Here is a 113122-nt window from a genome sequence, read left to right as displayed (position 1 = left end):
CATCTTCTCTGTCACCGGCATGGGCGCGAAACACGTCTGTACCCGCGGCGTCGACGCGGCGGGCATCTTCGACGCCGTCAGAACGGAGGACGTGTCCTATCTCTGTGGCGCGCCGACAGTGTTGAACATCCTCGCGGACCGCTACGCGGACCACGACGGGGACATCGAGACGACGGGGGCAAACGACGTGCGCATCGCGACGGCCGGCAGTGCCCCGCCGGAGGCCGTCATCCGTACCGTTGAGGACGACTTCGGCTGGTATCTGAAACACGTCTACGGCGCGACCGAGACCGGTCCGCTCATCACGACCTCCGACGCCCGACGGTTCTTCGAGGACGGCAGCAACGCCCGCTTCAGCGTCAAGAAGCGTCAGGGCATCGGCTACCTCGGGACGGAAGTCCGGGTCGTCGACGAGGACGGCAACGACGTGCCACACGACGACGAGACGCTGGGTGAGGTCGTCGTCCGCGGCAATCAGGTGATGGACCGCTACTGGAACAAGCCCGAACAGACCGAGGAGGCCTTCTCGGACCGCGTGGAGGGCTACTACCACATGGGCGATCTGGCGACGGTCGACGAGGACGGCATGATCGCCATCCGCGACCGCAAGAAAGACATCATCATCTCCGGCGGCGAGAACATCTCCAGCATCGAACTGGAGGACACCCTCTACGAACACGACGCTGTCAGCGACGTTGCGGTCATCCCCGCGCCGAGCGACGAGTGGGGCGAGACGCCGAAAGCCTTCGTCGTCCCGGACTCCGGTGACCCCGACAACCCGGGCGTGACGGCCGAGGACCTCCGGAACTTCACCCGAGAGCAACTGGCGACCTACAAGGTCGTCCGCCGCGTCGAGTTCGTCGATAAACTGCCCACAACGGCAACGGGGAAAGTCCAGAAGTACGAACTCCGCGAGCAGGAGTGGGACGACGAGGACGATATGGTCGGTCAGGGATAGCCACACACAACAGTCCGTAGCGAAGCGGCAGAGAGTCACAATGAAACGCGTCCTAGCAGTACGCATGACTCACCAACGAGGATTAGCGTCCGGTTCGCGTGTTTGAGGATAACCTATTAAGTCACCCACCACTGATGCGGGAGTAACAAGCATAGTTATGACAACGACCCCTGATCCGATTCACATTCTCCACGTCGACGACGAGCCAGGGTTCGCCGAGATGACGGCGTCGTTTCTCAAACGCGAGGACGACCGGTTCGTCGTACAGACTGCGACGAGTGCCACAGCGGGGCTGGACATCCTGGCAGACAGCGACATCGATTGTGTCGTCTCGGACTACGACATGCCCGACCGGAACGGCATCCGGTTCCTCGAAGCCGTCCGGGAGGAGTCAGACACGCTCCCGTTCATTCTCTACACCGGCAAGGGCTCCGAAGAGATCGCCAGCGACGCTATTTCCGCCGGCGTCACCGATTATCTACAGAAAGAGAGCGGCACCGACCAGTACACGGTGCTGGCAAACCGCATCACCAACGCTGTCGAGTCCCAGCGTGTCAAACGCGAGCGCAACCGCCAGCTCGATGCCATCGAGAGCGCTCAGGAGGGGATCAGCATCCTCGACGAAGACGGGCGGTTCGTGTTCGTCAACGAAGCCTATGCGGACCTCTATGGCTACGACCCGGATGAGATGGTCGGTGAACACTGGGAGCTGCTGTATCAGGAGGAGGACATCCCGCGCATCTACGAAGATATCATCCCGACCGTCGAGGAGAGCGGCTACTGGACCGGAGAGACGACAGGCCTCCGTGCCGACGGAAGTACGTTCACCGAAGACCACGTGCTCGCGTTGACCGATCACGGAGAGCTGGTCTGTACGGTCCGGGACATCTCCGACCGCCAGGAAGACCAACAGGAGCTTTCCCGGATCAAACGCGCAATCGAAGAGGCACCGGTCGGAATCACGCTCACCACCAGAGGGGACGACAACTCGCTCATCTACGTAAACAAGCAGTTCCTTGAAATTACCGGCTACACGGAGTCAGAGGTACTGGGCCGGAACTGCCGGTTCCTCCAGGGCGAGGAGACAGAGCCCGAGCCGGTCGACGCGATGCGGACGGCAATCGAGGCGGAGGAACCCGTGTCGGTCGAACTCCGGAACTACCGGAAAGACGGGACCATGTTCTGGAATCAGGTGTCTATCGCGCCCGTCCGCGACGACGACGGAACTGTCGTCAATTACGTTGGGTTCCAGCAGGACGTTACCGAACGGAAGGAACACGAACAACGTCTGGAGGCTCTCAGCGAATCGATGCGGGAACTGATTCAGGCCGACACGCGCGAGGAAGTCGCCGAGATCGGGGTCGAGACGGCACGCACCGTGTTGGGGCTCAAAGCGAACACGATCCACCTCTATGACGAGAGCGGTCCGTGCCTGCGGCCGGTCGCCGCCTCGGAGGCGACAGCCGATTTGATCGGCGACCCGCCGACGTTCAGCCCCGGGGACAGCATCGCGTGGCGTGTCTTCGAGTCCGGCGATGCGGTTGCCCTCGACGATGTCCGTGCCGATCCGGACGTTTACAATTCGGACACGCGGATCCGGGGCGGGTTGTATCTCCCACTCGGCGAGCACGGCATTCTGCTGGCCGGTTCGGAGACGGCGGGGGGGTTCGATCAGCGGGACACCGTCCTCGGAGAGCTTCTGGCCGGAAACATCACAAGCGCACTCCAACAGGTCGAAGGGACCGAGCAGTTGCGCGACCGCGAACGGGAACTCGAACAGCACAACGACCGGCTCGAAGCGTTTACGAGCGTCGTCTCCCACGACCTGCGGAATCCCCTGAACGTCGCCCAGGGCCGGCTCCAGCTGGCACGCGAGGAACACGAGAGCGAACACCTGGCGGCTATCGAGCGGGCACACGAGCGAATGGATACGCTGATAACGGACCTGCTCACGCTGGCCCGAGACGGCGAGACCGTGACCGACCGCGAGCCGGTCGCGCTCGCACCGCTCGTGGAAAGTTGCTGGACGAACGTCGAGACGGCCGATGCCACGCTCGTCACCGACATCGACCGGACCATCCTGGCTAATGAGAGCCGCCTGAAGCAGTTGTTCGAGAACCTCGTTCGGAACGCGGTCGAGCACGGCGGCGCAGACGTGACCGTCACGGTCGGGGCGTTAGACGACGGGTTCTACGTCGCCGACGACGGCCCCGGTATCCCCGCAGACGACCGGGACGCGGTGTTCGAGGCCGGCTACTCGACGGGCGCGTCGGGGACCGGGTTCGGGCTGAGTATCGTCAAGCAAGTCGTAGAAGCACACGGCTGGGAGATCAGCGTCGGCGACAGCGCTGACGGCGGCGCACGGTTCGAGATCACCGGCGTCTCGTTCACCGATGCGTAGCAGTCGCGGATATTGGATTAGTGGTCCACTGTTCAACGGTAAGCAGACACCGGTGAGAGCGTGATGCGCTACTCGAAACCGTAGCGCACTGAGACCGTCGGCGGGTCGACGCCGTTAGTCTTCGAGCGCGTCGGCGATGCGGTCGAGCGACCGTCGCACGTCGTGGACTTCGTCCCGGAGCTTTCGGATTTCGCGGGTGAGTTCCTCGTTGTCGCTGCCGCCCGATTCCTCGTGCTGTCCTGGCGGGCCGCCGCCCATCCCGCCGGGGCCACCCGGACCGGGACCGCCGGGGCCGCCGCCCATCATGCCGCCCATCATCTGCGCGAAGGGGTTGCCCCCGCCCATACCGCCGGGGCCGCCACCGCCGCCCATCATCTCTTCCATGCGCTCTTCACGGCTCATCTCTTCGCCGTCGCCCTCGCCTTCTTCGCGCTCTTCGGCGCGCTGCTGTCGGATCTCCTCGACCCGCTCGCGGAAGGACTTCTCTTCCCCGCCGTCCTCGCTTGCGTCCGCCGATTCCTCAGCGTCTTCGGGTTCATCGTCTGCCATACGCCCGGCTTTGACTGGGCCGCTGAAAAGGGTTGCCGTCCGGGGACAGGCCACTATAGACCCAATGAGCGGTCGGTCACCGGGGGACGCTGGTCCGGAGAATCGCACCGTCTTCAGGGGAGTCGTTCGCGAAGTTGCAGATGAACAGCGACCCCTGCTGGTCCCCGGTTCCGAAGAGGACATCCGAGGGAAACACCAGCCCGTCGCCTTCGGTTGCCACCGTCTCCGTGGTCCCGTCCGCAGTTACTCGGACGACGCGGTTCTGACTGTTGGCCGCCACGTAGATGTCCCCGTCTCGGCTGGCGATGCCGTCCGCTCCGAAGATAGCCCCGCCCTCGAAGAACATCGACGCTTCGCCCGCAGAGCCGTCCGACTGGACCGGGACGCGGAGTAGCCGGCCGGTTTCTTCGGGAGCCCGCGTCACCGCGACGTAGACGTTGCCCTCGCCGTCGCGGGTGATGCCGTTCGCGCCGAAACTCTCCGTGTCCAGCCGGTCGTCGTCCAACCAGGTCGACCGCTCGCCGTCGGTCGTGACCGCGTAGACTACGCCGTTTTGGGACTCTGTCACCAGCAGTCGCTCCCGGTCAGCGTCGTAGTGGATGTCGTTCGGGAACCCGCTGATCCCGACGAGCTGGGTGGCTTCGCCGTCAGGTGGAACTTCCCAGACGCCCGCCTGGTCGTCCTGCGTGGCGACGGCGACGTATACTGTCCCATCGGGAGCCGCCTCGACGCCGATAGCACCGGGTAGGGTGGCGATCTGCTCCGTCTCGTCGAGGGTAAGCCCCGTCGCTCCGGTCTGGTCCGCGGAGACGCGCCGAACCTCGCCGGCCGTGATACCGAAGTACAGTCCGCCGTCGGGACCGAGCGCCATGTTTTCGGGCACGCGGTCACCGCCGACCGAGACTAGCGTCTCGACGGCCGCCTGGTCCGACGTTGCCGTCTCCGTGTCCGTCGCCGTCGGCTCATCGGTCGCTGTCGCCGTCGGATCGGCACCGCCATCGCCGTCGGCAGTAGGTGTCGGCGTCCGGTCGGTTTCGGTCGATTCCTCGCCACCCGTACAGCCGGCCAGGCCAACGCCAGCGATGACGCTGCAATTCACCAGAAGCCGTCGCCGCGTCGTGTGTCGTCGGGTCATGCAGGTACCTCTCGACGTATGGCTGACACGCCCCTGAAAGCTCGGAACACTGAAACGACGACTGTGGGTACCTGATATGGACGGCAAGCTCAGGCGAGCCGTCGGACCAGCACCGAGAGGCCGATTCCACAGACGAGCAACACGACGAGGTTGAACGCCGCCTTGAACAGCGGACGGTACCGGTCAGTGACAAACGTATCGATCGTCGAGGACGCGGAGAAGTAGAACTGTAGCGTCGCGATGAGCGCCACGAGCGTGAGGATACCGAACATCGCCCACTGGGCGTAGACGGCTATCGACCGACTGGAGCCGTCTGTATCGGCCTCGTCGCCAGTGTCGCCGGTCTCCGCATCGATGTCCTGTGCCACTGTGTCGGTAGTGGAGGTGTCACTCATTGGTCTGTCTCCGTGCGATGAGAAGGGCGCTTGCGAGAACTGCAAGCAGCCCGATCAGTGCCGTGAATCCGGGGCCATCGGCCGAAGTCTGCGGTGGTTCGTCCATCTCTTGCTCCTCTGGCCGGTCCTGTTCGAAGTCACTGGACTGGAAGCCGACTTCCTGCCTGGTTTCGTTCTCTTGCAGGCGCTCCGTCGGATGGAGGTTCGCCGGCGAACTCTCAGTGCCGATGATGACGCCGTCCGAAACTAGCATGCCGTCGAGCCAGTAGTTGTAGCCGTCAGGCACCGTAAGCTGGGTTCTGACGATCTCTGTCCTGCCGGGGCGAATCTGGCCGACTCGCACGGTCGATTCGTCGGCGATGACGTTCGAATCCGCCTGGCGCGCCCGGAGACGGAGCGACAGGTCCTCAGACGGGTCGTTGCCGGCGTTCGTGACGTACACCGAGACGTTCAGCGTCGTTTGGTTGTCCGAGACGCTGTCGATTCGGTAGGTTATGGAGTCCAGCGGGACGCCCGCGTTCTCGAACCGCTGGAAGGTCACGGAACTGCGGGCGTACGCAGGCGTGAGGGCGTCGACGTTCTGGACCGACTGTCGCCCGGTTTGGACGCGCTCGCCGTCCTCGTAGACGATGGTATCGATCCGATACCCGCCCGCCCGTTCGACCGTGATGTTCGACCGCACCGATACCTCTCGTTCCCCTTCAACCGACCCGACCGTCCGCCGCGTCGTCGTCGCGACGAGGCCGGTGTCCGCGTCGATGGCCCGCGTCTCCACGGTGACGTTCTCGGCGGGGCCGCCGCGGTGGGAGAGCCGCGCGTCGATTGAGAGCGTCACCGTCTGGCCGTCGACGGACGCCGGCTCGATGGTCGTCTCGCGGAGGTCGAGATAGCTCTCGCGAACGTCCTCTCGGGGTTCGGAGAGCGCGCCGGGGACCGCTGTTGCACCGATGAGCATGGCCAGGACGACCACGACCACGCCACCGGTCAGGAGGGTTTCACGTCGCACACGAGGATGGCCAACAGCCGCCACTAAATGTCTTCTGCACGGCCACACGCGGATTACAGCGACGCCGACTGTCCCGCGTTACCCGAACGCCCCGAGACTCGACTGGAGATCGCGGTCGGTCCCGCCGTCTGTGAGTTCATAGCCCACGAGCTGTCGGAGGTCGACGGCGTAGACGCTGCCGTTGTTCTCAAGCACAGCGACCCGTCCCTTCGTCTCCCGAACGGTGCCCGTTGCCAGGGTTTCGGCCATCGGCCGGTCCGAGAGGTCGAGGCCGTATTCGAAGTCGTAGGTCGCCAGCGGGTCGTAGCGCTCACACAGCGACGCCCACCAGTCAGCGTCGACGGACTGGTCGAATCCGGTTATCTTGGTGGGCACTCTAACGCGGTCCCCCAGTTCGGCGGCGATGTCGGCCTCGACTTGCCGGGCGATGCGGCCGTCGGCGACGGTCCGGAGGTGGGCCGCCCTGTCGGCCCCCTGCTCGCGGAGCCGCGTCTCCAGTCGCCAGGAGCGGGTGACGCCGACCTTGACGGTCTTCGGAGCGAACGCCGCCAGATACACCGCGTGCTCCTCGTCGCAGGTGTCGAGTGGCTTGTTGCAGTCCCCGGTACAGCGCGCACACGGCCAGATATCGGTGTGTTCCGGGCAGTACGGCGCGGAGTCGTTGTCGCAGTGAAAATGGCGGTCGCCGTCGATCGCGCCGGCGCAGTGGCGCTCGCCGAGCGTGTAGGAGAGTTCGGTTCCCGGGTCGAGTCGCTCGGTGGAAACGCCCCCGTCCTCGGCTAACAGGAGCCCGGCGTGTTCGTCGACCCGTGCGCGGTAGCCCACGACCTGCACGTCCGGCGGTTCGGCGCGGAGCGGCAAATGGCTGCCGGGACGACGTTTTTGTGTTCGTCTGTCATATATCCGCACATGGCAGACCTACAGCTTCGGAGTCCGGCCTTCGACGACGGCGAGCGCATCCCCGAGGAACACGGCTACTCGGCGGCGAACACGAACCCGCCCCTGGAAATCGAGAACGTCCCGTCGGAGGCGTCGTCGCTCCTGCTCATCGTCGACGACCCCGACGCCGAGGAACCCGCCGGGAAGGTGTGGGACCACTGGGTCGTCTGGGACATGCCGCCAGATATCGGGCAGATTCCGGAGGGCTGGGACCCCAACGAGGCCACAGAGGGACAGAACGACTTTGGCGAGGTCGGCTGGGGCGGCCCCAGCCCGCCGGACCGGGAGCACACCTACCGGTTCCTGCTGTACGCGCTAGATACGACGCTCGACCTCTCGCCGGCCGCGGACAAAGACGACGCCTACGACGCGGCCAGCGGCCACGTCGTCGGCAAAGCGGAACTGACCGGGACGTACCCGGCCTGATCGCCGTTCAGAGTTCTTCGAGCAGTTCCCGTGTCGACTGCCGCACCGCGTCGTCGCTGGACTGTTCCGGTTCCCAGCCCAGTGCCGAGAGCTTGTCGACGGAGAGGCGCATCCGCGGCACATCGCCAGTCCAGCCGCGGTCGCCCCCGGTGTACTCGTAGTCGGGGTCGATACCCATCTCGTCGGCGACGATGCTGGCGATGCGGTCGACCGACGTGGTCGTCCGCGTGCCCAGATTGAACACGTTGTGGTCCTTGTCGGCGTGTTCGACGGCGAACAGCATCGCGTCGATGCACTCGGAGATATGCATGTAGGACTTCTCCTGGCGGCCGTCGCCGAGAATCGTCAGCGTCGACGGGTCCTCGGTGAGCTTCTCGATGAAATCGGGGATGACCGCGCCACGCAGACGTGGACCGACGATGTTGGCAAAGCGGAACACCCACGACTGGATGTCGTGGCTGTGGGCGTACGTCGAGACGAGCGACTCCTCGGCGAGTTTCGTCGCACCGTAGACGCTGATCGGTTCGAGCGGCGCGTAGTCCTCCGGCGTCGGCCGTGGGGCTTCGCCGTATACAGTGGACGACGACGTAAACACGAGGTTCTCGACGCCGGCTTCCTGCATCCGTTCGAGGACGTTGTACGTGATGTCGCTGTTGTCCTCGAACTGTCGGCGAGGGGTGTCCGTGTCGACCAGTTTCGACGCCGCTAGGTGGACGACGAGGTCGACATCGCTCGTGATAGCTTCGGCGACGACGGCGGGATCAGTGAGGTCGCCGTCGAGGTACGTGGCGTCGTCGTGGACCCACTCGGATTGCCCGTTTGATTCGTTGTCGACGACAATAACGTCGTTGTTCGGAACGAGGCGTTCGACCAGATGCGACCCGATAAAGCCCGCCCCACCGGTGACGACTATTCGCTTCTCTGATACGTCCATGGTTGCGATGCTTTCCAGTCGAGAAAAAACGTTGTGGTCGCGGCCGATTACGGCGGCGTCGGTAAGCAAGTAACGGATGACAACGTCGTTTTATAGCTTCCCCTGTGAGTGACGGCTATGACTCGATTCACTCGCCGCGGCGTTCTCTCCGCGACGACGGTGGCCCTCGGCGCGATAGCCGGCTGTTCCGGCGGTAGTTCGGAGGGGGAACCAACCGGAACAACGGAAACGCCGACACCCGTCCCCGGCCAGCCGCTCTCGACGCCGGTCGCAGGCGACCCCGAGGCCGACGTGACGGTCGCGGTGTACGAGGACTACGCCTGCCCACACTGTGCGACCTACTCGGAGTCCGTCTATCCGCAGGTCCGCGAGGACTACCTCACTGACGGGACCATCCGCTATGAGTTCCATGACTTCCCGATTCCGGTCAACGAAACCATCTCGTGGCAGGCCGCCAGTGCCGCACGCGCCGTACAGGACACCGCCGGCGACGAGGCCTACTTCACCTACTCCGAACACCTGTTCGCGAACCAGAATCAACTGGGACCGGACACTTACGCCGACCTCACGGAGGGACTAGATGTCGACGGTGAGACGGTCCGTGCGGCCGCGACGGGGGAGCTGTACCGCCCGACAGTCTCCGGAGACCGCGAGGCCGGTATCGACCGCGGCGTGGAGGGCACGCCGACCGTGTTCGTCAACGACGAGCCCGTCGAGTGGGAGGAAATCGCCTACGAGCCGGTCCAATCAGCCATCGAAGCGGCGCGGAGCGACGGATGAAGGACTCGCCACAGGTGACGGTGCTTCGACTGGGCCACCGGCCCGGCCGGGACGAGCGGATGACGACCCACGTCGGACTGACCGCACGCGCGCTCGGGGCCGACAAGGTCGTGCTGGCAAACGCCGCCCGCAATCAGGCCGACACCGTCATCGACATCACCGAGCGGTTCGGCGGCCCCTTCGACGTGGCCTCGACCGAGGAGCCAAAGCGACTCATCCGCGATTTCGAGGGCAGCGTCGTCCACCTGACGATGTACGGCGAGCCGGTCCAGGACGTGGAGGCCGACGTTCGCGCGGCCCATGCCGAGGAACCGCTGCTGGTCGTCGTCGGCGCTGAGAAGGTCCCCTTCGAAGTGTACGAACACGCCGATTGGAACGTCGGGGTCACCAACCAGCCCCACTCCGAAGTCGCCTCGCTTGCGGTCTTCCTCGACCGCCTGTTCGAGGGCCGGGAACTCGACCGCGAATGGGAGAACCCCGACAGAGTGGTCGTTCCCCAGGAGACCGGCAAGCGCGTCGTCGACCCCGACGAAGAATGATACCCACGCAGTTGTGCCGCGGGCCTTTTAGCCCCGGGCGCTAACTCCCGCGCAGATGTCGCGTCACAACGTGTTGCTCGTCGTCGCCGACAGCCTCCGTGCCCGGAACACCTCCGCCCTGGGCTATCGCCGGGCCACGACGCCCTTTCTCGATGTCTTCGCCGAAGAGGCGACGGTATACGCACAGGCCCGCAGTCCGAGCAACTGGACGGTCCCCAGCCACGTCAGCATGTTCACGGGTCACGAGGCCCACGAACACGGCATCGACCACACCGCCGAACTCGACGCCGGCCACACGATCTTCGAGGAACTGGCTGGTGCGGGCTACAACACGGCGCTGTTCTCCGACAACCCGTTCCTGACCGACCACGAATCAGGGCTTGACGCGGTGTTTCAGACGGCCGTCGGCTCACCCGAGCAGTACGACTCGACCTACGAGACCAACGGCTCGCTCGGCGACTGGCCCAACGGCTTCTGGTACGCCGACCGGACGCTGGAGTGGATCGACGGCCGGGAGAGCGAGTGGGCGGCCTGCGTCAATCTCATGGACACGCACCGTCCATACGAGCCGCTCGCGGAGTACGACGCGTGGAGCGACGAGCGCTCCCGCGAACTGCAGGAGTCGATGGGGTTCAAGTGGCACTGGGAATTCCTCTCCGGGAACCTGTCGCTTGGCTTCGCCGGCATCCTCGAACAGATTTACGACGGCGCGGTCCGGCAGGCCGACGCCATCTTCGAGGCGCTAATTCGCGGGCTGGACGAGCAGGGCGTCCTCGACGACACGCTGGTCGTCTTCGCTGGCGACCACGGCGAGGGCTTCGGCGAACCGGCGGCGATTCCCGAGGAACCGCCGGCCGTCAGCCACCGCATCGGAACCCACGACGCGATGTATCACGTCCCGCTGGTCGTTCGGGCACCGGGCCAGCGCAACGGGCACCGCGTCACTGACCTGGCGACGCTCAGCCGGTTTCCCGACGCAGTCCGGACGATTGCACTCGATGAGGAACACGCGGACGGTCCGGCGTTCGTCCCGCCCAGCGGCCGCGTCGTCGCCTCCCAGGCCCCCATCGGCTCGGCGATGCGCGAGGAAGCTGAGCGAATCTGCGGGGACGCCGCGCCGTTCGCAAAGCACGCCCGCCTCGTCTACCGCGACCGGCCCGGCGACGAGGTCCAAAAGCGGGCGGCTTGGGGCGATGACGCTCACGAGTCGATTGTTCGGGGTCGTGGCGGCACAGCCGAGGACCGCGACATCGACGCCGCCATCATCCGCGATCACTTCGACAGTGAGCGGTACACCAACGTAGACATCGCCACGCCACTGGAGGGCTACACCGAGTTCGAGGACGCGTCCGACACACAGTTTGCCGGGGCGCTCGATGACCGATTAGAGGCGCTGGGATACAAATGACTGCACCCAACACAGAACTGGTCCTCGTGGTCGCCGCCGACGAGAACAACGTCATCGGCCTAGACGGTGGCGTCCCCTGGCACTACCCCGAGGACGTACGGCAGTACAAGGAGCGCATCGCGGGCCATCCAGTCATCCTCGGCCGCCGGACGTTCGAGTCGATGGACCCCCTGCCCGAAAGTTACACCGTCGTTCTGACGAGCGACGACAGCCGGAGCGCCGAAAGTGAGACGGCCGAGTACGTCACCTCACCAAGAGCCGCGGTCGAGGCTGCGGCCCGAGCCGCCACGTCCGAGGGGTTCGACGGCGACGGCGTGGAAGCGAGCGACTCGCCAGTTACCTACGTCATCGGCGGCGAGGCGGTGTACGACCTGTTTCTCCCGTTCGCCGGTCGGGTGTTCCTCAGCCGGATCCACGAGCGCAACGAAGGCGACCGCTACTTCCCGGACTTGGGGGAGGAGTGGACGGAGCTGTCCCGGGAGCCATACGAGGGATTCGACGTTATCGAGTACGAACAGGCGTCGCCGCGGCCGTTCGACGACCTCTGACCGCTATAAACCCCTTCGCGCCCGGATTTGTCACTAATTGGGAAACCATAGCAATTAAAGTAATTCAACTGACTAGTGTATTGTAACAACGCACGATGTTAGACAAAATCAAAGATTCCGTGTCGGACGTGCTCTCTGGTGGGGAGGGGGGATCGGACGACGGACCCCAGACCAGAACGGTGGCCGACAAACGAGCCCGGGCCAAGTCGGCCGATGGTAGCGGGGACGGCAATGGCGCGGTGGCCGACGAACCGGAATCAAACCTCTACGAGTGTCCGTCCTGTGAGGCCGTCTTTGTCGCTATCGACAAGGAGACCTGTGCTTCCTGTCAGACATCAGTCGAACGGATCGAGTGAGCGGACCAGGGACGGTGTGTTCTATGGTTCGCAGTGGAATCTGGCCCCTGATTCACTGTTCGAGAGAGGACGACCCGATGGTTTTAACCACATGACTCCCGGATGTGCGGGTAATGGCTTTTGAGGAACTCTTGGAGGACCCCGTCATACAGAAGTACCTCCACGAGCTGGTCGGACCGAAAGGGATGCCGGTCGCCGCCGCGCCGCCGGACGGCGAAGTGACCGACGAGGAACTGGCCGAGGAGCTCGGGCTCGAACTGAACGACGTGCGCAGAGCGCTGTTTATTCTCTACGAGAACGACCTCGCCACCTACCGCCGGCTCCGGGACGAGGACTCGGGGTGGCTCACGTACCTCTGGACGTTCCAGTACGAGAAGATCCCTGAACAGCTCCAGGAGGAGATGCACCGTCTGCTCGACGGCCTCGAAGAGCGCCGCGAGTACGAGCGGGAAAACGAGTTCTACCTCTGTGAGCACTGCGGCATCCGCTTTGAGTTCGGCGAGGCGATGGAGTTCGGCTTCGAATGCCCCGAATGTGGCAATCAGGTCGAGACGATGGAGAACACCCGGCTCGTCACCGCGATGGAGAACCGCATCGAGGAGCTCAGAGACGAGCTAAACGCCGACGTGGACGTGGAAGCCTGATGGTCGTTCTCGGTACAAAAGTGTACGTCGCCGGCGACGCCCGGGACCGTACGCTCGACGGACTGCGCTCGATGGTCGGCAACGAACTCGGCGACCTCGACGTGGAATACGACATCGGCCTGCGGGACGACGAGTTCCCGTCGGTGACCGTCGACGGTCCCGACGCAACCGTCGCGAAGAACCTGTTGCGCGAGGAGTTCGGCGAGATGGTCGCCGACCACGAGGACGGCGAGACGTACGTCGGCACGCTCGATAGCTGGGACGAGGACGGGTTCGTCCTCGATGTCGGCTTCGGGCAGACGGTCCGGATTCCGGCCGACCAGCTTGGCCTCGGACAGGGGACTCCCAGCCAGATCCGGAAACGGTTCGGACTGGTCCAGCACCTCCCGCTTCGGTTCGTCGCGGGCGATCCTGCACGTCTCGCCGAGGTCGAGCAAGACCGCCTCTACGAGTGGACCCGTGGGAACGGCCGTATCAACGCAAACAGCGTCACGCGCTCGGAAGCGCGCGCGACGGTCAACCGCGCCGGCCACGCCCAGGACATCGTTACTGTCGAACGCATCGGCCTGTTAGAACAGAGCATCATCTGCAACCCGGACACCGACCCGCCGGGGCTGCTCGCCGACATCGGGCAGTACATGCCGTCAGAGTTGCTGGCAATCGTGCCCTGACTTTCAGCAATGAAACGCCGCCATCTCCTGTTGGTCGCCGTTCTCGCACTGGTCGCCCTCTCGGGCTGTACCGGCTTCTTCGGCTCCAATGAGGTCGACCCGGAGCGGCTGAACGAGAACGCGAGCTACGACTGGAACACCTCCGCCGACGGGACAATCGTCATCGAAGAGTCGAAATACACCGCCGTCTACGCCGTCGAAAACGAGTCGTCGTTCGACGTGTACACCGTTGACGGTCTCGGCCGCGAGCGAAGCGTCCCCATCAGTGCGCTCCGGTTTAGATACGACAACGGGACAGTCGTCAGCGCCGCTGAATCCTCGCTTTCCGCCTCGGAGAGCCGCCAGCGAACGACCATCTCCTTCCCCGGCAACGTCTCCGGGAAGGTCGGGTACTCCGTCGCCCGGACCGGCAAACGCTTTGGCTCCCCGACACTCGGCGGGGAGGGGTCGTACACGGTCGTGCTTCCGCCCAACACCGGGGCCGGTATTCCGTTCCTCTCGCGGATCAGTCCAGGCGGCTACGAGTCCGAGACCGTTGACGGCCAGCAGGTGATCCGCTGGGACGAGGTGACCTCGGATCAGATAATCGTTCGCTACTACCTCGACCGCGACCTCTGGCTGTTCGGCGGTCTGTCGGCTATCGCCATCACTATCGGTATCGTAGGGACGCTGTACTACTACCGACAGCTACAGGCAGTGATTCGCCGGCGCAAGGAGGCAGGCATCGACCTCGAAGAGGAGGACGATGACGACGACCCGCGGGACCGCGGCCCGCCGCCGGGCATGCGCTGACCACTACTCTGTACCGCGGGACTAACCGGGTCACTTTTTCGCGTCGGGCGTGCACACACGGCTATGAGCAACGGGTGGTTCGCCGGGCTGGACCCGGACGACGACGCGGCCGCTGTCGAACAGATAGCGGCTGGGCGAGCCGACGCGCCGGAAGACTGGCCAGTGCAGGCCGTCGAGACCGGGTTCGCCGACGACGAGGCGGACTACTACGACCGCCTGCACGAGGTGACGATGGCGGCCACCGGTGCAGCGGTCGCCGAACAGGAGGGCGCTGACGACCAGCAACTCGTCCACGCCGTCCGGGCAATGGCCGACTGCGAACGGACGGCCAACGAACTCGCCGAGCGGGTCGCCGAATGGGGCGGGAGCCGACACGGCGACAGCGGGAGCGGCGTCGAGTACGCCCGCTCGCTGGCCGACCGGGACGACGAGGACGAGGGCGACCGGGCGCTCCGGGCACTCGCCGAGCAGACGGCCGATCTGGCCGACGAAGCGGATTCACTGCGGACGTACATCGAGCGGACCGCGCCCGCCGTCGCGCCGAACCTCTCGATGCTGGCCGGGCCGGTGCTTGCGGCCCGCCTCGTCTCGCTGGCCGGTGGACTCGAAGCACTGGCGAAGAAACCCAGCGGGACGGTCCAGGTGCTGGGCGCGGAAGACGCGCTGTTTGCCCACCTCAAAGGGAATGCGCCGTCGCCGAAACACGGCGTCATCTTCACCCACGAGTACGTGCGTGGGACCCGCCGGGAAGACCGCGGGTCGGCGGCACGAGCACTCGCGGGGAAGCTCTCGATTGCCGCCCGTATCGACCACTACAGCGGCGACCGCCGACCGGAACTCCAGGCGGAACTCGACGAGCGCATCGAGCGGATTCAGGCACGCGCCGAGGAGGGCGACGAATGACGCTCCCGACTGGCGTCGAGCGCCACGACTTCGACGGTGAGACGAGCCTCGCCACGCAGGGACAGCCGGTGTACGGCGAGCGGACAGACGGCGACTGGCGACGGTGGGACCCCCACCGCTCGAAACTCGGCGCGATGCTCGAACACGGGATGGACACTGGCCTCGATGGCGACGAGACCGTCCTATACCTCGGCGCGGCGGCCGGGACGACCGTGAGCCACGTTGCCGATTTCAGCGGCCCGACCTACGCCGTCGAGTTCGCGCCTCGGCCCGTGCGGGAACTGCTGGACGCAGCCGAGAGCCGACGGAATCTCTTCCCACTGCTGAAAGACGCGCGCAAGCCCGAGCGCTACGCGCACGTCGTCGAACCGGTCGATGTCGTCGTGCAGGACGTGGCGACCAGAGGCCAGGCCCGCGTGGCGACACTCAACAAGCGGTTCCTGTCCGACGACGGGCGGCTGCTCGCAGCCATCAAAGCCAGGAGCGAGGACGTGACTGCCGACCCCGACGCCGTGTTCGACAGCGTCCGAGAGGAACTCAGTTCGGCGTACGAACTGCTTGAGACGGCGCGGCTGGACCCATACCACGAGGACCACCTCGGCATCGTGGCCCGGCCCCGAGACGACTGACAGGGACCGCGCTGACCGCGGGCACGCACCCGGCACTGATCGCAGTTGTGCAGGCCGAGCGGGCGGGGACGGAAGGCTTTACCGGGTCGATTCCGATGTGCTGATTAATGGACGCGACGGGTTCTGCCGAGAATTTTACCCACATGGGGACCCTCGGCATCGAAGAGGAGTTCTACGTCGTCGACGAGTTCGGTCGCCCGACATCTGGCACGGACGAACTCGTCTACGAGACGGAGCCGCCGGCGATTCTCGACGGGCGGCTCGACCACGAACTGTTCAAGTGTGTCATCGAGACACAGACGCCGCGCATCGACGACCCGGCGGACGCCGGCGAACACCTCCGGTCGGTCCGGGACGCGCTGGTCGAACACGCCGAAGCGAACGGGTTCGGCATCGCCGCGGCGGGCCTGCACCCGCTGGCGAAGTGGCGCGAACTCGAACACGCCGAGAAGCCCCGGTACAAATCCCAACTTGACCGGATTCAGTATCCACAACACCGCAACACGACCGCGGGCCTCCACGTCCACGTCGGCGTCGACAATGCCGACAAGGCCGTCTGGGTGGCGAACGAACTCCGCTGGCACCTTCCGCTGATGCTCGCGCTGTCGGCGAACTCGCCGTACTGGAACGGCTTCGACACCGGCCTCCAATCCGCCCGCGCGAAGATATTCGAAGCCCTGCCCAACACCGGGATGCCGACGGCTTTCGACGATTACGACGCCTTCGAGGCCTACGAACAGCGGATGCTCGAAACGGGAAGCATCGATGACCGCGGCGAACTCTGGTTCGATGTGCGACCGCATTCGGGTCATGGCACCGTCGAGGTGCGCGCCCCGGACGGGCAGGCCGATCCAGACCGGGTGCTGGCCTTCGTCGAGTACGTTCACGAGCTCGTCATCGATCTCGCCGAGCGCTACGAGGACGGCGAGTCCGGTCGCCGCCTCCGCCGGGAGTTCCTCGATGAGAACAAGTGGCGCGCGATTCGCCACGGCCAGTCCGCGGAGCTGCTGTCCCGTGACCTTTCGACCACGCGTTCGGTCGAGGACTTGGTCGAGATGGAGAGTGACCGCCTGGGTATCGACGGGCTGTGGGACATTTACGACCGTGAGAGCGGAGCCCAGCGACAGCGCCGGCTCCGTACGGAAGACGGCGTCATGGCACTCGCCGACTCGCTGCGGTTGTAGCCGCTCAGCGGCAATGACGGGCGGCGAATCGTGCCAAGGGTTTTTATCCAGCTGTAGCTTTTGTCCTCACAGAGACAACGCATGTCCCCAGACGATAGAGACCACGACGACCCCGAGGACACAGACGTTCGTGAGCGAATCGAACAGGAGGCGGACCGCGCGGTCGAGCAGTTCGACGAGGGTATCGTCGACTTGTTGGCGTGGGTTCTGGATACGGAGACGCGGGCACGGATCTACGTCCACCTGCGGCAACATCCCGAGAGCACGAGCGAGGAAATCGCCGAGGGCACCGGCCTCTATCCCAGTACGGTTCGGGAGGCCTTAGCCGCCCTCACCGACGAGGAAGTGGTGACCCGACAGAAACGCGAGAGTGACGGCGCGGGCAACAACCCCTACGAGTACAGCGCTATCTCACCGAGTGACCTCGTCAACACCATCGTCGGCGATATCCAGTCGGAACTGAACACAGTGTTCAATCTCGACGACCACATCGGCGGGGGCGAGACGACGCTGGAACCCGATGACGAGCCCGTGACGATTTCGGTCGAGGACGCGGACGACGATCCATCCGACACCGACACGGATGCAAACAAGGGCGCTGACGACGTGGGCGCGGGCGAAGACGAAGACGACGACGTGTAGTCAACGTCGGCTCCGGCGAGCCGTTCCGTGATTCGATATTACTAAACCTGCCCGTGCCGTTCCCCGGGATATGAATGTCGCGCTGGGGGGAACGTTCGACCCGATCCACGACGGGCATCGCGCGCTGTTCGAACGCGCATTCGAACTCGGGGACGTGACAGTCGGACTCACCAGCGACGACCTCGCGCCGAAGACGCGCCACGACCAGCGACACGTTCGGCCGTTCAGCGAACGGAAATCCCGACTCGCCGACGAACTCTCCGTACGCGCCGCCGAACACGACCGCGAGTGGGAGGTCCGGGAACTCACGGAACCGACGGGTATCGCCACGGAACCCCAGTTCGACGCGCTCGTCGTCTCGCCCGAGACGGAGACCGGCGGCCGCCGCATCAACGAAATCCGCGAGGAGCGGGGCCACGACCCGCTCGAAATCGAAGTCGTTCCGCACGTCTATGCCGATGATGGCGACATCATCTCCTCGACCCGCATCGTCAAGGGCGAAATCGACGAACACGGAAATCTCACGCCGAACCGCACCGGCCGCGAAAACATCTCGTAACTACCAGCCCGGCGCTTCGAGTCCGGCCGTCTCCAGTAAGTCCTTCCAGCGCTGTTGAATCGTCAACCGAGATACACCCGTCGCCTCCGCGACAGCGGACTGTGACCGCTCCTCGTCGGCGACCAGCGCGCCGACGTACACGCTCGCCGCCAGCGTCGCCTGCTTCGACCGATCCTCGTCCGGAACCGTCGAGAGGAACAGGTCGACCGCGTGGGACCGCGCCTCGGTTCCGAGGTCGAGTCTGTCTGCCGCCGCCTCGATGTCGGCGAGCCACTCGTCGTGCTCGATTCGGTCACTCGCGCGGTACATACCAGTCCGTTGGCCCCCACCGTACCTAAACCTTCGTCGCCTGCAAGCGAAGGCTTCTTGACGCCAACGCGGATACCGACTGGTGCGCGCGGGTTGCCGAGCCAGGCCAAAGGCGTAGCGCTTAGGACGCTATCCCGTAGGGGTCCGCCGGTTCGAATCCGGTCCCGCGCACTTCTCGACTCGAACAACGTGTGAGAGTCGTGAATGCGGAATGAGGATTCGAAGCACGGAACGAGCGAACGGAGTGAGCGACGTTCAGGCGGTTCGAATCCGGTCCCGCGCATATTCTGTCCGAACGATAGTATAGTCAGGCTTGGACCCGACAATCCTGATTCTCACCATGCAGGAATCACGACTGCCGCTTATGGTTGGAGTCCTCGTTTATCGACACGAGAGACCGAAATGTCAGTGTACGACCTGCGCCGTGACTCGTCTGCCCGCCCCGCGAAATCGACTCGCTTGGACTGTGCGGTCGACGACGAGGACAACCCGACCCAGCTCACCGTCTTCAGCGACCGGGACCACGAGCTACCGACCCACTGGATTTCAGTCGACATCGACCACGCAGTCGCGCTCGATGAGATGCGGTGAGCGAGGCGTGGACCTTTAGATCGGTCTGTTTGTCGATTTTTGACGGATAGAGAACTGTCTGGAAGCGTCGCGTCCGAAGTAAGTTTGCGTGGGTGCAGTCCCAAGGGAATGCACCGGCGCTCAGGAGAAATGCGTGGGACCGGATTCGAACCGCCTGAACTCGGTCGCTTCGCTCCCTCGTTCCGTGCTTCGAATCCTCAATACGGTTTTGTCACTCGCGAGCTTGCTTGTGACAAAAATGCGTGGGACCGGATTCGAACCGGCGGACCCCTACGGGACAGCGCCCTCAACGCTGCGCCGTTGGCCTGGCTTGGCTACCCACGCGCGCTCTTGCTGAGTGCATTCAATCGTTCCCGGTGGGTCAATAAAAGCGCTTTCGTTTGGGCGCGCCCCGGGAGGGTGTGTCACTCCCTCGAACCGGACGTTTGAAATATCACGAAACCGCTACGGGGGGCATGGCCAAATACTCGACCGGCAGTGGCGGCGACAGCGCCGGCGGGAGCTGTGAGCTCTGCGGTAGCGACAGCGGCGACCTACAGACCGCTAACGTCGCTGGGGCGTCCCTGCAGGTGTGTGACAGCTGTGCGCGTGACCACGGGGAGAACGAGCGGACGACAGGGGGCGACAGCTCGCGCGACGACCAGAACCGGAAACGGAAGGCTGCACAGAACACGGCGAAAATACAGGACGCACAGAAAGCGGATTCCTCCCACTGGGAGGATGGCGCGGACTACGACGACGACCAGCTCCCGTATCTGGTCAAGAGCTACGGCGAGCGCGTGACGGAGGCGCGCCAGGACGAGGGGCTCCAGACCGGTGAACTCGCCGAGGAACTCGACCTCGACGAAGCGGATATCCTCGCTGTCGAGCAGGGTCGGGCGACGCAGGCGAACGTCGGCGGCTCGGTCATCAAAGCCCTGGAGGAGTACCTCGACATCGAACTCGTCGAATCGCGCTGACCCCGAAGATTTTGCCGCCGCCGGTGTAACGGTCGGTATGGACCTCTCCGCCGAACAGCGCGCTATCCGGGACACCGTCAGGGAGTTCGCTGTCGAGGACATCCGTCCGACAGCCGCTGCTGCGGACCGCGAACAGTCCTTTCCCGAGGATTGCTGGGACGGGCTCGCGGACATCGACATCACCGGGCTGACGACGCCGGCCGAGTACGGCGGCTTCGACGCGGACAAACCGACGTACGCGCTGGTCAACGAGGAACTCGCCTACGGTTCCCTCGCCGTCGCGACGGCGCTGTCGGTCCACTGTCTGGCGACCTCCTGTATCGCGCAGTTCGGCTCCGAGGCGGTGAAAGACGACTGGCTCCCGGAGATGGTCGACGGGCGGCCGGTCGGGGCGTTCGCGCTCTCGGAGCCACAGGCGGGGTCGAACCCGCGGGAGATGTCGACTACCGCCCGTCGGGACGGCGACGAGTACGTCATCGACGGCGAGAAGCAGTGGATTACCAACGGCGAACGGGCCGGCGTCGTCATCGTGTTCGCAAAGAGCGACCCCGAGGATCCGGACTCGATAACGCAGTTTCTCGTGCCGAAAGACACTGCAGGGCTTACGGTGGGCGAGAAAGAGGACAAGCTCGGCCTCCGAGCGAGCGATACGACCCCACTCCAGTTCGACGACGTTCGGGTCCCCGAACGGTATCGGCTGACCGAGGAAGGTGAGGGACTGGCCGCGGCGCTGTCGATTCTCACCACCGGACGGGTCGCCATCGCCGCACAGGCCGTCGGGCTCGCACAATCAGCACTCGACGAGGCGCTGGACTACGCGCAGGAGCGCGAGCAGTTCGACCAGCCCATCAGCGAGTTCCAGTCGATTCGACACAAACTGGCCGATATGGCGACGAACGTACAGGCGGCCCGGCTGCTGACGTGGGACGCCGCACAACAACTGGAGCGCGGGGAGCGGGCGAGCGCGGCGGCGAGCATGGCGAAGTACTTCGCGAGCGAGACGGCGGTCGACGTAGCCAACGAGGCGATCCAGATCCACGGCGGCTACGGCTACACGACGGACTACCCCGTCGAGCGCTTCTACCGCGATGCGAAGGTGACGACCATCTACGAGGGGACCAGCGAGATTCAGCAAAACATCATCGCGCGGGACTTGCTGGAGTGAGTCGGCCGGGGCGAAGCGGTTTTGCGGGCGTCGACCCTATTACCGGGCGTGACACACGACGCCGTCATCTACGACCTGGACGGGACGCTCGTCAGGCTGGCAGTCGACTGGGACACCGTGGCTGAAGACGTTGCGACAGTGCTCCGCGACCGGAACGTCGACCCCAGAAGCCGTGGCCTGTGGGATATGCTGACGCTGTCCTCCGAAACCGGCCACCGTGACGCCGTCGAAGCGGCGATCACCGACTACGAGCGGACCGGCGCGCGTGACTCAGAACGGCTGCCACTCGCCGACGGCCTCCCCCACAGCGTCCCCGTCGGCGTCTGCTCGCTCAACGCTGAGGAAGCCTGCCGGGAGGCCCTGGCGGTCCACGACCTCGACAGTTACGTCGGCCCGGTCGTCGGCCGCGACACAGTCGGGTCCTCGAAACCGGACCCGGAGGGATTGCTGGCGATTGCCGATGAACTCGGTGTCGTCCCCGAAACGACGGTGTTCGTCGGGGATTCAGAGAGCGACGCAACGGCCGCCCGGCGGGCCGGGATGGCCTTCGAGTGGGCGAGCGAGTTCGATCAGGCCCGGTACCGCGCGTAGAGATAGACGCAAATAGCCGTCAGGAGCCAGATGAGCGCGCCGACGCGGACCGCGAACATCGCCCGCGCGGTCCAGGTCGGGAGCGTGACCGCGGTCGATGCGAGCACGACGAGCGGCGAGCCGACGAGTATCGTCGTCACGAACGTGACCTGCATCACCCACCCGAAGTCCACGCCGTCGGGGTCCGTCTTCTCGACTGTTGGCACGAACGGTGTTTCTGCTAGCTGTGGCAAGCCCCTTGCGGTTTCCCACACAAACCAGGGAACCCGAACAGGTAAGGGGCAGGCGCGCCCCCGCTCGGACATGCCAACGGTCCGGGATCTGCAGGCGATGGCCGGCGAAAAGCCGATCACGATGCTGACAGCGTACGACGCCGTCACCGCGAGCATCGTCGACGACACGGGTGTCGATGTCATCCTCGTCGGCGACAGTATGGGAAATGCCGTCCTCGGCCACGAGGACACACTCCCGGTCACGCTCGACGAGATGGCCTCCCGCGTCGGGGCCGTCGCGCGCGGCGCGGACGACGCCCTGGTCGTCGCCGACATGCCGTTTCTCTCCTTCGGCGCGGACGAAAGCGAGAGCGTCAAGAACTGTGGCCGGATGCTGAAAGAGGAGGGCGCGAATGCGGTCAAGCTCGAATCCGGGCCACACACGGTCGACCTGACCGAGCGGCTGACGGACCTCGGCATCCCGACGATGGCCCACCTCGGACTCACGCCCCAGAGCGTCAACCAGACCGGCTACACCAGACAGGCGACTGCCCGCGAGGACGCCGAAGAAATCCTTGACCTCGCCTGCGAACACGAGGACGCCGGCGCGTTCGCGCTGGTGCTCGAACACATCCCGGCCAACCTCGCCGCCAAGGTCACCGACGCCGTCGACATCCCGACTATCGGCATCGGGGCTGGCGGCGACTGCGACGGGCAAGTGCTCGTGTTCACCGACGTGGTCGGCCTCTCCGAATCCAGCCCGCCCTTTGCCGAGCAGTTCGGCGACGTTCGCGGCGAGGTCGAAGACGCTGTCGACGAGTACATTGACGCCGTCGAATCGGGCGAGTTCCCGGCCGAGTCCCACAGCCACACGGAAGACGAACTCGACGACCTGTACTGACGCCCTCGCAAAAACAGCCCGCGCCGACCGTCCCTAACCGGCTGTAGCCGTCTGATTCTCCATCCAGGCGTCGTAGGCGGACCGGTTCTTGACGACGACAGTGGCGTTCATCTTGCTGTGGCCGGCCCCGCACATCTCGGCACAGTACAGCCGGTACTCACCGGGTTCGGTCGCGTGCGTTCGGGCCGTCATCGTCCGACCGGGGAAAATGTCTTGCTTGACGCCCAGTTGCGGGATGTAGATGGCGTGTATCACGTCCGTGGTCCGCAGCCTGAACGTGACGTTCTCATCGGCCGGCAGCACCAGTCGTTCCTCAGTCGTGACGTTCGCCTCGCCGTATGAGAACTCCCACCCCCACTGGTAGGCGAGCACGTCTATCTCCGTGTCATTCGCGAAGGCGTCACCGTCGGTTGACGCCTGGGCTGCCGCGGGCGTGATGTAGGGGTTTGCCATCACCACGAACGCCGAGACGCCGACGAAGACCAGTATCGCTCCCGTGGCGGCGGTCCAGGTCACCTCTAGCGCCGGGTCGTCGACCGTCGGCTGCGGGTTGTCATTGTTCCGGAACCGATAGATGGCGTACACGAGCGTGAGTTCGACGAACAGCGTCAACGGAAGGGCGACGTACAGGAGTTGCGCGTTGAGTTCGTCGATAGCGGCCCTGTTGACTGATTGTGCGGCGGCTGGAGCGGCCAGCAGCGAGAGTCCGATGGCAAGCACACACAGCCTGAGGACATGCCGTCGGCGACCCATTACAACGGTGTTCTAAGCCCGCTGTCAAATAAGTTAGCAGTAGTTTACTATTAAGGCCGGAACGCACATGTGCGGGCTCGCCACGCACTTTTATAATCATTCCACTGTCATTCGAAGGTAATGGTCGCCTGGACCGGGACGACGACTGTGTGCCTGCGTCGACTCGCGGACAGATGCTGAACAGAGCTATCGTCGAGGGGACTGTCTTGGGTATGCTGGCATTGACAGTGCTTTTCGTGTGGGTTCGTGAGCGTCGCAAGGCTCGCCCAGAGAGCGACGGCGGCTACACGACACGGGAGGAGATCAAATTCGAAATCGGCCGCATCCAGTCCGAGGTGTACCGCTGGCTGACGACGACAAACCACCGGGACATCGGCCTGCTCTACATCGCCTTCGGCACGGCCGCCGGACTGTGGGGCGGCGTCGACGCGATGATGCTCCGGACGGAACTGCTGACGCCGCCGGCGGACATCTGGACGCCGGAGACGTACAATGCCCTGTTTACCACCCACGGCCTGACGATGCTGATATTCTTCGTCCTCCCCGTCTTCTTCGGCATCGGGAACTACGTCCTGCCGCTGCTCATCGGGGCCGACGACATGGCGTTCCCGCGGGTCAACGCCATCGGGTTCTGGCTCCTGCCGCCGGCGCTCATCATGGTCAGACTGGGACTCATGATGCAGGTCCTCGGGCAGGTGCTGAATCTGTTCGTCCCGCAGGATGCCATTCGGTTTTTCCTCACGATGCGTGAGGTGAGCATCGGCTGGACGCTGTACGCACCGCTGTCGGTCCAGCAGCCAAATCCACAGATAGATATGCTGTTGCTCGGTCTGCACCTGAGCGGCATCGCCACCACGGTCGGGGCCATCAACTTTATCGCCACAATCGTCTACGAGCGCGGCGAGGGTGTCACCTGGGCGAACCTCGACATCTTCTCGTGGAACATGCTCGTCACCAGCGGCCTCGCGCTGTTCGCGTTCCCGCTGCTGGGGAGCGCGCTGGTCATGCTCCTGCTGGACCGCAACCTCGGGACGGCGTTCTTTGCCACGGAAGGCGGGGGCGCGATCCTCTGGCAACACCTGTTCTGGTTCTGGGGTCATCCGGAGGTGTACATCCTCTTTCTCCCGGCGACGGGGCTGATGAGCACCATTCTGCCGAAGTTCGTCGGCCGGAGACTCTTTGGCTACCAGTTCATCGTCTACTCGACGCTGGGACTGGGGGTTCTCTCCTTTGGCGTCTGGGCGCATCACATGTTCACGACGAGCGCGGACCCGCGGGTCAAACTCTCCTTTATGGCCGTCTCCATCGCCATCGCCGTCCCCAGCGCCATCAAGATATTCAACTGGATCACGACGATGTGGCAGGGAGATATCCGCCTGTCCGCCCCGTTTATCCTCTGTGCCGGCGGCATCGGGACGTTCATCATCGGTGGCGTCACCGGCGTGTTCCTCGCCGTCATCCCCATCGACATCCTCTATCACGGCACCTACTACGTGGTCGGGCATTTCCACCTCATCGTCGTTGGCATCATTCCGTTCCTGATGATCGCCGCGAGCTACTACTGGTATCCGCTCATCACCGGCCGCTGGTACGACACGCGGCTGGCGAAGTTCCAGGCGCTGCTGATCGTCTTTGGCTCGTTCGTGACGTTCATGACACTCCTTGTCATCGGCGGGCTGGGACTCCCGCGGCGGCAGGCCATCTACCCACCGGAGTACCAGTTCGCCCAGCAGATCGCGACCGTGGGCGGGTACGTCATCGGGCTGAGCGCCCTGCTGTGGCTCTACAACATGCTCGTCTCCTACTGGCGTGGCTCGCCGGTGGCGACGACGGACCCGTGGGGGCTGAAAGCGACGAACCAGTTCACCCGCGAGTGGCAGTGGTTCGAACAGCGCATGATAGACAGGTACGACATGGAACCGACCGAACCCGAGACGACGCGGCGCTCCTACGCGCCGGAGGGTGTGCCGACCGGGCTGGCCGGCGGCGTCGGAACTGTCGCCCAGACCGTCTCCCGGAACGCCTGGATGGCCGCAGCGGGCGGATTCGTCGGGACAGTCCTGATGAGCGGCGGGCTCATCACGGCGATACTCATCGGCGTCCTCGACCCGGTTTCCTTCGGCGAGATCGCCGAGTTGGTCGGGCTGCCCGCGAGTCCAGCCATCGGGGCCGCCCTGTTCCTCGTCGGCGGAACCGTCACCTGGCCGCTGATCTTCCTCGCGTTCTCGGACTACCTCCCCGGTCGGCTGCTGTTCGAAACCGGACTGGTGTTTGCGACAATAATTTCGAGCGGATTCGCCATCGCCTTTTACACCGGCCAGAGTGGGCTCGCCTTCGTCGGCTATCTCGCGTTCGTCCTCGTCTCCCACTGGGCGTACGGCATCGGGCTGACCGTGACTTTCCAGTATCTCAAGTCGGACGAGGCACTTCGGACCCGGACCAGCGGGGGCGGATAACAGATGAGCGCCGGCACAGACTCGTTCATTTTCCAGTACCTCGCGCCCTTCATCGGTGTCCTCCTCATCGCGGTTGGCATCGCTGGAGCCGTGCCCGGTGGGTACGCGATCATCGAACCGGACTTAGAGAACTGCGGGAACCCGACCATCGGCGTCGAATCGCCCGATGAGACAGCCGAACGGTTCAGCAGTGATGAGGGGCCGCGGCTCCCGCAGTTGACCTTCGAGGATCTGTCGGCAGCCGAGCAGGACGCGTTCCAAGCGGCGATAGACGACCCAGTCGGCGAGGAGCAGGTCGTCGGCGACGTGCCCAACGCCGACGCCTTCCGACGCGGGGCTATCGTTACCTACGAAGGAGAGGAATACTATGTGACCATCGTCGCCGAAAACACCTGCTTCGCGGCCGCGCCGCTGCAGTTCCCCCTCGGCGTGTTCGCCATCGCGCTCGGGTTCCTCTGTGTCCTGGCCCCGCCGCTGTACCGGCGGCTGATACGGTTAGAGCAGCGGGCGGGACGGACCGAGTGAGCGGTCACGTCGATTCTCAGATGGCCGCCCCGACGTACAACACGACGACGAGAAACACCCAGACCAGGTCGACGAAGTGCCAGTACAGCGACGTGGTCCGGATAGCGGTGTCACGGTCGGGCGCGTAATGGCCCCGGAGCGCCCGACCGAAGGCGATAGCGAGCAGGAGGACGCCGAGTGCGACGTGGAGGCCGTGGAGGCCGGTCAGGCCGTAGAACGCGCTCCCGAACGCACCGGAGCCGATACCGAAGCCGTCCACCACAACGAACTCGTAGTACTCGTACACCTGCCCGGCGAGGAAGACGACGCCGAGTGGGAGCGTCACGCCGAGCAGGCCGAGGAACCGCCGCCGGTTCCCGTCTTCCAGCGCCTCGTGGCCATAGTGGAGCGTCACGCTGCTTGCCAGCAGCAGTGCGGTGTTGATGACGACGAGCGAGCCAAGCAGCGGCGGGAGATGGTCGGGTGGCCACGCGCCTGTCCGGATGAACGCGTAGTAGACGAACCCCGCCGAGAACGTCGCCACGTCGGAAACGAGAAACAGGACCATCGTCGTGGCGTACAGGTCGGAATCGCCGTGTCCGCGGTCCCGTACGTAATCGGCGATGAACGCCTCGTTGGCCCACCCGGCGAGTCCGACCAGCAAGCCGATTGCTCCAGCGCCGGCGAGGGCTATCGGGACCACGGATGGGACCAAGTCGAGTCCGACAAACACCAATCCGACGCCCAGATACAGGGTGGCAGCGCCGATAGCAGCGATCAGCGGCCAGCGGCTCCGGTGTTCGTGGCCGTCGTCGGCAGCGTGTTCAGTAGCCGTCTCCGTCGAGCCAGCCATGTAAACGCCTAGCAGCGGGTGCGGTAAAACGATACCCCCGGTTGATGCGACAGACAGTCGACGAGCGAGTCCACCCGAATCTTTATGCAACCGTCAACCGACAGCCAGAGTGTGGTTTACGAGACGGGCAACCGAACGGTAGACGACGCTGTCGCGCGCGTGCTGGACGGTGAACGCCTCGACCGCCGGGACGGACTGGCGCTGATTGCACAGCCGGTCGATGCCCTCGCGGCCGGGGCCGACTACGTCCGCACGCAACTGGGTGATGACACCGTCGACGCGTGTTCGATCGTAAACGCCAAAGCCGGGAACTGCGCGGAGGACTGTGGGTTTTGCGCCCAGTCGGTCCACTTCGACACCGGCATCGATAACTACGGCTTTCTCGGCCCGGGGAAGATACTGGAGGCCGCACAGCGCGCCGAGCGCGACGGCGCACAGCGGTTCGGTATCGTCGTCGCCGAGAAGGGCGTCTCGAAGGAGCACCGCCCCGAGGAATGGGAGGAAGTGCTCGAAGCCATCCGTCTGGTCCGTGACGAAACAGACGTGGAGGTCGACGCCAGCCTCGGCATCCTCACGGAGGAGGAAGCGTCAGTTCTGGCCGACGAAGGACTCAACCACTACAATCACAACATCGAGACCTCCCCCCGGTACTTCCCGGAGATCGTCCAGTCCCACACGTTCGAGAAGCGGGTGGAGACGCTCCGGGTCGCCAAAGACGCGGGGATGGACCTCTGTGCCGGCGTTATTCTGGGCATGGGCGAGTCCCCGACCGACAGGGTCGACGCGGCGATGGCCCTGCAGGACATCGGTATCTCCTCGCTCCCGGTCAACATCCTGAACCCGGTCGCCGGGACACCGCTGGCCGAACAGGGGTTACCGGACATCACGACCGAGGAGGTTGTCAAGACCATCGCGGTGTACCGCCTGCTCCATCCCGAGTCCCGCGTGCGCCTGACAGGCGGGCGCGAGGTCAACCTCGACACGGACGGGCAGGTCGCCGCGCTGGAGGCCGGCGCGGACGGCATCCTCACGGGCGATTACCTCACCACGGAGGGCCAGTCGGCAGCCGACGACCTCGAAATCATGCAGGAGGCAGGCCTCCGACCGAACACTGAGGCCAACGAGTTCGATCCCGAGGCGGTCAAAGAACGCGCGGCCGACGAGGCGGACCCAGAGACGGCGGCAGGGACAGCACAGACCAACTCAGAACTCAAATCCGACGACTGACAATGGACGACATACGCTTTGCAGTGCTTGGTACCGGTGGTATCGGACGGCGGACACTGGAAGTCTCACAGCACAAGGACGGCCTCACCGCGGTCGCGGCCTGTGACCGCAACGGCGTAGCCATTGACCATGATGGTCTTGACGTGGACGAACTGCTGGAGACGACGGAGGGTAACATCGCAAGCGGGCCGCAAAGCAGCCCGGACCAGTTGAGCGGTGGCGAACCGCGAGACAGCGGTCTCGATGGGGCGTCTGACTCCACGCCAGCGACGCCCACAGACGACTTTGCCTCAGACGGCGGTGCGGCTGCGGTCGAAGGCGGAGGGGGCGGCGTCAAACAACACGGCGAACAGGCCGGCATCGTCGCCAGCGAGCAGGGCGATCCGACGGAGACACCCATCGATGACATCATCGCCGAGAGCGACGCCATCGACGCCGTCCTGCTGGCGCTGCCGAACCTCGAACACGACTTCATCCCGCGCGTGGCCGAGCGCTTCGCCGAGGCCGACTACGAGGGCGTGATGGTCGACGTGCTCAAACGCTCTCGCGTCATCGGCATGCTCGACAACCGGGAGGAGAAACTGAAAGAGTCCGGCATTACGTTCGTCTGCGGGGCGGGCGCGACGCCGGGTTTCCTCACCGGTGCGGCGGCGCTTGCCGCCCAATCGTTCGTCGAGGTCGAGGAGGTCGAAATCTGGTGGGGTGTCGGCCTCAAATCCGGCTACGAGGACAACCGCGGTACCGTCCGGGAGGACATCGCCCATCTCGACGGCTACGACATCGAGACGGCCCGGGAGATGAGTGAAGACGAAATCGAGGCGCTCATCGACGAACATGACGGTGTTCTTGAGTTCCACGACATGGAACACGCCGACGACGTGCTGCTGGAGCGAGCCGGCATCTGCGACGCCGAGGATGTCCACGTCGGCGGCGTCCTCGACGTTCGCTCGGACGAGAAGCCGACCACGACGACGGTCAGCGTCACGGGCACCACCTTCGACGGGGAGACCGGGACGAACACCTTCGAACTGGACGACGCGACGAGCATGGAGGCGAACGTCAACGGGCCGGCGCTTGGCTACCTGAAAGCCGGCGTCCGGAACAACCGAGCCGGCCACTATGGCGTGTTCGGCCCCGCCGACCTCATGCCGGGCTTCTGAGCCAGCCTGATTCTGTTTTCATGACTCATGGTTTCGATTTGAATGACCGACTACAACAGCGCGACGCACAGGACCTCCGCCGACATCTGGAGGTCGCCGAGTCCGTCTCGGCACGAACCCGATTTGCCGACGACCCGAAAGGCGGAGCGCCGGTGTTCAGTGACGAGATGGCCGTCTTCGCTTCGAACAACTACCTCGGGCTGGCCGACGACGGACGTGTCCAGCGGGCGGCGGAGCTGGGCGCACGCACCATCGGCACCGGCGCGGGGGCCTCGCGGCTTGTCACCGGCGACACGCGTGTCCACCGGGCTCTAGAGCGTGACCTCGCAGCCTGCAAGGGGACCGAACGTGCCCTGGTGTTCTCGTCGGGCTACGCAGCGAACATCGGGACCATCGACGCGCTGGGCCCGGATGTCGTCTTTTCGGACGAACTGAACCACGCCTCGATTATCGACGGCTGTCGCGTCGGGGCGAGCGAGACAGTGGTGTACGACCACTGCGACCCCGAAGACCTGCGCGCGAAGATGGCGGCGCGTGCGGACGAAGCGGCCGCCGGCGAGGACGAACAGTGGCTCGTCGTTACAGACTCTGTGTTCTCGATGGATGGCGATGTCGCGCCGCTTGCGGCCATCTGTGACGTTGTCGAGGAGTACGGCGCGTGGCTGATGGTCGACGAAGCACACGCGACGGGGCTGTTCGGCGACACTGGGGGCGGGATCGTCCAGCGTGAGGGACTGAGCGACCGCGTCGACGTGCAGTTGGGAACCCTCTCGAAGGCATTAGCGAGCCAGGGCGGGTACATCGCCGGCGACGAGGTACTCATCGAGTACCTGCTGAACGCCGCGCGGTCGTTCGTCTTCTCGACGGGGCTGTCGCCGCCAAACGCCGCGGCGGCCCGCGAAGCGTTGCGAATTGCCCGCGAGACTGACCGAGCCACCGACCTCTGGGACACCATCGAAACGCTCCGGGACGGCTTAGAGACGATGGGCTACGAGGTGCTTGGCGAGACACAGATTCTCCCCGTCGTTGTCGGCGACCGCGGGGACGCACTGGAACTGGCCGACCGACTGCGCGACCACGGCGTCGTCGCCCCGGCTATCAGGCCGCCGACGGTGCCGGAGGGAACGTCCCGCATTCGGGTCGCACCGATGGCGACTCATACCGCCGACGACATCGCGCAGTGTCTCGATGCTTTTCGGACCGCCGGCGCGGAGGTGGGGGTGTTATGAGCGAGGGACCGGACACCGAAGCGGCACTCGACGGAGCCGGCCACATCAGCGAGGACGGCGTGTTCGTCGTCGGTACCGATACCGGCGTCGGCAAAACAGTCGTAACAGCCGGGCTGACGGGCTGGCTGCGGGAGCGTGGCACCGAGGCGGTCGCTGTCAAGCCCTGCCAGACCGGGTATCCGCCCGATGACGACGCGGCGTTCGTCGAGTCCGTCTGTGGGACGGCTGATGCCGCGGTCTGTCTGCAGCGGCTGTCACCGCCGCTGGCCCCGGAAGTGGCCGCAAGGGAATCTGAGGACGATGCGACGCTCTCCTACGAGATGATTCTGGACGGTGTCATCGAGGCCGTCGAGACGAATGAAACGGCTGTCGTCGAAGGGATCGGGGGCCTGCGCGTCCCACTGGCAGACGGCCGAGAGGTCATCGACCTCGTCGCGGATGTGGGGCTGCCGGCGCTGGTCGTCGCTCGCTCGGGCCTTGGCACGCTCAATCACACGGGGCTGACGGTGCAGGCGCTCCGCCAGAGAGCGGTCCCAGTCGCCGGTGTCGTTCTCAACGAGTACGAAGGAGCGACGACCGCCGAGCGGACGAACCCGGCAGTCATCGAGAGAATGACCGACACCCCGGTCTGGACCGTCCCGCCGTTGGATACCGAGTCGTCTGCCAGCGTTATCGATGGGATTAGCGGGTCGCTCCCGGCATCTGTTTTAGACCCGGCTACTGAGCAGTAACTGTCGATATGTAGCCAAGCGAAGGGGATGGAACGGGGGCAAACCCCCGTTGTGTGACACTACGGAGCCGGTGAGGCTCCACTGGGTACTTCATCACCAATCACTAAAATAGTAAGGCACGTTTCATTTGGAGATTTCGCCGTAATACGGGTCCGTGTTCCGTTAGGAACGGACTACTGCCCAGCCGAAACAGTGGTGCTACAGCTCTATCGACAGGAGCGATTCCACGTCGACGCCGTCATCGAGTAGCGACCGCATACGGTCGACTGTGGCCTCGTTGCGCGTCTGCCCGGTTCGGAGTACCTCCTCGACTCTGTCTATCGTGGTTCGGGTGTCCGACTGCACTGACAGCACTGGGATGTTTTTCTCGGCTGCCTGTCCGATGACTGCGCTGGCAGGCTGGAACCCGCCGGTGAGGAGCAACGCCTTGACGCCGGAGGCTTCGAGGGCGGCGGTCTGGACCTCCGAGCGGTCGCCCCCGGTGACGACGACGGCATCGCGCGTCCGGCGGAAGCGTTCGAGCGCGCTGCTCCCGCTCATCGCGCCGACACTGAACCGCTCGACGTGTACGTCGGTGTTGGCGTCGCCGGTGAGAATATCTGCGCCGAGACTCCGTGCGAGGTCAGCGACGGTGACACCGGCGAGCGAGCGGTCACGCGGCAGGATTCCGTGGACCGGAACCCCCTCGCTTTCGAGGAACGGGACCACGTCGTCGGCGAGTTCGTCCACTGTGGCGTCAGTGACGCCGTTGAACAGGACGCCGTCAAGACGGTCGCCGATGGCCCGGGCCGCGGACAGAATCTCGTCCGTGTCACTGGCGGTATCGTAGCCGGTGACTAACAGCACGCGAGCGTCGAGCAGTTCCGCGATGTCGATGTCCGTGAGGTCGACGATGCTGCCGGTCGTCAGGTCGCTGCTCCCCTCGACGAGGAGCAGGTCGGTCCCGTCCGAACACGTCTCGATGCTTTCCTGCAGTCGCTCGCGGAGGTCGTCGGGGTCCTCACGCCCGCGGATGGCTTCCTGGATGAACGTCGGGGAGTAGACGATGGGCTCCATCTCGTGGAGTTCGGTGTCCAGGTCAAGCATCTCCCGGGCGAGCATCGGGTCCTCGTCCCGCGTTTTGCCGACTGCACTCCGGAGTCGCGTTCCTTTGGGTTTCATGTAGCCGGCGTTGTAGCCCGCGTCCTTGGCCCGTGTTGCGAGCGCGAGCGTGATCGCTGTCTTGCCGATGCCTTCCTCCAGTGACGTGACGAGTAGCGTGTTCGTATCGGTCATAGTTGCTCCTGGTCGAGGGTGAGTCGCAGGTCGACCGCCTGCACCCCGTCGGGCGTCGCGACGAGGGGGTTGATGTCCAGTTCGACGATAGCCGGGAAGTCAGTGACGAGTTGCGAGAGGCGCTGGATGGTTTCGACGAGCGTGTCTTCATCGACGGGGTCGCGTCCCCTGGCACCGCGCAACAGCGGCGCGGAGTCGATATCGTCGAGCATCCCCTCGGCCTCGTTCTCGCTGACGGGGGCGACACTGACAGTGTTGTCTTCGAGCACCTCGACGAAAATACCACCAAGCCCGAACAGCAACAGCGGCCCGAACTGTGGGTCACGATTCATCCCGAGAATCGTCTCGACGCCGTTGTCGAGGTCCACCATCTCCTGGACCTGGACGCCGAGTATCGTCGCGTCCGACTGATAATTGCGCGCTCTAACAACGAGGTCCTCGTAGGTGTCGCGCACGTCTTCGACGGGAACGTCGACCTCGACACCGCCGATGTCGGACTTGTGCAGGATGTCCGGGCTGACGATTTTCATCACCACGTTGTCGCCGATTTCCTCGGCGATGGACTCCGCTTCGACGGGCGAGGAAACCACCTCGCCCTGTGGTGTCGGAATCCCGTACGCGTCGAGCAGTTCCATCGCTTCCACACCGAGCCGGTTCGACCCGCGTCGGGCCGCGGATTCGATCACTTCGCGTGCGCGCTCGCGGTCCACGTCGAACGTCGTCGGTTCCTCGTACTCGGTCGCCTTGATCTCCCTGTAGCGTCTGAGGGCGTCCAGACTGCCGACGGCGCGGGCCGGGTCGAAGTAGTTCGGCACGCCCGCCTCGCTGAGGACGTTTGCACCCGCGTCGACGGACTTCCCGCCCATTAGCGTCGCCGCGACGGGCTTCCCGAACTGTTCCTGCAGTTCGACGACCCGCTCGGAAAGTTCCTCGAAGGAGAGGACCGCCGTCGGACAAGCAACGACGACAGCCATCGAGACGTTGTCGTCCGCGAGTACTGTTTCAAGCGCCGTCTCGAAGCGGTCCGCCGGAGCATCACCGATGATGTCGACCGGGTTGTAGATGTTTGCTTCCTCGGGCATCTCTTCGCGGAGCTGTGCAAACGTCTCGTCGCCGAACTGCGCGAGCTTCAGGTCCGAGTCGCCGACAGCGTCGGTTGTCATCACACCGGGACCACCGGCGTTTGTGACGATTGCGATTTCGTCACCCTCCGGGAGCGGCTGGCCGGCGAGAATCTGGGCGTAGTCGAACAGTTCCTGCACGGATTCGACCCGGAGCGTTCCGGCCTTGTCGAGGCCCGCCTCGTAGGCCCGTTCCGAGCCGGCCATCGCACCGGTGTGGGAGGCCGCCGCGCTCGCACCCGCGTCCGTGCGCCCGGACTTGACGAGGACAATCGGCGTGTCCTGCGTGACTTCCCGGGCCGTCTGCACGAACGATGAGCCGTCGTCGATATCCTCCAGATAGCCAAGAATTACGTCGGTGTCGGGGTCCTCGCCCCACTCGGCGACGAAATCGCTCTCGTCCAGGACGGCCTTGTTCCCGAGCGAGACGATGTCTTTGAAGCCGACATCGCGCTCGGCGGCCCAGTCCAGGACGGCGGTGATGAACGCGCCCGACTGGCTCATAAAGGAGATGTCGCCGTCGCTTGCCATCTCGTTGCCGAAGGTGGCATTGAGCCCGACGGGGGTCGACATCACGCCGAGGCTGTTCGGCCCGACCAGATTCAGGTCGTACTCGCGGGCCACCTCGCGGAGCCGCCGTTCACGCTCGGCCCCATCGCTGCCGGTCTCACCGAAGCCAGCGGTGATGACCACGACGTTCTCGATACCCGCTTGCCCGGCGTTCTCGATAACGTCGACCGCGACCGTCGGCGGCACGACGACGACGGCCACGTCGACCGATTCAGGGTCGTCTATATCGGCGAGATTATCATAACACGGTAATCCAAGCACTGTCTCTTTGTTCGGGTTCACGGCCACGACATCCCCTGTGAACGAATCCAGCAGGTTCGTGGTGACCGCGTGACCGACGGACCCCTCCGAATCGGTCGCCCCGACCACTGCGACACGTTCCGGCGCAAACAACGTCGATAGTCGTCCCATGCCTCTATCCGACGGTTACAGCGGGACGGGAATATAGGTGTGGGGAACTCCCAGCGAGCGGGAATCTAGACGATTCATTACCGCGATTTCGGTGTGCAGACGTTTTTGTTCGTCACCGCCATAGCGTGTGCCAATGGCTGAAACAGACCTCTTGTCGCCGTTCGATGACGAAGTGATACGCGGTGTCGCCGGAACGAACAACGTCGACGAGGAGAAGCTGCGGTCCGCGCTCGCCGACCACCAGCGAACGATGCGCGAGAATCCGGGGGTCGAGAACCTCGTCTACGAGTGGCGGAAGCGCTTCGACGAAGCCGTACTGCATCGCACGTCCGAGACGTTCTTCATGGCCGTCAGAGAAACCGTCTGGCAGGAGTACGGAACACATCTCGGACTCGATGATTACCTGCTTGCCGCGGTCGTCGCGGTCCACCAGGAACAGGTGCTCCGTGAGGCGGCCGTTGACAGCGACGCTATCGACGAGGACGCCGTCGCTATCGTCGTCTCTCGGCCCGCCTAATCGCGACCAGCCTTTTATATCAGGCGTCCAGCGGACGGCCAGCAGTGGAACTAGCGCGATTGCCATCATCCACGGGTGATATTTCCGCTCAGAGAATTGGACCTCTCTCCGAGAAATATTATTTTCGGGTTCCCAAAAACATATTTTCACAAAACAATCTTTAAGTGTCCCCCGTGTGTATAATTGAATGACCATGGAAACCCAAGAGCACGTCCGACGTGAGTTCGGGACCGTCGAAGAGAACGAACTCCGCCTCGACAAGGAGAAGTCCGAGCAGGTCATCAGCGCGCTGAACCAGGACCTCGCCGACACGTACACACTGTACCATCAGCTGCGCAAGCACCACTGGAACGTCGAGGGGGCGGAGTTCCGAGACCTCCATCTGTTCCTTGGCGACGCCGCAGAGAACGCTGAAGCCGCAGCCGACGAAATCGCCGAGCGCGCCCAGGCCCTCGGCGGCACGCCGATTGCCGGCGGCAAGGCACAGGAAGAGCACGCGTCGGTCGAACCGGAAGGCCAGGACGTGTACGACATCCGCACGTCGCTGCAGAACGACCTCGAAATGTACGGCGACGTGATCGAATCGCTCCGTGACCACATCGACCTCGCGGAGAACCTCGGCGACCACGCGACGGCGCAAATCCTCCGAGAAATCATCGTCCAGACCGAGGAAGACGCTCACCACATCGAGCACTACCTCGAAGACGACACGCTGGTCATGGACTAACGTCGGCACAAAATTTCTATCTTCGTTTTTCCCCGGTAGTGCCGCTATCCGATTCACAGCACACAGCGGCGCGTCCACGCAGTCATTTCGACGACGGAGTCTGGAGAACGTCAAAACAGAGAGAAAGGGACCTGACTAGGGCGGGAGGCGATACGGACTACCGTTGGAGGGAAACGGTTACGTCAGTCGAGATCCAGCCGTCTCGGTTTCCGTCTTCGGTAAACACGGTTCTGTCAGCGCCGCTGTCCAGTGCTGATACGTCCGGGCGGTCCTCGGAGGCCTCGACATCGTCCGTCTGGGATGGCATTACCTGAGTTAGGTACCCCTAAAGTCAAAAGGGTTTTGGTTGGCCTAATCACCTGAGGATTCCAGTGCCGACACCAGCGCCAAATGATACCTCGATTTGGATAGAGGTGGTACCGAACGGCGCGGTCTTTAGTACCCGAAGCGACAAGAGAAAGGTATGAGTTCGGATGACGACCTCACCGCCCTGATTACGGACCTCGTTACGACGCTACAGGACCTCGAAACAGAGGTCGAACCCACGACGGACAGCGGCCTGCCGCGGCCGCCGACGCCGGGCGAACTCCTCCGGTTTACCAGCGACGTGACCATTCCCGCGATCATTCTCGTCTTGCGGACCAACATCGAGGCGCTGAAGCTGCTCCGACGCGCCCTCCGGATGGCCGAGGGTCGACCGACTTCGACCGGCTCCGCCTCCGGGGAGATGCGCCAGCGTGCGAGCGATCTGAGCCGGGCCACGCTTTCCCGTCTCGACGGCGCGCTGACGGACCTGCAACACGCCGTCGAAGGGACGCCGGAAGACGAGGAGGCCCGCGAACTCATTCAGGAAGCCCAACAACTACGGACACAGATACAGGAGCGCCTGGCCGACGAGCCAGGCGAAACGGGCGACGACGAGTCCGATCAGGCCACGGACGTACCGGTCGATGTAGACGCTGAGCTACGGTCGATAAAGGACGATATCGACGGTCGTGATGAAGGAGATACTGGGTCTCAAAACGGGGATGGAAACGACACGGAGTGATGAGGGGAGACACTGCCAATAAACATTATCTAATAAACATAATGCTTTATTATTGTGGACTGCTAGTTACAGACACCGATGTCCAGCTCTACTGCTCCGGACGGTCGGCGGGCAACGTTGTTCGTCCGGTCTGACCTGCCCATGCCGTCCCAGAAACGCTGTACCGAAATCGAACGTGAGCTACAGGAGCTGGTGTGTCGTACCGTTCTCGACGCCGTTGAGACGGTCGAATGGAACAAGCGCGTTCCACTTCAGGGGTCCGGCAACGGTACGGAACGAGACCTGTACAACGAGTTCTCGGAGTGGGCCCGCGAAGCCGGGGTCTGTCTCGCACCGTTTTTCGACACCCGGCTCTGTTACAGCACCACGACGGGCGAGCGACGCCAAGAACTCGTCATGCCGGCTGTCTGTCTCGCGATCTACGAGGGCGACGACCTCGTACAGGTCGCGCCCTTCGCCGACGCGGGCCGCGCGGAGTCCGTCGAGGAGTGCATCGCGGAACTCGCCGAGAAGGAAACAGTTTCGGAGAGCTATTCGACAACTGTTTCGACTGTGTAGCTCCCCTGCAGCCGTTCACTGACGCTGTAGGACGATTTCGCCGACGATAGAGGGCCGCATTACCCGACAGGTGAGGAGAGCTAATCAGACAGGCTTCCAGCGGTAGCCGTCCCAGTCCTGGCTCTCGGGCACTTTGATCCCCGCTTCGGGGTCGCGGAGTTCCTCGGTGTAGACGGGTTCGACCGTATCACCGGTTTCGACCTCGTCCGTAGTCACCTGTCCGAGCGCACGGACGAACTCGTCGCTTGCGTCGGCGACATCGGTGATATCGAACTCGACGATAGCCAGCGTGTTTGGTTCGCGGACGCCCGGCGGGGTCGCCGTCGAGTGCGTCCAGGTGACGACTTCGCCGGTCCGGTCCGCCAGATCGAGGGTCCCTTCCTGTGGTTCGCCACACTCTGGACAGCGCGGGTGCGTGGGGTACGAGACGTGACCGTTCGGACAGATGCCTGCAACCAGGGTCATTCTGCGGCCTCCATGATGGTGGTGATGACACAGTTGCCAAAGCCGCCGACGTTACACGCCAGGGCCGTGTCGGCCTCGACCTGGCGCGGGCCGGCTTCGCCGACGAGCTGTTCGTAAATCTCGACGCCTTGGGCCACCCCGCTCGCGCCGAGCGGATGCCCCTTCGATTTGAGTCCACCCGAGGTGTTGATCGGCAGGTCGCCGTCCTTGGCGGTGGCTCCGTCCATCGCCATCTCCCAGGCCGTCCCTTGCTCGGCGACGCCGATGCCCTCTAGCTGGAGGAACTCCAGAATCGTGAACATGTCGTGCAGTTCAGCCACATCGAGGTCATCGGGACCGAGGCCGGCCATCTCGTAGGCCTGCTCGCTCGACTCGACGACGCCGCCCATGATTGTCGGATCGTCGCGCTCGTGGACGACGTGGGTGTCCGTCGCCCCGCCGACTCCGCTGACGAGTGCGTACTCGTCGGTTATCTCTTTAGCCCGTTCCTCTGTCGTGAACATGAGCGCGGCGCTGCCGTCCGTGATCGGACAGAAGTCATACAGCCGCAGCGGGTCGGCGATGATAGGCGACTCCAGCGCTTTCTCCATCGTGATCTCCTTCTGGAACTGTGCCTTCGGATTGTCGACGCCGTTTTTGTGGTTCTTGACCGCGACGCGAGCCAACGACTCCCGCGGGGCGTCGAACCGCTCCAGATAGTGCCGGGCGGTCATCCCGGCAAAAGACGGGAGCGTCACGCCGTGTTTGTACTCGTCGGGATGGGTGATTGAGGCGATGATGTCGGTCGCCTGCCCCGTCGTCTTGTGGGTCATTTTCTCCCCACCGACCAGCAGCGTCATGTCGCTGGCCCCGCTGGCGACGGACTGCCAGGCCTCGTAAATGCCGGCCCCGCCCGAGGAGGAGGTCTGGTCGACCCGCTCGCTGTAGGCCGGCAACACGCCCAGGTCGTGGGCTAGCGCATTCATTACTCCTGTCTGGCCCTCGAACTCGCCGCTTGCCATGTTCGAGACGTACAGGTGCTCTACGTCATCGGGTGCGACGCCGGCATCCACGAGGCACTCCTCGCCCGCCTGTGAGAGTAACTCACGGATCCAGGCGTCGCGTTGCCCGAACTTCGTCATTGACGCGCCGATTACTGCGACTCCCATACCCGTGTCGTCACAGGGGTACCGTGTATTTATTACGGTCTGACCTATCGGATCGGGTGAATGTTCAGGCGGTCGTCGTGACGACCGACAGCCCCTCCGCAGGTCGGTCACCGGCTAGCGAGACGAGAAGCCGCCAGCCGTCCGCAGTTCGCTCTGCTTCGGCCATCTGTGGCGTGATACTCGTTCGTCGAAGCAGTTCGACGGCAATCGGTAACACCGGACAGCGAAGGTCGGACAGCGTCGGGCGATAGTTCTGTAATGTGATATATTTCGGACAGCGGCCCGGACCACCGGCTGTGGCTTCGATAGTCGCTGAGTCGACTACGCCCGCCGCTTCGAGGTCGGACACGGCGTCCCGTACAGGCTCAGGGCCGCTTTGCTTTCTCGGCAATTGCCCGGCGGCTTCTCGGAGCGTGTCCGCCTGCATCGCCGGATCAAGGTGGTCTGCGATGGCCTCGGCCATGCTTTCGAGCATCGCCAGACAGAGCCGCTCGCGGTTCTCGGTCTCCTCGGCCGCTTTGAGATAACTGTCGATGACCGCCTGCTCGACCGAACGGTGGCGGCCCGACAGCACCTCGAACAGCGCTCCGGCGACCGTGTGACAGTACTCCGGGAGCGACGGCGGCGCAGTCCTGACGGCGTCGGTCCCCCACGGGGCCTCACAGACGATGAGACCGTGGACGGTGACGCGGGGGTCGTATCGACGGAGGGCGCTCCGGTAGGCGGTCGCGACGCTGGCCGCTTCGGCGGCCGTCTCGCGGTCCGGGAACTGCATTCCCGACACCGGGAACGGTGGCGTCCCCGTTCTGGCGCTCACGACGCGATACGGACCGACAGCGACGCTGAGGTCCGAGAGTCTGTCGCGGATGTCTGCGAGTGTTCGTCCTACCATTGTGACGAAGTCGGATTCGGTTCGAAACGTGGTACAGTGTCAATGCCGCGTTCGGTCGGGGACCGACAGGCGTCGACAGCGGCGGGCGTTCTTTGCTCGATACCGGTACAGAACGCCCCGACCGAGGCCGTAGGCATCCCTCCTCCCAGACGCATCAGATGCTCGCTTGCGAGTCGGGGTCCTCGGCTCATGGCTTGGCCTTACAGGTCTCCGGCGACGATGTCGGCGACGCGCTGGCGGTCGAACAGTTCCCGGTCCACGTCGTACACCTGCGTCGCGGCCCGTTCCGTGAGGACCAGGTTCGATATCGGACCCTGATACAGCGAGCCACCGCGGTACACGTTTCCGTTTTGCACCGCTTTCAGTTCGCTTCCGGTCGGGTCCGATTCGAGGGCACTCACAATCGTGTCCTCGAACTCCCCTCGTGTCTTGTCCTCCTGCCCGCGCATGAGCAGGTACTCCGGATCGATGTCGAGCAGTGTCTCGAAGTCAACCTCGCTTCGGTCGGAGTGGAAATCCCTGACATCAGTTTTTGCGAACGCGTCGCGCACGCCCAGGTCCCGCCACTGCTTGAAGCTGGTCCCGTCTTCGATGAGGTACGGCGAGAACGTCGACGGTTCGTCGCTGCCGGCCCACATGATGGCCACTTCCGGCCGCTCGGATTCGGAGTCTGGAACGATGTCCTGTAGCGTCGTCTGGAACTCCTGGTGAAGCGACTGGAACGCGTCGAATCGCTCGGTCCGCTGGAACGCCTGGGACAGCTTCTCGAAAGCCTCGTACAGCGTATAGTAGGTGTAGTCGTGCCACTCGTAGCCGGTCGAGAAGATGCTGTTCCCGAAGAATGGCGCGATCTGCGTCTCGATTTCGTCGATATCCGACTGTTCCCAGGTCCCGCGACTCATCAGGAAGTTCGGGTCCATGACGTGGATATCGGCGTCCATTTCGTAGAACTGCTCCTTGCCGACGCCGCTGTCACCCCACAGCTTTCGGATCGAACTCCCGTCGACGCTGACGCCCGGGATCTCGTCGTAGTACTGGGTGTGGTACCGCGATGGCAGCCAGACGCCCTCCGGCGCGTCGAGCCCGAGCGCGATCCCCATGTCGGCCCAACTCCCGTTGTTCGCGACCCAGACCTCGGGCACCGACTCGAACGTAACGTCGCCGACCGGCTCCATCGAAACGGTGTAGCTGGAATCCGTCGACTCCGGGGCCGTGGTCGACTCCGCGACAGTTGTGCCGGGCTCCGTCGCGTCAGCGGTCCCATCGTCACCGTCGGTGCCGGCTTCTGACTGTCCCGAACAACCGGCGAACGTCCCCGTCAATCCGACACCAGCCGCAACGATGTACTCTCGTCGGTTCATATCGTTTTAGGCTTGCCTAATCCATTTAAACCTTCCCATCTTTAGGCACGCCAAACCCCATCGAACCCGCAAACGGCTCTGCTGAAACTGAAAACTCACACAAGATATATTTGTGTGTGCTAATCACGCACATATATGCAGGAGGCTTGGCTCCAGTTACAGTGTCCGGCATGTTCAGTGACCTGGGAAGAACACGTGTCCGACCTCCGGGCCCCGGACACGCCGTTTGACTGTGACGACTGCGGAACCGAACGGTCGCTGTCGGAGTTTATGCGCACCGCCCGTGACCTCGAAGTACTGCAGGAGTTTACTGACGCCTAGTACGGCGCTCGCGCCGCCGCCTTCCATTCTTCACCCTGTTCGACCTTCGTCGGCAGGTGACGTTTGCCCACGCTCGCCAGGCGTCCGGCGAGCGTCCACTCGTCGACGTACTCGACCGAGTTACGTTGCTGTGCTGCCACAGCGGCCCGCTGGTGGTCAGTCACGTACGCGCTAACAGCGGCAGCGATAGCTGCTGCCTCCGCCTGGGACGCGTCGGCAGGTATCGATAGCGACAGGTCGTCGCTCGCTGTGTCGTCTGCGGTGGGCGCTGCCTCCGCGTTCGGCTGTGATGAGTCGAGCGTCGCCATCTTACAGTGGGATGTTGCCGTGATCTTTCGGCGGGGTGTCCTCGCGCTTGCGCCCCAGGAGATCGAGGTCCTGAATGAGTCGCTTGCGCGTGTCCTTCGGTTCGATGACATCGTCAAGGTAGCCACGTTTCGCCGGCCCGTAGGGGTTGGCGAACTCGTCGCGGAACTCGTCCATCAGTTCCTGCCGTTTGGCGTCCGGGTCGTCGGCGTCCGCGATCTCGTTCCGGTAGAGGATGTTGACCGCGCCCCGGGGACCGAGCACCGCCATCTCCGATCCGGGCCAGGCGTAGTTCACATCGCTGCCCAGGAACTTCGAGGACATGACGATGTACGCCCCACCGTAGGCCTTCCGCACGACGACCGAAAGCAGCGGCACCGTCGCCTCGGCGTAGGCGTAGATTAACTTCGCGCCCCGACGGATGATGCCGTTGTGCTCCTGGTCCGTACCGGGCATGAACCCGGGCACGTCGACGAGCGTGAGGATGGGGATGTTGAACGAATCGCAGAAGCGGACGAACCGAGCGGCCTTTTCGGCTGCGTCGATGTCCAGCGTCCCCGCGCTCACGCGTGGCTGGTTGGCGACGACGCCGACCGACTGGCCGTCCAGCCGCGAGAAGCCGATGACGACGTTGCGTGCCCAGTTGCCGTGGACCTCGAAGAAGGATTCTTCGTCGACGATGGAGTCGATGACCTTCGTCATGTCGTAGGGCTTGCGCGGCGCTGACGGGACGATATCGGTCACTTCGGGAATCTCGCGGTCGGGGTCGTCCCACGGTTTGACCCGCGGCGGGTCCTCCATGTTGTTCGCCGGCAGGTACGACAGGAGACGGCGGATGTTCTCCAGGGCCTCCTCCTCCGAGGGGTACGAGAAATGCGCGACGCCGGATTTCGTCGAGTGTGAGCCCGCCCCGCCGAGTTCTTCCTTGGACACCTGTTCACCAGTCACCGTTTCGATCACGTCCGGTCCGGTGATGAACATGTGGCTGGTGTCCTGGACCATGAAGGTGAAGTCAGTCAGTGCCGGGCTGTAGGTAGCACCGCCGGCACACGGCCCCATGATGGCCGAAATCTGTGGGATAAGTCCGCTGGCTTTGGTGTTGCGCTCGAAAATCTTGGCGAAGCCGACCAGCGAGTCGACACCCTCCTGAATGCGTGCGCCGCCGGAGTCGTTGAGCCCGATGACCGGGACGCCGTTCTCGATGGCCTTGTCCATCACCTTGCAGATCTTGTCGGCCACGACCTCGCCGACCGAACCCCCGAGGACCGTGAAGTCGTGGGCGAACAGGAACACTTTCCGTCCATCGACCTCCCCGTAGCCGGTGACTACTGCATCGCCGGCAAAGCGCTTCTCCTCCATGCCGAAGTTCGTCGACCGGTGCTCGACGAACGGGTCGACTTCGTTGAACGTCCCGTCGTCGACGAGGAAGTCGATGCGCTCCCGGGCTGTCATCTTGCCCTTCTCGTGTTGGGATTCGATACGGGCCTCGCCGCCGCCGAGTTCGGCCTCGGCTCGCTTCTGTCTGAGTTCTTCGACCGCGTCGTCGGGCGTTTCGCTCTCGTCGTCTGGTTCTTCCTGTTGACTCATGTTACCACTCCATGCCGCCGTTGACGCCGAGTACCTGTCCGGTCATGTAGCTCGACTCCTCGCTCGCAACGAATCTAACGATCCCGGCGATGTCCTCGACGCGTGCGAACCGATCCAGCGGAATCTCCCGCAGTATCTTCTCCTGAACGCGTTCGGGCACCTCGTCTAACATATCGGTCTTGACGAACCCCGGGGCGACACAGTTTGCGGTCGAACCCGTATGTGCCAGTTCGAGGGCAAGCGTCCGCGTGAACCCGAACAGGCCGGACTTCGTTGTCGCGTAGTTGGCCTGCCCGATGTTGCCCTGCTGGCCGACAACGCTAGAGATATTTATCAGTCGTCCGTGCTCCGCGTCGCGAATGTCGTCGTAGAACGCCTTCGTTCCGTTGAACACACCGCCGAGGTTAACGTCGATAACTGTGTCCCAGTCTTCGCGGGTCATGTTCTCGAACTTCTTGTCAATCGTGATCCCGGCGTTGTTGACGAGTACGTCCGCGGGACCGAACTCGTCGGCGACCGTCTCACGCATCGCCCGCACATCGTCGAGTTTCGCCACGTCGGCCTGGGCCGCGATGGCGTTGCCACCGTTCTCGCGGATGTCCTCGACAACGGCACGGGCTTCCGCGTCCGAGGACCGGTAGTTCACCACGACGTTGGCCCCGTGTGCGCCCAGGTCTTTGGCGATTCCGCGGCCGATACCGCGCGATGACCCGGTGACGACACAGGTTTGATTATCCAGGTTCATTTGTGTTCGAGGGGAGCCCTGTTACTTCGTACGCTCATCACCTAATCTGGCAAAGCACAGCCAAATAATAGTTCCCCCTATACAACATTAAACGACGACTGCCGAATATAATGACAGCACAATATCAGCATTATTATGACTAGAAAACACTTCTACGAGGGCAGCAAAGGCGAAAAACACCAACTCTTTTAGGATGGCCTAAAGAGATAGGGCCAGTACATGACAGCCGACATCTGCGTGATGGTGCCGACGATCAGAAATCACGAATGTATGCGGTCGTACTTCCAGAACGCCCGGGACCACGGGTTCGATCTGGACCGATTGTTCGTCGTACTCATCACCGAGGACTTCTGTGACACCGACGCGATGGAACAGATGCTCGACGAGGAGGGCGTCGATGGGGCCGTCTACGACGGGACCGGCCGCGAAACGTGGTTTGCCGACCACGGCGCGAGCGAGTACTCACACCTAATTCCCGAGGCGAGCCACGCGCAAACGTCCTTTGGCCTCCTTTACATGTGGGCCAACGACTACGAGTACGGCGTGTTCATCGACGACGATACGCTGCCACACCAAGACGCGGACTTCTTTGGCACCCACATGGAGAACCTGGCCTTCGAGGGCGAGATCGAGACCGTCAGCTCCGACGAGCAGTGGGTCAACGTCCTCTACGAGAACGAGGACGAACACGGGCTGTACCCGCGTGGCTACCCCTACGCCGCGATGGACGAAACAGTCGAGACCGAGCAGACTCATGTCGACGACGTGGTCGCCTCCCAGGGCCTCTGGACGAACGTCCCGGATCTCGACGCCGTTCGCATCCTGATGGACGGCGATCTTCAGGGACAGGCCCAGACGCGCACCACTGCTGAGGATTTCGGCGAGGACTTCGTCGCCGCCGAGGGCCAGTATCTCACCGTCTGCTCGATGAACCTCGCGTTCCGTCGGGAGGTCATCCCGGCGTTCTACCAATTGCCGATGGACGAAAACGAATGGGACGTTGGCCGCTTCGACGACATCTGGTCGGGCGTGTTCCTCAAGCGTGCCTGTGACGTGTTGGGCAAACAGATCTACAACGGCGACCCGCTGTGTGAGCACAACAAAGCGCCCCGCTCGACGTTCTCGGACCTGACAAACGAAGTCCACGGCCTCGAACTCAACGAACACGTCTGGGAAATCGTCGACGATGCCGGTGCGGACGCCGATTCCTACGCCGCCGTGTTCGAGGACATCGCGACGGCCATGGCCGACGGCGATTTCAGCGACTGGGAAAACGGTGCCTTCCTTAACTACTGCGGAGAGTTCATGCTCGACTGGCTCGCGTGTCTCGATGAACTGGAGAACGCCGCGACGGAACAGGTCCCCGCAGCCGCGGACGACTAGAAAGGCCTAAGTTGTTTAGGCAACCCTAAATCAAATAATGAGTGATTCTAACGATACGACGGGACGTAACGTGACGCAGTCGCGACGGCGTTTCCTCGCGCTCGGTAGCACTACTGCCGCAACAGCGATTGCCGGCTGTTCCGGCCTTCTCGGTGGTAGCGATGGCGGTGACGGGGGAAGCGATGGTGGAAGCGGTACCGGGACCGGAACCGGCGGGATTTCCCTCTCGGACTTCCGGGGCTCCGGCCCGCTGGTGGCACAGCGTGACGCCCCCGGCGGCACTTCCATCGAGGAGTTGCCGGATCTCAGCGGCGAACTGACGCTGTATCTCGGCGGTGGTGAGGGCGGACTGTATCTCGATCTCATCAACCTGTTCGAACAGCTGTATCCGGATTTCACGGCGAACCACCGCCTCGAAGCCTCCAGCGACCTCGCGAACACGATCATCGAGGAGAACGAGGCCGGTGCGAGTCCCGCCGACGTGTTCATGTCCATCGACGCTGGCTCCCTCGGCGCGGTGGCAAACGCCGGCGCGACTGCGAGCCTGCCCGAGGAATCCCTCTCGACAGTTCCCGAGGCCTACCAGGACAGCGAGGGCCGCTGGGTGGGCATCGCCGGTCGCGCCCGAGCGATACCGTACAACACGAACCAGATCTCCGAATCGGATATTCCGTCGACGGTTCAGGAGTTCCCCGAGACGGCCGCGCTCGAAAACAGCATGGGCTGGGCCCCGAGCTACGGCGCGTTCCAGTCCTTTATCACGGCGATGCGGCTCATCCGCGATGACGACGAGACGCGGTCGTGGCTCCAGTCGATGCAGGACCACGGCATCGAAACCTACGCCGACGAGTTCCGTGTCTCCAACGCCGCCGCCGACGGCGAACTGACTGCCGGCTTCGCCAACCACTACTACACCCTCCGAGTCCAGTCCGCGCGCGAGAACGCCCCCATCGGTCTCGCATTCACCGAGGGCGACGCCGGGGCGCTCGTCAACGTCTCGGGCCTCGAAATCATCAACGGGACCGACAACGCGGAACTGGCCGCGAACTTCGTCCGGCACGTCCTCTCGGCGGAGGCCCAGGAGTTCTTCGCCACGCGGACGTTCGCGTATCCGATGATCCCTGGTGTCGAACCGGTCGGCGACCTGCCGCGCATCGACGAGCTGAACCCGCCGGACATCAACCTGACGGAGCTGGCCGACGTGGCCGGGACCGTCGACCTGCTACGGGACGCCGGCGTCCTCTAACATGGGTACGAAAGACCGCTACGAGCGGCTTCGGGAGCAGGCGACGAGCTCGCAACGAGACTCGTCTCCGCACACGCTGCTCGCAGTGGTCTCACTAGCGATTTCGCTGCTGTTGCTGTCACCACTGGTGTGGCTGTTCCTCCGAGCGGGCGAGATCGAGTTCCCGCGAGCAGTCGAACTCCTGACCAGCGAGACGACCGTCTCGGTGACGCTGAACACGCTGGCGCTGGTGACTGGCGTCACCGCCGCGTCGATTCTCATCGGCGTTCCGCTGGCGATTCTCACCGTCCAGACCGACCTGCCGTTCAAGCGGTTCTGGACGATTACGTCCGCACTGCCGCTGGTCGTCCCGAGCTACATCGGGGCCTTCGCCTTCGTCTCGGCGTTCGGGCCTCGGGGCGAACTCGCGGATCTGCTCGCGCCGCTCGGTATCGAACAGATTCCGGAGATATACGGCCTCCACGGCGCGATACTCGTGCTGACGCTGTTTACGTACCCGTACGTGTTTTTGACTACGCGCGCGTCCCTGCTGTCGTTCGACGGTACCGTCGTCGAGGCCGCCCGGACGCTGAACCATACACGCTGGGAGGCGTTTCGCCGCGTCACGCTACCACAGATTGCACCGGGTATTGCCGCCGGCGCGCTGTTGGTGGCGCTGTACACGCTCTCTGACTTCGGGACGCCGGCGATTATGCAGTACGACGTGTTCACGCGGATGATCTACAACGAGTTCGGCGCTCGACGGCTGGACTACGCCTCCGTGCTCTCGATGCTGTTGCTCGTGATGGCGCTTGGCATCCTCGCTGTCGAATCGCGCATCAGCGCCGGCCGCGACGGGGCCTACGTCAGTAGCGGATCGCGTCGCCCCGGCCTCATCAGGCTCGGCTACTGGAAGGGGCCGGCGCTGCTGTTTTGCGGTGCCATCGCGTCGCTGTGTCTGGTGCTTCCGGTCGGCATTCTGCTTCAGTGGCTCCTCCGCTCCGGGACGGGGTACAGCGGCGGCGGCTTCACGTTCGAGGCGTCCTACGCCTGGAACTCGGTCGGGCTGGCCGCCGCCGCGGCCGCCATCTGCGTCGTGGCGGCGCTCCCGATTGCGTACCTCGCCGCACGCGGGACCACAAGGGCCTCGTCACTGCCCGAGCGGGCCACATACATCGGGTACGCCGTCCCCGGTGTCGTCCTCGGGCTCGCGCTGGTGTACCTGGGACTCCGGTACGTCCCCTTCCTGTATCAGAGCGTCATCCTGCTGGTGTTCGCCTACGTGGTTCGGTTCCTCCCGCAGGCCGTCGGGACGACCGAGTCATCGATTCTCCAGGTGGACCCGCAGTACATCGAGGCGGCGCGCTCGTTGGGTTATCGCCCGCTCTCGGCGTTCCGCAAAGTTGTCTTGCCGCTCGTCGCGCCGGGCATCGCCGCCGGAGCCGCGCTGGTGTTCCTGACGACGATGAAGGAATTGCCGGCAACGCTGATGTTACGCCCGACGGGCTTCGAAACATTCGTCACGTACATCTGGCTCGTTCAGGGTGCCGGCTACTATGGACAGGCTGCGGTCCCGGCCCTCGTGCTCGTGGCCCTTTCCGGGCTCTCCATGCTGGTCATTCTTCGACGGGAGGACACAAGCTAATGTCTCGACAAACACGCACACAGCAAACAGCGGACTTCGACGACGTGGACGCAGCGGTAGCGAACCCGGACCGGACGGTCCTGAAACTGGACGACGTATCCAAGGACTACGGTCACGAAGTCGCCGTCGAAAACCTCTCGCTCGATGTGAAAGACGGTGAACTGCTGACCCTACTCGGGCCATCGGGCTGTGGGAAGACCACGACCCTCCGGATGATCGCCGGGCTTGAACGCCCTTCTGACGGACAGATATCCATCGCTGACGAGGTCATCGCCGACGGGTCCTCGTTCCGGAAGCCCGAGGAGCGAAACGTCGGCATCGTGTTCCAAGACTACGCCCTGTTCCCGCATCTCACTGTCGCCGAGAACATCGCCTTCGGCCTAACGGAGATGGATGAGGACACCGTCGCGGAGCGGGTCGATGAACTGCTCGAACTGGTCGATCTTGAGTCCCATCACGACAAGATGCCGAGCCAGCTGTCGGGCGGCCAACAGCAACGCGTCGCGCTCGCGCGCTCGCTGGCCCCGGAGCCGGACGTGCTCCTGCTCGACGAGCCGTTCTCGAATCTGGACGTGCGCCTGCGCGTCGAGATGCGCGAGGAGGTGCGCAAGATCCTCAAGCGGGCCGGCGTCACCGCCATCTCCGTGACCCACGACCAGGAGGAGGCGCTGTCGATAAGCGACCGCGTCGCCATCATGAACGACGGGACCATCGCACAGGTCGGGGACCCTGCCGAGGTGTTCGAGAACCCCGAAAGTCGGTTCGTGGCCAGTTTCCTCGGACAGGCGAGTTTCCTCTCGGCACGCGTGACCGACGACTCCATCGAGACTGGGCTGGGTTCGTTCGACAGAGACTTGCTGAACGGCCCGGTTGAGGCGTATGAGGGGGCGATGGTCGACGTGTTAGTCCGTCCGGACGACCTGCAGGCGATGCCGACAAACGAGTCCAAAGCCGACGGCTACGTCGTCCACCGCCAGTACAACGGCCCGTCGTTCGTCTACCGGGTCGAACTCCACAGCGGCGACGTTGTCCATTGCATGCACAACCACGTCGAGACGTTCGAGCCGGGCCAGCCAGTCGAAGTTGACCTGGTCGCCGACCACGACCTGGCCTGGTATCCGACGGAATGAACCGACTGCGCCGGCCGGGAGTACAGGCGGGACTGGTAGCACTGCTGGGCGGGCTCGCCGTCTTCGCACTCGCCCACGTCGTCTTTCCCCATCATACCACCAACCACGACGAGGGCGTCTACCTCCAGCAGGCCGCAATGCTGCTTGAGGGGCACCTGTTCATGTACCCGCCGGTCGAGGAGTCGTTCCGGCCGTGGTTTTTCGTGGCCGACGGCGAACGGCTGTATCCGAAGTACGCGCCGGTGCCGGCGGCGATGTTCGCCGTCGGGAAACTGCTTGGGGGGTACCGGATCGCGCTTGGGCTGATTTCGACCGGCGTGCTGGCGCTGACGTACCACACAGTCCGCGAGGCCTTCGACGCTCGAACGGGCGTCGTGGCGACTCTCCTCATGTTCGGGTCGCCGCTGTTTCTCATCGAGGCCTCGGTGTTTCTCTCGTATATGCCGGCGACACTCTGGAACCTCGGCTTCGCCGCGGCGTATCTCCACGCCGACCGGACCGGGAGTCGAAAGACAGCGGCCGGTGCCGGGCTCTCGATCGGTATCGCCTTCTTCGCGCGGCCGTACACGGCGGTCCTGTTTGCGACGCCGTTCATCGTCCACGCGCTGTGGAGGCTCCGGACGCGTGACCCGGCGCGGTTCAAACGCCTGTCAGTGACTGCCGTTGGCGGACTCACCGGCGTCGCCGCGACGCTCGCGTACAACCGCGTCGTCACCGGCTCCGCGCTGCTGTTTCCGTACGAAGTGTTCGCCCCGCAGGACGGGCCGGGCTTTGGCCACCGGGAGATTCTGGGCTACTCGCGTGAGTTCACGCCGGCGATGTCGCTTGACGCGAACACCGAACTCCTCTGGAAACTTCTCACCCAGTGGGTCGTCGCCGGCCCGCTGGGGACAGTCGCCGCGGCTGTCGGACTCGGGGCGGTCGCGCGCCGCGGCATCGACGGTCGGCAGGCGGCCCTTGCCGGTGTCCTCCTGACGGTGCCCCTCGGCAACGGCTACTTCTGGGGCACCGTGAACATGCTCGGGGACCTCTCAGACCCGACCGACGGCCTGGTCTCCTTCCTGGGGCCGTTCTACCACCTCGACATGCTCGTCCCGCTGACTGCCTTCGGGGCCGTCGGCGTCATTGCCGTCTCACGGCGGCTACACCAGCTTATCACCGAGCGGGTCAGCGCTGACCGAGTCCGCCCGGCCCTGCTTGCGGTAGCACTGTGTGGCGCAGCGCTGGGCGGCAGCGCGGCCGTCACGACGGCTGCCGAGCCGGTCTCGGACAATTACCAGGTCACCCAGCAGTTAGAACGAGCCTACGAACCCTTCGAGGAACGGGACCTCGACAACACTCTCGTCTTGCTCCCGACACCCTATGGCGACTGGCTCAACCACCCGTTCCAGTCGGTGCGCAACGACCCCGACTTCGACGGCGACACCGTCTACGCGATGCAACACCGACAGTTCGAAGTAATCGACGCCTACCCCGACCGGAACTACTACCGCTACGTGTTCCGCGGCGAGTGGGTCCCGTATCTGGGGCTGCCCGTCGAGCCGCGACTCCAGCCGGTGTCGGTCGCCGAAGGCGAGACGGTCCGGACCGACGTGTCGGCGTCGGTCCCGGAACAGGCCGCGCTGGTCTCGATACGGCTCACAAGCGAGGGCGAGAACGACTACGCGACCGTCACCGGGACCGACACGCTAGATTTGCAGCTCTCGACCGACCGGGACCGGACGCGGCTCACCGGCGACGGTGTCGAGGACCAAGTCAGCGTGCCAACACCGGAGGACGATCAGATCACCCTGATCATGTTTGTCGACTACGGGACCGGCGCGGGGTTCGAATACCGGGCGGAACTACCGGTCGACCGGACGGACGAGGGCGTTCGAACGCTGACGCCGCGGCTCGAAGTCTGCCGGGACCAGCGCCGCTGTGGCGGCGAAGCGGCGTACGTCCCGGGTACGCACCGCGATGGAATCGGGATGAACGCGACAACCACAGTCCAAGATACTTGATATTCACCGATGACCGACTACGAACTCACCAGACGCGACGCGTTGAAGGCACTCGGGGCAGCGGGCGTCACCGTCGCCGGCGGCGCAGCCGCGCTCACCTGGGACCGACCAGAAAGCGACTCTGACACTGCCGAACCGACCGAAAACGATGACGCCACCGAACCGACCTTCGGCGAACACGAGCGCGAGACCTACCGCGCTGTCGCCAGTATCGTTTACCCGAGCGAAGTGACCGGTATTCAGGAGTTCGTCGACGGCTACCTCGCCGGGCGCACCGAGGCAGACCCCGAGCGGGCCACCGACATGGCGGCCGCTGTCGCGGATCTGGATGCCTACACCCGGGAGTGGGAGGACACCGACTTCGTGGCTGTCGATGCTGCGACACAGGAAGAAACACTGCGGGGAATGGGCGTCCACACCTCCGATCCGGACCCACACGGCGACCCCCGGCACCGCGTGCGCTACTACCTTGTTAATGACCTCCTGTTTGCGCTGTACAGTTCGCCGACCGGCGGCGAACTCGTCGGTATCGAGAATCCGCAGGGCTACCCCGGCGGGACGAGTAGCTATCAGCAGCCGCCGAGTGACCGGTAGGGCGATTGGCGTTCGAGCGCGGACAGTCTACCGGAACCGTTCTTCGAGCGCGACGCGAACGATGGATTTGGCGATGGCGGCCCCGCCCGAGAACGGGTCGAGCTTCGTCTCGCCTTTCCGCTCGTCGTACTCGATGGGGCGCTCTCGAACGTCGTAACCGCGCATCAGCGGCCGCATGAGCAGTTCCGCTGAGAGGCCGGTGTTCTCGGTCCACTTGATCTTCTGGAGGACCTCACGGCGGTATGCGCGCATCCCCGTGGTCGTGTCGTGGACCCGCTTGCCCATGAGCGCGCTCGCAAGCAAGGCGAACAGCTCGTTGCCCAGTTTGTTCATCGCCGGCATCTGCTCGGCCCCGTAGTACAGACGGTCGCCGCTGACGACATCGCCCCCGTCGTTTATCTCATCGAGGAAGTCAGGCAGGCGCTCCATCGGATACGTGTCGTCACAGTCCGTCGTCACAACGACCGGACGGTCCGGGGTCAGTACCGCTTCGCGGACTGCGACGCCGTATCCCTGTGGCTCCTGTTCGATGACTGTCGCCCCGTGTTCACGGGCGATCTCCGGCGTCCGGTCGCTGGACCCGTCAACGCAAACGACTTCGGCCCGCCCGTCGGTCACCGTTTCGATGTCCTCAAGGACGGTTCCGATCGCTTCTTTCTCGTTGTACGTCCCCATGACGACCGCGAGGTCGTCGAACGTGTAGTCGGTCGGTTCGGCGGTCTGTGAGCCCTGAATAGCCATTGCTCATGGGTCAGTACCCACGGTTCTTGAATGTTTAGGTTTGCCAAAATCAGAGGGCGTCGAGATACGTTTCTATCGGGGTTGCATCCGTCCAGAGCCGCGCAAACAGATCGTTGGCCCACGAAATCGCGGCATCCGTTTCGGAGACGATCTTCGCCGACGGCCAGTCGCCGTCTATCTCTGGGAGTGTCAGAATCATCCAGTCCTCGGCGACGGCAAGCGCATACGGAACTGCCGTGACGCGGATCTCCGTCTCCGTATACCGGTCTACGTCCACCGACACCGTCTCCGAGTTTCGCATTTCGTCGATCACGGCGTGGCTCAACAGCAGCCGTGAGTCTGGGGTGTCGGGCATCGCCGCCTCGTACTCGGGGTGATACACAGGCGAGACCACGTCACAACGCGGGACGCTCTCGACGCGGGTGACGACTTCGCGGACGGGTCGGTTGATATCGGTCTGTGTGCCCCGGACAACCGTGTAGTCGTCAATTTCCGGAAGCCTGAGCCGGAACGGCTCCGGAAGGACCGACGTGTCGTGGTGTTCCCAGTACCGGGTGTCGACAGCTATGAGGTCTTCGAGGAGTTCCTGGCGGTGAATCGTATCCGCGACGAGGCGGCCCGTACCCGTGAGCCGCCAGCCGTCGTCCATCGAGGTGACCAGGCCGCGCCCCTCGAGGTTCGAGAGGGCATCATAGATCGCAGACTCACTCGCGTCGAGTGCCGATAACAGCTCGTCGGTGGGCTTATCGGCGGGACACAGCGCGATGATGAGATCTGTCCGAACGGACGACGTTCGGACGTATTGGATAAGCTCTACACCCATGGTGTCCCCATACGGTATAGCTCCGATTTCACACACATATCAGTTTCCATTTGTATTGGAATACTCTGCGGTAGCTGAACTATTCCGCTGCAGAACGGATATTATTGCACGCAATGTGTCCATCTTTTTTACAACGCACGACGGAGTCACCATTGCTGTCCACAATACGACCACGTCCCCGCTGAACGCGATAGTGTACGTTGGTCATGTGGAACCACAGCATTCGGGTCCCCGGCGATATCGTGCCTCTGACATAAATCGCCGGCCCGAAGGGTCATGCAATCGCCGTGGGTTGCCCGCCCACGGTACTCATTGTCTCCGCTGTCGACTCGTCCCGACCTGACCGATCAGTTCGCCGGCGGTTCGTCCGTCCCGATACGGATCTCGTAGGCCTCAATGTCCTCGAAAGCAGCCACCTGACCTCCGACCTCGACCGGCCCCTCTGCTGTCTGGACGACCATTGTCGCGACCTCGCGGTTCGAACTGAACGACGCCTGATCCACTTTCCCCTCGATGACCCGGTGGTCGCCCGTCTCTACGTCCCGGCCCTCGATGGTCGCGTAGAACTCCCCGTCCAGCGTCGTCAGGTCGGAGATACACCGCCTGATCGTCCCGTAGCGGCGCGGGAACGGCAGTCCCTCTCCGTCACTCGCAATGGTCTCGGCGGTCGTCCACAGCACCGTGTTGAGGAACCCGGACACCAGGAACCCGAGTTCTGAGCGGTTGAAGATGACGCCGTACCGGTCCGTGTCGCCGCGAACGCTCTCGCGGGTCGCATACATCGAGTAGTTCCCGTCCGCGACGGCGACGACCGGTGTCGTGATCCCACGACGAGCCTTCACCGTGGTCGCGATGGACTGGTAATCGAACCGGGAGGGGTCGGGTGCCTCCACGCCCGGCGAAATGAGGATCTCGATAGCGATCCCTGACCCTTTGCGCTTTGCGAGCCGATCCTCGAACCGCTCTAACAGCGCGGGCGTCAGCGACAGCGTCAGTTCGTACTCGGCCGTCTCGATGATGTCTTCGAGGTACCTGAGTATCGTCGGCCGGGATTTGACGAGCGAGACGGCTTCGGGTTCCCGTGCGGGGGCCGTATAACGCGATGAGAGGTCCTCCACGAGGTCATCAAGCGAGTCCTGAATCCCCTCGAAGGCTTCTCGGGGGTCAATAGCCAGGACCTTCATCGGGCGGGACTCCTTGAGTTCCACGAGGCCTACGTCGCTGAGGCTCCGTACCGTATCGTACACCCGTGGCTGAGGAATATCCGTGTTCTCTGATATCTCCGACGCTGTCAACTCGCCGTGTTGGAGCACGGCCAGGTAGGCAGCAATCTCGTACTCGCCGAGATTGAACCGCGCAATCACCTGTTCGAGCGATGCTTCCAAGTCGTCACTGGACATATGGGGGGGTTTGCGAGTCGGCTACTAAGAACTTCGGCACTCTATTCATGAGACAATTTCAGGACCATTCATGTGACTATATGGTATTTCTCTGTCTCCCATCAGAGCAGGCGCTTACCTGCCGATGACTCCGACCGTTCGAGTCACCACGGTGAAAAAACGACGCTGGTCGGGACGTTACTGGTAGGCGCTAGCCATCTGCGAGACGACGTTCGACGGCTCGTTGCCGGAGTTCAGCGACGAGATAGCGGACTCAAGCGAGGACAGCACGGACGGCGGCGCGGCCAGACCGTGTGCGACAGACGGCGGCTGGGCCTCGCTGTCCTGGAAGTCCGAAATCTGGTCCTGGGAGAAGTCGTTGAACGGCTCGGTGTTCACGTCGGTCCGTGGCGGAATCGACCCCTTCTTCGGGTTGAAGATCTCCTGTGCCTCCGTCGTCCCGGCGAACTGACACCACAGCGTGGTCGCTTCCGGCGACGGGTTGTTGACCGGATACGGGAACGAGTCCATGTTCAGCGCGTAGTAGCCCTCGGTACCCGGGAAGGCCACGTGGTCCCACTCCTCGCCGTACGTGAGGTCGTTCGTGAGGTACGTTCCGGCCGCCCAGTCGCCCTGGTGGAGGAACGCCGCCTCGCCGTTGATGACCTGGTTGTTGGCCTCGGTCCAGGAAATCGATCCGGCGTCGCTCGGGATGTAGTCGAGGTAGGACTGCGTGGTCTCGACTGCCGACTCCAGCGCGTCGCTGTTGGCCTCGACCTCGCCGTCGACGAAGATGGCGCTGTAGGTCTCGGCGTCCGTTTCGCCGAGGAGGACCGTCGCGAACATCTGGAAGCTGGACCACGGCGACCCGGTCTGGTGAGCCATTCCGGTGTAGCCGGCCTCGTCGACCGTCTGCAGCGCGTCGACCACGTCGCTCGGCGTTTCGAGCGATGTCGGGTCGACCCCGGCGTCCTCGACGACCTCGACGTTGTAGAAGAGGTTGTTAATCCGGTGGATGTTGAGCGGGACCGTCACGTAGTTCCCGGCAGGCTGGGCCGCATCCTTGACACCCTGAAGGTAGGCGTCCTCCATGCTGTTCTCGGACCACACGGAGTCACCGATGTCCTTGAGGAGGTTCGCATCGGTAAAGGGGAGCAGGTTGTTGCCGGGCCAGGCCTGCCACGTGCTCGGGTGGTTGCCGTTTTGCACCCGTGTCCGGATATTTGCCTGCAGGTTCTCACCCGCACCACCGGCGATGAGGTTCTCGTCGAACGGGATGTCCGGGTGTTGCTCCTTGAAGGCGTCCATTACGGACTGAATCGCTTCCAGACCGTCGCCCTCTCCCCACCAGTGGGCGACCTCAAGTGTGTTGTACTGCGTCCCGCTGTCCGTGCTGCCGTCACTGCCGTCGCCACTGCTGCCGTCAGTGCCGTCACCGCCGCTGCCGTCACTGCCGTCGCCGCTGCTGCCGTCACCGCCGTCACTCCCACCGCAGCCAGCGAGTGAAGCCGCACCTGCAGCACCAGCAATCCGAAGAGCGTTACGTCGCGTCAACCGTCTATTTGAATTGTCTTCAGTCATGGTTGCACCAATACCTCATAATTCCTTATTGAAGATTCCTACTTAATACTTCTGTATAGCGAAAATCAGCATTTGACATTCGGGTTACCCCCGGAAAATCACCTATATCCCGCGTTTTCGCGGGTTTCAGCGCTCAAATAAATTAATAGCATGTGAGTAAATATCTTGCAAATTCATGTCTGTTTCTTTAAATATTAGCAGTAAACTACTGCGTAGAGAGATCATAACCGGTCTATATCGCCGGGAAAAAGCTCGGGCGCGGAGGCCCACGGCGCTTACAGCGAATCGAACTCGACGACAGCCTTTATTTGGTCGTCTCCGTCCTCGAAAGCCGCCTCGACGTGTTCCGGGTCGGTGACCGTCGTCACCAGATCATCGAGCAGCCACTCCGGAATCTCCTGGAGCGTCTCGACGGCGTCCTCGAAGTGCGAGACATGTGAGTTGACCGTCCCGATGAGACACTTGTTGTGCAGGACGATATCGTTGTGCAGCGAGCCGCCATCGACCTCGAACTCCCATGGCTCCGGAATCCCCAGCAACACGCCGACCCCGTTCTGGTCGAGCGCCTTCACGGTCTGGAAGGCATGCGGGGCGAACCCGGTCGCCTCGTAGATGTAGTCCATCGCCTCATGAGCCTCCGGGAGTTCGTCAACCGGCGTCTCGCGGGAGTCGACATACGTACTGCCGATTTCGTCGATGATGTCGACCGTCGGGTCGGGTCGGTCCCGCCGGCCGACACAGTAGGTCCGGTCGTACTCCTGGTCGAGCATCCACAGCGTCAGCAGTCCGAGCGAGCCGTTGCCCAGCACGCAGGCCGATTCCGGCCGCCAGTCAAACGGCTCACGGGTCGCATACGCGTGCTCGTTGGCTTTCTCGGTAATAGAGAGCGGTTCGACGAGGAAGCCGTACTCCGCAACCGACTCGGGGACGGGAACAAGGAAATCAGCCGGCGACGTGAAATACTCCGCCATGAAGCCGTGGTCGCCGACGATACCCCGCTCCGTATACTCCCCGTCCGGAGCCATATCTGGCTCGCCCCGCCGAAAGTACTCGTTCGTTTCCCCGTTCGGTTTCCGTCGGACGGTCGGTGCGACGACCTGCCCCGCCTCGAGCCCCGTGCCATTGGGCTCTTCGACGACGCCGACCGCCTCGTGTCCGAGAACCATGTGGTCCGCCCCGTCGGGAAACCCGCCGTGGGACCCGCTCAGGACCTCGTGGTCTGTGCCGTCAACACCAACGCGGAGCGTCCGGACGAGTGCCTCGCCCGGGTCAGGCGACGGTCGCTCCCGCTCCAGGAGCTGTGGGCCGTCCTCGCCCCGCGTAACACCAATCACTTTCATGCGCAGGCGGAGAGTGAGAACACTGGGGATTAAGTCTTTCCTCAAATATTCGACTCGCCGAGGCTGACCGCCGCGCCAGTCTCGCTGGCGCGGTAAATCGCGTCCATTACCCGCTGGACCCGAAGCGCCTGTTCGACGGTGTTCTCCGACGGCGGCGTGCCGTCCCTGACAGCGGAGACGAACCGTGCCTGCTCCCGGCGTTGCGGGTCCGTTCGCTGTGTCTCGATGTCGGTCGTCCGGTGGTGCATCTGACCGGTGTTTGCCGTCTCGAACAGCGTCAGCGACTGGTCCGCGAGATCGAGTTTTGCGCCCGCCTCCGTCCCACGGACGTAGTACTCCTGGCTGTCCGGCCGGTTCGTCGCCCACGCGACCTCCAGAGAAATCGTCGTGCCGTCCCCACAGCGGATGAAGGCGCTCGCGGAGTCGTCGACGCTGAACTCGGCTGCACCGTGGTCCTCGCCCCACATCTGGACGTACGCGTACTCCTCGTCGACGCCGAACTGTGCGCGGGTGTCGCCCGACACTTCGACGACCTCCGGATGGTCGGCGACGTGGAGCGCCAGGTCGATGGCGTGGGCCCCGATGTCAATGAGCGAACCGCCGCCGGCCACGTCCTTGCGCGTGAACCACGACCCGCGTCCGGGGACGCCGCGACGCCTGATGTAGTTCGCTTCGATGTGAGAAACCTCTCCCATGTCGCCCGCGTCGCGGTAGCCCACCAGCGCCTGGACCGGATCGGCGAACCGCTTGTGGAAGCCGACCATACAGAACCCCTCAGCCGATTCGGCGGCCGCGGCGATCCGTTCGGCGCTGTCCAGCGTGTGCGCCAGCGGTTTCTCGACGAGTACGTCGAGACCCGCCTCAAGCGCTGCAACGACGTACTGCTCGTGATACCGGTTCGGCGTGGTCACCAACACGGCATCGACCGTCTCGAACATCGCTGCCGCCTCTTCGTACACTGCCGCATCATGCGCTTCGGCGAACCGCTTGCGGGCATCGGCATCGACATCGACACCTGCCGCTATCGAAACCGGCTGGTCGAGCTGTTTGAGGTTGGTACAGTGAATCTCTGCGATATTTCCCAGGCCGATGATACCGAGCTGTATCGTCTCAGTCATGTGTATCGAAGGCTGCACCCAGCGTTGGGTTAATACAACTGCTTTTCGCGCTCGTCACGTTCGTCGTCCTGTTCTTGCTTGGCCTTCTCACGGCGGCGGCCGCGCCGGTACTGGATGATACCCGGGACGATCTTGTTTTTCAGGTCCAGGATAAACGACGCGATCCCGTAGGCCCAGAAGAAAAACAGCACGAGCATCCCGCTCCAGTACACCATTGCGAGGTGGCTACTCATGGTCAGTCGTCGCTTTCCACTTCGCTACCGGAGGCCGAGCTGTCTGTCTCGTACGGGATGAGGTCGTGGACGATTGCCTCGCCGGTGGCCGAGTCAAACAGGTGGACGTTCCGCCGGTCGATGACGACCTCTATCTCCTCGTCTTCTTCGAGGTCCGAATCGGGGTCGATGCTCATCAGCAACTGGTCGTTCGTCGCCAGTTCCTGGGACATCGACGTTTCACCGTCGCCGAGCAGCAAGTAGGCGAATATCTCGTCGCCCATCGGTTCGAGGATGTCGGTCGTCGCCGCGATCTGTCCCGACGGGTCGGGAACTTCGTCCCGAAGCTCACCGGGATAGATGTCTTCGGGGCGGATGCCGAGCGTCACCTCGTCGCCGGCGCTGACATCATCGACGGACGAGGGGTTGAACTCAAGCGAGAAGTTCGGCGTCTCTATGGCTGTCTCGGTGACAGTCCCCTCAACGAAGTTCATCGACGGGGAGCCGATGAACCCGGCGACGAAGAGGTTATCGGGCTCGTTGTAACAGGTCAGCGGCGGGTCGATCTGCTGGAGCTGGCCCGAATCGAGGACGGCGATCCGGTCGGACAGCGTCATCGCCTCCTCCTGGTCGTGGGTCACGTAGATGATGGTCGTGTCCAGTTCCTTGTGCAGGCGCTGAAGTTCCGTTCGCATGTGGACCTTGAGCTTGGCGTCAAGGTTAGCCAGTGGCTCGTCCATCAGGAACACGTCGGGTTCGCGCACGATTGCGCGGGCGATAGCGACACGCTGGCGCTGCCCGCCGGACATCTCCTCGGGCATCCGGTTGAGCATCCCCTCTAGCTGGACGATGTCCGCGGCCCGCTCGACGCGGCGGTCGATCTCGTCTTGCGGGTAGTCCCGCAGTCGGAGGCCAAAGGAGATGTTGTCGTACACGTCCATGTGCGGGAACAGCGCGATGTTCTGGAACACCATCGCGATGCCCCGGTCCTTCGGCGGGAGGTTCGTCACCTCCCGGTCGCCGATGTAAATCTCGCCCTCTGTCGGGATGGTGAGACCAGCAATGGTCTCCATCGTCGTCGACTTCCCACAGCCCGAGGGACCGACGAAGCAGATGAATTCGCCGTGGGCGATATCGAGGTTCATGTCGTCGACCGCGGTGACTACGTCACCCTGGTCGTCGTAGCGTTTCGTCACGTGTTTGAGTTGTACTCGTGCCATTGTTGTTACTCTTTGAGTGCACCCGATGTAAGTCCACTGACAATCCGTTCCTGTGCGACGACCACGAGGATGACGACGGGGAGGACCCCGACGACGCTCGCGGCCGCCATGAGATTAAACTGCGTGGTGTACTGGGTCTGGTAGCTGAGTATCCCGCCGACCAGCGGCGACCAGTTCTCGGCCGACGGCGACAGGGCCATGAGCGAACTGAAGAAGTACTCGTTGTACACCGAGATGAAGGTGAGCACGGCCGCAGTCGCGACGCCGGGTGCCGACAGCGGCATGATGACCCGGAACAGCGCGCCGAGCCGTGTGGTCCCTTCGACCCTGGCAGCGTCCTCCAGCCCGTCAGGGATCTGGGCGTAGAACGTCGTCAGGATGAACACCGCAAGCGGGAGGAACAGCCCGCTGAACGGAATTACCATCGACCCGGGAGTGTTCAGCAGACGCGGCGCGGTAAACAGCGGAATCTGCGTGAACGGAATCACAATCGGTTCGTTACCGGCGAACGCCTCGAACAGCGGGATGAGGAACGCCGCCGGCGGGAAGTAGCTCACCGCGAGGATACCCAGCATCAACAGCGCCCGTCCCGGGAAGTCCAGCCGACCGAAGACGTACCCCGAGAGGCTCGCGACGAAGAGCACGATGATCGTCGTCGTGATCGCCAGCACGAAGCTGTTGAGCACGAACAGGTGGAACGGGATCTGTTCGAAGATGGTGATGAACGACCCGGGAGCAAACCCCTTCCGGGGCACCGGCAGCGGGAACGTCATCCCCGCACCGAACAGGTCGATCTCCGGCAGGAAGCTCCCGGACAGCAGGTTCTGTCGTGGCGTGACCGCGAGCACGAGCAGCCAGTAGAACGGGAACAGCGTCGTCACGACGAAAAACGCCATCGCGACGTAGAACAGCGCCCGGTACACCCGCTGTGGGTCCTTGATAGCTCGCTTCGTCCACCGTTCTAGCGGTCCGCCCTCGCTGTCGTCGAGTTGCTCTGTTGGCGTTGCCATGTTAGATCGCGTCCTCCCCTTGCCACACGATGACGATCATAACGATGATCCCGATAATCGCCGCCGTCACGAACGCGATGGACGCCGAGGTTCCGACGCGGGTGTTGAACGTCGAAACGACCATACACGACAGCGACGGCAGGACGGCACAGCTTGAAACCGTGTCGATGATGCCGTACACCTTCATCGCGCCGACCATCCTGAACAGGACGGCGACGGCGACCGTCGGGAGAATCAACGGGAACGTGATGTGCTTGAACTGCTGCCACTTCGAGGCCCCCGCGACTTTTGCGACGTTGTAGAGGCTCCGGTCGATGCTCTGTAACCCTGCCAGAATGAGCAGGGCCATGAACGCAGACGTTTTCCAGATGTCCGCGACCAGGATGATAAACAGCGCGCTGAGGGGGTCGTTCAGCGTGTTCGTCGACGCCAACAGGCCGAGATCGGCGAGTGGCGGCGTCGCGAACCCGATGTTCGAGTTGAACATCAGGTAGAAGATGATCCCCTGAATCACCACCGGGACGGCCCACGGGATGATGATGGCGGCGCGGATCCACCGTCGCCCGTAGAAGTCCTGGTCGAGGACGAGCGCCTGTCCCAGCCCGATCAGTGTCTCGAAAAAGACGCTGACGACGGCGAAGACGATAGTGACTGCCAGCGCACTGCTGACGATGGCGGGCATCGAGAGGGTCGTCGGCAGGAACGTGTTCGACCCCGGCAGGTACCGGTCTTTGCCGCCGGTGAACAGCTCGATGTAATTCTCTAGCCCGACGAAATTGAGTGACGTGAGGTCAGTCGAGACCGCGTACAGCGAGAGCTCGAACGTCCGCAACAGCGGGTACAGCGCCACCACTCCCAGAATGATGAAGATGGGCGTCAACAGGAGGTACGCGTACCAGGTCTCGCTGAGGTTCTCCATCCACCGAACGGCGGCAATCAACATCCCCGACCGCCGGGACTCACGGGTCCGTTCAGCTGTGTCCGTGCTCATTGTGTCGTTCCCCTTTGTATGTGTATTGTTGTCATGTGTATCAAATGATACGGTCTGTCTGTAAAAAACCTACCCGTCAGTCGTCAGGATTCGGTTTCTTCGAGGGCAGCGGCAAGCGTCGTCATCGCCTCCTCAGAGGGCGCATCCTGGTTGACCGCGCGGTTTGCCTGCTGAGCGATATCGCTCGTCTGGTCGCCCCAGACGGCTGTCGTCGGACGCGGCATCGTGTTCTCACCGGCCACTCGCAGGGTGTCCATGTATCGGCCCGTCGGCTCTTGCTCTTGAGCGGTGTCCGAGTTGAACAGTTCCGGCTTCGGCGGGAGCCAGCCCCACAGCTCCAACAGGTCGAGGTTGAACGAGTCCTGTGTGACCGCGCGATACAGTTCGATGAGGCCCTCGGTGTTCTCGGAGTTCGGGTTGGCGACGACGTGCCAACCACCCAGGGCCGACGTGGTGCCGCCGGTGCCGGGCTGTGCGGCCTCGGACTCCGGCACGCCGTAGGGGATCGGCATCGTCCCGAGGTCCTGTCCGAACACGTCGTCGCTGCCGGCACTGGCGATGGCGTAGGGCCAGTTGCGGTGGAACGCGGAGTTGCCCTCCTCGAAGGGCGCGAGCGACGGGTTCTCGATCCAGCCGAGGATGTTGGTCGGCGTGAAGCCGCCGGCGTAGCCGTCGAACTCCCCGCCGAAGTCCTCGTCGTGGACGAACTTCCGCATCATGTTGAGCGACTTGATGGTCTCGGGTTCGTCGACCGTGATCGGTCGGTCGCCGACTGGACCGAACAGGTTGTCGCGGCCGCCGAAGTACGCGCCGCCCCACGAAGACATGACCTCGTTGAACGTACAGCAGGCCGTGCCGACGTAGATGTCCCACTGGGTCGTGAACCCGTAGTCGAGTCCGGCGTTGTCCTGGATGTCGGCGGCGATGTTCGACCACTCTTCCCACGTCATCGGCTCGGTCGCCCAGTTGTTCGACTCGGGGCTGTAGCCGGCGTTTTCGGCGAGGTCCTTCCGGTAGAGCAGCGTCGGGAAGTCCGGGAACAGCGGCACGCCGAAGAGGTTGCCGCTCTGTGGGTCCCGGGCCGTGTCAGTGAACCCCTGGAAGTAGTTGTTGTTGACCGTCGACAGAATCTCTTCGGGGAGCATCTCCGTGAGGTTCTGAATCTGGCCCCGCTGGATGAAGATGTTCACCCAGCCGTTGTCCATCAGCATCGCGTCGGGCTTCGTCTCGCCGGCGCTCAGCCGACGGTTGAAGTTCGACCGGACCTCCCCCGTGTCCTGGCTCTGACGGGCGAACGTCAGTTCGACCCAGTCCGGGAGTCCGGCGTTGCGGAAAGCGTCCCGGACGCCCTGCTCGGCCTCCGACAAGATGTCTGCACCCATGCTGAGCTGGATCGTCTGTGTCTCCTGGCCACTGCCGTCGCCGGTGGAACCGCCGTCGCCACCGCCACTGCCACCGTCGCCGCCGTCGCCACCGCCACCGACGAAGTCGGCACAGCCGGCGATACCGGCTGTCACGCCTGTCGCCCCGGCGGCCTGCACAAACCGCCGCCTGGAGACACTAGACCGTCTTCTGCTGTCACGCTTGTCTTGGTCCGACATACCTACTCAGAGATATAACGGATATACCTTAAAGTTTATCCATAATTAACCACTGGTGTTGTTAATCAGTTACCGGCAGACTCCAAATGATTATTGGTGATACTTACCCGCAGCGGGAAGATCCGGTGTTGTAGGTAATCGCTGTCGACTCAGCGGGTTGTGTCGCGGACGCAGATGTGACAGCGACGGGTTCACTCAGAGGCGGTATACGGCGGCTTCGTAGGGGCGGAACTCGCACCCCTGCGGTTCTGCCGGGGGATCGTCGTAATTAGCGACAACCGGTTCGGCGTCAGCCGTCTCGACCGATCCACACTCGAACGTCGCCGTGGCGTCCGACCAGTTGAGGACGACCAGCAGAGCCGCATTATCCAGTGTGCGCGTGTACGCGCAGAACTGGTCGTGGTCGGGCAACAGGAGGTCGAAGTCCCCGTAGACGAGCGGGGACTCGTCGTGTCGGAACTGGATGAGGTCGCGGTAATAGTACCAGATCGAGGACTCGTCGGCCAGCGCCGATTCGACGTTCACCTCGGGGTAGTCGTCGTTGACGCGAAGCCACGGCTCGCCGTCGGTGAACCCCGCGTGTTCGTCGGCGCTCCACTGCATCGGCGTGCGCGCGTGGTCCCGGCTGTCCTCGTTGACCGCGTCGCGCACGTCGTCGAACCCGGCGGCTTCGCCCGCTTCGATAGCGAGTTCGACCCGCTGGCGGGTGTCCGGGTCGTCGATCTCGTCGAGGCTGTCGAATTCGGCGTTGGTCATCCCGATTTCCTCGCCCTGATAGACGTGTGGCGTCCCGCGCAGCGTCAACAGGAACGTCGCCAACAGTGTCGCGGATTCGACGCGATAGGACTCATCGCCCCACCACGACACCGACCGGGGCTGGTCGTGGTTCCCGAGACACGGCGCGACCCACGCGCCGGTAGTCTGCTGCCAGGACGACAGGACACGTTTCAGGTCCGGCAGTTCCCAGTCCGGGCTCGCCCAGCGACCGTCGCTTTCGGACTCCATCTCGTCGCGGACGAACTGGAACGTCATGTCGAGGCCGTCCCCGTCCGGCCCGCAGTACGCTTCAGCGTCGGCCGCGGTGATACGGCCCATCTCGGCGACAGTCATCACGTCGCGCCCGGCGAAGGTCTCGTCGTGGAGTTCGCGGAGATATTCGTGGATACGCGGGCCGTTGAAGTAGTGTTCGTTCCCGCGGAGGTCGGAGTCCGGGTCGCCGTCGGGGTATCCGTCCGGTTTCGAAAGGAGATTGATCGCGTCCAGCCGGAACCCGTCGATGCCCTTGTCGAGCCACCAGTTGACCATCTCGTAGAGGTCCTCGCGGACCGCGGGGGCGCGCCAGTTGAGGTCCGGTTGCTTCTCGTGAAAGAGGTGGAGATACCACTGGCCCCGCTCCTCGTCGTACGTCCACGCGGGACCGCCGAATATCGACTCCCAGTTGTTCGGCGGCTCGTCGGGGTCGCCGTCGACCCAGTGGTAATAGTCCTCGTAGCCCGCCTCTTGCCGCCGCGAGCGCTGGAACCACTCGTGTTCGTCGGAGGTGTGGTTGACGACGAGGTCCATGATGAGCCGGATGTCGCGGTCGTGGAGGGCCGACAGGAGCTGTTCCCAGTCGTCCATGTCGCCGAAGTCGTCGTGTATCGCCCGGTAGTCCCTGATGTCGTACCCGTTGTCCGCGTTCGGCGAATCGTAGACGGGGCCGATCCAGAGCACGTCGACGCCCAGGTCGTCGAAGTAGTCCGCCTTCGCGGTGATGCCGGGAATGTCGCCGACGCCGTCGCCGTCGGTGTCGTTGAAGCTCCGCGGGTACACCTCGTAGACGACCGCTTCTTTCCACCACGCTTCGTCGAGTTCGTTGGGTGTCTCGTTTTGGGTCATGTGGATTCCTCGGTAGGTCGCTGTTTCGCGCCGCCGTGCACGACCACCCCCTCCCACCCAGTCGACCGGGCCGAACGTGACACGGCCTGGCGATCAGTCGTAGCGAACGTCGACGACCGTTATTTCGGTCGCCTCGATCTCCTCGATGACAGCGCCCCAGCCACCGATGTCGTAAGTCTCGTCGTCGGTTACGAGCGTGGCGCTGACGCGGCCCGCCAGCTGTGCCAGCGGGACCGGGTCCTGTCGCCCCATGCTACTCCCGGTGTAGTCCACGCCGGTGATGGTCCCTTCCACGCTCACGGACTCGTTCGTCTCGGTGACGTAGCCGTCGACGACCGCCGTGATGGTCGCCCCTTCGTTCAACAGTGGTTCGATGTCCCGGACGGCGTGGCGAAGGTCGACGTACGTCGTCGGCGTCTCCGGCGTCCGCTCGGTGTACAGCGTGTCCCAGATCTCCCACAGACAGGTCAGGAAGAACCAGTGGAAGACGTAGGTGTGGGTCCGGTCCTTGACGAGCACGCCGTACTCGTTGACCGAGTCGTGATGGGGCGCAAAGCACGTCCAGGTCCGGTCGACCAGGACGAAAAACGGGGCCGGAATGTCGCGGTTCCGGGCCTCCGTGCAGGTGCCCTCGATGTCGTCTAACGGGGGTAGCTCCTCGTCTGGGCTCGTACAGATGCTGAGCTTGATATTCACGCCGCGGTCGTGGGCAGCCATGAGTTCTTCCCGAACCGCGTAGAACTGCTCCGGGTTCACGCCGACCTGGATCTGGTGTTCGGCCTCCGCGATGAGCTCCCGCGAGCGGCTTACGACGGTCTCGAACCGTTTGACGATGCTGACCTCGTGGTCCGAGATTTCGGGCTGGTTCCAGCGTTCCTCGATTGTCTCGGCCGCGTCGAGGTACTTGCTCGACCGGGACCGCAGGTCATCGAGCACTACGTCGGGGTTGCGGGCGCGGGCGGTCAGACTGTCCTGCTGGAACGTCTCGATGTATCCCTTCGTCTCCAGGTCCCGAAGTACGTCGTAAATCCGCGGGTCCGGAACGTCACAGGAGTCAGCGATGTCGGTCGCCGATGCGGTCCCCAGCCCCAGCAACGTGACGTAGGCCTCCGCCTGGTACGGGGAGAGACCGGCATCTTCGAGGACATCGGTTAGTTCGCTGTCGTCCATGTGTGTGCAGGGAAACTGAGTATGCAGTTAACGTGCATGGTTATCTATCGAGTACCTGCGGTCAGTCCTTACCATCGACCGGCCACTGGGGCTGTTTCGGCGCCTCGATTCGGGCACATTCCTCGTCGGTCAGGTCGACGCCGAGTGCGCCGACGTTCTCCTCCAGTTGGTCCATCGTCCGTGGGCCGATTATCGGCGCGTCGACCACCTCCTGGTGGCAGAGCCACGCCAGGCTGACCTGTGCCGGCGTCACACCCTTTGCGTCGGCGATGGCACGAATCTCGTCGAGTACTGCCCAGTTCTCGTCGCTGAACCGGTTTGCAGTGTACTCGTCCGTACTCGCCCGCCCCTCGGAGTGGTCGCCGTCGCGCTCGTATTTCCCGGCGAGGAAGCCGCCGGCCAGTGGCGACCACGGAATGACGCCGACGCCTTCCATCTCACAGACCGGCAGCAGATTCGCCTCCTCGTGCCGGTCGACGGCGTTGTACTCCGGCTGCATCGAGACGAACCGCTCGTACCCCTCGATATCCGCGGTGTAGAGTGCCTTCTGGAACTTCCAGTTCGCCATCGTACTCGCGCCGATATATCTGACCAGCCCCTCGTCGACGAGATAGGTCAGTGCGTCAAGCGTCTCCTCGATGGGTGTGTCGTCGTCCCACCGGTGGATCTGATAGAGGTCGAGATAGTCGACGCCGAGGCGGTCGAGCGTGGCGTGACACTGGTCGATGATGTGTTTCTTCGAGAGGCCGCTGCCGTTTGGCCCGTCGTGCATGTCGAAATACACCTTCGAGGCCAGGACCAGTTCGCCGCGGCGAGCGGAGTCGATGGCGCTGCCGAGAATCCGCTCGCTCTCGCCGTTCGAGTACGCGTTGGCCGTATCGAAAAAGTTGATACCGAGGTCGAGCGCCCGTTCGAGTATCCGGCGGCTCTCGGCCTCGTCGTTTAGCATCCAGGGCTCTTCGCTCCCGAAGTTCATCGTTCCGAGGCAGAGTTCGGACACGTCGAGCCCCGTCGACCCGAGCGTGGTGTATGTCACCGGCGACTCGCTCATGCTACCACGTACCACAGCTGTTGTTAAAGAATTTTGGGACTGCGCGACGGTGTCCCGGCGTGAGCCATTTACTCTCGCCGCGCGAAGCCGAACCGATGCAAGTGCTCGCTGCCCTCACCGACGAGACCCACACCGGGGAAAACAGATGTTGGCCATGTACGCTGTTGAACCTGGGACTCGTTGGCATTATTGTTTTGCTCCTGCGCGCACGCGAGCGTTCGCTGGCGAGCCTGCTGGTCGCCGTCGTCGGGGTCGCGGTGATCTATTTGCGGGGATATTTGGTTCCGTACACGCCCGCGTTCGCCCCGCGGCTCGTAGCGGTGTCGCCGATTCCGGACGAGTGGTTCCACAGGGAATCGGGCCACGATGGGCCGTCCCACAGCGAGTCATCCAACGAAGAGAGGGGCCACGAGGAAAGCGAGTCGCTGGCTGACGACGTAGAACTGGACGGGGAGACCGTCTTCCGAGAGCTATCGGCGGCCGGCATCATCGAAACCGAGGACGAGCGGCTGTTTCTCGCCCCAGCCGTCGACACGGCGTGGCACGAGCGGATGGACGAACTGACCGATCTTTCGCTCGACGAACTCTCGGCGACACTGCAGGCGTCGCTCCCGCAGATCGACCACGCGGAACCGTACGTCGACGACGCGGAGTGGGTCGTGCTTGGTTCTGACCCCGGACAGCTCCTCGCCCGGCCGGTCGCCGTCGCCGAGCTTGCAGCGTACGAGGTCCTCGACGAGCGTATCGACGACGAACGGCTCAAAGTTGCCGGCGCGGAAGCGTTCCGGATGTTCCTCGATAGCTGTCCGGTCTGTGACGCCGAGCTGGTCGAATCATCCACGGTATCGTGCTGTGGCGGCCATCTGGGACCGCGGCAGGACCCCGACGAGACGCTCGTCTGTCCGACCTGCGAGCAACGACTCTACACCTATGACGGGGTCAATTGAACGGACCCGTTCACAGCCAACGAGTGTATTCAACGACGACGGGTTTGCACGCGATACAGAGGGCGTCATACAGCGGTTCACAGGGAACACGTTCTAGTAGCTCCGGAGTGTGTCGGGAGTTATCGGCTGAATACTGGGAACGAAGTCGGTGCCAGCGACTCGCCGTCAGGCTGCTGTCGCCGTCCGATCAAGACTCTTTACGCCACGGTTACGAAGGAGCCCCATGGTACTGATTCAGGCGCTGTCGTACACAGCGCTCGCTGTCGTGGCTGCCCTGGTCGGGGGCGTGGTCGCTGTCTATCGGCCCCCGGGTCCACAGATGGAGAGCAACGTCCAACACTTCGCGGCCGGGGTCGTCATCGCCGCCGTCGCTGCCGAGTTACTGCCGGACGTTCACGGTCGGGCACCAGTGGTTGTCGTCCTCGGGTTCGCTATCGGCGTGGCGACGATGCTGGGCATTCATCACCTGAGCAAGACCATCCAGAAACGCGATATCGGCGGGCAGTTCGCTGGCGCGGCAGGACTGCTCATCACCATCGGGATCGACATGCTCATCGACGGCGTCCTGATCGGTGTCACATTCCTCGACAATCCAGATACCGGCGTCATCATCGCAGTGGCGCTGGCTATCGAAGTACTCTTTCTCGGCGTCGCCGGGGTCGTCGCGCTGCCACAGGACCTGGGCGTTGCCAAGAAACTCGCAGTCCCGGCGGCCTTTGGGGCGTTGCTCGCGTCAGGAGTGGTTGTCGGCGTGCTCGCGCTCGAAGGCGTGACCGGTGCGCCCATCGCGGTCATCCTCGCGTTCGGCTCCGCCGCCCTGCTGTATCTCGTCACCGAGGAACTACTCGTAAAGGCCGGGAAGGTTCCTGAGACACCGGTGTCCACGACGCTCTTTTTCGTCGGCTTCCTCGCTATCTTCTTGCTAGATATGCTCCACTGATACTACAGCGGTAATGCGAGGAACTACGCTGTTGTGGCACGGAGATTGTGGCGGACTGCTGGAGACATAGCGACCCCTCCAATACCGAGAGCCGTCCCGAGGTTCAGAGCGAAACTGGGCGGCCACGAACTGGCATTGTTCGACTTCGCCTTTGCTCGCACTCGAAAGTTGGGGCTTGGTGTGGCCATGTCGTAGTTACTGTCTGGTATTTTATAATATCCGAACGAAAAAGTTGCCACCCGGAGCGATTTTAAATACTTGTAACGGACTAGGCACGGTTGTGATATCAAAAGAGAGAATGCCGGGAAAAGTGGATAGAAGTTCATTTCTCCGCACTATTCTTATCTGTTCACTAATCTATCTGACGGAGATTCCCAACGGAGGTGACAGGGACGGTGTCTGACCCGATCACAGTAGCTGTCCTTGAGAACCGGTCGGGAAAGTTCGCCGAGCTTGGCACTTCAAAGTGGCAGGCGAGCCGTCTCGCAATCGAAGAGTTAAACGAGAGCGGAGGGGTTCTCGGTCGTGAAATCGAGGTAATCGATCCGGACCCGAAGTCCGACGTAGACCGATACCGACACTTGGTCACCGATATTCTGGATGAGGAAGACCCCGACGCGATCTGGGCCGGCTACGCGTCGTCCGAGAGGGAGGTTGTCCGCCCGTTAATAAACGCTCATAGACAGCTCTACTTCTATACGAACCAGTATGAGGGGGGAGTCTGCGACCGATACACCTTCCCTGTGGGAGCGACCGCCCGCCAGCAACTCGGGACCGTGCTCCCGTACCTCGTCTCAGAACACGGCCCGGAGATTTTCACAATCGCGGCGGACTACAACTTCGGGCATCTGTCCGCCGACTGGGTGGATATTCTCGCCGCGGAACACGGCGCTGAGGTGGTCGGGAAGGAGTTCGCCCCGCTATCACAGACTTCATTCGAGTCGTTAGTAGATACCATCGAGGCGGCTGATCCGGATGTCATCATGTCAATGCTCGTCGGGGATAATCATGCGGAGTTTTTCCGCAAGAAAGCCGACCGTGGACTCTCCATACCTGTCGGAACGTCGACAGCGATGGCGCAGGCGTTCGAACACAAACGGTATGAGGCCCCGGCGTTCGCGGATGTCCACGTCGGAGTTAATTACATGGAGGAACTCTCGACACCGGAAAGCGAGGCATTCGTCGAGCGTTTCTACAGGAAGTTCCCTGACGCGGAATACATCAACCAAGAGGCACAGAACAGTTACGTTTCGATACATCTCTACGCGAAAGCTGTCGAAGCCGCGGGAACAACCGATCAAGACGCAGTGATAGAACAACTCCAGAGTGGGCTGGCGTTCGACGCACCGGAAGGCACTGTGACACTCGACGGAGCGACACACCACCTCACCCACAACATGCGGATCGCGCGAGCTGACGAGAACCACAATCTCGAGTTCTTCGGGGCGGAACAGATAGCGGAAACGTTTCTCTCAGAGACGGTCGGGTGTGACCTCAGAGAGGTCGCTGAGACAACGCAGTATCGGCCTGCATTGTTCCATGAGGAGGGGACGTTTGACAGCATGCACGGCTCGCTGCAAGACCGGATTCAAGAGGGATACGAATCAGAGGAACTGCGCGAACAAATCGAAGGGCGCGCAGAAGAATACAGCGAGATCATGAGCGACTGTGCCGACGGTGACCTGACTGTCCGGTTGCCAACGGACACCGAAAATAACGCAATGGGTGAAATTGCGACGGCGTTCAACACCATGCTTGACGACATTGAGGAGACGATGGGACATCTCCAGGCGTTCTCCCACGACGTTGCAGCAGCCAGCCAACAGGCCAGTTCAGGCGCACAGGAAGTCAAACAGGCCAGCGATGAGGTCAGCGAGTCGATTAACGGGGTCACAAACCGGGCCGACCAACAGCGAGAGCGGCTCGACAGAGTATCCAGCGAGATGAACACCCTCTCCGCGACGGTCGAAGAGGTCGCATCGACGGCACAGACTGTCGCGCAACTCTCCGAAGACACCGCCGAAGTCGGACAGGACGGCGAATCGACTGCAAAACAAGCGAGGGAAGACATGGAAGGGATTCAGGCCGAAATGTCGTCGGTCGTTACGGCCGTTGAACAACTCGACGAACAGATGGCCCAGATCGACGAGATCGTGGAACTGATCTCGGACATCGCCGACCAGACGAACATGCTGGCACTCAACGCAAATATCGAAGCAGCGCGGGCCGGGGGCAACAACGGCACAGACGCAAGCGACGGATTCGCCGTCGTTGCCGACGAAATCAAACAACTGGCCGAAGAAACACAGGAGTCCGCCAACGATATTTCCGCACTCATCGAGGAAGTCCAGAACCGCACGTCCACAACCGTTGAACGGATCCAGAGCGCCGAACGTGAAATCGAAGGCACCACCGAGTCGGTCGATACCGCCGTCGATGCGTTCATCGATGTGGTTGACAACGTCGAGGAAACCGACGACGGTGTCCAAGAGATAACCCAGGCGGTCGATAACCAGGCCAGCAGCACCGAGGAGGTCATGGCGATAATCGACGAAGTCGCGGAACTCGGAGAAGACACCGCCAACGCCGCGGAGGATGCTTCGACCGCAGCAGGGCAACAGGCGTCCGCAATGAGTCAAGTTACTTCAAACGTTGAGTCACTCGCCACCCAGGCAAAACAACTCCAAACACGGCTCGACACGTTTGATGTGAACAGAGAGTGACTGGCTGGCGGAGCAGTCACCACACGTCGGTACTCCCGTCAGTTCACATACGAAGTAGGTAGTTCGACGCTGTTTTCTCGGGAAAGAACGGCGGGAACGTCCCGCCTGACCGCTGGTGCGTGCGGTCCCGCGTGCAACCATGCTACGAAACAGACGGTTGGCTTCGGCCGGGTTGGGGGTGGGGGACAGCCGGCGACCCGACGAAGATCGCGTCCAGGCGTCCCCGAGTAGCAGGGGAGAACCCAGCCAGTAGTATAGAACAACGACTGTTGTAAATAGTTTTGGTAGGTGCAGAACACTGCCTATTAAATCCTCGCACACGGAGATAGAGATATGAAGAATATCGACGACCTCGTCGACAGCGCGTCCGACCTGGCACAGCGTGGCCTCTCTAAGGGCGAGATCGCTGACGAGCTCAACGTCTCCCGTGAGACGGCGAGTTGGCTAGTCGAACGCAGCGGTACGGGGACGGAACCGGAGACGAGCGACGACGGCGGTCCTCACGATATCCACGTCGACTGGTCTGCTCTCGGACGGGACAGCAACCGACTGTACCACGCCGGGGCGGCGATGGCGGACCTGCTCTCGAAGAAAGGCGACGACGTGGACCTCACTATCGGGATCGAGAAGGCGGGCGCTCCGCTTGCAACGACTGTCGCACGGGAACTGGAGACTGACCTCGGAACCTACGCCCCGACAAAACACCAGTGGGACGACGACGAAAGCGAGACCACCGACGGCTCCTTTTCCCGGAACTTCGCACAGATCCGGAATCGGGACTGCTACGTCGTCGACGACACCATCACGAGCGGCAAGACGATGGGCGAAACTATCGACGCGATCCACGAACAGGGCGGCAACCCCGTGGCCTGTGTCGTGCTGGCCGACAAGCGCGGCGTCGGTGACATCCGCGGTGTCCCCGTGTACTCCCTGCTGCAGGTCATCCGGGTCGGCAGCGACGGGGACTCGTAAGCGGTTCCGACGTTTTTCCGAACGGATACCGGGCCTGCGTGTCCCGTGAGAGACTATCCTTTTATTTGTGCCGTGCATACTCAGCGGTATGACTGTGCTGTCGTTCGACGAACAGGGCGTCGACGTTGTCTATGAAGGGACTGAGTTCCGTCTCGAAAAGGCCCTCATCGAAGACGCCATCCAGAAATCGTATCCGAACGTGACTGACCACGAGGTGTTGCAGATGGTCGAACCGGACCCAACGCTTTCGGGTGAGCCACAACGTATCGCCGAAATCGTGAACTGAGAACGTTCGTACCGTTGTAGGAATCGTCGCCGTCGTAGGAACGAAATATTCCATCGACACGATATCCCGTTTTCAAGCGTCTAAAGCTGCGAATATAGGCTAATTAAGTAACCGAGCAGTAGGCATTTAAGCCGCCAGCGCACACTGGGAGGTAATGTCAGACCCACGTATCGCCGGGGCCGGCGTGACACATTTCGGGAAACACCCCGAGCGAACCGGCCGCGACCTGTTCGCAGAGGCCGGGCTGGAAGCGCTGGACGCCGCCGGAATCGACCCGGAAGACGCTGAGGCACTCTACTACGGGAATTTCATGGGAGAGCTCGCGGAACACCAGGGCCATCAGGGGCCGCTGATGGCCGAGGCAATCGGGCTGGACGTGCCGGCGACCCGCGTCGAAGCGGCCTGTGCGTCAGCGGGTGCAGCGATCCGCGAGGCCGTCAAAACGCTGCGGAACGGCGAAGCGGAAGTGGTCGTCGTCGGCGGCGCGGAGCGGATGACCAACATCGGAACGGCCGCGGCGACGGACGCGCTCGCTATCGCCGCCGACGACCTCTACGAGGTCCGGGCCGGGATGACCTTCCCCGGGGCCTACGCCCTGATGGCCCGATCGTATTTCGACCAGTACGGCGGCTCCCGCGAGGACCTCGCTCACATCGCCGTCAAGAATCACGAGCACGCGCTGGTCAACGACCACGCCCAGATTCAGAAGGAAATCACGGTCGAGGACGCGATGGAGGCCCCGACGATTGCGGACCCGCTCGGGCTCTACGATTCTTGTCCGATAACCGACGGGGCGGCGGCCGCTGTCCTGACGACAGAATCCTACGCTGAGGAGCACGATCTGGACGCGCCGGTCGCCATCACCGGCACCGGCCAGGGCGGCGACAACCTCGCCCTGCAGGACCGCCCCCACCTCGCACAGACGCCCGCCGCGGACAAGGCCGCAGAGGAGGCCTACGACGACGCCGGCGTCAGCCCCGACGACGTTGACTTCGCCGAGGTGCACGACTGTTTCACCATCGCAGAAGTGCTCGCAATCGAGTCGCTTGGCTTCTACGAGCGTGGCGAGGGGGTTGCCGCGGCGCGCAACGGCGAGACGACCCGCGACGGCGACCTGCCGATAAACCTCTCTGGCGGGCTGAAAGCCAAGGGTCACCCGGTCGGCGCGACCGGCGTCGCCCAGTTGGCGACGGTGGCCTGGGTGCTCGATGGGACGCATCCGCGGGCCGACGCCGTGCCGGACGGCACCGTCGGTGTCGCCCACAACGCCGGCGGCACCGTCGCGTCTACGACTGTCCACGTTATGGAGGTGCAAGAATGACCGAATCCGCACGAGATGGCGAGTACGACGAGTGGCTCGACAGCATCGAATCGGGCGAGGGCTACTATCTCGAATGTTCGAACGGCCACGGGTGGCTTCCGCCCCGGCGGGTGTGTCCGCGCTGTCACGATCAGGACCTTGCGCGGGTCGACCTGCCCGAATCCGGCGAGATCGCGAGCCACACGACGATTTCCGTCCCGACGCCGCAGTTCGAGGACGACGCGCCCTACGTCACCGCTATCACTGACTTCGGACCGGTGTCGGTTACAGGACTCGTCCGCGGCGAGGACCCGGACGATGTCGCCATCAACGACGTAGTCGGTATCGAGGTCGGCGAGCGCGTGACCACCGGCGACAGAGCCGTCGTGTTCCGGCCGCGCTAAGGGTCAGTTCTCGACCGTTACCGAAGTCACTCTGTCCCGGACCACGTCGATGAATTCACCGGGATGTTCGACGTGTGGCAAGAGGAGGGAGTCGCCGAAGACGACGAGCATCGCGTCCGCCCGCTCGGCCAGTTCGCGGCCCTCCGACAGCGGCGTGATATCGGCGTCCTCGCCCCACACCAGCGTCACGGGCACGTCGAGGCTCGCAAGCACTTCGCCGAGGTCGTCCTCGGGGTCGAGGAAGCCGGTGACGAACGACGCCGGCGCGAAGCGCGCGCCGGGCTGGTGGCCGCTTTGCCACTCGTAGTCGACGACCTCGTCGGTGAGGTTGTCCATGTCGTAGTAGCCGTGGTCGGCGTGGAAGTGGCGGATGGAGGGCTTCGAGACGGTGAGGTTGTAGATGGCTTCACCGATGACCGGGGACCGAAGCAGCGAGCGGAGTCCGACGTTCCGACTCCCCATCGAACTGTCCGTCGGACAGATGAGGATGAGCTCTGTAACGTCGACTTCCTGTGCCGCGCTGGCCGCGTACGCACCGGTCAGCGACGACGCGACGACAGTTGCGTCGGTGGTGTTGTCCTCGATGAAGTCTCGGACAAAGGCCGTGTACAGTGATGCCGAGTACAGCAGCGGCGGCCGGTCGGTGTGCCCGAAGCCCGGCAGATCCGGCGCGATGACGTGGTAGTCCTCGGCTAGCGTGTCGAACACCGTGTGGAACTCGTGGCTGCTGGCGGCGGCGTTAATGCCGTGGAATAACACGAGGTCCGGATCCGAGGGGTCGCCGGCTTCAGTGTAGGCGATGTCGAACCCGCGCCAGCGGTAGGTCCCCTGTTCCCCGTCCAGCATCGGCTCGAACGCGTCGGCCTGTGACTGCAGCACGCGGTTTGCGGCGGCCGTCGCGCCGACCGCGCCAACGACTGCACCGAGCGCCTTGCGGAGTTTCATACTGACATCTAGAGACTCGGGCAATGTTATAGTTGTACGTGACGGAAACCCACGGCCGTCGCCCACACGTGCCGGAGGAACATCGGGTCGCTGCCACTGGCCGGGGCCGCCAAGACTCTCGGGTCACGACAGGCTCGACCTCAGGCTTCGTCTCGACGCTCGTCGAGACAGTCCCGCAGTGGCGTGAGGATTTCGTCGACGACAGTGTAGGGGTCCGTGTGGCGCTCGATCACGGCGTCGACGTAGCTGTCGATGCCGCCCCGACGGTCGAGTTCGTCGGCCAGGAGTTCGTTAGCGTCTTCCCGGAGTAAGGTTCGGATCTCCGCGGCGAAACGCTCCCGTGCCTGCCCCTCTCGGCGGCCGGTTCGGTCCAGGTATTCCCCGTGGTCGGCCAGTGTCTCCAAGAAGTCCTCGACGCCCTCGCCGCGGTTGGCGACCGTCTCGACGATGGGCGGATTCCACGACTCCGACTCGGCATCGTCGTCATGTGGGTCATCACTCTCCGCGTGGCCGGCGAGTTCGGTCGCGCCGTGGTGGCCGGTCTCCGGCCGCCCGCTCCGGCCCTGTAGCATCTCCCGGAGCTGCTGGACGGTTCGGTCGGCCCCGTCGAGGTCGGCCTTGTTGACCACGAACACGTCGCCGATTTCGAGGATGCCGGCCTTGAGCATCTGCACGTCGTCGCCACTGCCCGGCGGGACCAGTACGGCGACGGTGTCGGCGGTGCGGACGATGTCGACCTCGTTTTGGCCCGCGCCGACCGTCTCGACGATGATCTTGTCCTTGCCGAAGGCGTCGAGTGCGGTTACAGCGTCGGTCGTCGCCGTCGATAGGCCGCCAAGCGAGCCGCGTGCGGACATCGACCGGAAGAACATGTCCATGTCGCCGGCGTTGGAGGCCATCCGAATCCGGTCGCCCAGCACCGCGCCCCCGGAGAACGGCGACGACGGGTCGATGGCGATGACACCGACGGTCAGACCCTGCTCGCGGTAGGTCGCCGCCACCTTGTCGACCAGCGTGGACTTGCCAGCGCCGGGACTGCCTGTGACGCCGATAACGTCAGCCGTCCCCGTGTGCTGGTGGAGATCGGAGATTATCTCGCGGTACCCCGGCGAGCGGTTCTCGATCTGGGTGATGACTCTGGCGAGGGCGCTGTGCTTGCCCGCGAGCAGGTCCTCGACGAGGTCGCTCATCGCTCGGGCGCGTGCTCGTGGATGTACTCGATCATCTCCTCCATCGAGGCGCCGGGGCCGAATATCTCGTCGACGCCCAGATTCCGGAGTTCGTCCTTGTCGTCGTCCGGGACGATACCGCCGACCAGGATGAGCCGGTCGTCGAAGGCGTCGTACTCCTTCAGGCCGTCGAGAATCTTCGGGACCAGCGTGTTGTGCGCCCCCGAGAGGATGGAGATGCCGACCACATCCACGTCCTCCTGTACCGCGGCTTGCACGACCTCGTCCGGTGCGCGGTGCAGGCCGGAGTAGATCACCTCGAAGCCGGCGTCGCGGAGCGCCCGGGCGATGACGTGTGCCCCGCGGTCGTGACCGTCGAGTCCCACCTTCGCCACCAGACACCTGATGGTCCGTTCCGTCTGCTCCTGCTCGACACTCATGCCAGTACGTACCGCGCGGTGTGTTTTCATTCTTACCATGTTCATGATGAACCATGTTATTTATCGGCAGCCGTCACTGCGGTCGGTTTTCCCTGTCTTGTCCGGTTGAAGCCAAGCGAGGGGCCAGGGTGAAACGAGTCCACGGAACGACAATTCTAAGTTCACCGCTCGCGGCGTCTGAAACAGTGCGAACAGTCGCCGTCATCCCCGCGTACAACGAGTCGAGCACCATCGGGTCGGTGATCGACGGGACGAGCCGGTACGTCGACGAGGTCGTGGTCGTCGACGACGGCTCGACGGACGACACCGCGGCCATCGCCCGTGAGCACGGCGCACACGTCGTCACGCACGTGTTCAACACCGGCGTCGGTGGGGCCGTCAGGACGGGCTATCAGTACGCCATCCGCCACGACTTCGACTTCGTCGTGCAGGTCGACGCCGACGGCCAGCACGACCCGGAGAAAATCCCGACGCTGCTGGACCACGCCGAGGACGCGGACATGGTCATCGGTAGCCGCTACCTGAATGAGAGCATCGACGACTACCCACTCATCAGACGGCTGGGGATCACCTTCTTCACGACCGTCGTGCGCAAGCTCGGCGGCATCGACATCACTGACGTGACCAGCGGCTTCCGCGTCTACCGCGTCTCGGCACTGAAGGACATCCTCCACCGCTCGGACAACCACTGGGCGGTCGAGCAGACGCTCGATGCGGCCCAGCGCGGCCAGCGGATCGAAGAGGTTTCGATAGAGATGCCGATCAGGGACGAGGGCGAGTCGCAGTTCAGCCTCGACACGCTCGTGCTGTACCCGATACGCATGACTGACACCGTCTTCCGGGTCCTCCTCTTTCGCTAACCATGGTCTTTGGATTCGACTACTCACTGGTGAATCTCCTGTCACTAGTCGTCGGACTCGCCTTCCTCACGAACGGCTACGTCATCGTCAGAAGCGAACGCGAATCGCTAGAGCTGTTCGTGATGTCGCTGTTGCTGGGCGCGGGGCTCATTGTCGTCGCTATCGTGCCCAACGTGTTCGAACTCGTGGCGAGGGTGCTGGGACTGGAACTGAAAGCTCGGGCCATCCTCGTTATCTCGAACCTGACGCTGTTCGTGGCGGTGACGTACCTGCTCAACCGCATCGGTCACATGTACGACCGGCTGTCGCGGCTGAACGAGGAGCTGAGCCTCCTCCGGAGCGAACTGGAGGAACACCAGTTACAAACCGAGGACACGAAAGATGAGTAACCGCGCGGTGCTGTCGATTGATTTCGAGTTGTTCACCCAGACGCCGGCCTACCGGAGCGCCGCGGGGACGACCGACCGTGACGGCGTCGGCCTCGACGGCGGCCGGTTCTTCCGGGAGATTCTCGCGGAGTATGACGCGACTTCGACCGCGTTCGTGGTATCGGAAGTCGCCGAATCCCACCCCGAGGCCGTACAAGCCCTGGCTGACGACGGCCTCGAAATCGCCTCCCATACGCATACCCACCAGCTGCTCTCGGACCTCGACAGCGACGGGCGACGAGCGGAACTGAGCCAGTCGAAGGCGGTGCTGGAGCGGGTCACCGGCGAACGCGTCTCCGGCTTCCGTGCGCCCGCGTTCGACATCACTGACGACCACTTCGAGCTGCTTGCCGACACCGGCTACACGTACGACTCTAGCGTCGTTTCCAGCCGGTCGATTCCGGGGTGGTACGGCGGCGAATACGACATTCACGAACCCGTTCCGGCGACGGGGATTCAGGCAGATGCACCGGACGACATCACCGAGTTTCCGGCCAGCGTCATGCCCGGCCTGCAGTTGCCCCTGACCGGGACCTGGCTCCGGTTTTTCGGCCCGCGGTACACGATACTGGGCATGAAGCTGCTGGCCCGTCGGGGTATCACGCCGATGCTGTACGTCCATCCGTGGGAACTGGTCGACCTGCCAGCTGTCGAGGGCGTGCCGACACGGGTGTACGTCAGGACCGGCGACTGGATGCGCCGTGCGGTCGAACGGATTCTCAAGCAGGACTTCGAGTTCACGACCGCGCGGGCTGTACTGGCGGACGGCGAAACGGCCGCGACACAGCTACACAGGGGCGAGACGGTGTGACCAGTCGGGCTCGTGATCTGGGGATCACGGTCGCCCAGTACGGGATCGCCGTCGCGGCGCTGGCGTGGTTGCTCACGCAGTTCGACATCGCCAGTGCAGTCGATCTGCTCGCCGGTGTCAGCATCGAGACGGTACTCGCGGTCGTGGCTGTCAGCGTCCTGGGCATCTGTGGCCGGGCCTACTCGTGGCACTCGGTAATCTCCCCGTTGGCTCCCGTCCGGTTCCGGACGGCCGCCGGGACGACGCTCATCGTGAACTTCGTCAACCAGTTGCTCCCCTCCCGGCTCTCCGGGCGGCTAGCCGCGCCCTTTGTCCTCCGGAGCCAGACCGGGATGGCCTACAGCGACGCAGCGGCGGCGTCGGCGCTGCACACCGGCATCTTCGCCCTTTATTACGGCATCGGGGCCACCGCCGGGCTCGTTCTCGCAATCCCGCTCCTCCGGGTCGAGTTTCTCGCGCTGTTGGCGCTTGCGACGAGCCTGTACTTCGTGGCCGGCCTCGCCATCCTACTCGGGGGGCTCAATCTCTCCTATCTCGACCGGCTCATCGGCTGGCTGTCCGGGGTCGCTGCCGGGATTCCGCGTATCGGCGAGCGGGTGGCGGCGCGTCTCGACGGCCTGCTCGAATTCACCGATAGTTCGACCACGACGTTCCGGACGCTCGTCGGCGAGCCGGGGGTGTGGCTCCGCTACGCGGTCGGCTGGACCGTCGACCTCGTCATCGCGCCCGGCGTGCGCGTTGGCCTGTTACTGGGGAGTTTCGGCGCGACGTTCGAGCCGCTTGTCGCGCTGCCGCTGTACCTGCTCGTAGCCTACAGCGTGACGCTCCTGCCCCTGACACCGGGCGGTATCGGCATCACCGAGGCGACGGCGACGGCGGTGTTCGTCGCGCTGGGTATCCCGGCGGCGGTCATCGTTCCCATCGTCTTCGTCGACCGGTTCCTCAGCATCTACCTGCCGTCGCTAGCGGGCTGGTACCCCTCGGTGCGGCTCGACCTCTCGTCGTTGACGGCGGAGTAATTCGCGGAACATCCAGACCGCAGTGAGAACTCAGAACGGCGGGTCTCGCTCCGGGTCGCATTCACCGTTGCGCTCCAGAATGAGGGTGTACTGGTTGGCCGCGAGCTCCTGCTCGTCGGCGAACTGGTCCGTGTGCGGGACAACGCCGAGCCGGAGCAGGTCGGTGAACGAGCCCGGCGTCGGTCGCTGGGGGACGAAGTTCGGCGGCCGCTCCCCGAACTCGGCGACGATTTCGTAGTTGGTCTCCTCGTTCAGAAGGCTCCGGAGGTAGGTGGCCTGGGCGTCGCCGTTCCGGTAGTAGGTGTCCTCCTTGAGATACAGCAGGTCCCGATACCCGATCTGGATGTACCGCGGACAGTGCATCGCCTCTTGGTCGTCGTCATCAAAGGAGTACCGGGCGGGCATCGAGTGCGGGATGGCGGTGTCCTGAATGTGGACGCGGTAGGTCTCCACCACGTCGCCCTCATCGCTGTTGTCTTCGAGCCAGGCCGTCGCCTCGTCGCGGGGCATTGACGCGAACTGGGCCGTCCCGATACCGGCGTAGACGGCTGTCGTCACCAGCAGGACGGCCATCACCGGCCGAGCGAGACTGGTCGAGCGCTCGCGGAGGTCCACCAGCCGACCGCCGACGAGCAGAGCGATGAGCGGGAACGTCGGCAGGAGATGATGGACGCGGAAGTCGTGCCACTGGGAGAACATGGCGATGTATGCCGTCAGGCCCGTCAGGACAAGGACGGTGCCGTGGAAGGCGGTGCCACGGTCACGCAGCGTGGCGACGGTTGCCACGACGCTGGCGGCGGCCGCGGCAAACAGCGGTAAGCCGAGCGCGCTGAAGTAGCCCCGGAGGAACCACCACCACATCGGCGCGTCGGGACCCGTCGGGTGGCTCATCCGCGAAGTCGAGCCGCCGAACACGCGCTCGATGAATGGTTCGGCTCCCGCCACGAGCGCCGTCGGGAACCCGAGTACGATCATCGCAAAACCGAGCAACGCGCCACTCAGCAAGAGTTTGGGACGATACAGCGTCTCCGACAGCGGCGCGTCGGCGGCATGGGCGCGCAGCAGGTAGGCGACGCCGATGAGGAGGATGACCGGCGCGGCCGTCAGCTTGAACGCGATGGCGACGCCGCCGACGGCGCTCGCCGCCAGAAACAGCGTCCCGTCGTCCGTCTGTACGTAGCGGACCAGCAGGTACAGCGCGAGCAGGACGAGCGCGAGCGCCGGCATGTCCTCGCCGGCCTCCTTCGAGATAGTGAGGAAGCCGAACGTCAGCGACAGCACGACCGCCGAGAGCCGGCCGGCGTTGCGGCTCTCGATTGCGACGCCGAGTCGGTAGGTGAGATACACCGCAATGAGTGCGGCGACGACGTTCGTCAGCCGGATGAAGACCAGGCTCCAGGTCCAGATCCACTCCGGCGTGGCGGCCCAGACCTCGTAATGGCCGAACGCCCAGCCGGGGAAGGCGATGGTCGTGAACGCGCCGAGGTCGCCGGTGATTGCGGCGACGAGCACGACGGGGAAGATGGCGAGCATGTAGAGATACAGCGTCGCGCCGAAGGGAGCACGGCCCCACTCGACGCCGGCCTTGAGCCCCTCGAAGCTCGGCTCTTCGAGGACCGAGCCGTAGACGGTCATCGCGTCTAGCAGACGGCTGTACTCGTCGCGGGTGGCGAAGTTCGGGATGCGGTGCCAGAACCAGAACCCAACCATGACGGCCGACAGGAGCAGAATATATCGGAGATACGGATCGTCTCGAACGTCGGACCGAACCTGTTCGACGGCGTTCTCTGGGAGGGTCCGCCAGCCACTCATCGTGTCACTGCTCCGGGGTGTGCGTTGAAAAGGCTGCCCTTCTCAGAAATACTCGGCATCGAACTCCCGGCGGAGGATGTAGTGGTTCGCGTACCCGCGGACGTACTTCGCAAACAGCGAGAGATACCCCTCGTCGGCCTCTCTGCGTGCAGATGTGGACACGCAGGAGTCGGCGTCGTAGACGATCCGACCGTAGTCTTTCATCCGCAGCGAGAGTTCCGTGTCCTCCATGAACGGGATGTCCTCGTCGAAGCCGCCCGCGGCCTCGAAGGCCCCAGCACGGAAGCTACAGTTGAAGCCCGGTTGCTGGACGAAGCCAAGCGGCCAGGACACCCGATACCAGTAGTCCGACAGCAGTTTGAACAGCACGCGGTGTTTGAGACTGTCTTCGAGCGGGCGTGCTGGACCGCCGACGCCCACGACATCGTCGTCGGCGTAGTGTCTGAGATGTAGTCGAACCCAGTCGTCGGGGACGACCGTATCGGCGTCGGTAAACAGTAAAATTGGTGCTGTCGCGGCCGCGGCTCCGCGGTTCCTCGCGGCCCCGGCCCCGCCCTCGTCGGACCGGACGACAGTGTCGACGAAGGGCGTCTCACGGGCCACCTGTTCAGTGCCGTCGTCGCCACCGACCACGACGACCAGTTCCACCGGCTGTGACTCGAAGGGAGCCAGACAGCGGGCCAGCGACTCCGCTTCGTTGTAGGCCGGGACGATGACTGCGGCGTCCATCTGGCCCGCCGGTACACCGTACAGACACAAATACCATCCGATGAGGCGGAGCCTGATTGGGCGCACTCGGTAGCCCGACGGTACGGCAGGCACACCGAAAAGAGCCGTCGCAGTCCGCCTCAGTCCCGCTCGGGTCGCCCGCTCCCGTCGGTCACCGCCGCTCTATCGCCAGTTCCCGCCGTCGAGAGGTCGTTCCCGCCCGACGCGGCGAACTTGAAGTCATCGAGGAGTTCCGAGAGGTCGTCAGCCTGGTCCGAGAGGTGGACCACGTCGTCGGTGACGCCCTCGATGGCCGCCGTCTGTTCCTCGGCCGCCGCAGCGGCGGTCTGTGCGCCGGTGCTCGTCCGCTCGGTCATCGAGTCGAACTCCTCGACCATCGCCACCACTTCCTCTGCCGACGCCGCCTGTTCGTCGGTCGCATCGTCGACGGACTGGATGCCAGCGTTGACCTCCTCGACGCGTTCAAGAATCTCTTCGAGGACGCTGATCGTCTCGTCGACCGTCTCAAGGCCGTTATCGACGCGGTCGTCCATCTCGTGAATGCCGTCGACGGTCTCTGTCGTCGACTCTTGAATCGTCTCGATGCGCCCGGCGATGCGCTGGGTCGCCTCGCCGGTTTCCTGTGCGAGGCCCTTGATTTCGTCGGCGACGACAGCGAAGCCTTCGCCCGCTTCGCCGGCCCGGGCGGCCTCGATGGAGGCGTTGAGCGCGAGCATATTCGTCTGCTCGGCGATATCCTCGATGACACTGACGATTTCCCCGATCTGGTCCATCTCGGTGTCGAGGGACTCGACGTTGCCGATTGTCGACTCGGCCTGGTTTTCGATGGCTTCCATCTCGGATTTCGCGTCGGTTACGTGCTCGCTGCCGACGGAGCCGAGCTCGGACGCCTGTTCGGACATCTGTGCCACCTCGTCGGTCGAGGACGCGATCTCCTCGACTGTCGCTGACAGGTCCGTCATCTCGTCGGTGACCGTCCGGACATTGTCGTGTTGTTGATCGGTGTTCGAGGCGATTTCCTCGACGTTATCGCTGACCTCTCGACTCGCGTTCCGGACCTCCTCAGCGCTGGCACTGAGTTCGTCCGTCGAACCGTCGACCTGCCCGGCGAAGCGGGTGACGGTCGTGAGCGTCTCCGAAAGCGTCTCCATCATGTCGTTGAACGCGGTTGCGATCTCGGTCATCGCCTCCGTCCGGCTCTTGGGGTCCATCCGCTGGGTGAAGTCCCCGGCAGCGGCCGCGTGCATCGTTGCCCCGAACGACTCGGCCTTCGTCCGGAGGTGTGCGTTCAGGTCCTCGGATTCCCGCTTTGCCACCTCTGCCTGCTCCTTGGCCGTTTCCGCTTCCTTTCGTTGTTGTTCTGCGGCCTGGCGCTGCTCTTCTGCCTCCGCGCGGCGTCTTGAAGCTTCCCGGGTGGCCGTTTTGAGGTCCTCGACGGTTGCGATGGTCCCTGTCGAGGAAACCGCGACGACGCCGACGAGGACGGCCAGCAGCGACGTGCCGAGCGCGTCCATGATCGCTCCGGCGACGCCAATCCATTCAATGAAGACGACGCCAGTCCAGAGGAATCCGAGTGCCGCGGCGAAGGAGAAACTCGCCCAGAATCCCGAGTCAAGATCAGTCTCGCGGTACGTTTTGACGCCGAGTGCGACCGTCGCACCGTAGGCGGCGACCGCGACGAAGTCCGCCAGGATGATTGGTGCGCTCACGATTCCGCCCTCCCGCCGTCTGCAGCGATATCAGGGCCGTCCGCATCGACATCGTCCGAGAGGACCTGCTGGCGGCGGACATACGCCGCGAACAGGAATGCCAGACCCGAACCCATCAGGCCGAGGTAATGCTCGGCGTAGTTGAGCACCGTGCCGAGAAACAGGTTCTCGACGTTGGTCACGACTGTCGCCACGATCAACAGCATGTAGCCGACCACGAACAACCGCGAACTTCGCCGGTAGCGCAGTAGTACCGGGACGAGTCCGATCAGCGCAATAATGGGCAATACAACTTTATGAGGATCTAACGCCGCCAGTCCCGTTTGCATACCCAGTATCAACTGAAGGAGATGATATACGTTACTACCCCAGTACAACGATTGAGAACTACCTAGCTGTTGTCGGGGTAGCTACACGCGACGCGCGAGAACGATCCCCGCGAGGACAGCAACGAGCGCGATGCCGGCGAGGGTGGCGAACAGCGCCGTCGCGTTCGCAAAGGCCAGGATCGACCCGGCCAACCCGCCGCCGAGCGCGCCGACGCCGAACACGCCCAGATACGTAAAGCCGTAGGAGAGCCCGCGCGTCCCGGCGGGCGTATACTCCGCGACTGAAGCCTGATACAGCGGCTGGACGACGAACAGGGCAACCCCCAGCAGCGCGCCAAGCACCGCCAGCGGCCCGAGTCCCATTCCCGACACCGGGACGAACAGCACCGCCAGAATTGCCAGCCCCAGGAACGAGCCGGCGATGCCGTACTCGACGGGAATCCGGTCGCTCAGTTTGCCGCCAGCGTACTGGCCGAACACGCCGATGAGCAACAGGCCGGCGTAGAAGTAGTCCTGTGGCTTGAGTGTCTGTCCCGCCCCGGCTTCGATGCCGAGTGCAGACAGGACACTGGAGGGCAGTAGCGTCTCTATCGGGATCGGCTCGAAGCCCGGCAGGTCACGCAGGAGTTCCGGAAGGAACGTGAGGACGCCGCGGTAGTACAGCCCCGAACACATGACGACAACGAACACCAGCAGGAAACTGCCAGTAAGCAGGTGCTTGCTCTCCGTGAGGAACTCCCCGAGCGAGTCGATGCCGCTGCTGGCCTTCGAACCGCCGTCTGTCGCGGCCGCGACCGCCGCCGTCTCGTCGAAGCTCGCTTGTGAGGCGTAGACGGCGGCGAGCAACGCAGGGACCCCGAGAATGAGTGCGACCGTCCGCCACTCCGCGACGAGCAGGAGAATCGCAGCGACGAGCGGGCCGAGGCCGATACCGAGGTTGCCGGCGACACCGTGGTAGGCCAGCCCGGTCCCGCGCTGTTTGACCCCCTTGCTGATGAGCGAGAGGCCGGCCGGGTGGTAGACGCTGGCCGAGAGGCCCCAGAGGACCAGCGCAAGCGCGATGACGACCATGTTCGGAGCCAATCCGAGCAAGATATACGAGCCACCCATCCCGAGCAGACAGCCCGTGATGAGCCGGCGAGAGCCGATGCGGTCGACGACGATACCCCCAGGGAGTGCGCCCGCCCCGAACAGGCCATAGCCCAGCGTCACGATGACACCGACGGTCGCCGTCGTCACGTCGAACTGGGCGACGCCGAGGTTGATGAGGTCGAACTCGGTGAGCCAGATGACGACGAAGATCGGGACCGCCATCTCGTAGGTGTGGACCAGCCCGTGTGCGAGCATGACCAGCGCGGTGATCGCTCGGTCGTTCGCGTTCACACTGTGGTTCGTGTCGGCCGTCGGCAAGTGTGTGGCGGTTCCGCGCACTCGCGCGCGGATAGTTTCCACCGTCGCAAAATCGGGGGTGGGTTTTTATGTCCGAACAGTATAGGCCGCAAGTGTGAGCAAGATCAAGGTATCACTCCCGGACCAGGTTGACTCGGACATTCAGCGACTCGTCGAACAGGGCGAGTTCCTCAACCGTGACCAGGCCGTTGAAGACCTCCTGAAGCGAGGGATTTCGGCCTACAACACGACGACCGAAGAGACCGAGACGCTCGACGAAGAGATCTTCGACCAGACGGCCTCGGAACAGCAGGACCCCGCGATGCAGGACGACTTCCTCTAGTCGCGGTTCCGCGAGAGTCTGCTGTCGTCTTCGGCCCCAGGTCGTTCGGAGTCGTCGCCTTCCTGCCGGCGCTGTTTCGTTCGTGCGCCGGGTTTCGGCCCCCTGTCGAACGACTCGTAGGGCGTTTCGGCGACGCTTTCCGGGATGACGTACCACGCGAGGAGGCCGCCGATGGCGGTCCCACCGACGAAGATACCGAGTACCAGCAGCAAGTCGGCACCGCCATACAGCGTCACGAGCCCCATCGAGACGCCGACGAGGAGTGCGAACCCGACTTGCATGTATCTGAGAAACCGCTGTCGGTCGGCGTCCGTCACCGAGGGGCCGACCATCAGCGACCCCCAGCGCCGGCCTGTGTCCGTTGGGCCATCAGTAGAAGCCCCGTTCTACGTCTTCCTCGATGACATCTTCGAACTCCGCGTCGAGTAGCTCCTCTGCTTCCTCGAACGTCTCAGTGAGGTCGCTCATCTGGTCGGGCCGGTCGTGGTGGTCGAACTCCATCGGGCCGTAGGCGGGCGAGTCCATGGCGTCCATCATGTCCTCAAGCAGTGCTTGCGGTGAGGTGGGTGCGTCCGCATGGGTTTCCAGCACCGTTTCGAGGTTCTTGGCCTTCTCCTCGGCGTCGTCCTCGTCTTCGGGCCCCTGCTGGACGCCGAAGATGCCCGACCCGTCGGTCGGGAACAGCGGGTCGATGTCGTCGTCGATTCGACGGGCCACCTGTGACCCGACGCCCTGTACCTCGAAAGGGTTCTTCGCGTAGGTCTTGAGCTGGTAGACGCCGGCGTCGGGGTGACCGAAGTAGATGTCCTCGCCGATTCCGTTCGCGCGGTCGCCCCCGACGGCACGCCAGTCCCCCGGATTGGCATTGCTCTCCATCACGTCTTCGAGAATGTCCTGCCAGTCACGAACGCGCATTGTCAGTTTCCCGTTCGGTCTGGGTCAGAATGAACCCATCGGTCCCGGTTGCCACAGCTGTTGACCGAACCAGCCCACTGTACCGTTCCGGCCCCAATTCGATGCGGGCGGTGCCGCTGGCCCGGACCCGCGTTGGCGTCGCTGCTGTGGTCGCCCACGAGCCATACATGCCGAGGATTCATTACGTTTCACACAAATTTTCCTGAAAAGGATAGCGAGTGCCGCGGTGGGCACTCGTGTCATAGGAGCGGCTACAGTGGGAACAGCATCCGACGGACGGCGGGGTGGCGTCGACTGGCGACAGCTGGCACTGGTCAGTCTTGGCCTCGCCGGACTCCTCGTCGCGTCGTTTCTGGCTCCGCCGCCCGCCTCGAACACGGGACCTGACAGCGGCGGGTCCGGCGACGTGTCGGCAGCGACGGATGGCTGCGTCGTGCGCATCGATTCGGACCCGACGCCCGGTGACACGCTGGCAGTGCGAGTGTCACGGGACTTCGACCCCGTCTCCTCGGCCCGGGTCTGGTTCAACGACCAGTACGTCGGCCGGACGAACGAGAGCGGGCTCGTGTCCGGACGGGTGCCGTACCAGCGGGCGCTGAACGTCACCGTCGAGACACCTACAGCGGCGTCCTGTGAGTTCACCGCGGCCGGCGAAGACGGACCGGCCACCAGTCTCGCCGTGGACGGCGACCGGTCGTCGGTCCCCGACGCCGCGGGCACTGCGCCGGCAGCCGTCTCGGCGGTTTCCCAGCGCATGCTGGGAACGGCCGACTCGATGACAGCCCACGATCAAGCCCCCCAGCAGACGCCGCCGGACACCGGCACGAACACCGGCCAGTACAGCGTCGACGGGCACGTCTCCGTCACGCCTTCCGGGGAGCCGTATCCGGGTTCGACCGTTTCGCTGGTCGCGACGGTCGACGGCGTGCCGATGCGGAACGCGACCGTCAGCGTCGGCGGCGACCCCGTCGGTCGAACGGACGAGAACGGGCGATACCGGCTGACGGTCCCGGACCGTGACAGCGCGTCCGTGGCGGTGACCCGCGGGGAGTTCGGCGGGAGCGAACGGCTCGACGTGCTGGACCTCACGGTCCGCGTCAGATCGCCCGAACTGCTGCCGGTACCCGGTGACCCGGCCCGTATCCACGCTGTCAGAGACGGCGAGCCGGTCGAGAGCGCAGCGGTCACAGTCGACGGGCAGCGCCAGGGTACGACCGGCGCGAACGGGACCGTCGCGTACACGCTCCCGGTGAATCCCGACCAGACGGTCACAGCGACGACGGACCGACAAACTGCCACCGCACCGGTGTGGGTCGCGTACGCCGGGACAATCGCTCTCGGGATCGGACTGTTCGTACTGACCGTCGTCACGGTCCCGATAGCCGTGCTGTTGTACGGCCGTGGCGTCGGCCGAGCGGTCGGTATCGCGTGGGCCGTGTTCGATTCGCTGTTTTTTGTCGCCGTCCTGTGGGACCGGGGCGGCCTCCTCGTCGCGCTCGGGGTGGTCGGCGTCGCGGTCCTGTATCACTACCGGAAAGCGGCGTTCTCAGGCGGTGACGCGGTTTCCGCAGTGGTCGCATCCGCCGGGACGACGGTTGCCGGCGTCACCACCTGGACCCAGCGCGTAGTCCTTCGCCTTGTGACTGGTATCGAAACGACGCTGCGCCGGCTCCGTGGCCCGCCTGCCCGCCTGCTGGCGTGGGGCAGGTCACGCCAACTGTCGCTGTCGGCGCTGGCTCGTCACTTCCGGACGTGGATCCGCACGGCCGGAGCGCGGGTTATCGCCCGGGGTAGCGATGCGATCACGCCGAGACACCTCACCGCCGCCGGTCTATCGGGAGTCGCCACAGCCCTCGCATACGTCCGCTGGGGCATCGCCGGCGGCGTCATATTGGGCGGTGCAGTCGCAGTCGGTACGGTCGCGGTATACAGCTACTACCGATTCGCCAGCGGCGAGTCCACATCGGTCGCGTCGCCCTCCAGTGAGACGGAGACCGCGTCCGGGTCGGCGTCGGCCACTGCCGGCTCGGGGCCGTCACTCCGGGACCTCTGGCGGGCGTTCGCTCGCTGGGTCGTCCCCGGACGCTGGCGCACGCGAACGCCCAGAGAAGTCTCCCGAGCCGCTATCGAGAGCGGCCTGCCGCGCCAGCCCGTGGAGGCGCTGACACGCGCGTTCGAGGAGGTCGAGTACGGCGGCCAGTCCACGGAGAGCCGCCGTGAGCGCGCCCGCGAAGCGTACGACGCGCTCGTGAACGCGAGCGATACGGAGGCGGACGGATGAACCGCAGTCGCGTCACACTGGGCGTCGCTGCGGCGGTCGGCCTGCTGCTGGTGGCTGTCGGGGCGCTCGTCGCGCTGGCGGGGACGCCCGAACCGGCGGTCGGCGGGCCGGGCGTGGCAGGCGGGTTCGCAATCCTCGTCGGCCTGCTGGTGGCGCTGTGGAAGCTCTGGCGGACGCCGGGCGGTCCCGAAATGTCCCCGTCGCCGTGGGCCGACGACGAATTCGTCGGGGAGCATCTGGAGACCACGCCAGCCGAAGAAGCGGTCTCCGGAACCGACCTGGCCGAGCACGTCGAGGCGGCGGCCGCACAGGCCCGAAAGGGCGGGACTGTCGCGGAGAGCATGGGGCCGGTCCGGGAGCCGCTCCGCGCCACCCTCATCGACGCGCTGGTACAGGGCGGGCACGACCGCGACGCGGTCGAACGGCAACTCGCCGCCGGAGCCTGGACGGACGACCCGGTCGCCGCGGCGGTCCTCGACGAAGACGTTACGCCGCCCGACCGGTCGCTGCGCGCGCGGCTCCGGGCCTGGCTGTTCCCCGAAAAGGCCGTCCGGCAACGGAGCGCCCGAGCGATGGCGGCGGTCAGCGCCGCCGCGGACGACGCGCTCCCTTCAGTTGTCGGCCAGCAGGCCCCGCGACCGGTCCCCGTCGTTGCTCCCGGCGTCGCCGACCTTCAGCGGGCGGCCGACGGGACTCTCCAGCGGGCCGTCGACGGGTCGCTCCCCGCTCGTGAAGCAATCGGGACGGGCACAGCGCCGGACAGCAGGGCCGGCGAATCGGCGACGGCCGAGAACGGGGCTGTAGCCGATGAATCGGTCGAAACGGAGCCAAGCGACTCGCCACATGGACCGAGTGAGACCGCTCGGGAAGACGGTCCAGACACCACCGCGGCGGACGACGGGGCAACCGTCAGAGCCGATTGGGGCGACGTAACGGAGGTGCGTGACTGAATGGGGCGGCGACGGGCGCGGTGGCGCGGGGCGGTCGTGGCCGCGCTGGCGCTCGCCGGGGCCGGCGTCTGGGCGGGCAACGGCGCGCTCCTGCTCGCCGCGGGGCTTCCGCTTTCGTATCTGGCCTACGGGGCTGTCTCGACCGCGAGCGTGCCCGCAGAGATGACGGTGTCGCGGGCGGTCGAGCCGACGCCGGCCCCGCCGGGCCACCCCGTCTCGGTGCGAGTGACGGTGACCAACGAGTCCGAGGGGCCGGTGTCGGACCTCCGGGTCGTCGACGGCGTTCCGCGGGACCTCTCGGTTATCGCGGGCTCACCCCGTAGTGGCGAGACACTGGCCGCCGGCGAGTCGCTCACGCTGGAATACACACTCATCGCCCGCCGCGGCGACCACGACTTCGAGCCGCCGCGGCTCCGCGCCCGCGGGACTGGTGCGGCTGAGGTCGCAACGGCAGTACAGACCCCGGACGGCGACGACCGGCTCGTCTGCCGGTTGGACGCCGAGGCCCCGCCGCTGTCCGACCAGGGCAACGACCGCGTCGGGCAGCGCACCACCAGCGACCCCGGCGACGGGTTCACCTTCCACTCGACGCGGGAGTACCGGCGCGGCGACCCGGTGGGTCGTATCGACTGGCGCAGCTACGCCAAGCGGGGGGAACTGTCGACAGTTAACTACGAGCAGTGGGTGTCGACGGCGGTCGTGTTCGTCCTCGACGCTCGCCCCCCGTCGCGGGTGACCGCCGGACCGGGCCGGCCCACCGCAGTCGAACTCGGCGCGTACGCGACAACTCACGCGCTGACCTCGCTCTTGGGGGCCGGCCACGAGGTCGGACTCGCGGTGGTCGGCATCGACGGCGACGGCCCGGGCGGACTGGCCTGGATACCGCCCGGCAACGGGAGCGACCAGCGGTCCCGAGCGATCGACCGACTTGAAGACGCTGCCGAAGCCGCCGAGCGCGACCCGGACGGAGAGGATGGGGGCGAAAGTGGCACGGACAAGGGTGGAACCGCCGAAGTGGACCCACAGCAACAGTTCCGAAAAGTGATGGAACTGGCCGGGCCACGCTCGCAGTTCGTACTCGTCTCACCCATACTCGACGACGGCCCGGTAACGGCGATGGAAGGGTGGGCAGCCCTGGATGCCGCGCGGACCGTCCTCTCCCCGGACGTGACCGCCGCAAGCACGGTCAGCGGGCAACACGAGCACGTCCGCCGTCGGACCCGCCTCGCGCGGTGTCAGGCGACCGGGGCCAGAACAATCGACTGGCAGCGGGGAACGCCGCTCCCGCTCGTTCTCGACTACGCGTTCGCCGTCGAAGCGCGCCGACCGGACGGCAGCGTCCACCCGGGAGGTGGGGTCTGAATGGTCGGCGGCCCGCGACTCGACACGCCGTCGGCCGTCGGCGACGAGGGGCGGCCACGGGCGACGAGCCTGACCATCGCCGCGCTCGTCGTCGCCGCGTTCGGTCTGGCGACCGGCGTCCTCCGGGGCGACCCGCAACTGTTCAGCGGGGTCGCGCTGCTGGCAGGCGTCTCCGTCGCCGGCATGACGCTGCTCGACCGCGAGTCGCTCGGCCCGACGGTTATCGGCCACCTTTGCTTCCTCCCGGCGGCGTCCGGCGTCCTCGCCACCCTCGTGCTTTCGCCGGTTGAGACCGCTCTGATGGGCGGTGTCGTCCTGGCGATGGTCGGCGTCGCGACCGGCTGGACGAACGTTCTCGGCACGGAAACAGTTGCGTCGACGACCGTGAGTAGCGCGCTCTCGTATCTGTTCGCGGTGGTCGGTATCATCGTCCTCGTGCTGGCTGCCGGCATCGCGTGGGTCTGCTGGCGGCTCCTGACAGCAGTCGTCGGCGCAACGTCCCCGGTCGCTGCCGCCCTGGGGCTCAGCGCGCTCGTGTGCGTCTCGGCGATCTGTCTCTTCCTGGCCCTGTGGCAGCTCCCGGTCCTGCAGTTGACAGCACGGAGCCGACGAGCAGAGCGGGCAGCGACGTACGCCCGCTGTAAGCGCGTGCTCGGCGCTGTCGGGCTGGGCGCTGGCGTCCTTACTGTCCTCACCCCGTTCGTGGTGGTCTTTACACCGCTCGACCGGGTCCTCGCCGCACCGCCGTTTGGCGCTGTCGCGGGGCTGCTGTCGTCCTGGCTCGTCCTCGGGCCGATTGCCGCTGTTACAGTGGGCGCGCTGCTGGCCGCGACGGGGGCGTTCGTCCTCCGAACGTTCACCACTGAGTTTGACCACTCCTCCGTCCGGGCGGTCGGGGCCGTCGTCGCCGCGCTCGGCTACCTGCTGTTGCTGGCACCGGTCCTGCTCCGGCTCAGTATCGTCTCAGCGAACCCGGGCGCCGTATTCGCCGGCGCGGTCCTGCTCCCGCTGGCCGTCTATCTGGTGCTCGTCCTCGCCCTCGGTGCGCTCAAGCTCGGCTTGCTGCCTGAGCGGGCGGCTCCCGCCGCGTTGACCGCCGCGGGGCTCATCTATGCGAGCATCGGTGCAGCACAAGCGGACCTCCCCGCGCTGCTGGTGTTCGGCGGCGTCGCCGGCGGCCTCGTCACCTGGGACGTGGGCACATACGGACTGGGGCTGACGGCGGAACTGGGCCATCGACCGGAAACCCGACGGCTTGAGCTGTACCACGGCGTGTTCGCCGTCGGTGTCGGCGTCCTCGGTATCCTGCTCTTCGGTGCGGTTGAGCTAGCTAGACAGTCCGTGGGAACAGCTGTCGGATCGTCTGGAGCGATGGCCGTCGCGGTCCTCGGCGTCCTGCTTTTGCTTGCGCCGCTACGCGGCTAAGGGCTGTCCGGCTGGAGTGTGGGACCGCTTCGTTTCCCGCCCTGACCGTAAATCCAACAGCTGATGGCACAGATTCATAGCGCCCCAGGCCAACGCATGGAGCATGGCCGAGTCATCGACGGGGTTGGGCGTCGAGGCGGCATCGAGTCACTGCCTCGACATCGTTGAACGGGTGGAGGAGGCGGTCGTCGTTGAGCGGCGGGTGCTGTTCGAGACGCTCGCCGGCGTCATCGCCAGGGGCCACGTCCTTGTCGAGGACGTGCCCGGGACGGGCAAAACGGTGCTCGCGCGTGTTCTCGCACAGTCGCTTGGACTCGGGTTCAACCGCATCCAGTTCACGCCCGACCTGTTGCCGGCGGACGTGACCGGTTCGAACGTGTACAACGAACACGAGGGGACCTTCGAGTTCGCCGAGGGGCCGGTGTTCTCGAACGTCGTGCTGGCCGACGAGATCAACCGCGCGCCGCCGAAAACCCAGGCTGCCCTGCTGGAGGCGATGGAGGAACGGCAGGTCAGCGTCGACGGGACGACCCACCCGCTCCCGACGCCGTTCGTCGTCGTCGCCACCCAGAACCCTGTCGAACAGGAGGGGACCTTCCAGCTCCCCGAGGCCCAGCGGGACCGCTTCAGCGTCAAAACGGCGATGGGCTACCCCGATGTCGAGGGGGAGATGGGGCTGCTCGACCGCCGGGCCAAACGGCGAACGATTGCACCGTCAGTCGAACCGGCCGTCGACCCAACGACGGTGCTGGCCCTGCAAGAGTGTGCGGAGGCTGTCCGCGTCGACACCAAGGTCCGGCGCTACATCGTCGACCTGGCCCGGGCCACACGCGAGGACGACCGTACCGAAATCGGCGTCTCGCCGCGGGGCGTCCAACGGGTCTTCGAGGCTGTTCGGGCCAGCGCAGTCATCGGTGGCCGCTCGTATGCCACGCCGGACGATGTGAAGCGCCTGGCGTCAGCGACGATGAGCCACCGACTCGTGCTGACGACGGAAGCGACCGTCGAGGGGGTCGAGAAGGCCGACGTGGTGCAGGCCGCGCTGGATACCGTCGACGTGCCGGCGGTGTCGCCCGACGCGCCCGATGGCGACGAGGACGAACCAGGAGCGAGCGTTTCAGCAGGCGATCCGACCAACGGCGGGACTCCCGCGGGCGTCGCTGCTGAACCCGAACCCGAGACGGAGCCGGAATCGGGGACTACCGAGACCGGCGTGCAGGACACTCCCGAAACGCGTCCCTCGGCGGCCGATGGCCAGCAAAGCGAGGAGTAAACGGCTTCTCGGCAAACCTGTTTCAAAAGGCCGACAGTCGAACGTCTTTACTCCGCGGACCAGCCAGACGTGGTATGGAGAGCGAACGCAACGTCCTCGGCGGGGAACTGGCCCCCTGTTCGACGGACCCGGTGACGGGATTCATGCGCGACGGCTACTGCTACCCGCTCCAGCGTGACCCGGGCCGGCACGAGATCTGTGCCGTGATGACGGCGGAGTTTCTGGAGTACAGCAAGGCCCAGGGCAACGACCTCGTGACGCCGCGGCCGGAGCTGAACTTTCCGGGCCTCGAGCCCGGCGACCGCTGGTGCGTCTGCGTCCCACGCTGGATCGAGGCCCACGAGGCCGGGCGCGCACCGCCGGTCAACCTCGACGCGACGAGCGAGGACGTGCTCGAAGATATCGCCCTGGAAACGCTGCAAGAGTACGCCGCTGATGCCGACTCGGATGTCGATGCGACCAGCGGATGACCCGCGGCGCGAACGACTTTTGAGGGTCCGCCCCCTCGCTTGGGCCGTGCAACAGGGGAGGGCCAACTCGTGACCGCGGACCGCGTTCGTGGTGTCGTCGTCGACATCGAGGAGCCGAAGACAGTGAACACCCAGTACGGCGAGAGCGACCTCTGTGAGGTGACGATCCGGCCCGACCGGGGGGCCGGCGAGCCCACGACGGTGACGCTCTGGGGGAAGTGGACCGAAAACGCCGAAGTAATCCAGACGGGGATGGAAATCGCCGTCTACAACCCCGACGAGCGCGAATACCAAGGCGAACAGCAGTACTCCGTCGGCGGGGACGCCACGCTCGTCGTCCAGCCGGATTTCCTCGTCGACGTGACCGACATCCGGGCGTGGGTGCAGTGCCCGCGGATGTACTACCTCCGGAAACTCGACGGCGCGGAGCACGCCTATCCGCTGGTGAAAGGGACCGTCGTCCACGAGGTGTTCGGCGACCTGCTTCGGGGCCGGGACCTCGACACCGCCATCACGGAACAGGTCGACGCCGCCGGCCTGGACATCGGACTGCTCGGTCGGGAAGCCGACGAAGTGGCCGGCGACGTGCGCGACCATGCGTCGGCCATCCAGGGGTGGCTCCAGCAGGGAACGCTTACTGAAACCGATGAGTGGCGCTCCGAAATGACGCTCATCTCCGAGCGGTTCGGCATGAAGGGGCGGGCCGACGCCGTCCGGCGGGGGATGCCCGTCGAACTCAAGACCGGCAAGAACACCAAGCGGGAGCCGCGCTTCCAGGACAAGATTCAGGCGACAGCCTATGCGCTGATGCTGGGCGAGCGCGCGGCTGGCGCGGGCAGCGCCGTCGACGCCGCGCCGGACACGGGGACGCTGCTTTACACCAAGAACGCCGCCGTCGACCGCAACGAGGAGAGCGGCGACCTCTCGCCGGCCAAGGAGTTCTCTATCGGGAGCGGGCTGTTGAACTACGTTGTCCGGACCCGCAACGCGATTGCGGCGATGGAGTACGACTCGGGCGTGCCGACGGGCTACGAGGCCAACGCGAAATGCGAGTACTGCTTCGAGCAGGACACTTGCATGGCCGTCTCGGGCCGCCTCGACCAGGAATCCAAGGCAGGACAGGTCGGCCGAGCGGTCCCTGACGAGGAACTGGACTACTTCGAGGAGTTCTACGGGGCAATCGAGGCTGAGCGCCGGGCCGTCCACCGCGAGTACGCGAAGCTCTGGGAGCAAACCCCAGAAGAGCGCGCCGACAACGACCGTGCGCTCATCGACCTCGAACCGGCCGGGCGCCGAGAACTCGACGGCGGCCGCTGGGAACTCCGAGCGACTGGCACGGGGGCCGTCTCGAAAATCCGCGAAGGGAACCTCGTACTCGCCAGCGACGGCGACCCGGTGACCGGCAACGCGGAGTTGGCCCGCGTCGAGCGACTGGGCAACGGGGCGCCACGCGCCTCGGAGAGCGGGAACGGCAACGCCGTGAACGAGGAGATTGTCGTCACAGCCGACGAGCCACTGGACCTCCGTCGGCTCGACGTGTACCCCTCGGAACTGACGACCGACCGGCTCCAGAACGCGCTCCACGACGCCGTGCTCCTCCAGTCGCCCGAGCAGAAAGACGTGCTGTTCGGGCGACGCGAGCCGGAATTCGACGCCGTCGCGGAGACGTTCATCGACAACAACGACGCCCAGAACGAGGCCGTTCAGCTAGCCGTCGGGGCGGAGGACTTCGCGCTCGTCCACGGGCCGCCGGGGACGGGCAAGACCTACACGCTGGCGCGGATGGTTCGGGCACTTGTAGAGCGCGGGGACAGGGTGTTGCTCTCTGCGTTCACCAATCGCGCCGTCGACAATCTGCTGGAGGCGCTGGAAGACCAGGGCTACACTGACATCGTCCGCGTCGGTACGGAAAGCGGCGTCCGCGAGGATATGCAGAAATACCGTCTGGAGACCAGCGGCGACCCCGGCGAATGCGCGAGTCGACTCCAGAACGCGCAGGTCGTCGCGGCGACGACGGCCACCTGCGGCGGGAGCACGCTCCAGACCCAGGAGTTCGACGTGGCCGTCGTCGACGAGGCCGGCCAACTGACCGAGCCGGGGACGCTCGCGGCGACGACGCTTGCCGACCGGTTCGTGCTCGTCGGCGACCACCAGCAACTCCCACCCGTGGTCCAGTCCGAGGACGAGACGCTGTCGACCTCGCTGTTCGAGCGGCTCATCGACGCCCACCCGGACGCTGGCGTGATGTTGGACCGCCAGTACCGGATGGCCCAGCACATCCAGGCCTTCGCCTCGCGGGAGTTCTACGACGGGGGGTTGCGGCCCGCGACCGACGAGGTGGCCGCCCAGCGCCTCGACGACCTCGACGGTGTCTCACTGGCGAACCTGCCCGAGCGACTTCGGGACCGCGTGGCGTTCGTCGATCCCGACGGCAGCCAGGTCGGCAACACGAACCCTGTCGAGGCCGACCGCATTGCCGAAATCGTTGCGTCGTACCGCTCCGCGGGGGTCGCGGCCGCCGACATCGGCGTCATCGCGCCCTACCGCGCGCAGGTCGCAGAGATTTCGAAGCGGCTCCCAGACGTGACTGTCGACACAGTCGACCGGTTCCAGGGGTCGAGCAAGGAGGTCATCGTCATCTCCTTTGTCGCAACGGGGACGCTGGACAGCCCTATCTTCGAGGATTACCGGCGTATCAACGTCGCGCTCACGCGGGCCAAGAAGGCGCTCGTCCTCGTCGGCGACGCCGACGCGCTGGCGACCGATGAGGTGTATGGCCGGATGGTCGAGTGGGCGCGGGGTTAATCGCGCTCGTCGCTTACCGCCTCGCCACCCGCCGCGTCGCTGTCTGCCGGTTCGTCGGACGCCAGTTCTCTACTGGCCGCTTCGCCAGCCGCTGATTCGCCGCGACGCCGCGAAGCGATGTGTGCGGTCAGCCGCTCCCGCAGCGAGTCTCTGAGTTCTGTGGCGGTACCCTCGTCGATGTCGTACACCCGAGCGATACCGCCGAGGAGACTGGAAGAACTCGCCGTGTCGGCCCCAACCGTCGCCAGGTCGCGTCGGCGCTGGAACGGCGAGCGGGTGACGAACACAGTCTGGAGCCGGTAGTACGGGACGATACGCGTCGTTCGCCGCCAGAAGCCGCTCCGGGTCGCCAGCACGGACTCGTCCAGATCGAACCCGCGGTGTCGCCAGCGGAGGTGTGCCGCCGGCACAACCGGGAGGAAGAGAAGGGCGGCGAGCCACCAGTAGCCGGTCTCAAGCACCAGCGAGTCGACTGCGTAGGCGACCGCGGTGAGGCCGGCCGCGGCCAGCGAGAAACGAGCGAGGTAGCGTCGGCGGGCGCGTTTCGGCGACCGCTCGAAATCGAGGTCGCCAAAGGGCTCGATGTCACGAGCCAGTTCGTACACCTCCTCGCGGGGTGCAAGCGGGACGGCAACGCCCTGTGTAGACTGTTGGTTGCCGCCGCTGTAACCGGCCGTCTCGACGGCCAGCGTCGCGTAGCCGAACCGCCGCATCAGGACGTTCTCGCGGATGGTGACAGACTGGACCTTCTCTAACGGAATGTTGCCACTGTAGCGGCGCAGCAGTCCCCGCTCGTACCGGAGGTCATCGTCGGCTTGTGTGAGCCGGAAGCCGTAGTACTCGATGACCGTCAGCGCCATGCTGACGACCAGCGCGAGCAGGAGGAACTGGGCGATGGAGAGCGCCGCAAAGACGGCGAGCCGCGAGGTCTCAGGCGAACCGAGCAGCCATTGTATCACTGGGCCGCTCAGCGACGCGCCGACGAGGGTGGCGTTGAACCGCAGCACGGCCCAGACGATATCCATCCCCAGCGGGAGGGTCGCAAGCGTCAGGACCGGTGCAGCGGGGCGGACAGAAACGAGCGCGTAGGTCAGGAGTTCCCGCTGGTCGAACGCGAACAGCAGCGACTCGTCCGGCTGTCCGCCGCTGTCGGTATTCGACGTGGAGACCGACGGTCCTCGGTCAGTGCCCGCCTGTGTGTCACCGGCCTGTGTCGGTGATGGACCGGTCGCCCCCGGGAGGTCCGCGTGGGCCGACCGGGCGCTCGTCGCAGTCTCAGACACCGCTTTGGAGGTGGCTGCCTCCGTGTCGGCGGCCTCGTCGCGGTCGTGGGTCCGCACGTAGTTCCGCAGTCGTTTGACCTCCGCCTCGTCGACCGCATCTAGCGTCGCCTCCGTCGCGCTGCCGCCAGCGGTCTCGAAACGGACGATTGCGAGTCCGAGCAACCGATTGAGGATGTTCTGCTCGACATCGAGGTTCTGGACGCGACCCAGCGGAATCTGACGGGACTGTCTGGCGAACACGCCGGATTCGACGGTGAGCGTGTCGCCGTCGAGTTCGTAGCGAAAGCGGAGGTAGCGCGCCAGCGCGTAGCCGCTGAAAATGACTGCACCGAGGGCCGCGAGCGCGGGAACGCCGAACCAGGGGAGGTCGAACATTCCGGTCCCGAGCGACCCGCCGAAGAAGCCGAAGAAGCCGCCCTGCAGGGCTGCCCGGGCAATTCGAACAGCGGCGCTCCGCGGATGGAGCCGGTTCATACCGCGTCCGTGGCCTCGCTCTCGTTTGCGAGGTCACGAAGCCGCTCGCGCAGTTCGGTGGCCCGCTCGGGCCGCAGTCCGGGGATCGTGATGTCCGCACCGCGGGTCCCGGCGGTGTAGACGACGACACTCGCCAGCCCGACGGCCCGCTCAATCGGACCCCGTGTGGTGTCGACGTGCTGGACGCGGACGTAGGGGACCGACGTGTCGGTCCGTGTCACGACGCCCCGGAGGAGAAAGAGGGCGTCGTCCTGGAGGTCAAAGCGCCAAATCCGGTGGGCTGCGACGGCGTGAGCGATGCCGAGTAGCACCAGCACGACCCAACCGCCGACGATGGCCCACTGTGGTAGTGCGACCGCAAAGCGGTCGACGAGGTAGGCGATGACCCCGAGCACCGACGCCTGGATAACCGTCGACAGGACCCACAGCAGCCTCACTCGCGGGTGGAGTGACTCCATATATCCAATCGACGGGCCGGCCGCGGATTAACGGTTTGGCTCCGGGGCGAAATTGGCATAGTTTCGGCCCGAACGCAGGGGACAGTTCATCCGGAGTTCGAAAAATCCCCTTTAGGGAGTCCACCGCCTGTCCAGACGGAATATGACGGAAACTCGACGCAGATTCCTGACGACGCTTGCAAGCACTGGGACAGCACTCGCACTCGCAGGGTGTAGCGGAAGCGACGGTGACGGTGGTGGCGGGGCAGATGGTGAAATGACTGAAAGCGGGATGACGGAGAGCGAGATGACTGACGGTGAAATGACGGACGGCGACGCGATGACGGACGGCGACGCGATGACGGACGGCGACGCGATGACTGAGGAAGAGGAGATGACTGAGGGGTCGATGGACGGCGATATGAGTCCCACCGACCCCAGCGACGCTCCGACGGCGTCCATCGACCGATTCAGCGACGCCGCCGGGACGCTCCACCAGCGCAGCGCGAACGACGCGCTCCCGGACGCCGACGAGCCAATCGACTTCGACGAGTTGTTCCTGATACAGGGGTACGGCCCCGACGGGACCGTTATCCAGTACTACGACTTCGATGTTCAGCCGACTCAGGCGGCCCCGATTTACGCGCTGTTCTACGAGAACGGGGACCCGGTCGAGGACCAGCTAAACGTTATCGACGTGGTCCCCGGCGACGAGGGATACAACGACTTCTGGCAGGTCCACAGGGTGACGGTACCCGACGATTACGAGGCCAACACGGTGACCAGCGTGTCACAGATTCAGGCAGCGGGCTACGACATTGAGCCGACGGAGACAATCAAGAACTGCCCGGTCGTCCCCGATGGGTCGACCGCGGAGCGACGACACAGCGCCGACAGCAGTTCGACCGACCTGGTCCAGGGCTGGTACGATGGCGAAGTGGTCCCGTATTTCCTGTTCGGCGAGTCCCCGCTGTCGTCGTCTGATGGCTCTATCCCCGTCTCCCCGATTTACGTGAGCTTCAACACGAACCCCGGCGAGGACGGCGGCGGTCCACCGTCCGGGTTCATGTCCGAGGACCGGAACGACCAGACGCACAACGTCACTGCGACCGTGCCGGGCGACGACAGCTACTCGCCGCTGTGGCTCGTCAACACCTTCGACAACGCGGACTTCGACAGCGTCTCCGACCTTGACTCGGCCCAGGACGCTGACATCCTGGCCTCCGGCACGGCGATGGTCAACTGCCCGGTCATCGCCGAGCAGTAGGCAGACAACCACAGCCGACCTACACGCGCTCGTTGACCTGTTCGGCGACGCGTTCACCCGGCCGCCGGAGGTGGCCGCTCTCGACCTCGTAGACGTAGCCGGTCACGGTGACATCTTCGGGGATCAGTTCGTGGTTTTCGAGGTACTCGACCTGTGCCGCACAGGCTGCGTCGATGTCGTCGGTCATCCGGACCCACTCTGCGATTGACGCATCACCGATGTTTAACTCCGGCAGCGCCGGGTCCAAGTCGACATCGTCGAGATCGCCATCGACCGCAGCCTCGAACCCTGCGACGACATCCTCATCGGACGCGCTCATCATCCCGCAGTCGGTGTGGTTGACGACGATTATCTCGGTCGTATCGAAGTACTGTGTCGTCAGCGCGGCCGAGCGGATCACGTCGTCGGTTACTTTCCCGCCGGCGTTCCGGAATATCTGTGCGTCGCCCAGCGAGAGTCCGAGCGCCTCTTCGACGGGGATGCGCTCGTCCATGCAGGCGACGACAAGCAGTTGCTTGTCGGTCGGAATCCCCTTGCGCCGCCGCCGCGCCCAGTCGTCTCGCGCGTCGACATCGTCGTCGACCGATTCGTGGACGTGCCCGGCCTCTGGTTCCTCGTGTCCGTGCCCGCTGTCGTCGCTCCCGTGCGTGTGGTGTGGCATTGCAGAACGCGCCTTCGTGCCACGCGGCCTTCACTGTTCGCTCGGAGGCGGTGTAGACGGGGCGCAGGCAGTTCGGACGGCGACGGTCGGTCAGTCGTCAGTAGCGACGGCGCTGTCCTCGCCGTCTCCGCCCTCAATTTCGTCCAGCACCCGCTGGTGGAACTCCTGCAAGACGGCCGATTCGTCCTCGGCGAGCACCACGTCGCTTGCCATCAGCGTCGCGAGGCCAAAGGCGCGCGGCGACGGTGAGTCGACGCGGGTCCGGGCCACGTCCACGTCGCCGTCCTGAATCGCTCGGAGTACGGTTTCGATGCCGGCCACGTTGAGTTTGTCTTCCAGAATCTCGCGGTAGGTCTCCTCGACGACGGCGAACTCGCCCAGGTCCTCAGCGAACCCGAGCAACATCTCTGAGGAGACCTGCTGCTCGCTGGCGGACTTTTCGTAGCCCTTGTAGCGTTTGAGTATCATCAGCGACCGTGTGGCGTTGATGCGGAAATAGCGCTGGAGGAGGTCCGTCCCGTCGAGGCTGGCCCGGAGGTCCTCGCGGGCCGTTTCCGGGTCGATGTCCTCGACAATACGGCCGATGTCGACCTTGCGGTTCAGCGGCATCGAGAGCGTGAAGCCGTTGTCGGCGACGGCGACCTGGACGTTCGCGCTGGCCGCCTGCGCGATGTGATACGCCAGGAGACGCGAGAAGCCGTCGTTGAACCGCCGACCGTAGTTCGAGTGGACGTAGTAGTGGCGTTCGTACTCGTCGTGGTCCAGGGCCTCCTCGATGACCAGCCGGTCCGCGGTGGCGACGCTGTCCGGGCCGGCGTAGGCCACCTGTTCGCGGGACATCCGCGCGATGGCTCGAACGCTGTTCTCGTCGATGGGGAACGCCCGAAGCCAGTTCCGGACTTCGGACATCCCGCCGTCTTCCAGCCGGTCCAGCAGTTGGCCCTGAAAGTCCAGAATTTCGCGGCCAAGGTCATAGGACAGCGGGAGCCGCTCCGAGAACCACGAGGGGACCGTCGGCCGGGCGGCGGTCCGGTCGACGTACACCTTCGACCCGCGGCGGTAGCGGTACTCGAAGTTGTCCCCGCCCAGCACGAACACGTCGCCTTTCTCCAGCGTGTCCAGATACGATTCGTCCAGTTGGCCGACCCAGCTGTCGTCGCTGCGAGTCACCACGTCACACGTAAACGAGTCCGGAATCGTCCCGATGTTGGTCATGTAGATGACCCGCGCGAGTCGGCCGCGCTTGCCGATGAGGTGCTCGCCAACGTCGAAATCCTCGTAGTGGTGCTCGCCGTCGGGCGCGTCGTTCGTGTCCCGCCAGATTTTGGCGTAGACGTTCTTGTCCTCCATCCCCGGGTAGTCGGCGGTCATGTACCGCATCAGTTGCTCCCAGTCTTCGTCCGTGTAGTTCCGGTAGGGGTAGGCCCGCCGAAGGACACCTTTGAACGTCTCCTCGGGACGAACGTCGTTGATGGCCATACCGTAGACGTGCTGTGTCGCCACGTCCTGGGCGTTCTCGGGGATGAACACACGGTCGACGAAGCCCCGCTCGGCCTTTTCGAGCATCACCGCACACTCCACGAGTTCGTCGCGGTCCAGCGCGATGACCCGCCCCTCCACCGTCTCTCCGAGCTGGTGGCCGGCGCGGCCGATGCGCTGGAGGAGCGCGGCGACGGACTTGGGCGACCCCACTTGCACGACGAGGTCGATGTGTGGCATGTCGATCCCCAGTTCCAGGCTTGTCGAGGTCGTCACCACGTCAAGCGTGCCGGCCTTCAGCGATTCCTCGATGTCGCGGCGCTTCTCCTTCGAGAGCGAGCCGTGGTGACAGCCGGAGTTCGATTCGTCGTAATCGTCGAACTTCTCGCGGAGGTTGTGCAGGACCCGCTCGGCCCCCGAGCGCGTGTTCGTGAACACGAGCGTGTTGGTGTGCGATTGGACGTGCTCGTGGAGCTGTTTGTAGAACCGCTCGGTGACGATGTCCCGGGGCGTGTTGATGAGGTCGTCGGCCGGACAGGACAGCTCCATGTCGAAATCGCGGGCGAAGCGCGTGTCGACGATTTCGTACTCGCGGGGGTCACCGCCGGGTTCCTCACGGCCGACCAGAAACTCCGCGACGGTGTCCAGCGGTTCCACAGTGGCTGAACAGCCGATTCGCGTCGGAGACTCCGCGACCATCTCCTCCAGTCGCTCCAGCGACACGGAGAGGTGCGTCCCGCGCTTGTTCTCGGCGAGGCTGTGAATCTCGTCGACGATGACGTACTCGATGGTTTCGAGTTTTTTCTTGAATTTCGGGGAGTTCAGCAGAATTGCGAGGGTCTCCGGCGTCGTGTTGAGGATGTGTGGCGTCGTCTCCAGCATGGCCTGGCGCTCGCTGTCGCTGGTATCGCCGTGACGGATGGCGTGCCGGATTTCGACATCCTCGCCCCGGTCGTCCAGTTTGCTCGTGATGCCATCGAGTGGCTGTTCGAGGTTCCGGTGGATGTCGTTTGCCAGCGATTTCAGCGGCGAGACGTACAGACAGTAGACGGAGTTTTCGAGTTCGTCCTCGCGGGCCTTCCCGAACAGTTCGTTGATGATGCCGGTAAAAGAGGCGAGGGTCTTGCCGCTCCCCGTCGGCGCACAGATGAGGGCGTTCTCGCGCTCGTGGATGAGCGGAATGGCCTCCTTCTGTGGCGGCGTGAAGAAGCCGCCGTTGCCGGGGACGAACTCGCCGAACTGCTCGACCCACCACTCCTGGACGACGGGCGCGAGGCGGGAAAGCACCTCGGCGTCGTCGATTTCGACCGCGTCCGGGTCGAAACTCGGGTCCGTCGCTGCGAGACGCTCGCGTCCTCCCATTGTCGGCTCTTACCGACCAGTAGGACCGCCGCGGCAAGTGGGTTCCGCCATCTCGTTGGGGTAACGCCTAAGCGACCGCCGCGTCTGGCCTGGACCATGGCTGAATCCTTCGAGGTGCTGACGCCGCTGGTGACGCCGTTCGACGCAGACGGTGACCTCGACATCGCCGGCCTGGAATCGCTGGTCCGCCACGTCACAGGTGCGGGTGTAGACGGTGTCGTTCCCTGCGGGACCACCGGCGAGTTCGAGACCCTGTCGCCCGAGGAGTATCGGACCGTCGTCCGAACCGTAATCGAGACAACACCCGACGACTGTCGTGTCATCGTCGGGACGGCCGCGACTGACGTTGCGACCGTCCACGAGCGGATGGCGTTCGCCGACGACCAGGGCGCTGACAGCACACTGGTCGTGCCGTCGTACTACGGCGGGCAGGCTAGTGAGACGGGCAACGAAGCGTTTTTCGAGCACGTGCTGGCCGATGCGCCGCTACCCGTCTACATTTATAACATTCCCGGAGCCGTCGGACAGGAGCTATCCGTCGACACGGTCGCCGCGCTCGCCCAGTCCGACGCTGTCGCGGGACTCAAGGACTCCTCGGGCAACCTGCCATACGTCACCTCGGTCCTCAACCGAACACCGGAGGACTTCACCGTGTATCAGGGCCACGACGGCCTGTTCGTCCCGTCGCTCGTATTGGGCGGCGACGGCGGCGTCAGCGCCCTCTCACACCTGTTAACCGACGAATTCCAGCGTGCGGGGGCTGCCATCGCGGACGGCGATATCGGGACCGCGAGAACGGTCCAGCGAGATGTCCTCGCACCGCTCTCGGAGGCCTGTGGAGAATTCGGCTTTGCACCGACAGTAAAGACGCTGCTCGCAGACCGCGGCGTCATCGACCATGCCACGGTGCGTCCGCCGCGAACTGAACTCCCCAAAGACGCCGTACAGACTGTGACGGCGCTGCTGTGATTTGAGGGTCAAATGGGCCTGTGAGGTTCCACGAGATTCATTACGCTGGGCGGCAGTGAACGGAACATATGTCGTTGCTGCCCTCCCGCGGTCCCGACGCGAGCACCTCACAGGACGGGGAGCTACAGGTCGTCGGGGTCGACGAAGATGTCTCAGATGTCCTCGATGCCCTCTCCTCGGAAACGGCCAGAGAGATACTCAATACGGTCTACGAGGAGCCGGGAACGCCATCCGAACTGGCCGACCGCCTCGATATGTCGATACAGAAGGTCTCCTATCATCTGGAGAAACTGGAAGACGAGGAACTCATCACCGTCGCCGGGGTCCAGTACTCCGAAAAAGGCCAGGAAATGAAGGTGTACGAGCCCCCGGACGACCCGCTGGTGTTGTTCGTCGGGACGCAGGAGCGCAAACGGTCGCTCCGGTCGCTCGTCCGCCGCGTGCTGCCCGTCATCGGGGTTCTCACTGCCGCCAGCGTCATGCTGCAACTCTTGCTCGGGCAGTTCCCGATACAGTTCGGGAGTCCGGGAGCTGGGGGCGATGCGGGCACCGCCGGTGACGGTGGTCAGGGCGGCGGGGACGCCGAGAGTCTGGACGCGACGACTGAGACGGCCGCGGAGGCCGAACCCACGCCGACCCCGACCCCGGAGGACGACGGAGGGTTCCAGATAGCTGAGGCGACAGAGACGCCGGAAGCCACGCCGGCCCCGGAACAGACTCCGGCCCCGGAAGCGGACACACCGGTCGAGGCGATGACCGAGGAGGCGCGGCAGCTGACGACCGACGCCGCGGCCAGCGGCGGGTTCGACCTCGAACCCGGCGTGGCCTTCTTCCTCGGCGGGCTGTTGGTCCTGACGCTGTACGTCTCGTACTGGGCGTACAGAAACTACCGCTGACCGGCTTGACGGTCCAGTCCGTTAGTCTGCGTCCATCCGCTCGGCGACAAGCACGCCGGCCTGCTCGGTGACCATCTCGACGGCCGTCAGCGCGTAGCCGGCGTCGGTGAAGGCATCGGCGAGCACCCCAACGGTCGCGGGGTCGTCCACCTCGGGGCTGTAAAATGGGGCGTCGGGGTCGTCGTCAGCGAACAGCATCACGTCCCCGAGAACGATGCGGCGCGGCCCCAGGTCGGCGATAGTGTCGATGGCGTCGCGCTTCTCGTCGTCCCCGAGGTGGTGCATCGCGAAGTTCGACGTGACGATGTCGACCGGGCCGTCGACGTTCGGGGCGCGGAAGCGACCGTCGCCGAAGGAGACGTTTTCGACGCCCCGTTCGTCGGCCTTTTCGCGGGCCTTCTCCAGCATCCCGTCGCTGATGTCGCGGCCGATAATCTCCCCGGCGTCGGCTGCGAGCGCGAACGCGATTGCCCCCGTTCCTGTCCCGAGGTCAAGCACCACGTCGTCGCTCTCGGGGGCCGCGTGTTCGACGACGAAGTCGACACAGGCGCGATACGCCGCCGAATCCTGGTCCTCGTCGTACGCGTCGGCGTGCTCGGAGAACCGTTCGGCGTGTTCATCGAGTGACTTCTTCATACTCGGTTCTCGTCGCGCTCGCACAAGTGTCTCCCGCTCCGTTGTGCGGTTTCATCGGCGGTCGAGTTCGGTTAAAACGGTTTTTGAGCCACGGGTGCGTTTTTGCTATCCCCGTCCGTAGCATGAACTGCGCCGTCGACGGGTGACCTGCCCCTGGATCCGCCCTGACCCCGTCCCCGCCGACGGCCACCGCCCTCACTCCGCTGACGCTCCCTGAAGTGGTCCCGGCTGCGGGACCGGTTTCCCCATTCGGCGCTCCGTGACGCCAACGCCTTTGTCCGTTCGCTCGCTCTCGCCCAGTATGCGCCTCACGTTTCTTGGCACCGGTAGCGCGATGCCCACCGGGGCACGGATGCAGTCCGGCTACCTCTTAGAACAGGACGGCAACCGGCTACTCGTCGACTGTGGCAGCGGCGTGTTGCACTCCCTGGCCCGCACTGAGACGGGCTACGAAGGCATCGACACCGTGTTGCTGACACACCATCACCTCGACCACGTTTCCGACCTCGACGTGTTGCTGAAGGCCCGCTGGCTGGCCGGCGAGACTGACCTCACGATAGCTGGCCCGCCGGGGACGAGCGACCTGGTCCGGGACCTGCTCGAAACACACGACTACATGCAAAACCGCCTGGACCTGACGCTCAGGGACCTCGACGGCGGGCCGTTCGACCTGGCCGGCTTCAGCGGCGACACCTGCGAAACGCGCCACTCGATGCAGTGTTTCGCCTACCGGCTCTCCGTCGACGACGGCCCGGCGATTACACTTGGCGCGGACTCCGAAGCGTTCACGGACCTCATCGAGTTCGCCGACGGCTCGGCAGTGCTCGTCCACGACTGCTCGTTCCCGGACGAGGTCGACGTATCGAACCATCCGACGCCGACGACGCTCGGACAGACGCTCCGCGATGCCGACGCCGAGGTCGGGCGCGTGTATCTCACGCACCTGTATCCACACACGGAGGGCCGACACGAAGAAATGTTAGAGTCGATAGCCGACAGCTACGACGGCGACGTGCAGTTCGCCGAAGACGGGCTGACGATAACAGTCAGCTAGACGCGTTCGAGCGTGACGCGGAACTCGGCCCCGCCGGCGTCGCTCTCGACCACGCTGACGCTGCCGCCGTAGGACTCGGTCAGCGCCCGGACGAACCCGAGGCCAAACCCGGTCCCGGAACTCTCCTGCCCTTTCACGCCCATCTCGAAGATTTGCTCCCGGAGGTCGGGCGAGACGCCCTTCCCGTCGTCGGCGAAACAGACCGTGACTTCGTCGGGGCCGACCTCGTCCGGGTACACGCGCATGCGGACCTCGCCCTCGTTGTGGACCGCTGCGTTGGACATGACGTTGGTGAACACGGAGTCGAGCAGGTCGCCACCGTACACCTGGTAGTCGAAGGCCGACGCCTCGAAGTCGACGGTCAGCGACCCGTAGTTCGCTCTGACATCCCGAACCGTGTCTCCGAGCACCGCCCCGAGGTCCTGTGGCTCCGGCTTGTCCTGTGCTTCCAGCGTCGAGACGAGGTCGCCGACACGCTGGATGAGGTCGGCGGCGCTCTCGGCGGCGTTCTGGATCTTGCCAGCGTACTCCTCGGTCTGGCCGTCGACCTGCCCCGCAACGGCGTCGGCGAACCCGGTGATGACTTGGAGGTCGTTGCCCAGGTCGTGACGGAGGAGTCGGTCGTACATCTCGATCATCTCCTTTCGCCGTTCCAGATCGCGATGGGCGCGCTCTAACCGTTCGCGTGAACGGATGTTAGAGATGGCCGTCGCAGCGTGGGTGGCCAGAATCTCCATCGGTCTGACGTACTCGTCGCCGAACGCCTCGACGGTTTGGGAGCGCGTGACCAACACCGCTGTCACCTCATCGCCCATCCGGGCTGGGACAGCCAGTGCTCCCGTCACGTCCGAGTCGGCTGTGACGCCGGCGTCGGGTCCCTGCTCGGTCAGCGTCTCGCCAGCCTCCCGGGCTCGCTGCGCCAGATCACTCGGGGGCTCGCCCTGCACGAGATTCGGGTTCGTGCTGTGAATGACACGGAGGTCGTCGTCGCGCACCTCGACGAACGTAGAGTAGGAGAACTCGAACAGCAGAGACATCGCCTCCAGTGTGAGCGAAACGACCTCGTCGACGGACTCACACCGATTGAGTGCTTGCCCGTACTTGTTCAGGTCGGCGACCTGTCTGGCAAAGTCTTGTTGATCTTCAAACGACATTTCACCCACTCCTCGCAGACATTGGAACTACATAGGAATGGGGAGCAAAACAAAAAACGGTTTCGGGCGTGATACCAGTGAAATGAAAGATGACAGACAGCAACGCGAGCACGCGGCTCAGTCGAGCCGGTACCGCAACAGCGCGGCAATGCCGCCGAGGTTCGAGAGCTGCTGTCCGGGCGCGAACTCCGCGGAGAAGACGGTCACGTCGCCGCCCTTCTGTTCGGTCGTCTCGATAATTTGGTCGACATCGATGTCCCAGTCGCCCTCACCGGCCCGCTCCAGCCGGAGCCGCTCATCGAGTACGAGCAGCGTCTCGATAGCGCCGTAATCGGCCGCTTTGGCGACTTCCTCCGGGCCGTACGCGACTTCCGAGCCCGAGCCGATGCGGTCCATCAGTTCGTCGATGTAGTCGGCTTCCTCGGCGATGCGGGTCTGCTGTTGTACGTCCTCGACAGCGCCGCGTTTCAGCACCTCGTGGACGCCGCGGTCGCCGACGGCCGAGGTGTCGACGACCGTGATCTGCTCGGCCACCTCGGGAATCTCGTCCTGAAAGTGGTCCAGCGCGTCCTGTTTGGTGAAACCGGGACCGGCGAGGATGTACGCGTCCACGTCCTGCCGTTTAAGCACTGCGGCCAGTTCGTCGAACAGTTCCTTCCGTGGGCGGGCGTACTCGCCTTTCCCAGTCGTCGAGGTGATGGTCGCCCGTTCCTCGGTGCCGTACTGAGCGACGGTGTGGACGTGCGCTTGCCCCTCCTCGACGGTGGCAATCGCCACGTCGGGGTTCTCCGTCGCCTCGACGGCTTCCTCCAGCCGGTCGGCCTGGTCCGGCTTGAGCTGTTTCTCGACGGTGAGTTCGGTATGTTCCTCAACGTTGAGCGTGTGGTGAAAACCCAGTTGGTCCTCGCGGGAGCAGTCGACGATTTCGCCGCCGACCCGGAGGCGGTTGGCGAACTTCGCGAACTCCACGTCGGTGACTTCGATCTGAATCCACATCGGTTCGCGCTCGCCGCCCTTGTCCCGGAGGTTGTCGTCATTACGCTGAATGCGCCGCGTCGTGTCGCCGGAAACGAGGTCCCCCGGCTCGATGACATACGAGAGATGCCAGAGATCGTCCAGCGTCTCGGGGACCACCTCGATGCGCTGTGCCCCTTCGGCGGTGGTCTCCTGACTCGGTATTTGCATACCCGAGAGTCCGCTGCAGGGACACAAGTGTTCTGCCATTCGC

The 113122-nt window shown here is 64.3% G+C and carries 112 protein-coding genes and 2 tRNA genes (1 of these 114 cut by a window edge); 62 read left to right on the top strand and 52 right to left on the bottom strand.

Features of this window, described 5'->3' with window-relative positions; genetic code table 11:
- Together Harman_RS01085 and Harman_RS01080 are read left to right on the top strand one after the other, a co-directional pair.
- A protein-coding gene (locus Harman_RS01085) for a long-chain-fatty-acid--CoA ligase (RefSeq protein ID WP_137681982.1) crosses the window boundary here: on the top strand, positions 1–958 show its 3' portion. Its footprint begins 662 nt before the window's first position; the window shows 958 of its 1620 coding nt (coding positions 663–1620); the start codon falls outside the window, past its left edge; it ends in the stop codon at positions 956–958.
- Between the two features lie 157 nt (positions 959–1115).
- A complete protein-coding gene (locus tag Harman_RS01080; RefSeq protein ID WP_137681981.1) occupies positions 1116–3359 on the top strand; it encodes a hybrid sensor histidine kinase/response regulator in 2244 nt (747 codons plus the stop codon).
- A gap of 114 nt (positions 3360–3473) precedes the next feature.
- Here the strand turns inward: Harman_RS01080 and Harman_RS01075 are convergent, their stop codons facing one another.
- The 5 genes from Harman_RS01075 to Harman_RS01055 form a co-directional block, all read right to left on the bottom strand.
- Positions 3474–3908: a hypothetical protein gene (locus Harman_RS01075; RefSeq protein ID WP_137681980.1), complete on the bottom strand. Its 435-nt coding sequence runs from the start codon at positions 3906–3908 to the stop codon at positions 3474–3476.
- A gap of 76 nt (positions 3909–3984) precedes the next feature.
- Complete coding sequence (locus tag Harman_RS01070) at positions 3985–5043, bottom strand: SMP-30/gluconolactonase/LRE family protein (RefSeq protein WP_137681979.1); 1059 nt, start codon at positions 5041–5043, stop codon at positions 3985–3987.
- Between the two features lie 89 nt (positions 5044–5132).
- Positions 5133–5438 (bottom strand): hypothetical protein, encoded by a 306-nt coding sequence (locus Harman_RS01065; protein ID WP_137681978.1) that lies wholly within the window; start codon positions 5436–5438, stop codon positions 5133–5135.
- On the bottom strand, positions 5431–6444 hold the full coding sequence (locus tag Harman_RS01060; RefSeq protein ID WP_137681977.1) for a DUF7490 domain-containing protein: 1014 nt from the start codon (positions 6442–6444) through the stop codon (positions 5431–5433). Before Harman_RS01060 ends, Harman_RS01065 begins: the two co-directional genes overlap by 8 nt.
- Before the next feature lie 78 nt (positions 6445–6522).
- Positions 6523–7305 (bottom strand): DUF2797 domain-containing protein, encoded by a 783-nt coding sequence (locus tag Harman_RS01055; protein ID WP_137681976.1) that lies wholly within the window; start codon positions 7303–7305, stop codon positions 6523–6525.
- 48 nt (positions 7306–7353) lie between these two features.
- Here Harman_RS01055 and Harman_RS01050 point away from each other — a divergent pair, with 48 nt between their 5' ends.
- Positions 7354–7809, top strand: coding sequence for a YbhB/YbcL family Raf kinase inhibitor-like protein (locus tag Harman_RS01050; protein ID WP_137681975.1), 456 nt, complete (start codon positions 7354–7356; stop codon positions 7807–7809).
- A gap of 7 nt (positions 7810–7816) precedes the next feature.
- On the opposite strand, the gene Harman_RS01045 is transcribed toward Harman_RS01050, so the two are convergent.
- Entirely contained in the window at positions 7817–8743 is a 927-nt protein-coding gene (locus tag Harman_RS01045) for an NAD-dependent epimerase/dehydratase family protein (protein WP_137681974.1), read from the bottom strand.
- A 117-nt stretch (positions 8744–8860) separates the two neighbouring features.
- Here Harman_RS01045 and Harman_RS01040 point away from each other — a divergent pair, with 117 nt between their 5' ends.
- From Harman_RS01040 to Harman_RS00980, 13 genes are all read left to right on the top strand, one after another.
- Positions 8861–9523: a DsbA family protein gene (locus Harman_RS01040; RefSeq protein ID WP_137681973.1), complete on the top strand. Its 663-nt coding sequence runs from the start codon at positions 8861–8863 to the stop codon at positions 9521–9523.
- The gene (locus Harman_RS01035; protein WP_137681972.1) at positions 9520–10062 is read left to right on the top strand and encodes a tRNA (cytidine(56)-2'-O)-methyltransferase; all 543 of its coding nucleotides are present in this window, start codon (positions 9520–9522) and stop codon (positions 10060–10062) included. The genes Harman_RS01040 and Harman_RS01035 overlap by 4 nt, the downstream gene beginning before the upstream one ends.
- Before the next feature lie 55 nt (positions 10063–10117).
- Positions 10118–11470 carry a sulfatase gene (locus Harman_RS01030; protein WP_137681971.1) on the top strand — a complete coding sequence of 451 codons (1353 nt, stop codon included), beginning with the start codon at positions 10118–10120 and terminating at the stop codon, positions 11468–11470.
- Positions 11467–12018, top strand: coding sequence for a dihydrofolate reductase (locus tag Harman_RS01025; RefSeq protein WP_137681970.1), 552 nt, complete (start codon positions 11467–11469; stop codon positions 12016–12018). The genes Harman_RS01030 and Harman_RS01025 overlap by 4 nt, the downstream gene beginning before the upstream one ends.
- Before the next feature lie 95 nt (positions 12019–12113).
- A complete protein-coding gene (locus Harman_RS01020) occupies positions 12114–12374 on the top strand; it encodes a hypothetical protein (RefSeq protein WP_137681969.1) in 261 nt (86 codons plus the stop codon).
- Positions 12375–12487: 113 nt separating this feature from the next.
- Complete coding sequence (gene tfe, locus Harman_RS01015) at positions 12488–13018, top strand: transcription factor E (protein WP_004592762.1); 531 nt, start codon at positions 12488–12490, stop codon at positions 13016–13018.
- Positions 13018–13689: a DUF2110 family protein gene (locus Harman_RS01010; protein ID WP_137681968.1), complete on the top strand. Its 672-nt coding sequence runs from the start codon at positions 13018–13020 to the stop codon at positions 13687–13689. Before tfe ends, Harman_RS01010 begins: the two co-directional genes overlap by 1 nt.
- Positions 13690–13698: 9 nt before the next feature.
- Complete coding sequence (locus tag Harman_RS01005) at positions 13699–14481, top strand: DUF5803 family protein (RefSeq protein ID WP_137681967.1); 783 nt, start codon at positions 13699–13701, stop codon at positions 14479–14481.
- A 63-nt stretch (positions 14482–14544) separates the two neighbouring features.
- Entirely contained in the window at positions 14545–15384 is an 840-nt protein-coding gene (locus tag Harman_RS01000; protein WP_137681966.1) for an NOP5/NOP56 family protein, read from the top strand.
- Complete coding sequence (locus Harman_RS00995) at positions 15381–16013, top strand: fibrillarin-like rRNA/tRNA 2'-O-methyltransferase (RefSeq protein WP_137681965.1); 633 nt, start codon at positions 15381–15383, stop codon at positions 16011–16013. The genes Harman_RS01000 and Harman_RS00995 overlap by 4 nt, the downstream gene beginning before the upstream one ends.
- Before the next feature lie 107 nt (positions 16014–16120).
- On the top strand, positions 16121–17197 hold the full coding sequence (locus Harman_RS00990; protein WP_137681964.1) for a glutamate--cysteine ligase: 1077 nt from the start codon (positions 16121–16123) through the stop codon (positions 17195–17197).
- 81 nt (positions 17198–17278) lie between these two features.
- Positions 17279–17839 carry a winged helix-turn-helix domain-containing protein gene (locus Harman_RS00985; protein ID WP_137681963.1) on the top strand — a complete coding sequence of 187 codons (561 nt, stop codon included), beginning with the start codon at positions 17279–17281 and terminating at the stop codon, positions 17837–17839.
- A gap of 70 nt (positions 17840–17909) precedes the next feature.
- Positions 17910–18398, top strand: coding sequence for a phosphopantetheine adenylyltransferase (locus Harman_RS00980; protein ID WP_137681962.1), 489 nt, complete (start codon positions 17910–17912; stop codon positions 18396–18398).
- Here the strand turns inward: Harman_RS00980 and Harman_RS00975 are convergent, their stop codons facing one another.
- Positions 18399–18707: a transcription initiation factor IIB family protein gene (locus Harman_RS00975; protein ID WP_137681961.1), complete on the bottom strand. Its 309-nt coding sequence runs from the start codon at positions 18705–18707 to the stop codon at positions 18399–18401.
- Between the two features lie 86 nt (positions 18708–18793).
- Between Harman_RS00975 and Harman_RS00970 the strand changes: the two genes are divergently transcribed.
- Positions 18794–18878: transfer RNA gene (locus tag Harman_RS00970), tRNA-Leu, on the top strand.
- A 231-nt stretch (positions 18879–19109) separates the two neighbouring features.
- Positions 19110–19298, top strand: coding sequence for a DUF7511 domain-containing protein (locus tag Harman_RS00965; RefSeq protein ID WP_137681960.1), 189 nt, complete (start codon positions 19110–19112; stop codon positions 19296–19298).
- 239 nt (positions 19299–19537) lie between these two features.
- On the opposite strand, the gene Harman_RS00960 is transcribed toward Harman_RS00965, so the two are convergent.
- Positions 19538–19622: transfer RNA gene (locus tag Harman_RS00960), tRNA-Leu, on the bottom strand.
- A 131-nt stretch (positions 19623–19753) separates the two neighbouring features.
- Here Harman_RS00960 and Harman_RS00955 point away from each other — a divergent pair.
- The 3 genes from Harman_RS00955 to Harman_RS00945 are packed head-to-tail and all read left to right on the top strand — an operon-like array spanning position 19754 to position 22013.
- Positions 19754–20257, top strand: coding sequence for a helix-turn-helix domain-containing protein (locus Harman_RS00955; protein WP_137681959.1), 504 nt, complete (start codon positions 19754–19756; stop codon positions 20255–20257).
- A gap of 37 nt (positions 20258–20294) precedes the next feature.
- Positions 20295–21422, top strand: coding sequence for an acyl-CoA dehydrogenase family protein (locus Harman_RS00950; RefSeq protein ID WP_137681958.1), 1128 nt, complete (start codon positions 20295–20297; stop codon positions 21420–21422).
- Between the two features lie 48 nt (positions 21423–21470).
- Entirely contained in the window at positions 21471–22013 is a 543-nt protein-coding gene (locus Harman_RS00945) for an HAD family hydrolase (protein ID WP_137681957.1), read from the top strand.
- Here the strand turns inward: Harman_RS00945 and Harman_RS00940 are convergent.
- The gene (locus tag Harman_RS00940; protein ID WP_137681956.1) at positions 21992–22219 is read right to left on the bottom strand and encodes a DUF5822 domain-containing protein; all 228 of its coding nucleotides are present in this window, start codon (positions 22217–22219) and stop codon (positions 21992–21994) included. The two genes, Harman_RS00945 and Harman_RS00940, sit on opposite strands and share 22 nt — an antisense overlap.
- Positions 22220–22316: 97 nt before the next feature.
- On the opposite strand from Harman_RS00940, the gene panB reads away from it, so the two are divergent.
- Positions 22317–23126: a 3-methyl-2-oxobutanoate hydroxymethyltransferase gene (gene panB / locus Harman_RS00935; RefSeq protein ID WP_137681955.1), complete on the top strand. Its 810-nt coding sequence runs from the start codon at positions 22317–22319 to the stop codon at positions 23124–23126.
- A gap of 33 nt (positions 23127–23159) precedes the next feature.
- Here panB and coxB read toward each other — a convergent pair whose 3' ends face one another.
- Positions 23160–23879 (bottom strand): cytochrome c oxidase subunit II, encoded by a 720-nt coding sequence (gene coxB / locus Harman_RS00930; protein WP_137681954.1) that lies wholly within the window; start codon positions 23877–23879, stop codon positions 23160–23162.
- A 173-nt stretch (positions 23880–24052) separates the two neighbouring features.
- Here coxB and Harman_RS00925 point away from each other — a divergent pair, with 173 nt between their 5' ends.
- Positions 24053–26335: a DUF6789 family protein gene (locus Harman_RS00925; RefSeq protein WP_137683106.1), complete on the top strand. Its 2283-nt coding sequence runs from the start codon at positions 24053–24055 to the stop codon at positions 26333–26335.
- A gap of 3 nt (positions 26336–26338) precedes the next feature.
- Positions 26339–26860 (top strand): hypothetical protein, encoded by a 522-nt coding sequence (locus tag Harman_RS00920; protein ID WP_137681953.1) that lies wholly within the window; start codon positions 26339–26341, stop codon positions 26858–26860.
- Positions 26861–26876: 16 nt separating this feature from the next.
- Here Harman_RS00920 and Harman_RS00915 read toward each other — a convergent pair whose 3' ends face one another.
- Positions 26877–27692 (bottom strand): cytochrome c oxidase subunit 3, encoded by an 816-nt coding sequence (locus tag Harman_RS00915; protein WP_137681952.1) that lies wholly within the window; start codon positions 27690–27692, stop codon positions 26877–26879.
- 111 nt (positions 27693–27803) lie between these two features.
- On the opposite strand from Harman_RS00915, the gene bioB reads away from it, so the two are divergent.
- Genes bioB through bioD form a run of 4 tightly spaced genes read left to right on the top strand, consistent with a single transcriptional unit; the run spans position 27804 to position 32039 of the window.
- Positions 27804–28919 carry a biotin synthase BioB gene (gene bioB / locus Harman_RS00910; RefSeq protein WP_137681951.1) on the top strand — a complete coding sequence of 372 codons (1116 nt, stop codon included), beginning with the start codon at positions 27804–27806 and terminating at the stop codon, positions 28917–28919.
- A 2-nt stretch (positions 28920–28921) separates the two neighbouring features.
- Positions 28922–30079 carry a transcriptional regulator gene (locus Harman_RS00905; protein WP_137681950.1) on the top strand — a complete coding sequence of 386 codons (1158 nt, stop codon included), beginning with the start codon at positions 28922–28924 and terminating at the stop codon, positions 30077–30079.
- Positions 30080–30099: 20 nt separating this feature from the next.
- A complete protein-coding gene (locus Harman_RS00900; protein ID WP_137681949.1) occupies positions 30100–31308 on the top strand; it encodes an aminotransferase class I/II-fold pyridoxal phosphate-dependent enzyme in 1209 nt (402 codons plus the stop codon).
- Positions 31305–32039, top strand: a complete 735-nt coding sequence (bioD, locus tag Harman_RS00895; protein ID WP_137681948.1) for a dethiobiotin synthase — start codon at positions 31305–31307, stop codon at positions 32037–32039. The genes Harman_RS00900 and bioD overlap by 4 nt, the downstream gene beginning before the upstream one ends.
- A 198-nt stretch (positions 32040–32237) precedes the next feature.
- Here the strand turns inward: bioD and Harman_RS00890 are convergent, their stop codons facing one another.
- Both Harman_RS00890 and acs read right to left on the bottom strand, forming a co-directional pair.
- Positions 32238–33314 (bottom strand): phosphotransacetylase family protein, encoded by a 1077-nt coding sequence (locus Harman_RS00890; protein ID WP_137681947.1) that lies wholly within the window; start codon positions 33312–33314, stop codon positions 32238–32240.
- Positions 33311–35416 (bottom strand): acetate--CoA ligase alpha subunit, encoded by a 2106-nt coding sequence (gene acs, locus Harman_RS00885; RefSeq protein WP_137681946.1) that lies wholly within the window; start codon positions 35414–35416, stop codon positions 33311–33313. The genes Harman_RS00890 and acs overlap by 4 nt, the downstream gene beginning before the upstream one ends.
- A gap of 133 nt (positions 35417–35549) precedes the next feature.
- Here acs and Harman_RS00880 point away from each other — a divergent pair, with 133 nt between their 5' ends.
- On the top strand, positions 35550–35933 hold the full coding sequence (locus Harman_RS00880; RefSeq protein WP_137681945.1) for a hypothetical protein: 384 nt from the start codon (positions 35550–35552) through the stop codon (positions 35931–35933).
- A 193-nt stretch (positions 35934–36126) separates the two neighbouring features.
- A complete protein-coding gene (gene dpsA / locus Harman_RS00875; protein WP_137681944.1) occupies positions 36127–36660 on the top strand; it encodes a DNA starvation/stationary phase protection protein DpsA in 534 nt (177 codons plus the stop codon).
- Between the two features lie 157 nt (positions 36661–36817).
- Here the strand turns inward: dpsA and Harman_RS21330 are convergent, their stop codons facing one another.
- Positions 36818–36967, bottom strand: a complete 150-nt coding sequence (locus Harman_RS21330) for a hypothetical protein (RefSeq protein WP_200830804.1) — start codon at positions 36965–36967, stop codon at positions 36818–36820.
- A 156-nt stretch (positions 36968–37123) separates the two neighbouring features.
- Between Harman_RS21330 and Harman_RS00870 the strand changes: the two genes are divergently transcribed.
- On the top strand, positions 37124–37708 hold the full coding sequence (locus tag Harman_RS00870; RefSeq protein ID WP_137681943.1) for a DUF7547 family protein: 585 nt from the start codon (positions 37124–37126) through the stop codon (positions 37706–37708).
- A gap of 78 nt (positions 37709–37786) precedes the next feature.
- Positions 37787–38266, top strand: a complete 480-nt coding sequence (locus tag Harman_RS00865; protein WP_137681942.1) for an HTH domain-containing protein — start codon at positions 37787–37789, stop codon at positions 38264–38266.
- A gap of 84 nt (positions 38267–38350) precedes the next feature.
- Here Harman_RS00865 and Harman_RS00860 read toward each other — a convergent pair whose 3' ends face one another.
- The 4 genes from Harman_RS00860 to Harman_RS00845 all read right to left on the bottom strand — a co-directional run bounded on the left by Harman_RS00860 (position 38351) and on the right by Harman_RS00845 (position 42132).
- Complete coding sequence (locus tag Harman_RS00860; protein WP_137681941.1) at positions 38351–38731, bottom strand: Zn-ribbon domain-containing OB-fold protein; 381 nt, start codon at positions 38729–38731, stop codon at positions 38351–38353.
- Complete coding sequence (locus tag Harman_RS00855; protein ID WP_137681940.1) at positions 38728–39879, bottom strand: thiolase family protein; 1152 nt, start codon at positions 39877–39879, stop codon at positions 38728–38730. Before Harman_RS00855 ends, Harman_RS00860 begins: the two co-directional genes overlap by 4 nt.
- Positions 39880–39943: 64 nt before the next feature.
- Positions 39944–40771, bottom strand: coding sequence for a DUF7551 domain-containing protein (locus Harman_RS00850; protein ID WP_137681939.1), 828 nt, complete (start codon positions 40769–40771; stop codon positions 39944–39946).
- A gap of 200 nt (positions 40772–40971) precedes the next feature.
- Positions 40972–42132 carry an ABC transporter substrate-binding protein gene (locus tag Harman_RS00845; RefSeq protein WP_137681938.1) on the bottom strand — a complete coding sequence of 387 codons (1161 nt, stop codon included), beginning with the start codon at positions 42130–42132 and terminating at the stop codon, positions 40972–40974.
- 135 nt (positions 42133–42267) lie between these two features.
- Here Harman_RS00845 and Harman_RS00840 point away from each other — a divergent pair, with 135 nt between their 5' ends.
- The gene (locus Harman_RS00840; protein ID WP_137681937.1) at positions 42268–42453 is read left to right on the top strand and encodes a DUF7836 family putative zinc-binding protein; all 186 of its coding nucleotides are present in this window, start codon (positions 42268–42270) and stop codon (positions 42451–42453) included.
- Here the strand turns inward: Harman_RS00840 and Harman_RS00835 are convergent.
- The 3 genes from Harman_RS00835 to Harman_RS00825 are packed head-to-tail and all read right to left on the bottom strand — an operon-like array spanning position 42450 to position 45091.
- On the bottom strand, positions 42450–42761 hold the full coding sequence (locus tag Harman_RS00835) for a hypothetical protein (protein WP_137681936.1): 312 nt from the start codon (positions 42759–42761) through the stop codon (positions 42450–42452). The two genes, Harman_RS00840 and Harman_RS00835, sit on opposite strands and share 4 nt — an antisense overlap.
- Before the next feature lies 1 nt (position 42762).
- Positions 42763–44346 carry an acyl-CoA carboxylase subunit beta gene (locus Harman_RS00830; RefSeq protein WP_137681935.1) on the bottom strand — a complete coding sequence of 528 codons (1584 nt, stop codon included), beginning with the start codon at positions 44344–44346 and terminating at the stop codon, positions 42763–42765.
- Between the two features lies 1 nt (position 44347).
- Positions 44348–45091, bottom strand: coding sequence for a beta-ketoacyl-ACP reductase (locus Harman_RS00825; RefSeq protein WP_137681934.1), 744 nt, complete (start codon positions 45089–45091; stop codon positions 44348–44350).
- A gap of 219 nt (positions 45092–45310) precedes the next feature.
- Between Harman_RS00825 and Harman_RS00820 the strand changes: the two genes are divergently transcribed.
- The 6 genes from Harman_RS00820 to Harman_RS00795 are packed head-to-tail and all read left to right on the top strand — an operon-like array spanning position 45311 to position 53071.
- Positions 45311–46474 carry an alpha-1 4-glucan-protein synthase gene (locus Harman_RS00820; RefSeq protein ID WP_137681933.1) on the top strand — a complete coding sequence of 388 codons (1164 nt, stop codon included), beginning with the start codon at positions 45311–45313 and terminating at the stop codon, positions 46472–46474.
- 37 nt (positions 46475–46511) lie between these two features.
- Positions 46512–47720 (top strand): extracellular solute-binding protein, encoded by a 1209-nt coding sequence (locus tag Harman_RS00815; protein ID WP_137681932.1) that lies wholly within the window; start codon positions 46512–46514, stop codon positions 47718–47720.
- 1 nt (position 47721) lies between these two features.
- Complete coding sequence (locus tag Harman_RS00810; protein ID WP_137681931.1) at positions 47722–49344, top strand: ABC transporter permease; 1623 nt, start codon at positions 47722–47724, stop codon at positions 49342–49344.
- Complete coding sequence (locus tag Harman_RS00805; RefSeq protein WP_137681930.1) at positions 49344–50474, top strand: ABC transporter ATP-binding protein; 1131 nt, start codon at positions 49344–49346, stop codon at positions 50472–50474. The genes Harman_RS00810 and Harman_RS00805 overlap by 1 nt, the downstream gene beginning before the upstream one ends.
- Positions 50471–52477 carry an ArnT family glycosyltransferase gene (locus tag Harman_RS00800; RefSeq protein ID WP_137681929.1) on the top strand — a complete coding sequence of 669 codons (2007 nt, stop codon included), beginning with the start codon at positions 50471–50473 and terminating at the stop codon, positions 52475–52477. The genes Harman_RS00805 and Harman_RS00800 overlap by 4 nt, the downstream gene beginning before the upstream one ends.
- Positions 52478–52486: 9 nt before the next feature.
- Positions 52487–53071, top strand: a complete 585-nt coding sequence (locus Harman_RS00795) for a gluconate 2-dehydrogenase subunit 3 family protein (protein ID WP_137681928.1) — start codon at positions 52487–52489, stop codon at positions 53069–53071.
- 27 nt (positions 53072–53098) lie between these two features.
- Here the strand turns inward: Harman_RS00795 and Harman_RS00790 are convergent, their stop codons facing one another.
- The 14 genes from Harman_RS00790 to Harman_RS00725 form a co-directional block, all read right to left on the bottom strand.
- On the bottom strand, positions 53099–53812 hold the full coding sequence (locus Harman_RS00790; RefSeq protein ID WP_137681927.1) for a dolichyl-phosphate hexose transferase: 714 nt from the start codon (positions 53810–53812) through the stop codon (positions 53099–53101).
- Positions 53813–53861: 49 nt separating this feature from the next.
- Entirely contained in the window at positions 53862–54635 is a 774-nt protein-coding gene (locus Harman_RS00785) for a helix-turn-helix transcriptional regulator (protein WP_137681926.1), read from the bottom strand.
- Between the two features lie 347 nt (positions 54636–54982).
- The gene (trmB, locus tag Harman_RS00780; protein WP_137681925.1) at positions 54983–56035 is read right to left on the bottom strand and encodes an HTH-type sugar sensing transcriptional regulator TrmB; all 1053 of its coding nucleotides are present in this window, start codon (positions 56033–56035) and stop codon (positions 54983–54985) included.
- 177 nt (positions 56036–56212) lie between these two features.
- Positions 56213–57595, bottom strand: coding sequence for an ABC transporter substrate-binding protein (locus Harman_RS00775; protein ID WP_137681924.1), 1383 nt, complete (start codon positions 57593–57595; stop codon positions 56213–56215).
- A 275-nt stretch (positions 57596–57870) separates the two neighbouring features.
- Positions 57871–58935, bottom strand: a complete 1065-nt coding sequence (locus tag Harman_RS00770) for a glucose 1-dehydrogenase (protein WP_137681923.1) — start codon at positions 58933–58935, stop codon at positions 57871–57873.
- A 41-nt stretch (positions 58936–58976) separates the two neighbouring features.
- Positions 58977–60053, bottom strand: coding sequence for a Gfo/Idh/MocA family protein (locus tag Harman_RS00765; protein WP_137681922.1), 1077 nt, complete (start codon positions 60051–60053; stop codon positions 58977–58979).
- Between the two features lie 29 nt (positions 60054–60082).
- A complete protein-coding gene (locus tag Harman_RS00760; RefSeq protein ID WP_137681921.1) occupies positions 60083–60286 on the bottom strand; it encodes a hypothetical protein in 204 nt (67 codons plus the stop codon).
- A 2-nt stretch (positions 60287–60288) separates the two neighbouring features.
- Positions 60289–61485, bottom strand: coding sequence for an ABC transporter ATP-binding protein (locus Harman_RS00755; RefSeq protein ID WP_137681920.1), 1197 nt, complete (start codon positions 61483–61485; stop codon positions 60289–60291).
- 5 nt (positions 61486–61490) lie between these two features.
- Positions 61491–62495 (bottom strand): carbohydrate ABC transporter permease, encoded by a 1005-nt coding sequence (locus Harman_RS00750; protein WP_137681919.1) that lies wholly within the window; start codon positions 62493–62495, stop codon positions 61491–61493.
- Between the two features lies 1 nt (position 62496).
- Positions 62497–63486, bottom strand: a complete 990-nt coding sequence (locus tag Harman_RS00745) for a carbohydrate ABC transporter permease (protein WP_137681918.1) — start codon at positions 63484–63486, stop codon at positions 62497–62499.
- Between the two features lie 83 nt (positions 63487–63569).
- Positions 63570–65087 (bottom strand): extracellular solute-binding protein, encoded by a 1518-nt coding sequence (locus Harman_RS00740; protein WP_137681917.1) that lies wholly within the window; start codon positions 65085–65087, stop codon positions 63570–63572.
- Between the two features lie 195 nt (positions 65088–65282).
- Positions 65283–66965: a glycoside hydrolase family 13 protein gene (locus Harman_RS00735; protein ID WP_137681916.1), complete on the bottom strand. Its 1683-nt coding sequence runs from the start codon at positions 66963–66965 to the stop codon at positions 65283–65285.
- A gap of 93 nt (positions 66966–67058) precedes the next feature.
- Positions 67059–68135, bottom strand: a complete 1077-nt coding sequence (locus tag Harman_RS00730; protein ID WP_137681915.1) for a TrmB family transcriptional regulator — start codon at positions 68133–68135, stop codon at positions 67059–67061.
- Positions 68136–68196: 61 nt separating this feature from the next.
- Positions 68197–69186 carry an aldo/keto reductase gene (locus Harman_RS00725; RefSeq protein ID WP_137681914.1) on the bottom strand — a complete coding sequence of 330 codons (990 nt, stop codon included), beginning with the start codon at positions 69184–69186 and terminating at the stop codon, positions 68197–68199.
- A 95-nt stretch (positions 69187–69281) separates the two neighbouring features.
- Here Harman_RS00725 and Harman_RS00720 point away from each other — a divergent pair, with 95 nt between their 5' ends.
- From Harman_RS00720 to Harman_RS00690, 7 genes are all read left to right on the top strand, one after another.
- A complete protein-coding gene (locus Harman_RS00720) occupies positions 69282–70133 on the top strand; it encodes a hypothetical protein (RefSeq protein ID WP_394347809.1) in 852 nt (283 codons plus the stop codon).
- Positions 70134–70356: 223 nt separating this feature from the next.
- Entirely contained in the window at positions 70357–71073 is a 717-nt protein-coding gene (locus tag Harman_RS00715; RefSeq protein ID WP_137681912.1) for a ZIP family metal transporter, read from the top strand.
- 395 nt (positions 71074–71468) lie between these two features.
- Complete coding sequence (locus tag Harman_RS00710) at positions 71469–73796, top strand: urea ABC transporter substrate-binding protein (protein WP_235007132.1); 2328 nt, start codon at positions 71469–71471, stop codon at positions 73794–73796.
- Between the two features lie 333 nt (positions 73797–74129).
- Positions 74130–74768: a transcriptional regulator GfcR gene (gene gfcR, locus Harman_RS00705; RefSeq protein ID WP_137681910.1), complete on the top strand. Its 639-nt coding sequence runs from the start codon at positions 74130–74132 to the stop codon at positions 74766–74768.
- An 88-nt stretch (positions 74769–74856) separates the two neighbouring features.
- The gene (locus Harman_RS00700; protein ID WP_137681909.1) at positions 74857–75054 is read left to right on the top strand and encodes a DUF5800 family protein; all 198 of its coding nucleotides are present in this window, start codon (positions 74857–74859) and stop codon (positions 75052–75054) included.
- A 154-nt stretch (positions 75055–75208) separates the two neighbouring features.
- Complete coding sequence (locus Harman_RS00695; RefSeq protein WP_137681908.1) at positions 75209–76375, top strand: thiolase domain-containing protein; 1167 nt, start codon at positions 75209–75211, stop codon at positions 76373–76375.
- The gene (locus Harman_RS00690) at positions 76372–76758 is read left to right on the top strand and encodes a Zn-ribbon domain-containing OB-fold protein (RefSeq protein ID WP_137681907.1); all 387 of its coding nucleotides are present in this window, start codon (positions 76372–76374) and stop codon (positions 76756–76758) included. The genes Harman_RS00695 and Harman_RS00690 overlap by 4 nt, the downstream gene beginning before the upstream one ends.
- 3 nt (positions 76759–76761) lie before the next feature.
- On the opposite strand, the gene Harman_RS00685 is transcribed toward Harman_RS00690, so the two are convergent.
- The 3 genes from Harman_RS00685 to Harman_RS00675 form a co-directional block, all read right to left on the bottom strand.
- Positions 76762–77703 carry an alpha/beta fold hydrolase gene (locus tag Harman_RS00685; RefSeq protein WP_137681906.1) on the bottom strand — a complete coding sequence of 314 codons (942 nt, stop codon included), beginning with the start codon at positions 77701–77703 and terminating at the stop codon, positions 76762–76764.
- A 140-nt stretch (positions 77704–77843) separates the two neighbouring features.
- Complete coding sequence (gene meaB, locus Harman_RS00680; protein WP_137681905.1) at positions 77844–78893, bottom strand: methylmalonyl Co-A mutase-associated GTPase MeaB; 1050 nt, start codon at positions 78891–78893, stop codon at positions 77844–77846.
- The gene (locus Harman_RS00675) at positions 78890–79312 is read right to left on the bottom strand and encodes a cobalamin B12-binding domain-containing protein (protein ID WP_137681904.1); all 423 of its coding nucleotides are present in this window, start codon (positions 79310–79312) and stop codon (positions 78890–78892) included. The genes meaB and Harman_RS00675 overlap by 4 nt, the downstream gene beginning before the upstream one ends.
- Positions 79313–79497: 185 nt before the next feature.
- Between Harman_RS00675 and Harman_RS00670 the strand changes: the two genes are divergently transcribed.
- Genes Harman_RS00670 through Harman_RS00655 form a run of 4 tightly spaced genes read left to right on the top strand, consistent with a single transcriptional unit; the run spans position 79498 to position 82430 of the window.
- Positions 79498–80172 carry a glycosyltransferase family 2 protein gene (locus tag Harman_RS00670; RefSeq protein ID WP_137681903.1) on the top strand — a complete coding sequence of 225 codons (675 nt, stop codon included), beginning with the start codon at positions 79498–79500 and terminating at the stop codon, positions 80170–80172.
- Between the two features lie 2 nt (positions 80173–80174).
- Positions 80175–80561 carry a DUF2304 domain-containing protein gene (locus tag Harman_RS00665; RefSeq protein WP_137681902.1) on the top strand — a complete coding sequence of 129 codons (387 nt, stop codon included), beginning with the start codon at positions 80175–80177 and terminating at the stop codon, positions 80559–80561.
- The gene (locus Harman_RS00660) at positions 80554–81411 is read left to right on the top strand and encodes a polysaccharide deacetylase family protein (protein ID WP_137681901.1); all 858 of its coding nucleotides are present in this window, start codon (positions 80554–80556) and stop codon (positions 81409–81411) included. Before Harman_RS00665 ends, Harman_RS00660 begins: the two co-directional genes overlap by 8 nt.
- Positions 81408–82430 carry a lysylphosphatidylglycerol synthase transmembrane domain-containing protein gene (locus tag Harman_RS00655; protein ID WP_137681900.1) on the top strand — a complete coding sequence of 341 codons (1023 nt, stop codon included), beginning with the start codon at positions 81408–81410 and terminating at the stop codon, positions 82428–82430. Before Harman_RS00660 ends, Harman_RS00655 begins: the two co-directional genes overlap by 4 nt.
- A 30-nt stretch (positions 82431–82460) precedes the next feature.
- Here the strand turns inward: Harman_RS00655 and Harman_RS00650 are convergent, their stop codons facing one another.
- The 5 genes from Harman_RS00650 to Harman_RS00630 form a co-directional block, all read right to left on the bottom strand.
- Positions 82461–84242: an ArnT family glycosyltransferase gene (locus tag Harman_RS00650; protein ID WP_137681899.1), complete on the bottom strand. Its 1782-nt coding sequence runs from the start codon at positions 84240–84242 to the stop codon at positions 82461–82463.
- 42 nt (positions 84243–84284) lie between these two features.
- Positions 84285–84971: a glycosyltransferase gene (locus Harman_RS00645; protein ID WP_137681898.1), complete on the bottom strand. Its 687-nt coding sequence runs from the start codon at positions 84969–84971 to the stop codon at positions 84285–84287.
- Positions 84972–85090: 119 nt separating this feature from the next.
- A complete protein-coding gene (locus Harman_RS00640) occupies positions 85091–86680 on the bottom strand; it encodes a methyl-accepting chemotaxis protein (RefSeq protein ID WP_137681897.1) in 1590 nt (529 codons plus the stop codon).
- Positions 86677–87009 (bottom strand): hypothetical protein, encoded by a 333-nt coding sequence (locus Harman_RS00635; protein WP_137681896.1) that lies wholly within the window; start codon positions 87007–87009, stop codon positions 86677–86679. Before Harman_RS00635 ends, Harman_RS00640 begins: the two co-directional genes overlap by 4 nt.
- 81 nt (positions 87010–87090) lie before the next feature.
- A complete protein-coding gene (locus Harman_RS00630; RefSeq protein ID WP_137681895.1) occupies positions 87091–88440 on the bottom strand; it encodes an MFS transporter in 1350 nt (449 codons plus the stop codon).
- A 73-nt stretch (positions 88441–88513) separates the two neighbouring features.
- Between Harman_RS00630 and Harman_RS00625 the strand changes: the two genes are divergently transcribed.
- Complete coding sequence (locus Harman_RS00625; RefSeq protein ID WP_004518043.1) at positions 88514–88741, top strand: ribbon-helix-helix domain-containing protein; 228 nt, start codon at positions 88514–88516, stop codon at positions 88739–88741.
- Here the strand turns inward: Harman_RS00625 and Harman_RS00620 are convergent.
- Both Harman_RS00620 and Harman_RS00615 read right to left on the bottom strand, forming a co-directional pair.
- Positions 88738–89073 carry a hypothetical protein gene (locus Harman_RS00620; RefSeq protein ID WP_137681894.1) on the bottom strand — a complete coding sequence of 112 codons (336 nt, stop codon included), beginning with the start codon at positions 89071–89073 and terminating at the stop codon, positions 88738–88740. The genes Harman_RS00625 and Harman_RS00620 overlap by 4 nt on opposite strands.
- Before the next feature lie 37 nt (positions 89074–89110).
- Positions 89111–89656, bottom strand: a complete 546-nt coding sequence (locus Harman_RS00615) for a hypothetical protein (RefSeq protein ID WP_137681893.1) — start codon at positions 89654–89656, stop codon at positions 89111–89113.
- A 256-nt stretch (positions 89657–89912) separates the two neighbouring features.
- On the opposite strand from Harman_RS00615, the gene Harman_RS00610 reads away from it, so the two are divergent.
- From Harman_RS00610 to Harman_RS00580, 7 genes are all read left to right on the top strand, one after another.
- Positions 89913–91937, top strand: a complete 2025-nt coding sequence (locus Harman_RS00610; protein WP_137681892.1) for a DUF4129 domain-containing protein — start codon at positions 89913–89915, stop codon at positions 91935–91937.
- On the top strand, positions 91934–92887 hold the full coding sequence (locus Harman_RS00605; RefSeq protein ID WP_137681891.1) for a DUF7269 family protein: 954 nt from the start codon (positions 91934–91936) through the stop codon (positions 92885–92887). Before Harman_RS00610 ends, Harman_RS00605 begins: the two co-directional genes overlap by 4 nt.
- The gene (locus tag Harman_RS00600; protein WP_137681890.1) at positions 92888–94249 is read left to right on the top strand and encodes a DUF58 domain-containing protein; all 1362 of its coding nucleotides are present in this window, start codon (positions 92888–92890) and stop codon (positions 94247–94249) included.
- Positions 94250–95674, top strand: coding sequence for a DUF7519 family protein (locus Harman_RS00595; protein ID WP_137681889.1), 1425 nt, complete (start codon positions 94250–94252; stop codon positions 95672–95674).
- A 103-nt stretch (positions 95675–95777) separates the two neighbouring features.
- Positions 95778–96947 (top strand): AAA family ATPase, encoded by a 1170-nt coding sequence (locus Harman_RS00590; protein WP_137681888.1) that lies wholly within the window; start codon positions 95778–95780, stop codon positions 96945–96947.
- Between the two features lie 74 nt (positions 96948–97021).
- A complete protein-coding gene (locus Harman_RS00585) occupies positions 97022–97417 on the top strand; it encodes a DUF2237 family protein (protein ID WP_137681887.1) in 396 nt (131 codons plus the stop codon).
- Between the two features lie 69 nt (positions 97418–97486).
- A complete protein-coding gene (locus tag Harman_RS00580; protein ID WP_137683105.1) occupies positions 97487–100222 on the top strand; it encodes an AAA domain-containing protein in 2736 nt (911 codons plus the stop codon).
- On the opposite strand, the gene Harman_RS00575 is transcribed toward Harman_RS00580, so the two are convergent.
- Together Harman_RS00575 and Harman_RS00570 are read right to left on the bottom strand one after the other, a co-directional pair.
- Positions 100219–101979 (bottom strand): PH domain-containing protein, encoded by a 1761-nt coding sequence (locus tag Harman_RS00575; RefSeq protein WP_235007131.1) that lies wholly within the window; start codon positions 101977–101979, stop codon positions 100219–100221. The two genes, Harman_RS00580 and Harman_RS00575, sit on opposite strands and share 4 nt — an antisense overlap.
- Positions 101976–102437, bottom strand: a complete 462-nt coding sequence (locus Harman_RS00570) for a PH domain-containing protein (protein WP_137681886.1) — start codon at positions 102435–102437, stop codon at positions 101976–101978. The genes Harman_RS00575 and Harman_RS00570 overlap by 4 nt, the downstream gene beginning before the upstream one ends.
- Before the next feature lie 142 nt (positions 102438–102579).
- Here Harman_RS00570 and Harman_RS00565 point away from each other — a divergent pair, with 142 nt between their 5' ends.
- A complete protein-coding gene (locus tag Harman_RS00565; protein WP_137681885.1) occupies positions 102580–103683 on the top strand; it encodes a hypothetical protein in 1104 nt (367 codons plus the stop codon).
- A gap of 19 nt (positions 103684–103702) precedes the next feature.
- Here Harman_RS00565 and Harman_RS00560 read toward each other — a convergent pair whose 3' ends face one another.
- Complete coding sequence (locus Harman_RS00560) at positions 103703–104344, bottom strand: beta-class carbonic anhydrase (protein WP_137681884.1); 642 nt, start codon at positions 104342–104344, stop codon at positions 103703–103705.
- 90 nt (positions 104345–104434) lie between these two features.
- Positions 104435–107185 carry an ATP-dependent helicase gene (locus tag Harman_RS00555; protein ID WP_137681883.1) on the bottom strand — a complete coding sequence of 917 codons (2751 nt, stop codon included), beginning with the start codon at positions 107183–107185 and terminating at the stop codon, positions 104435–104437.
- A 96-nt stretch (positions 107186–107281) separates the two neighbouring features.
- Between Harman_RS00555 and Harman_RS00550 the strand changes: the two genes are divergently transcribed.
- Both Harman_RS00550 and Harman_RS00545 read left to right on the top strand, forming a co-directional pair.
- A complete protein-coding gene (locus tag Harman_RS00550) occupies positions 107282–108154 on the top strand; it encodes a dihydrodipicolinate synthase family protein (protein ID WP_137681882.1) in 873 nt (290 codons plus the stop codon).
- 68 nt (positions 108155–108222) lie between these two features.
- Positions 108223–109050, top strand: coding sequence for an ArsR/SmtB family transcription factor (locus Harman_RS00545; RefSeq protein ID WP_137681881.1), 828 nt, complete (start codon positions 108223–108225; stop codon positions 109048–109050).
- Between the two features lie 21 nt (positions 109051–109071).
- On the opposite strand, the gene Harman_RS00540 is transcribed toward Harman_RS00545, so the two are convergent.
- The gene (locus tag Harman_RS00540) at positions 109072–109686 is read right to left on the bottom strand and encodes a class I SAM-dependent methyltransferase (RefSeq protein WP_137681880.1); all 615 of its coding nucleotides are present in this window, start codon (positions 109684–109686) and stop codon (positions 109072–109074) included.
- A 301-nt stretch (positions 109687–109987) separates the two neighbouring features.
- Here Harman_RS00540 and Harman_RS00535 point away from each other — a divergent pair, with 301 nt between their 5' ends.
- Positions 109988–110740, top strand: coding sequence for an MBL fold metallo-hydrolase (locus tag Harman_RS00535; protein ID WP_137681879.1), 753 nt, complete (start codon positions 109988–109990; stop codon positions 110738–110740).
- On the opposite strand, the gene Harman_RS00530 is transcribed toward Harman_RS00535, so the two are convergent.
- Entirely contained in the window at positions 110737–111894 is a 1158-nt protein-coding gene (locus Harman_RS00530) for a sensor histidine kinase (protein ID WP_137681878.1), read from the bottom strand. The genes Harman_RS00535 and Harman_RS00530 overlap by 4 nt on opposite strands.
- 117 nt (positions 111895–112011) lie before the next feature.
- Positions 112012–113079 (bottom strand): mRNA surveillance protein pelota, encoded by a 1068-nt coding sequence (locus tag Harman_RS00525; protein ID WP_137681877.1) that lies wholly within the window; start codon positions 113077–113079, stop codon positions 112012–112014.
- Positions 113080–113122: the final 43 nt, after the last annotated feature.

This window comes from Haloarcula mannanilytica, assembly GCF_005406125.1.
GTDB lineage: Archaea > Halobacteriota > Halobacteria > Halobacteriales > Haloarculaceae > Haloarcula > Haloarcula mannanilytica.
The sequence above is the reverse complement of the archived record's forward strand: the minus strand, read 5'-3'. Positions and strand labels throughout refer to the sequence as shown.

Coding starts and splice junctions, on each gene's coding strand:
- Harman_RS00615 (WP_137681893.1), bottom strand. CDS start 89,656: ATGCGCGTTCGTGACTGGCAGGACATTCTCGAAGACGTGATGGAGAGC.
- Harman_RS00740 (WP_137681917.1), bottom strand. CDS start 65,087: ATGTCGGACCAAGACAAGCGTGACAGCAGAAGACGGTCTAGTGTCTCC.
- gfcR (WP_137681910.1), top strand. CDS start 74,130: ATGAAGAATATCGACGACCTCGTCGACAGCGCGTCCGACCTGGCACAG.
- Harman_RS00575 (WP_235007131.1), bottom strand. CDS start 101,979: ATGAACCGGCTCCATCCGCGGAGCGCCGCTGTTCGAATTGCCCGGGCA.
- Harman_RS00650 (WP_137681899.1), bottom strand. CDS start 84,242: ATGAGTGGCTGGCGGACCCTCCCAGAGAACGCCGTCGAACAGGTTCGG.
- Harman_RS00590 (WP_137681888.1), top strand. CDS start 95,778: ATGGCCGAGTCATCGACGGGGTTGGGCGTCGAGGCGGCATCGAGTCAC.
- Harman_RS00605 (WP_137681891.1), top strand. CDS start 91,934: ATGAACCGCAGTCGCGTCACACTGGGCGTCGCTGCGGCGGTCGGCCTG.
- acs (WP_137681946.1), bottom strand. CDS start 35,416: ATGGGACGACTATCGACGTTGTTTGCGCCGGAACGTGTCGCAGTGGTC.
- Harman_RS00545 (WP_137681881.1), top strand. CDS start 108,223: ATGTCGTTGCTGCCCTCCCGCGGTCCCGACGCGAGCACCTCACAGGAC.
- Harman_RS00720 (WP_394347809.1), top strand. CDS start 69,282: ATGCAAGTGCTCGCTGCCCTCACCGACGAGACCCACACCGGGGAAAAC.
- Harman_RS00805 (WP_137681930.1), top strand. CDS start 49,344: ATGTCTCGACAAACACGCACACAGCAAACAGCGGACTTCGACGACGTG.
- Harman_RS00950 (WP_137681958.1), top strand. CDS start 20,295: ATGGACCTCTCCGCCGAACAGCGCGCTATCCGGGACACCGTCAGGGAG.
- Harman_RS00990 (WP_137681964.1), top strand. CDS start 16,121: ATGGACGCGACGGGTTCTGCCGAGAATTTTACCCACATGGGGACCCTC.
- Harman_RS00925 (WP_137683106.1), top strand. CDS start 24,053: ATGCTGAACAGAGCTATCGTCGAGGGGACTGTCTTGGGTATGCTGGCA.
- Harman_RS00765 (WP_137681922.1), bottom strand. CDS start 60,053: ATGACTGAGACGATACAGCTCGGTATCATCGGCCTGGGAAATATCGCA.
- Harman_RS00665 (WP_137681902.1), top strand. CDS start 80,175: ATGGTCTTTGGATTCGACTACTCACTGGTGAATCTCCTGTCACTAGTC.
- Harman_RS00560 (WP_137681884.1), bottom strand. CDS start 104,344: ATGCCACACCACACGCACGGGAGCGACGACAGCGGGCACGGACACGAG.
- Harman_RS01070 (WP_137681979.1), bottom strand. CDS start 5,043: ATGACCCGACGACACACGACGCGGCGACGGCTTCTGGTGAATTGCAGC.
- Harman_RS01075 (WP_137681980.1), bottom strand. CDS start 3,908: ATGGCAGACGATGAACCCGAAGACGCTGAGGAATCGGCGGACGCAAGC.
- panB (WP_137681955.1), top strand. CDS start 22,317: ATGCCAACGGTCCGGGATCTGCAGGCGATGGCCGGCGAAAAGCCGATC.
- Harman_RS01020 (WP_137681969.1), top strand. CDS start 12,114: ATGTTAGACAAAATCAAAGATTCCGTGTCGGACGTGCTCTCTGGTGGG.
- Harman_RS00685 (WP_137681906.1), bottom strand. CDS start 77,703: ATGAAACTCCGCAAGGCGCTCGGTGCAGTCGTTGGCGCGGTCGGCGCG.
- Harman_RS01040 (WP_137681973.1), top strand. CDS start 8,861: ATGACTCGATTCACTCGCCGCGGCGTTCTCTCCGCGACGACGGTGGCC.
- Harman_RS00620 (WP_137681894.1), bottom strand. CDS start 89,073: ATGGTCGGCCCCTCGGTGACGGACGCCGACCGACAGCGGTTTCTCAGA.
- Harman_RS00770 (WP_137681923.1), bottom strand. CDS start 58,935: ATGAAAGTGATTGGTGTTACGCGGGGCGAGGACGGCCCACAGCTCCTG.
- Harman_RS01030 (WP_137681971.1), top strand. CDS start 10,118: ATGTCGCGTCACAACGTGTTGCTCGTCGTCGCCGACAGCCTCCGTGCC.
- Harman_RS00835 (WP_137681936.1), bottom strand. CDS start 42,761: ATGGCGACGCTCGACTCATCACAGCCGAACGCGGAGGCAGCGCCCACC.
- Harman_RS00530 (WP_137681878.1), bottom strand. CDS start 111,894: ATGTCGTTTGAAGATCAACAAGACTTTGCCAGACAGGTCGCCGACCTG.
- Harman_RS01065 (WP_137681978.1), bottom strand. CDS start 5,438: ATGAGTGACACCTCCACTACCGACACAGTGGCACAGGACATCGATGCG.
- Harman_RS00645 (WP_137681898.1), bottom strand. CDS start 84,971: ATGGACGCCGCAGTCATCGTCCCGGCCTACAACGAAGCGGAGTCGCTG.
- Harman_RS00690 (WP_137681907.1), top strand. CDS start 76,372: ATGACCGAATCCGCACGAGATGGCGAGTACGACGAGTGGCTCGACAGC.
- trmB (WP_137681925.1), bottom strand. CDS start 56,035: ATGTCCAGTGACGACTTGGAAGCATCGCTCGAACAGGTGATTGCGCGG.
- Harman_RS00980 (WP_137681962.1), top strand. CDS start 17,910: ATGAATGTCGCGCTGGGGGGAACGTTCGACCCGATCCACGACGGGCAT.
- coxB (WP_137681954.1), bottom strand. CDS start 23,879: ATGGGTCGCCGACGGCATGTCCTCAGGCTGTGTGTGCTTGCCATCGGA.
- Harman_RS01035 (WP_137681972.1), top strand. CDS start 9,520: ATGAAGGACTCGCCACAGGTGACGGTGCTTCGACTGGGCCACCGGCCC.
- Harman_RS00700 (WP_137681909.1), top strand. CDS start 74,857: ATGACTGTGCTGTCGTTCGACGAACAGGGCGTCGACGTTGTCTATGAA.
- Harman_RS00915 (WP_137681952.1), bottom strand. CDS start 27,692: ATGGCTGGCTCGACGGAGACGGCTACTGAACACGCTGCCGACGACGGC.
- Harman_RS00635 (WP_137681896.1), bottom strand. CDS start 87,009: ATGCAAACGGGACTGGCGGCGTTAGATCCTCATAAAGTTGTATTGCCC.
- Harman_RS00855 (WP_137681940.1), bottom strand. CDS start 39,879: ATGGGAGTCGCAGTAATCGGCGCGTCAATGACGAAGTTCGGGCAACGC.
- Harman_RS00795 (WP_137681928.1), top strand. CDS start 52,487: ATGACCGACTACGAACTCACCAGACGCGACGCGTTGAAGGCACTCGGG.
- Harman_RS00830 (WP_137681935.1), bottom strand. CDS start 44,346: ATGAGTCAACAGGAAGAACCAGACGACGAGAGCGAAACGCCCGACGAC.
- Harman_RS00985 (WP_137681963.1), top strand. CDS start 17,279: ATGTCCCCAGACGATAGAGACCACGACGACCCCGAGGACACAGACGTT.
- Harman_RS00695 (WP_137681908.1), top strand. CDS start 75,209: ATGTCAGACCCACGTATCGCCGGGGCCGGCGTGACACATTTCGGGAAA.
- Harman_RS00810 (WP_137681931.1), top strand. CDS start 47,722: ATGGGTACGAAAGACCGCTACGAGCGGCTTCGGGAGCAGGCGACGAGC.
- Harman_RS00965 (WP_137681960.1), top strand. CDS start 19,110: ATGTCAGTGTACGACCTGCGCCGTGACTCGTCTGCCCGCCCCGCGAAA.
- Harman_RS00555 (WP_137681883.1), bottom strand. CDS start 107,185: ATGGGAGGACGCGAGCGTCTCGCAGCGACGGACCCGAGTTTCGACCCG.
- Harman_RS00785 (WP_137681926.1), bottom strand. CDS start 54,635: ATGGGTGTAGAGCTTATCCAATACGTCCGAACGTCGTCCGTTCGGACA.
- Harman_RS00730 (WP_137681915.1), bottom strand. CDS start 68,135: ATGGACGACAGCGAACTAACCGATGTCCTCGAAGATGCCGGTCTCTCC.
- Harman_RS00525 (WP_137681877.1), bottom strand. CDS start 113,079: ATGCAAATACCGAGTCAGGAGACCACCGCCGAAGGGGCACAGCGCATC.
- Harman_RS00815 (WP_137681932.1), top strand. CDS start 46,512: ATGAGTGATTCTAACGATACGACGGGACGTAACGTGACGCAGTCGCGA.
- dpsA (WP_137681944.1), top strand. CDS start 36,127: ATGGAAACCCAAGAGCACGTCCGACGTGAGTTCGGGACCGTCGAAGAG.
- Harman_RS00585 (WP_137681887.1), top strand. CDS start 97,022: ATGGAGAGCGAACGCAACGTCCTCGGCGGGGAACTGGCCCCCTGTTCG.
- Harman_RS00850 (WP_137681939.1), bottom strand. CDS start 40,771: ATGGTAGGACGAACACTCGCAGACATCCGCGACAGACTCTCGGACCTC.
- Harman_RS00565 (WP_137681885.1), top strand. CDS start 102,580: ATGACGGAAACTCGACGCAGATTCCTGACGACGCTTGCAAGCACTGGG.
- Harman_RS00975 (WP_137681961.1), bottom strand. CDS start 18,707: ATGTACCGCGCGAGTGACCGAATCGAGCACGACGAGTGGCTCGCCGAC.
- Harman_RS00890 (WP_137681947.1), bottom strand. CDS start 33,314: ATGACCGATACGAACACGCTACTCGTCACGTCACTGGAGGAAGGCATC.
- Harman_RS00900 (WP_137681949.1), top strand. CDS start 30,100: ATGACTCATGGTTTCGATTTGAATGACCGACTACAACAGCGCGACGCA.
- Harman_RS01080 (WP_137681981.1), top strand. CDS start 1,116: ATGACAACGACCCCTGATCCGATTCACATTCTCCACGTCGACGACGAG.
- Harman_RS00920 (WP_137681953.1), top strand. CDS start 26,339: ATGAGCGCCGGCACAGACTCGTTCATTTTCCAGTACCTCGCGCCCTTC.
- Harman_RS00725 (WP_137681914.1), bottom strand. CDS start 69,186: ATGAGCGAGTCGCCGGTGACATACACCACGCTCGGGTCGACGGGGCTC.
- Harman_RS00775 (WP_137681924.1), bottom strand. CDS start 57,595: ATGACTGAAGACAATTCAAATAGACGGTTGACGCGACGTAACGCTCTT.
- Harman_RS21330 (WP_200830804.1), bottom strand. CDS start 36,967: ATGCCATCCCAGACGGACGATGTCGAGGCCTCCGAGGACCGCCCGGAC.
- Harman_RS00840 (WP_137681937.1), top strand. CDS start 42,268: ATGCAGGAGGCTTGGCTCCAGTTACAGTGTCCGGCATGTTCAGTGACC.
- Harman_RS00735 (WP_137681916.1), bottom strand. CDS start 66,965: ATGACCCAAAACGAGACACCCAACGAACTCGACGAAGCGTGGTGGAAA.
- Harman_RS00600 (WP_137681890.1), top strand. CDS start 92,888: ATGGGGCGGCGACGGGCGCGGTGGCGCGGGGCGGTCGTGGCCGCGCTG.
- Harman_RS00790 (WP_137681927.1), bottom strand. CDS start 53,812: ATGGCTATTCAGGGCTCACAGACCGCCGAACCGACCGACTACACGTTC.
- Harman_RS00540 (WP_137681880.1), bottom strand. CDS start 109,686: ATGAAGAAGTCACTCGATGAACACGCCGAACGGTTCTCCGAGCACGCC.
- Harman_RS00825 (WP_137681934.1), bottom strand. CDS start 45,091: ATGAACCTGGATAATCAAACCTGTGTCGTCACCGGGTCATCGCGCGGT.
- Harman_RS00535 (WP_137681879.1), top strand. CDS start 109,988: ATGCGCCTCACGTTTCTTGGCACCGGTAGCGCGATGCCCACCGGGGCA.
- meaB (WP_137681905.1), bottom strand. CDS start 78,893: ATGAGCGACCTCGTCGAGGACCTGCTCGCGGGCAAGCACAGCGCCCTC.
- Harman_RS00870 (WP_137681943.1), top strand. CDS start 37,124: ATGAGTTCGGATGACGACCTCACCGCCCTGATTACGGACCTCGTTACG.
- Harman_RS00955 (WP_137681959.1), top strand. CDS start 19,754: ATGGCCAAATACTCGACCGGCAGTGGCGGCGACAGCGCCGGCGGGAGC.
- Harman_RS00995 (WP_137681965.1), top strand. CDS start 15,381: ATGACGCTCCCGACTGGCGTCGAGCGCCACGACTTCGACGGTGAGACG.
- Harman_RS00865 (WP_137681942.1), top strand. CDS start 37,787: ATGTCCAGCTCTACTGCTCCGGACGGTCGGCGGGCAACGTTGTTCGTC.
- Harman_RS00860 (WP_137681941.1), bottom strand. CDS start 38,731: ATGACCCTGGTTGCAGGCATCTGTCCGAACGGTCACGTCTCGTACCCC.
- Harman_RS00755 (WP_137681920.1), bottom strand. CDS start 61,485: ATGGCACGAGTACAACTCAAACACGTGACGAAACGCTACGACGACCAG.
- Harman_RS00715 (WP_137681912.1), top strand. CDS start 70,357: ATGGTACTGATTCAGGCGCTGTCGTACACAGCGCTCGCTGTCGTGGCT.
- bioD (WP_137681948.1), top strand. CDS start 31,305: ATGAGCGAGGGACCGGACACCGAAGCGGCACTCGACGGAGCCGGCCAC.
- Harman_RS01005 (WP_137681967.1), top strand. CDS start 13,699: ATGAAACGCCGCCATCTCCTGTTGGTCGCCGTTCTCGCACTGGTCGCC.
- Harman_RS00845 (WP_137681938.1), bottom strand. CDS start 42,132: ATGAACCGACGAGAGTACATCGTTGCGGCTGGTGTCGGATTGACGGGG.
- Harman_RS00570 (WP_137681886.1), bottom strand. CDS start 102,437: ATGGAGTCACTCCACCCGCGAGTGAGGCTGCTGTGGGTCCTGTCGACG.
- Harman_RS01050 (WP_137681975.1), top strand. CDS start 7,354: ATGGCAGACCTACAGCTTCGGAGTCCGGCCTTCGACGACGGCGAGCGC.
- Harman_RS01000 (WP_137681966.1), top strand. CDS start 14,545: ATGAGCAACGGGTGGTTCGCCGGGCTGGACCCGGACGACGACGCGGCC.
- Harman_RS00905 (WP_137681950.1), top strand. CDS start 28,922: ATGGACGACATACGCTTTGCAGTGCTTGGTACCGGTGGTATCGGACGG.
- Harman_RS00880 (WP_137681945.1), top strand. CDS start 35,550: ATGGCTGAAACAGACCTCTTGTCGCCGTTCGATGACGAAGTGATACGC.
- Harman_RS00820 (WP_137681933.1), top strand. CDS start 45,311: ATGACAGCCGACATCTGCGTGATGGTGCCGACGATCAGAAATCACGAA.
- Harman_RS00550 (WP_137681882.1), top strand. CDS start 107,282: ATGGCTGAATCCTTCGAGGTGCTGACGCCGCTGGTGACGCCGTTCGAC.
- Harman_RS00800 (WP_137681929.1), top strand. CDS start 50,471: ATGAACCGACTGCGCCGGCCGGGAGTACAGGCGGGACTGGTAGCACTG.
- Harman_RS01010 (WP_137681968.1), top strand. CDS start 13,018: ATGGTCGTTCTCGGTACAAAAGTGTACGTCGCCGGCGACGCCCGGGAC.
- Harman_RS00595 (WP_137681889.1), top strand. CDS start 94,250: ATGGTCGGCGGCCCGCGACTCGACACGCCGTCGGCCGTCGGCGACGAG.
- Harman_RS00660 (WP_137681901.1), top strand. CDS start 80,554: ATGAGTAACCGCGCGGTGCTGTCGATTGATTTCGAGTTGTTCACCCAG.
- Harman_RS01045 (WP_137681974.1), bottom strand. CDS start 8,743: ATGGACGTATCAGAGAAGCGAATAGTCGTCACCGGTGGGGCGGGCTTT.
- Harman_RS00675 (WP_137681904.1), bottom strand. CDS start 79,312: ATGAGTGTCGAGCAGGAGCAGACGGAACGGACCATCAGGTGTCTGGTG.
- Harman_RS00760 (WP_137681921.1), bottom strand. CDS start 60,286: ATGAGTAGCCACCTCGCAATGGTGTACTGGAGCGGGATGCTCGTGCTG.
- Harman_RS00750 (WP_137681919.1), bottom strand. CDS start 62,495: ATGGCAACGCCAACAGAGCAACTCGACGACAGCGAGGGCGGACCGCTA.
- tfe (WP_004592762.1), top strand. CDS start 12,488: ATGGCTTTTGAGGAACTCTTGGAGGACCCCGTCATACAGAAGTACCTC.
- Harman_RS00745 (WP_137681918.1), bottom strand. CDS start 63,486: ATGAGCACGGACACAGCTGAACGGACCCGTGAGTCCCGGCGGTCGGGG.
- Harman_RS01025 (WP_137681970.1), top strand. CDS start 11,467: ATGACTGCACCCAACACAGAACTGGTCCTCGTGGTCGCCGCCGACGAG.